The following is a 115343-nucleotide window of genomic DNA, read 5'->3' on the forward strand; positions in this document are numbered from 1 at the left end:
ACGGCTCAGAGCATTCGTGGCAGCATAGGGACTATCTCCTTCTGCTTGCAACGGAAGCATTACGAACAAAGCAGACCCCATACTCACTAACATAAAGGTTCGCATTCCCGCGGGTCTGCCTCCTTTTTGGCGATTGATTCCAATCAAGCAACCTACGATTAGCGATAGCGTTAAACGAAATGCAATGTTTATCCAATCATTGGAAGGAATGAACATTTTATCCGTTATGGCTAGCAAGCTTTGTAGAATCATCAGAGCAGTACCTCGGCGTGAATGATTACTAGAAGAGTAGCGAAGAAACAATTGAAATACTGCTACTTGTTCTATGAAAAAAAGCCCTCTTGCTTTGAGACAAGAGGGTTGGAGTGAACACGGAAACTTTAGTTCAACTGCAATTAGAATCGGAATGTTGTCCGAACAACACCGACATAAAGGGTGTCATTATTGCTGTTGTTTTCTGGATTAAAAATCACGATTAGACCAGGCGTAATCGAAATCTTGTCAGAAAGTTGGAATCGATACAGCCCTTCTAAATGCAGCGTTGTATCTTCATCCCGACGGCGGGCTGTTGTTGCTCCTAGCACAGGTGGTCCAAAATCACTGTTCGTGACTTTAGGCGGCTGACCAAAGATGATGCCAGCTAAGTTACCTTTTCCACCCAAATCTGGAAATCCGAGAGACACTGCCCAACTCCAGATATCAGCTCTATCTCCAGTATTGACTGTTGCGAGTCCTTTACCATTCTCAGCGATCGCTTGGGTGTACAATCCCCATGCTGAAACTGTAAATTTAGGGCTAAACCGATAGGTTGCTTGTAATCCAAAATGATTCGCGGAAGTTGCAACATTACCAAATGGTTGGTTAGCAAAAGCACTTCCGTAAGCACCCGAGACAGAGACATCATTGTTCGCACCGCTAAAGTACGATCGCGCATAAGATAAGCCAAGCGCGAAATCGCGATTCGGTTGGAAAGCTAACTGTGCGATCGCGCCATAGCTTCCATCTAGCAATCCACGCGATTCTGCTGGATCATTCGGTCTTCTGGCAATGTAACCTGCAGAAAAGCTCAAAGAATCACTCAACTTTAAGACTGCGCTGACTCCTGCTCCGGTATTGCTGCCTGAGCCAGTGTTACTCGCTCGATAAATCGGTGAAAAACGACCAAATCGAGACACACTTCCAGTGGAGGCAGAAGCAAATAAGGGGTTAAAGGTGTTGAAGTTATCGTAGAATTCACCCCCGATCGCATCTACAGTCACGTTCAAATTCGTGCCTAGAGGGAAGCGATAGAAGAGTTTGCCCAGTTGCACACTGTTGTCTGGATTGTTCGTTGTATCGTAACCGAGACGAGTTTGGCTCGTTCCGGTGACTGGAGTGTTAAAAGCAGTTGTATTGCTTGCCTCTAGACGAGTGAAGAGTCGATCTTTGCCAGTCAAGCTGGTATTGAGATCCAATCGAACCCGATTGCTAAATACCGTATTGTCTTGCACATCTCGCCCTGCTGCACCAAAAGCGGCAGTTCTAGCAGCTTCTCGCGCCGCACCTGCGGGAGCCGCGTTGATGACTCGCCATTGATCAGAGTTCAACGCACGATCTTCTCCCACAACACCAGCAATACCGAAGATAACTTCTCCACTGAGTTTTGTTGTGGTTGAGAATTGCTGCTTTTCTAGTGTCGTGGTTCGAGCTTCGAGAGAATCCACTCGCCCGCGTAAGGTTGCAAGCTCTGCTGCAAATTGTTCTTGCAGTTGTTGCAGGGTTGCTAAGTCTTCTTTTTTGACCAAATCAGCTGTTGCTGCTGCAATCAGTTCATTGACGCGATCGAGACAAGCATTCAGACCTGCTGCAAACTCATAACGGGTTAATGCACGATTGCCGCGATAGGTACGATCGGGATAGCCTGCAATGCAACCATATCGTTCAACTAGAGATTGCAGGGCTTGAAATGCCCAATCTGTTGGACGCACGTCAGACAGTTGGGAAACGGATGTAACTTGTCCAGCAGCATTCACTTCGCTGGTTTCACTGCCGTAGGCTGCAAGCTGACTGAGAGAGTTCTCAGAACTCGCAGGCAGTTCTTTAACTTCTGCCGCGTTTGCTTGGCTCCACAGGCTCACTCCTAACACAATGGGCGATGCCCAAAGCAAGCTCGAAATGCTCTTCCGCATTGTTAAATTCCTCACACCAATCAGAAATAAGATCGTGCCGCAGACGCTTTGAATTATCGAAACCTTCAGATAATCTACGTAATACCGATCGAATTATCGTATGCAAAAGTAATACTGCCATGAACTTCCTGAAGAAAGCAAGGGGCGATCGTTACTTTTTTATTCACAAAGCGCAAATTTTTAAATCCCTAGAGATTTGTATCAGAAGTACTTTTCTGCGCGATTATGTCTGTGACATACTAGCAGCTTAAATCTAAGTAATCCGGTACATACGATTCAATACCGTAGATTAGGAGAGAGAAAGCGTGCAAGTTCTTTGGTTTATTCCAACTCATGGGGATGGTCGTTATCTGGCAACTTCAATTGGAGGGCGATCGACGAACTATGACTATTTGAAGCAGATCGCTCAGGCGGTGGATCATTTAGGCTACTTTGGAGCATTGTTACCGACAGGTCGATCTTGTGAAGATGCTTGGATTGTTGCCTCTACATTGATGCCGCTTACTCAGCGAATGCGGTTTTTAGTTGCAGTGCGTCCAGGATTAGTTTCGCCTGGAGTTGCGGCTCGGATGGCAGCAACATTTGATCGACTTTCAAATGGGCGGTTGTTGATTAATGTTGTGACTGGCGGCGATCCGGTCGAACTAGCAGGAGATGGACTGCATTTGAGCCACGACGATCGCTATCATTTAACGGATGAATTTCTTACCGTTTGGCGCGAAATTGCTCAAGGCAATGAAATCACGCACAAAGGAGAGCATTTAGACGTTCAGGGTGGAAAGCTTCTTTTTCCAACGGTTCAGAAGCCTTATCCGCCCCTGTGGTTTGGGGGATCGTCTCCGGTTGCGAAAGAAATTGCGGCAAAGCATGTTGATGCTTACTTGACTTGGGGTGAACCTCCTAGCCAAGTTGCTGAAAAAATCAAATCTGTGCGTCAGTTCGCAGAACAACAAGGACGATCGCTGAAATTTGGTATTCGTCTGCACGTGATTGTGCGAGAAACTGAGAGTGAAGCTTGGGATGCTGCAAATCAGTTGATTCGCTATGTGGATGAAGATGCGATCGCGGCAACACAAAAAGCCTATGCCCGCATGGATTCTCAAGGGCAGCGTCAAATGACTCAGTTGCACAATGGTAGCCGTGAAGCCTTAGAAATTAGCCCAAATCTGTGGGCTGGTGTAGGTTTAGTTCGAGGAGGAGCGGGAACAGCACTGGTCGGTGATCCCGATACCGTTGCCGCTCGAATCTTGGAATACTCAGCGCTAGGAATTGATCATTTTATTCTGTCGGGCTATCCGCATTTAGAAGAAGCCTATCGAGTTGCCGAACTGTTATTCCCTAGACTTCCTCTCAGTCATGCACAGCCAATCGATCAGCAGGTGATGTTTAGTCCATTCGGAGAGATTGTTGCAAACGAAAAGTTTCCAAAGCAAAGTAGTACACCGGCGACTGTCGATTGAGGTCTGAATATGACAGATAGATTCTACGAACAACAGGTCATGCAACAATTAGTTGCGTGTTCACCCGAGCTTTTTAGGAAATGTTGCGTTAGTTTGATCTTTTGTAAAACTGGAAATCTTCTGCTGATGAACAGAGAAGATCTAGTCTTTGATCCGATGCTGTGTCTAGAATTTGTGCCAATCGCGCAATTGTTGCAAAAACAATGCGGGAATACACGAATTTGTATCTGTACTGCAGATGGAGTCATTCTCAACTTGAGCAGCGAGGAAATGATCGAGCTTGCTGAGACTTGGAATATTTGGCATTAGAAGCGTTTGCCTTTCTAGAACTCAAGGAAACACACTCATGGCATTTTACGATCGCATCGAGCAAGAACTTGCAGTCGATGAATTTTGGGGAACGAAATTATCGCAAAAATATGAGTCGGGAGTTCGAGATATTTGGGAAGTCAAACCTCCTGAAGCACCGAGAGATTCTACATTCCACGTTTTGCATTGGAGCTATCGTTCTCTTTGGAAATTCCGTTATCTTCGCCATTTTGCGCGTTAAACGGTCTTAAGTTTTCATAAATTCCATAATTCCTATCGATTTATCGGAGTATAATAAATAGAGGCGGGTGATATGCACGTTTGTTTGTGACTGAATTGATCTCCCTCATCACCATGGAGTAGCGCAATGCGAATTGCAAAAAATATTACAGAGTTAATTGGGAAAACGCCATTAGTTCGCCTCAATCATATCCCTCAGGCAGAAGGGTCTGTTGCTCAAATCGTCGCCAAACTAGAAGGCATGAACCCTGCAGCTTCCGTGAAAGATCGGATTGGGGCGAGTATGATTCAGACTGCTGAAGAGGCGGGACTGATCGAACCAGGTCGCACGATTTTAGTTGAGCCAACTTCAGGCAATACTGGAATTGCACTCGCAATGGTGGCGGCAGCGAAAGGCTATCGATTGATTTTGACGATGCCAGATACGATGAGCTTGGAGCGTCGAGCTATGCTGAAAGGCTATGGCGCTCAACTTGAGCTAACGCCCGGAACTGAAGGCATGAAAGGAGCGATTCGACGGGCTGAGGAAATCGTGAATTCAGTCCCAAATGCTTACATGCTGCAACAGTTTCGCAATCCAGCTAATCCTAAAGTGCATCGCGAAACTACGGCTGAGGAGCTTTGGGCAGACACCGATGGACAGATTGATATTTTGATCGCGGGTGTTGGCACAGGCGGAACGATTACGGGTGTGGCAGAAGTTTTGAAGCAGCGTAAGCCTGGATTTCAAGCGATCGCAGTTGAACCTGTTGAGAGTCATGTTCTTTCGGGTGGGCAACCTGGAGCGCACAAGATTCAGGGGATTGGAGCAGGGTTTGTGCCGGAAGTCTTGCGCACTGAGTTAATTGATGCAGTGATTCAAGTTAGCAGTGAAGATGCGATCGCGTATAGTCGTCGCTTAGCAAGAGAAGAAGGATTGCTATCTGGAATTTCATCGGGGGCTGCACTGGCTGCTGCGATTCAGGTCGGAAAGCGTCCAGAGAATGCTGGAAAGCTGATTGTCTTTATACAGCCGAGCTTTGGCGAACGCTATCTGAGTACTGCATTGTTTAAGGATCTCACAGAGATTGAAGTTGCGCCGCTCAATGGTGCAAGCCGCTCACTTTCGTCGGTGAGCTAGTTTTAGATTTAGATTTCGAGATGGTATCTGTTTTCCCCCAAATTTAGAGAATTTGGGGGATTTTTATTATGGTGCAGAATCGAGGATTCTACAGCAAAAAGTCATAAAACCATTTTGGGATAAAAGCAATTCCAATCAGGATGACAATACTTGCTGTACAAACCAGCGTGAGTAAAAGTAAAGGATCAAATCTCAGCACGATTCCCTCCGATCGTGGCACGGGAATTGATTGTAGATTTTGGAGATAAGCAAACTACATTTGGCATTTCTTGCCGACAATTCGAGCAAAACCAATACACACCCGTTGATCGCACATGACGCAGTAATTTCTCAGAGCAGCAAAGACAGTAGCTCATTAGATTCCCCTATTAGCAAGCAAAGACTAAGATACAAGCCCACTGATCACAAGTGCTAGATATAAAACATGGATGATTTCTGCTTGCGAGCAGCACAGCGCTGGACTAAATCTTCTAATGTGCAGCGCTGCAAGGCTTCATGAGAAGCTGTTTGGGCCTGTTTCCACACTTCTGATAAGAGTTCTCGCTCCAAGTTCACGCTTGATCGATTCTCGATCGGTTCTCCCGTTATCAATGTCACAATTTCTGCGATCGTGATCGATCGAGGTTCGCGAGTCAGCGTATATCCTCCCTTTGCTCCGCGTAGACCTTGAACCAGTCCACCACGTCGCAGCAGATTAAAAATCTGTTCTAAGTACCGCTCTGGAATGGGCTGACGACCGGCGATATCGTGAATTCTCAGCGGGGTTGCTTTGTCAAACTGGCTTGCCAATTCTAAGAGCGCCAGTAACGCATACTCAATCTTGGCAGGCACAGATAATGAATTACTAGACTGTTTCATGGTGACTTTCAATATGGATGAGAGGGGTGTGAGCAACTCCAGAAGCTTTTTTTCTCGAAAAAGTCTGGGCGTGATAAGATGCCAACACGATTCAACTACTCTATCTTGATCGATTTAATGTGGTTTTGTTGTCATTATGCTCACAATTGCGTTCAAATTACGCAAAATGATTGAAAAATTTCCAACGGCGTAAGCATCCAACCTCAATTACGACTATGACACTGGAACAATTACGAATTTTTTTAGCCGTTGCTGAGCAATTGCACTTTACCCGTGCAGCCGAAGCTCTCTACATTACACAGCCTGCTGTGAGTGCAGCTATCCAGAGCTTAGAGCAGGAGTATGGCGTAAAGTTATTTCACCGCATTGGTCGTCGCATTGAAATGGCAGATGCGGGGCGCTTATTTCAGTTGGAAGCGCAGAAAATCTTAGATCAAGTCGAGTTTGCAGAACGTCAGTTGCGAGAGCTAAACAATTTGCAGCGTGGAGAGCTAAAAATCGGCGCGAGTTTAACGATCGGAAATTATTGGCTTCCTGACAAAATTAGCCAATTCAAGCAGCAATATCCAGGTATTCAGGTGCAGTGTAAGTTAGGAAATGCAGAAGAAATTTGTGAAGGAACTGCATTAGGGCGGTTTGACTTAGGATTAGTCACAGGCGATGTGAAGCCTGTCTTAAAAGAGCTATTAGAGCAAGAAGCGATCGGCACAGATCGGCTGAGGATTGTGGTCGGTCGATCGCATTCTTGGTTTACCAATCCTCAAATCGCTGTAGAAGACTTATTAAAAACATCGTGGGTGATGCGCGAATCCGGTTCAGGCGCACAGAAGATGTTCGAGCAAGCGCTGGATGATTGGGGTGTTGAATTATCTGAACTGCAAATTGCTTTGGTACTCAGTACGAGTGAAATGGTCAAAGCTGTGGTCGAGCGAGGAGTTGGAGCCGCAGCTTTACCAGAACTGATGGTCGAGAAAGAACTGAAATTGGAAACGCTTAGGGCGATCGAGATCGAAGATGACCAAAGATGCGATCGCGCGATTTTAGAAATTATTCAGCCAATTTTCAAACTCAGGCATCAAAAGCGGTTTCGCACTCAGTCGATCTGTGCTTTTGAGAAAATTTTGATGCCTGAATTGCAGGATAGTGTGATTTGAACCTGGGTTTTTAGCTTGCAACTAAGGCCTCGAAGGTGTCGAAATTCGGGCGACGGAAGTAAGCGCTCGATAATCGACCCATTGAACTACAGTACTGGCTGCAAGCGTGGCAAGCTTCAGCACATGCCATCATTTGCGGATCGTCTGAGTAGATTTCACAAGCTGCTGCACAGCGATCGCACATTTCAGCGCAGATCAAGAATGTGCGTCCCATGAATTCAGATCCATCGATCATTAAGTTAGTACTCATCAGACACATTTCTGCACAGTCTCGCAGCAAGCACATCAATGACAAATCGCGATCTTGCGTGTTGTTGTGCAAGTAGTACGAGAGCGTTGTCGTGCAGGTTTTTTTGCACGTGGTGAGGGCTTGTAGACCCCGTTGCATTTCAAGGCTCATTGATTGTGTCATAGCTGTCACCGTTCCTTTGTTCGTCGGACTGAATATGAGGTTCTTTGATTTGTAGCGTAGTCCGAGTTTTTAGGAGATGCAAGTGCGATCGTACTTCGATTTTTACAATGTTCAGTAACTCTCTCAAAAATAGAGGAATTGAACAAAAACACGATGCATCGCAGGAGTTTTAGCTCGAACTACTATCCATTAAGGCTTGTAATCTTGACTTTACTAGGAGAGATTTGACCTGTGATATTTGAACACTGGATTCAGCGCCAAATTGACCAGAAAAAACGCTCGGCTAATGTCAGGATATCTTGATATTAGCAATGAAATGGCGTTGAAAGTCCGATGAAATCGTTAACTTTTTGATCAATTGAGTAACGCTTGGAATACATTTTGAACTATTTTGTTGCAGCATTTCCAGGCAAGCTTGTTTTCATCAATTTTTTTAGATCCAATACTGTAGAACTTTCATCGCCAACGACTAGTGGAAGGCTCCCATTCCATTTCTCGATCGCTTGTCTTTGCAGTAATTCCGGTGTGAGCGTTTGTTGCAGAAGTCGCTGAGCTTCTGCTTCTCCTCGTGCTAGATTGGCTCTCGCTTCTGCTTCTTTGACTGCTTTTAATGCAACAAATTCAGCCCGTTTTACTTCTTGCTCTGCAACTTGTTTTGCCTCAACTGCATCGCTAAATCGCTGTGTGAAGTGAATATGCACTAATGACAAATCATCGACGGCAATATGATACGGCTTCAAGCGTTCTGTTAGAGCCTGATCTACGCCTGTCTTGACTTCTCCTCGCTTTGTAATGATTTCCTCAGCGGTGTACTTTGCCATGACTGCTTTGAGCACTTCTTCGATCGCCGGGTTGATAATGCGATCGATGACAGCTTGCTGATTCCCAATCTGCTGATAGATCAAATTCGCCTCTTGCGGAAGCACATGCCAATTCAGCGCTACATCTGCATACACATCCTGCAAATCTTTAGAAGAAGCTTCGGCTGAAATTTCCTGGCTCTGAACGCGAACGCTGAGCTTTTCTACAGTCTCAACGATCGGCACAATGAAATGGATGCCTTCTCCCAACACGCTGTCTTGAACTGCACCAAATTTCATCAAGACTCCGCGTTCTCCTGCTCGCACAATTACGATAAAGCTGGAGATCAATGCCAAACAAAGCAAGACTAGAATGACTTGAATAGCAATACTCGCGTCGCGACCACTTTTTTTACTGATTTTTCGGGTTGAATTCGCAATGCTTGACGGTTCAGAGTCCAGAGATTTCGTCATGAGCAAGGATTGAGGCAGTTTCCGCTAATATACAACAAATGCTGAGAAGGCTCTATCTGAATGTATTCTTTTAAAGCTCAGTTTATCGATCATGCTATTTCAATCGATTAAAGTTATCGAATCCTATGCCTGAAATTTTGATTCGTGCCGTAGTTACTGGAATCACTGCATTTGCAGCAACTAATCTGGACGATATTCTGGTTTTGATGCTGTTCTTTTCTCAAATCGATCGCACGTTCCGACGGCATCATATTATTACAGGGCAATATCTTGGCTTTGCTGTGCTGTTGCTGATTAGCTTACCGGGTTTCTTCGGCGGATTGCTCATTCCTCGCCCTTGGATCGGGCTACTGGGCTTAGTTCCTATCGCAATCGGCATTTCTAGCTTTTTTCAGCAAGAGGACGATGAACCTGTGCAAACTGTCTCTCAGCCATCTCGCTCTGTTTTTGCTCAATTTCTGAATCCTCAAACTTATCAAGTTGCTGTAGTCACGATCGCAAACGGCGTCGACAATATTGGCATTTATCTTCCTCTATTTGCCAGTAGTACTTGGCTTGAGTTAATTGTGATTTTGGTCGTTTTCCTCATCATGATTGCAATTTGGTGTGCGATCGCACAGTATCTCGCTACGCATCGTCTGATTGCTCGTCCACTTATGAACTATGGGCATCGGATTATCCCCTTTGTTTTGATTGCACTGGGATTTTACATTCTCTGGGAAAACAAGACTCACACATTTCTCAGCTTACTGAAAGCTCAAACTTAACCGATTCATCTTTCAATAGTGCCATTCGTCTCCATCCGAGTTCGGCTTTCCAATGACTTTTAGATCGAGTGATTTTAGATGTGCAAGTCCATGACTAATCTGCTGGGGTGTGCCTCTGAGTTCTAAATCAAAGTAGCCACAGTCGTCTGTATTGCTCCCGAGCATTGCCGCTGTAATATTCACAGCCAAACCCGATACTGAAATCAAATCAGAAATTACAGGCTGATGTCGATAGACCATCGGAATCTGTAGATGAATGCGAACTCTGATGTGACGATCGTATCTAGAAACTGACTGCATCAAACTGGCTCCTACATTCGATGAGAACAAAGAGTCTGACTGGTTAAACTCTGACGAAACTGCACAATCAAATCATTCAGCACAGTCATGTCTATCAGAAATGCATCATGACCGTGAGGAGAGTCTAACCATTTTAGGGATGAGTTAGGAATGAAATCAGCGAGTTCTTGTTGTTCGACAGGTGGATAGAGAATATCTGTCGGGATTCCGACAATCAGGGTGGGTTGCTGAATTGTTTGTAACGTTGCTTGATAGCTTTGATTCGGGCGAGCTAGATCATGAGAATCCATTGCTTTACTTAATGTGATGTAGGTATTCGCGTCAAAGCGATCGGCTAATTTTTGTCCCTGATGCTGCAAATAGCGAGCGATCGTAAATTCTTCGGTTTCAGCATTCCGCCCAAAGCGCTGATCAAAGCTTGCCCACGATCGATAAGTGTTCATTGCCATCATTCGTGCCACAGCCAGTCCGTGAGCCGGGGGGTGATCCGGAGCATAGTTGCCATTGTTCCAATTCGGATCAGCATAAATGGCTTGGCGCTGAGCTTCACTGAGGCCAATACACCAAGCCGAGTGACGACCGGAAACTGCGATCGCAGCGATTGATTCTACTTTCTCTGGATACAGCAATGCCCACTCTAGAACCTGCATTCCGCCGAGCGATCCGCCGATGACTAATTTTAGCGATCGGATCTTCAGTGCCTCGACTAATCGAGCCTGCAGATGAACCATATCTCGGATCGTAATCGCTGGAAAACTATCTCCGTAAGGCTTTCCAGTACTGGGATTAATTGACGTGGCGCCGGTTGTTCCGTAGCAACTGCCTAAAATATTGCTACAGACAACAAAATCTGTTTCTAAATCTAGCGCTTTCCCACTTCCAAAAAGGGGTTGCCACCAAGCCTCGACATCTGCCCAGCCTGTGAACGCATGACATACAAGCACTGCATTATTGCCCGATTCATTCAATTTTCCCCAGGTTTGATAAGCAACTTGCACCCCATGCAACACTTGTCCTGATTCTAGAAAGAACGGGTCAGACAGTTGATAGAACTGCGTTTGAGGCGAAATGATAGAGCAATAGTTCATGCTGGAATGTTCTGGAACGCTTGTTCAAAGTCAGCTTTGATATCATCAATGTGCTCAAGCCCTGTTGAAACTCGGATTAGCTCCGGAGTGACACCTGCCGATCGCTGTTCTGCATCGCTGAGCTGTTGGTGTGTGGTTGAGTTGGGATGAATGACAAGCGTTTTTGCATCTCCAACGTTCGCCAGATGGCTTGCAAGTTTGACGCTATTGATAAATTTCCGTCCTGCTTCTTGACCTCCTTGAATCCCAAAACTGAGCATCCCACTAAAACCATGCCGAAGATATTTTTTTGCACGTTCATGATACGGGTGCTCCGGCAGACCGAGGTAGTTCACCCATTCAACTTTCGGGTGCTGTTGCAACCATTGAGCTAGTTCCAACGCATTACTACTATGTCGATCGACGCGCAATGATAGGGTCTCTAAGCCTTGCAAAAGAAGAAACGCATTAAACGGACTCAAGCTCGGCCCAAAATCTCGCAGTCCCTCAACCCGTGCGCGAATAATAAAAGCAATATTGCCGAATGGACTCTCAGGACCAAACCCTTCATAGAAATTCAAGCCGTGATACCCCGGCGAAGGCTCAGTAAACACTGGAAACTTCCCATTTCCCCAGTCAAACTGACCAGAATCGACGATCACACCCCCGATCGAAGTGCCATGTCCGCCAATCCACTTGGTTGCTGACTGCACAACAATATCCGCGCCATGCTCGATTGGACGTGCCAAATATCCTGCACAGCCGAAGGTATTATCGACGATTAATGGAATGCCATGTTCATGAGCGACGTGTGCCAAAGCTGCAAAATCAGGCACATTGTACTGGGGGTTTCCGATTGTTTCGATATAGAGTGCTTTGGTACGATCGTCGATCGCTTGTCGAAAATCCTCAACATTATCGCCATCGACAAACTTGACTTGAATACCCAACCGAGGCAAAGCAACTTTGAACTGATTGTAAGTTCCACCGTACAGATAGCTCGTTGAAACAATGTTATCGCCTGCTTCTGCGATCGTACTAATTGCTAAAAACTGAGCAGCTTGTCCACTGGATGTTGCGAGTGCTGCGGCTCCTCCTTCTAGTGCTGCAATTCGCTTTTCAAACACATCTGTTGTCGGATTCATGATCCGCGTGTAAATATTGCCAAACTCTTGCAGCGCGAATAACTTCGCTCCATGATCAGCGTTGTCAAACACATAAGAGGTCGTTTGATAGATTGGAACTGCACGTGCATTCGTTCCAGGAGCAGGCGTTTGTCCAGCATGAATCTGTAGTGTTTCAAACTGATACTGATCAGACATAAAACTTTCTCTCCTAATGAGTCGATTAGGCTTAGTAGCCCTGATCAAAATTAACTCTGATAGAACTACTAAGCCTATATCAGTTGCGATCAATCAAACCTTGAAGCTAAACTGCTTGCTCTGGACCTGTGGCAACGGGTAAATCAGTTGTGCTGTACTCTGTCCAAGACCCTTCATAAATTCGCACATTCGGATAGCCGAGCAAATGCTTCAGCACAACGTACTGTAGAGTTGCTTCTCGCCCAGTACTGCATGAGACAATGATGTTATCCGACGGCTTGATATTGCGATCGGCAAGCAATTTGCGAATTTCATCTAATGACTTCAGCTTGTGGGGATTCTTCAAAGCGTCTTGTGCATTGTTCGATTCTGTGAAAGTCGGCCAAGGAATGTTCCGAGCACCTGGAATATGCCCGTTTCGTACCCAAATATTCTTCTCGCCTCGGAACAATTCTGGGGGGCGGGGATCAATGAAGACGACACCTGGCTTATTGATGAGTTGCTTGACACCATTCAAATCTACTCGAATCGATGGATTATCGCGCAATGCAAATTGACTAGGACGATAACGAGGAAACTCTTTGGTAACAGGCTGATTTGCGGCCTTATAGCCTGCGTATCCTCCATCTAACACTGCAATATCTCGCACGCCCGATCGCTCTAGCAAGTAAGCAACCATGGTTGCACCTAAGACATCTCGCCCATCTGAATAGACGAGAACTTTACTCTTATTTGTTACTCCTGCTTGCGTAAACAAACTAGCTAACTTGTTGGTATCCCAGTACTGCACAGGCAGAAATCCATTCGGACCGCGAAAATTGCTATCTGCAATGTTGACTGCCTTTGGAAGATGCCCTTCAACATAATCCAGAGGGCTAGTCCGCACATCCAAAATGCGTAAATTGGGATCGTTCACATTCGCACTGACCCAACTCGGTGATACGAACTGAATTGTAGATTTCGGACTTGCGGCAAAGGATGCCATCCCAGGAATGACAGCAAACGCGATCGCGATCGCTGCAGCGAGTGCAAAAAATTTCGGCTTTCTCAGCCTTGTCCAAAAGAAAGTGTGGCGCATGGAAAATCTCCGCCGTTTATACTACGGCAAATTGATCGAGATAAAGGACTTTTCATTTATAAAATTGCCATAATTCTGAGAGAAAAACAAGGCTATGACTCTGAAAAATAACGATTAAGCGATTGAGATACCGTAGTTTATAAATCGTGTATTCCTCTGTATGCGATAGAGTGAAAGCAATTCAGGGTCAGGGTAGGCTTGATTTCACTGCACAACTCTGAACTGCACAACAATGCATAACGCGGCTCAGAGCGAGATCGAGACGGTATTGCGTTTGGGATTCTGCACTCGCAACGACGAAACTAGAACGTTTGAGAGCACCCTATAAGACGCACTGTGAGCGTACTAGCAACAGGCACAAAGCTCTTTTTCATCCTGATTTTATTTTTAGGAGCGATTTTGATGAAATTCCTACGCCGATTTTATTCCGAAATCAGGTCTAGTGTTGCCTTGTGTATTTAAAGGTGCTCGTTGAGATGCATTCACCCGCCCTGGAATAGAATTCCGGGCTAACTGTGCGAACTCCTTTAAAGAGGACTGAATTGCTCAAACTCTTGCATAGTAAGGTTTAGTAGGCTTCGCCTTACTAGCCTAGAATAGAATTCTGGGGTGGGATAGCTTTTAAAACATCCTCTAAGGCTTATTCGATTTGCTCATTTCTGCATCATTGGATGACGAGTCAATCGAAATGACTCAGATTGCGGTTGGCAGATTTCGCTCCACTCAGATCAGCTTCCGCAGTTCAAGTTTTCTCATTTTCAGCATATGAGGATGGCATCCCGACGATTCAAGGGGATCACAATGATCATCGAGTTAGATCGATGATGAATCGGCTGCCGAATCCACGTTATTTCTGAGTACTTCATCTCGAAATGTTACGATCGTAGGTTTCTATTAATAAAAGTTGCGGTGTCTTGATTCCCTTGCTAGGGTGTGCATGTCAATTTGCGTTGACTGATTCCTATCGTTCGGAGTGACGTATCTTATGCTTTGTTTCAATCTCACTGCTGACCATTTTTCGTAAATATCAAATGAGTCTGCGGCATCAAAGCACAACAAAATATCGCTTGATCGAACATCAGGTACCTCTCTCAAAGCACAACTCAAAGATTTATTTCAGCTCTTGTCCCGTATCCGTTTAGTTAAAGACAAAGAGCCTGATAGAACCCTAACCGTGGAGATTTTACGATGAATATTCAGGGAAAGACTGCCCTAATTACCGGGGCTTCTCGTGGCATTGGGCGAGAAATTGCATTGGAATTTGCTCGACAAGGCGCGCGACGATTGATCTTAGTCGCACGATCGCACGATCGACTTGTAGAAGTTGCGAATGAAATCAGAGCATTCGGAGTAGAAGCGGTTCCAGTTGCGCTCAATCTGATTGACTGTGTGGCGGTCAATATTGCGATCGCTCAAGTATGGCGCGATTATGCTCCGATTCACATTCTGATCAACTGTGCAGGCGTTGCTTATCAAACTCCGTTTCTCCTCTCCCAGTCGTCTCAAATGCAAGAGGAGATGTCACTGAATCTAATGGGGATGTACAACATTACCCGCCTGATTGCTCGCAGAATGGCAGTGCATCAACAAGGAACGATCGTGAATGTATCGAGCCTGATGGGGAAAATTGCGGCTCCCACAATGGCAACTTATTCTGCAACGAAGTTTGCGATTTTAGGATTTACTCAAGCGCTGCGGGGAGAACTGGCAGCACATAACATTCGGGTGGTCGCCTTACTGCCATCGCTGACTGATACGGAGATGGTGCAGAACTTCCACTGGTTTCGCTGGATTATGCCTACTACGCCGCGAAAAGTGGCGCAGACTTTGGTTTCAGGGCTAGAGAGAGGATCGACCGAGATTTTGGTGGGATGGCAAAGCTATCTTGCAGTTTTGGGCAATCGCTTGATGCCGTGGGTAACTGAAAAAATTACACAGCTTGCCTCTCCGACAGCTCAAGGTCATTCTGCGATTGATGCTCGACTTCGAGCGGCTCGGCTCGGTTCGCGTTAATCTGCATTGAGATCGAGGCAATTACTTTGGGTTAGAGTGCCCTTCCGGCATGCTGGTCTGTGGTGAAGACTGTTGAACCAGCACTGTCTCACAAGTTCCTCAAATTCGTTTTTTATTATCGAGACAACACATAGGGAAAAGGAGTGCATCATGTCGTTCTATACATCCGACAGATTTCAAATCCCAACCTTTAGTAATTGCCCTCGATGTCAGCAAACAGTCTCATCAACCTGCAACTATTGTCCTAACTGTGGAGCTTCGCTAAAACAAACGGCTCCCAATTACACAGCCGATCGCGTGAAAATTCCTCTAGATCGCGATTATTTCAACCCGCCGAACATCAACATAGACCCATCGAAAATCAATATAAAACCGCCGAAGATCAATATAGACTCGCCCATTGGAAGTTCTGCGAATTTCTCAAACATAGCGATGTCAGGAGAGTTTTGTTCCCAATGTGGTCAACGAATCAACCGTTCACAACCTTTGGATAACAATATCTATGATTTGAACAGAAGAAATAGTGGCGTATGTTTCATCGCTACTGCGTGTAACGCCGATACAGGAACTTTGGACACCTTCTATAAGTTCAGAGACGAAATTCTGTTGCATTCTTCTATCGGCAGGAAAGCGGTTCAGCTTTATTACCGATTCTCGCCAAGAGTAGCGAAGCGTATTCAAAAATCTAAATTGCTTCAACGCTCTATTCTGTCCGTACTCCTCAAGCCTTTAGCTGCGTTACTCAGATTCTCAGTTCTTGGCGCTAAAGACGAGGTATGGCACGAGGACTAATCACTTGACTCAATTGTGTCGAGCCGCTCACCTTCACATTGGAGAGCGTGCGAGCGCAAGGGACATATTGCATATTCGGGAATTGCCCTCCAAGGATAGGTCAGCACGCCTTATCAGAGGAAGAGTAAATCCCTATATCAGAAAAATTGAATTTTGTTGACTGTTTGTAACAATACTGTTACATTAGTTTACAGAACGAAACAAATTACCTTTTAGAGGCAATTGCAATGTATACGACTCGGAATGAAGACGGAATCCTGAATAACTACCCTTCGGAGCCTGTGATGTACTTTGCTGAATTTCCTTCCTCTGAGCAGCAGCAAACTTACGTTACACAAGGCGCGATCGCTGTTTTACTGATCACTTTTACATTCTTGATGGCGCTGGCTGCAAGCTAGAAGCTTCTGAGGCTGTCTCTCCTCAGTCTCTAGATCGCTAAATTGACGTGAAGCACTTTGATGAATTAGAACGAACCCTGGCTTTTGGTTGGGGTTTTCGTGGTTGGGTGAGTGTTCTGCATCAGTCAATCTACAGACTGTCACGACCCATCTCGGAATACCTTTGCTTGAGCATGTTGATTGATTCATCACGAGATCACACTCGTTGCATAAATGATTGAATTCAACCGTATTAATTAGTATCAGACAAAGCCACAGCGCTCTATACTACTGGCATCTAGGAGATCAGACCATGTTGAACTTTACCTCTCACAGATTCATCGCTTCTCTCCTTCAACCCATTGCTGCAAAACTCGACGCAGTGGAAATCCGTAGCCCAGAAGCGGTTCATTTCTTCTGTCGCCTCATTCCTTCTCAATGTCCTTTTGAACGCGATATCCGTTTCTTTGGTCGAGTCCTGCTCCACATTCCGCCAATGTGCAAACTCAATCCGTTTTATGAACAATTAGTAGGACTACGGTTCAAAGCTTTGTGTTACTTAGCTGACGTGTGCGGCGAAGATATTGCTATCTACTGCTAAAGCTGGATAGAACAACAAGATGATTGCCCACAGATATACTTTAGAGCTTGAGATCTAGAACGGTCGCTTATTCACTCTCGCTTTCTTGTCTAAGCTTTTGAATCTACGTCGCTCTCTAAGCTTTCCACAAATAGAGTAGCGAAAACAGAATCACCCAAATGCCATCGACAACATGCCAGAACAATGTCGTTGCACTCACTCCAAAGTGACCTTGATTGTAGTTATCCGATCGAAACGATCGAACTGAGCGGACGAATCGTTCTAGTCATAACACCGCTCAACTAATAAATTACGATGGCTCTTGAGGGGGATCGTTCTCGCCATAGGCTCTAGGATTGCCGTAGTCATAGGGCGGAAACATGACCTGAGGAATCTCTTCAAAGTTTTCTCTAGGCGGAGGAGAAGAAGTCATCCGCTCTAGTCCCGTTGCTTCCCAAGGGTTGTCACTGGCTCGTGATCCTAAAAATAAAGATGCAACCACATTGGCAATGAAGGGTAATGTCGAAAGTCCGATCAAGAATGCGCCTAAACTGGCAATTACATTCCAATTTTGATATTCGGGGGGATATGCTGCGACTCGGCGTACCATTCCTTGTAAACCCAAAGGATGCATTGGGAAGAAGGTTAAGTTTGCACCTAAGAAAGTCAACCCAAAATGTAGCTTTCCCCAACCATCTGCATACATATGTCCAGTAATTTTAGGAAACCAGAAGTAGATGGCTGCAAAGATTGCCATCGTAATCGTGTTTTAGCGATCGATACGTTAGAAAACATAAGCTTGCAGATTATTTCAAAACTAGATTCGGATTTTGTCCCTGTCGGACTAAGTTTGCAGCGGTGTTGTGAATGCCAAACTCATCACCGAGCTGTGCCCCTAAAGTGCCGTGAATGAAGAGGATTCCGAGCATGGCAATTCCGACTAGCAAGTAACTCCATTGCACTTCTCGTCGGGCAGATCTGCGCCAACGGTAGCGTTGGAGTCCTCGCCATAGGGTCATACCAACGCTCGCGGTCAAGATGAGGACACCCGCGACTCCATGAATTAACATCGTTGTGCCTGCACTCAAGCCCCAAGCACTGGTTCCTGGTGGTGGCGTTGCGAGGAAAAGCTCAAAAAAGCCTGCTGCAACAGTGAAAAACGTGATTACTGCAGCCGCGAATAAGTTATACCAACCGACGGTGAATAAACTCGATCGCAGAGCAGTCAAACCAAAAAATTTGAAGATCGGTTTTTCTAAGGGAAATAGTGTTCCAGCAATATCAAAAATAATGGCAATAATAAACAAGCCGAGTGTCATGTGGACAAACTGCAGGTGAATCGGAACTGAATAGGGTAAATTATTCGCTCCAAGATTTAATTCGGGTTGGAATTGTTCTGTCACGATCGACCTTACCTTCGGCAGATAGCTGTGATCAGACCGGATTGGCTCTATAGCGATCGCGTCTACCGGATGGCTTAATTTGCTCTCTACCGCAGGAAAGTTTTTAGGGCAATTTCACTGTATCTAATGAGGTTTCAATTGATTGAACAGAGAAAAGCTGGAATAATATTTTCTGATTTTTGCTATAAATTCGTGTAATGAGATAACAAAAAAACTGTACCTTTAGATACTTTTCTGTAGCTTTCTTGAGAAATGTCATGATATTTTAACTTTAACGAAGCATTCATTTCAGGAAATAAAGGTGATTGGGTAGTTCATGCTCCACTATAAGAAAGCTCGGTTGAAATGGGAAAGTTATTGGTTTAAAACCTTTGGCAGATGGCAATCCTGCCCTCTAACCTGTCCAGTCGATCGACCCCATCATCGACATGTGTTTTGGAGTTGGTTCGGTAGTTTTGTTGCGATCTCGGTTACTTCTTACCTTGCTGTCAAAACGAATTCTCCGTTGTTGATGGCTCCTTTTGGTGCGACCAGCGTTTTGATCTTCGGTGTTCCGGACAGTCCTTTGGCTCAACCACGTAATGTCATTGGTGGAAATCTGCTAGCTGCGATCATCAGTCTGATCATTTTGCATATTTTCGGGACTTCTCCCGTGGCAATGGGAATGGCTGTTTCGACTGCGATCGGAATTATGCAAATGACTGGAACTGTACATCCTCCTTCAGGAGCCGTTGCTTTGGTTGTGATGATGACGAAACCAGACTGGCAATTTTTGTTAACGCCTGCTTTGGAAGGGTCGCTGATTTTAGTTTTATGTGCCGTTGTTTTTAATAACTTAGCTGAAGAAAGAACCTATCCAAAACATTGGTTCTAGAATCATCTTTAGTGAAGTAAAACTTCAGCACCGGAAAAAATACGGTCTTCGATCAAGCATATTTCTTTTGAATACAGGCGATGTATGGCTCTTGAGTGTTAATGCACAAAGGAGTTGCACATCGCCTAATTCTATTCATCCTAAATACGGTAATGTTTCGCAATGCTTGTTTCCCTTGATCTACCTTCAGGACAAGCAAATTGCTGTACTTTTCTATCTTGAGAACAATCCAAAAATTAGAATGCTCATGCTACATCTAAGACGTGTTCGCGCTAGGACTGAAATATATGCGATCGCGCTATGCTTGGATGCTTCTCTTGCTCGCTACAACCGCTTGTAGAACTCAGCCTTCAACTCAAAAGCTGACTGAAGAGTTAAAAACGGTCAACTCGTGGGCTACCACTGCAAACATGGTCAGTCTTGCTTGGCTTCAAAACCGAGTGCCGCAAGTTTATACAAAACAGACGTTACACAAAACTCAAGAAACCCTGCACCAAGAACTCGATACGATCGCGAAGGTTGCTCCTTCGCAAAACCGAGCCACTGCAATTCATCAGGTCACTCAACTTGAGCAAATCGTTCAGCAGATGGAAACTCAAGTTGATCAACAAAACCGGGCTGCTTTGACTCGAACCCTTCAAGATCTGTCGAATCAAGTCCAAGGACTTCAGAGCTTAGTGCAGCAAAGTGGAGAACAATTATGAAACCTCAAAAAGTTCTTGAAATTGCACTGGGGATTGTTACGAGCATCGGTGGTTTTTTGGATGTTGGCGCGATCGCAACCGCAGCCGAAGCAGGTTCTACTTTCAGCTTTCAATTAGTGTGGGCGATCTTGCTGGGAACGGTTTGTGTCATTGCGTTGGTGGAAATGTCGGGACGGTTGGCAGCCGTCAGCAAGCATACTTTAATCGATGGGGTACGAGAGCGATTGGGATTCGGCTTTCTGCTAATTCCATTAATTGCTGAAATTGTCGTAGACTTTTTGGTGCTTGCAGCAGAAATCGGTGGCGTTTGTATTGCGCTTCAGTTAGTGACTGGAATTTCTTTTCAGTGGTGGGCGTTGCCTGTTGCATTTACGATCTGGCTCTTGTTGTGGAAGGGGAACTTCGGCTTCATTGAAAATGGGGTCTCGGTGCTTGGATTAATCACTCTTGCCTTTGTTTTTGCAACAATCAAGCTTCACCCTTCTTTGACGCAGTTGGGAAGTGGATTATTACCAACATTGCCTCAGCACGATACGGCTCATTATTTCTTTATTGCTGTGAGTATCTTAGGCGCAATTATTAGTCCCTATCTGTTTTACTTTTATTCGTCTGGTGCGATCGAAAGTCGCTGGAGTGAGGAGGATATTGGGATCAATCGGTGGGTTTCAGGGTTAGGGATGGGATTTGGCAGCATTGTGTCTTTAGGAGTGCTGGCAGTTGCGGCATTAGTCTTGTATCCCAGTGGTATTCAAGTGGATAGCTACGAGCAGGCAGCATTGATGCTGACTCAACCCTTGGGAATTTGGGGCTTTTGGTTATTTGCTGCATCCTTGGGGATTGCTTGCTTTGGAGCGGCACTAGAAATTAGCTTAGATACCGCCTATATCGTGGCTCAATCCTTTGGCTGGAATTGGGGGGAAAGCCTGCACCCGAAGCAAGCCGCTCGGTTTAGTGCTGTCTATACTGTGTTTGTGTTTCTCGCTGCAATTCTCATGGTGATTGGGATTGACCCATTGCAGTTGACATTATTCTCGATGGCACTTACAGCAGTCATTCTTCCATTGGTTGTGCTGCCATTTTTAATTCTCATGAATGATGAATCCTATGTTGGCTCACACCGTAATGGTTGGCTCAGCAATAGTATTGTGGTTTTTATTATTGTCATGACATTTATATTAGCGATCGCTGCAATTCCGCTAGAGATTTTAGGAGGCTAATATGGACATCATTCGAGATGTTCTGGATAATCAACTTGTCGATCGCCATCAGCGCAAAATGGGTAGAGTTGATGGCATTGTTGCAGAACTGCGGAATGAGCAACCTCCTCGCTTGGCGTATCTAGAAGTGGGTTTTCCGGTTTTGGCGCGACGAATTCACCCAAGTCTAGAACGTTGGATGGTTGCGATTCAAAGCCGTTGGGGTGCAAAGCAGCGAACTTCCTTACGCATTCCTTGGTCTAAGGTTGTGGATGTGGGAATTGATGTGGATGTGGATCTCGATGCTGAAGAAACCACTGCACTCGCTTACGAGAAATGGTTAGAAGATCATGTGATTGGACGCATTCCTGGAGCAGGCAATGAGTAACCGTGAATTGCGCTTGGAATTACTGTTGGGAACACAAGTTTTAGACTGTAACGGTGAAACGATCGGGCGAATTGAGGAAGTTCGGGCTGAACAACAGGGAGATGAGTGGGTCATCCAAGAATATTTAGTTGGTTCAACGGCTCTTTTAGAACGATTATCTGCGTGGAGAATTGGGGTAGGAATGCTCAAGTTGTTGGGAGCGCGAAAATTCCACGGAGGATATCGAATTCCTTGGAACCAATTGGACTTATCTGATCGAATGTCTCCGCGTTTGTGCTGTACTCGTTCTGAGTTGGAAATCTTGAATAGGCAGCTTGAGCAGGCAGCACAGCCTCAAGAATCGGGGGAAGAAGGATAGAGGGAATGCATGATTGAACAAGCGATCATGCTAGGAATTCTTCTAAGCTGGTGAAGATTTCAAAAAGCAAATTAATCTACCCTAGGTGAGTTCAATGATTACGTCTATCCATATAAAATTCGTCTGGCTTATGTCATACCCTCTTCAACTCTAACTCAACCCACAATAATGCTTTCTAGATTCCACTTTCTGCTGAACTGGGTGTTCCAGCAGTTTCAGCTCAAACCTGGTAAACCCGCGATCGCGGTTAGCTTCCAAGTGCTGCTCTCAGTTCTAGGTCCATTAATAGTAGGAATCGTGATCGGACAACCAGCACAAAGCACGATCGCAATTATGGGCGCTTGGATGGTGGCGATCGTGAATGTAGAAGGGGTGTATCGACAGCAGGCAACCGCAAAATTTGTCGCAATCATTAGTATTACTGCAATGCTGCTGCTGGCAAATCTGGTGCATGGCATTCTCTGGCTATCAGTACTGACGACGTTTCTCGTGATGTTTTTGCTTGGGTTTGCCGGGTTGTGGGGCGCGACAGCCTCTGCCATCAGCTTAACTGCTTCGATTATGTTTATCGTAGCACTGGCAAAATTTGCTACCTTTCCCAACTTGTCTACGGTGCTTCAGCAGTGTCTTCTATGTTTTGGGGGAGGAATATGGTCAATTATTGTTGCTTTAGGGATCTGGCAACTCAATCCCTATAAACCTGTTATCCAATCTGTTTCTAGCTGTTATCAGGCTCTAAATCAACTGATCGATGCTGCAAAGGGACGAGTTGCCTATCCTGACGATCGTCGCGCTCAATTCACTCGTTTTCTTCAAGCTCAAGATAGTTTTACGCAAGCACTCACGGCAGCACGCGATCGCTGGTCAGCTGCTTGGACAGAAGGTGCGAGAAATCTTGCAGGCAACCAATTGCTAATTTTGATCGAAGATACCCCAACGATTGCAAATTACGCGGTTACTTTGGTTGAACAGGTTGTGGTTGTTTCTGATCATTCTTTATTTCAATCCTTACAGCCCGCTATTCAGCAAAGTCTCGAACAGTTAGCAGTTGTATTGCAACAAATGTCTACTGCGATCGCAAAAGGTCGATCCTCGATACATTTGGGTGATCTCGATCGCGCCATTGAAGTGCTCAAACATCAACAGCAAATCTTACATACGCAATTCCATTCCAATCTCGTTTCGACTCCGCCGGATCATCAGACTGCATTAACAAGTTTGGATAAGATTTCCACGATACTGACGCGACTATCAGGCCAACTTTATACCGATGTCGAGTTGATGACTGCCTTGGAACAAGAAACTGTTCATAGAAGAGTGAGGTCAGCTAGAACTCGTTCTAGGCTCTCTTTTCCAAAGCCAGCCAGTTTCGCTGAAGTTCTCACTCCTCTGCGTGACCATCTCACGGTTCATTCGATTTTTTTTCGTCATGCTTTGCGGTTAGCGATCGTTGCCACGATTGCGGAAGTTCTCGCCGCTCAACTTCAGATTCCTCAAGGTTATTGGGTGACGCTTACGGCTGTGATTGCTCTCAAGCCAAACTATGGTGGTACCTCTCAGATGATCCTGCAACGGGTGATTGGAACGGTGATTGGGGGTGTGATTGGGATCGCGATCGTTGCTTTAATTCACAACTCTTGGGTGATTAGTGTCTGTCTTCTCTTACTCATTATGGGCGCAATGGCAGTTCAGCCCCTCAGTATTATTCTATTTATTACGCTTCTGACTCCTGCTATCATTTTGCTTTTGAATGCGACAAGTCAAGGGGGATGGGAAATCGGGGTTTTACGAATTGCGGATAGTCTAGCAGGTGGGGTTCTCGCATTGTTGGGTAGCTTTCTATTGTTTCCTCAATGGGAGCGGCAACAGCTTCCTGCTCAGCTAGAAACGACGATCCGCGCTAATCTGATTTACTTTCAGCAGGTGATTGCAGCTTATCTTCATCCCGATAAAGTTGGATCTGCTCAATCTATTGCGCTTCCACGCCGTCAAGCTGCGTTAGAAAATACGAACCTTACAGCTTCAGCACAACGGTTATTTAGTGAGCCTCGGAATGTTCAAGGTGATGTTGAATCGATCACAACTTTGATTTTCTATATTCGCCGCTTGTTCAATTCCGTGACAGCGCTTGCAGACCATCGTCAGGAATTAAGCGGGAAGTATCAATGTCCAGAGTTCACACAATTTGCGGATATGGTCGTTCAGGTTTTAGAGAACGGGGCTGATTCTTTACAACAGCGGCAAACTCTCCAGTCTTTGCCTGATCTCGATCGTGTGCTCGACGGAATTCACCATCACCTCAATCAACTGCAAACGGCTCACACTTCTGTTACGCCTGGTTCAAGGACTTCGACTCAGATATTTCATGCCGTCCGGGAACGCGCCCCTGTTTCTGTGGGGCTAGATCAAATTGCTTATGAAATTAAAAACATTCATCACGCGATCGCACAGTTATCACAACCCGTCGTAGAACAGAAATTAAACCTGAGCTAAATCCCTCGCTCGACAGAAGCTCAGATCTCTCTGTGGACACATTCTGCTGCGATCGTATTCGGGATACTTTGCGGAAGTAGCTAAACACCCTTAAACCATGAGTGCCAATCCGCAAGACATCCAACCTGTGCCCCCGTTTAATGAAAAGAATGAAGAGGCATTGGACATTGGCGGTGGATTGCCTGTTATTCAGTTCTGGGCAGAAAAGACGCTTTCGCCCGAAGGCGCGAAAATCTGGCAAACCTTGTTCCACCACAGCGCTTGCCTCTCCTGCTCTTGGGGAACGGGCGGGCAGAAAGGAGGCTTTACTGATGAGGAAGGAGAAAAGCTTCAGCGCTGTATGAAGAGTGTTGAAGCAATCTCAGCAGAAATCAAGCCAGGGATTAAGCCTCATTTCTTTGAACAGCATTCGATTACTGAGTTGCAGCAGTTGAGTTCGATGCAAGCTGATCGTTTAGGGCGATTGAGCTATCCTGTCATTCTTCGTGCAGGCAGTTCTCACTATGAGCGAATTAGCTGGGAAGAAATTTACAGCATTGCCGAAGCTGGATTTCGGAAAGCGCCAGAACGAGTGGCTTCTTATAGTTCGGGTCGTTCGTCGAATGAAGCGGCGTTTCTGTTGCAATTGATGATGCGGGCATTCGGATCGAACAATCTCGCGGATTGTTCGGATCTTTGCCATGCGCCTTCAACTTTTGCACTTCAGCAGATGTTTGGAACTAAGACCTCGATCGTGTCATTGGAGAGTCTCAAGAAAGCAGATTGTGTGGTTTTAGCAGGTGCAAACTCTGCTTACAATCATCCGCGCTTGATGAATGAGTTGATCAAGCTCCGAGATGATCGAGGTGGCAGAGTGATTGTGATCAATCCAATGATGGAAATTGGATTGGTCAAGTTTGGCTCGCCTGCGTTTCCAGTGAAATCATTGATTCCAGGTTCAGAGATTTCTTCGTTGTATTTACAGCCGATTCCCGGCAGTGATGTCGCTGTCTTTCTTGGGATTCAAAAGGTGCTGATTGAGCAGGGATCTGTCGATCGCGCCTTTCTCGATGCTCACACCGAGAATGCAGAAGCGGTCTTAGAGCAAGCAAGTGCAACATCCTGGGAAACGATTACTTCTACTTGTGGAGTGACTCAGGAAGAACTAGAAGCTGCTGCAACGATTATTGGAACCTCGAAATCAGTTGTGTTTGCTTGGGCAATGGGACTCACACAACATGAAAATGGTGTAGATAACATTTTGAGCATTGCGAATACGGCTCTAATTTCAGGCAATATTGGGCGAGAAGGAACAGGTGTGATGCCTGTTCGCGGACATTCCAATGTTCAAGGATTTGGCTCAATGGGGGTGACGACTCAGAAGCTGAAAGAAGGGCTGCAAGAGTCGCTAGAGAAACTACTCGGAAAGCCATTGAGTAGCGTGAAAGGCTATGACACTCGCGCTTTGATTGAAGCTGCCGATCAAGGTAAGGTGGATACGTTGATTTGCTTAGGTGGCAATCTCTATGGTGCGAATCCGGATTCGACTCAAGCTAAGAGAGCGATCGCGCAAATCGAAACGGTGATCTATCTGGCAACTAAGCCGAATATTGGGCACTTCAACGGGCTGGCTCAGCACAACACGATTATCATTCCGGTGTTCAATCGGTTTGAAACCCCTTATCGAACCACGGTTGAATCTGGCAACAATTTTGTGCGGTTGAATGATCCTGGCAAAACCCATTTGAAAGACGCAGATGTCATTCTTGAAATTGATTTTCTGACCGAACTCGCACATCGAGTTCACGGTTCTTATCCGGTAGAGTGGCGAAACCTACGCGATCCAAAGTATGTGCGGCAATTGATTGCAGAAATGGTTCCTGGATTCTCGAAGATGGCAACGATCGATGAAACTCGCGAGGAGTTCACGATCGAGGGTCGCATCATTACAGAGCCTAAGTTTCCTACGCCTTCGGGAAAAGCAAAGATGTTTAGTACCCCGTTGCCTCGGTTGGAATTGCCCGATCGTGCTTCATTCAATGTTGATGGCTCAATTCCTAGTGTCGTTGTGGCGATCATGACGGGGCGCAGCTATTCTCAGCACAATACGGTCGTGTACAAAGATGGCGACAAGTATCGCGGAATGCCGCATCGTAATTGTATTTTGATGCACCCAACTGATGCTGAGAAAGCAGGATTGAAGCAACATCAGCGCGTGACTGTACAAGGCAATGCAGGCAAATTAGAACAGGTGGAATTGATTTATGGAGCTGTGCGTCCGGGAGCGGCAGTGATGTTTTATCCAGAAGTGAATCGAATCTTTAGTGCAAAGGTCGAAACGCGATCGGGGACACCCGCTTATAAACGAGTGCCTGCGATCGTATATGCCAGCTAGAACTGACGCTCGGTTTCTGGTTGTGTCAAACATCGTTTTTAGTAACAAATTTAGTGATTCATGGTGTTTGGTTAAGCGCTCATTACCGAAGAGAGTACAGTCAACCTCATCACATCGGATCAAGGGTTAACCTCAATCCGATGTGATTCGGGATTTTGTTCTCTTAGCTCTCTTCTTGAATTAAGATGCATCGGGTGGCGGAAGTTGGGTAGGTCGTACATTAACTGCAACGCTACGATCGTTGCGTTGGACAGTCATCGGAAGTGGATTATTTAACTGTGCCCCTTCGATCGTTTTCTGAACTTGTTCAGTGTTTTGAACCGCATTGCCATTAATACTTATAAGCACATCTCCTGGACGTAGCCCTGCTCGTGCCGCAGGAGAATTCTCTGCTACTCTCACAATGAGTACGCCAGTCGTCTGATTGACTTGAAAGCCAACATTACTGCGGTTAATTTGATCGCGCAGTTCTGGCGTGAGATCCGTCATCAACACCCCTAAATACGGGTGAGTGACTTGTCCTTTCGTAATCAATTGCTCCGCAACTTGTTGGGCAGTGTTAATGGGAATGGCAAAACCGATTCCCTGTGCTCCTTGGATAATGGCAGTATTGATGCCAATAACTTCTCCATTGGCATTGAGTAATGGGCCACCCGAATTTCCTGGATTAATGGCTGCATCGGTTTGAATAAATCTCACCCGTTCAGCCGGAACCCCGACATCCGAACTAGAACGACCTGTTGCACTAACAATTCCTTCTGTCACTGTGTTATCGAGTCCTAATGGATTGCCGATCGCGATCGCGGCTTGCCCAGGTTGCAGATTATCAGAATTGCCGAGTCGAGCAGTAGGTAGTCCTGTTGTTTCAATCTTTAGAACTGCAACATCTGTCACGCGATCGCTGCCTAAGACTTTGGCATCAAATCGTCGCCCGTCCTTCAGTACAATACTCACCGTATCTGCATTGTCAACAACGTGTGCATTGGTGAGAATTCGCCCATCCTGACTAATAATAAATCCTGAACCCGTACCTCGCTGCACTCGCTGCTGAGTGGGAGATTGCTCACCAAAAAACCGTCTTAAGTACGGATCGTTGGTGGGCTGCTGTAATGTTCGAGTTGAGTTAACGCGAACCACTGCAGGGCCAACTTGTTCTACGACTTGAGCCACATAGTTTGGATTCCCTCCTGAATTGGCAACGGGAGGATTGGATGGGGTAGGAACTGGAGTATTGGAACTTTGAGCTTGGGGCGTGACCGTTTGTTCTTGTGGAGCACTGAGATTCCGAACACATCCTGTGCTCAGACTGGCAAGAATTAAGGTCAATGAAACTAGAGAGGGTTTGATAATGCTAGCCATAACACTTCACTGTAATGAATACTAAATCTTGAATAAAAACAAATTCACAACTTCATCCTAGAAACTAAATTGGGCAAGTCATCTCTCTAACGACTAGAGTTCGTTCAATTGAGTTCAATTGATTTGATTCCGCATTTCACTACGGACAAATTGCATAATCGCAGGCATGGTTTCCATTAACGCTGCGGCGGCTTGAGAAGAGACCAATTTCTCGATCGAGCATCTTTGGTTTCATTATTTTTTTATTCCTTGAGAAGTATGACACTCAGAAAAAATATGTCAAATTAATAGTTAGATAAACTAACTATTAACATACAAAAAAAACTGGGTTTGCATGATGCCTATTTATGCTTCTCCTCGATCGCACAGCGCTGTCAATTTGTTCCATCCTGCAAATCGACAGCAACGCTGGAAGCTCTGGAGTTTGTTGTTCTTGCTATTGAGTGGTTTGTCTGCCTGTACGGCTTCTGAAGCACAATCGGTTCGCTCCAAAGGCGATCGATCCGTTCCAGTGGTGTCAACTCAGGCCTCACGTCAAACCATGCCAATTTTGGTGCAGACAACAGGAACGGTGCAAACCTATTCGACGATTGCGCTGAAATCTCAGATGGATGGTCACGATTAGCCAAGTCCGTCCGTCAGGTCTCAGCAAGTTTACCGGATGGCAGTCCCGAAACGATGGCATCTTCGGTGGCAACGCCGTTAGAGCAGCAGTTTTCTAGCATTGCTGGCATTACTTCGATGACTTCGAGTAGTTCCTTGGGCAGTTCTCAGATCACGCTGCAATTTGATCTCAATCGCAGTGGTATCAGTTACGCTGTCTTTTAACCTGAAACCAGGCGTATCTCTCGGTGATGTGACGAGCAAAATTGAGCAATTGGCGCGGCAAACTCTACCTGAAACGGTTAGTACGAGCTTCCAGGGATCGGCTCAAGCATTTCAGGCTTCTTTGCAGGGGCTTGGCTGGTTGCTGGTTGCTGCCATTCTAGTCATCTACATTGTGTTAGGCATTCTGTACGAAGATTTCATCCATCCGTTGACAATTTTATCGAGCCTGCCTTCGGCTGGATTTGGTGCATTGTTAACGTTGCTATTGTTCAAAGTGGATCTGAATATTTATGCGTTCGTTGGCATTATCTTGCTGATTGGGATTGTGAAAAAGAACGGCATTATGATGGTGGACTTTGCGATCGAGGCTCGCAGAGATGGGAAAAGCCCCTATCAAGCCATTTATCAAGCGTGCCTGGTTCGATTTCGCCCGATCATGATGACAACAATGGCAGCATTGATGGGGACGTTACCGATCTCACTCGGCTTTGGTGCGGGTGCAGATGCTCGTCGCCCGCTTGGGCTTGCTGTTGTCGGTGGATTGGTGTTTTCGCAGTTGCTCACGTTATATTTGACGCCTGTGTTTTACACCTATATGGAAGCGTGGCAAACGAAGCTGCGATCGCGCAAGAAACATTCACCTGCTTCTCAAACTGATCTTGTCTAATCGTTGCTGATTTCTTTTGTCTCAGGATTTTTTCAATTGATTCAAGTTTTCAATTCAAACTTCAATGGCTACTACTCGCGATCGCTCAAAAATGCAAAACAACTCAAACTCAACCAAGGCTCAGTCTAGTTATGTACAAGGACCCTTGAAATGGGCGATTGCATTTACGGCATCGCTCGGTGCAATTCTAGAAGTCATTGATATGAGTATTGTGAATGTTGCCTTGACGGATATTCAAGCAACACTAGGGGCAACGGTGAGTGAAGTGGGATGGGTCGTCACTGGATATGCGATCGCGAACGTGGTTCTGATTCCGCTCTCAGCTTGGCTCGGTGATGTGTTTGGGAAGAAGACTTACTTTGTGTTTTCGATGGCAGGCTTTACTCTCGCTTCGGTGATGTGCGGGTTTGCCTTCAATTTGCCGATGCTCGTCATTTCTCGGATTCTGCAAGGGCTATTTGGGGGCGGATTGTTGGCGAAAGCTCAAGCGATCTTATTTGAAACCTTTCCGCCCGCAGAACAGGGTCTAGCACAAGCGGTCTTTGGGGTTGGTGTGATTGCTGGTCCCGCGATCGGACCAACCTTGGGCGGGTATCTTACCGATAGTTTGGGTTGGCGCTGGATTTTCTTTATCAATTTGCCAGTTGGGATTGCAGCAGTTCTGATGGCAATCTTTTTTCTGCCGCCTGATCGTGTTCAGGGGAAGAAAATTCATCAAAGAGTCGATTGGCTGGGGATTATTTTGTTAATCGTTGCCGTGGGAAGTTTGCAGACTTTTTTGGAGGAAGGAGAACAGGACGATTGGTTTAATTCTCAATTCATCACAACGTTGGCAGTCACGACGGTAATCGGATTAGCGTTATTTATCTGGCGCGAACTCAGTACTAAAGATCCAGCCGTGGATTTGCGTGTCTTACGACATCGATCGCTGGCAGCAGGCAGCGTCTACTCTGGAATTTTGGGGATGGGACTTTATGGAGCCTTGTTTGCAGTTCCATTATTTGCTCAGGGAGTATTGCGCTTTACTGCCACACAAACGGGATGGTTGTTAGCTCCCGGTGCGTTGGCATCTGCGATCGTGATGATTCTACTTGGTAAGATTTCGACCAAAGTTGATGCGCGAATTCTGATCGCGATCGGGGCAGTGGGAACGGCTCTCGTAATGTTTCAACTTTCCAATATCACACCGCAAACTGGAACAGACGATTTATTTTATCCCTTGCTGTGGCGGGGAGCGACCACAGTTTTGATGTTTTTACCGCTGAGTTTAGCAACTCTTGGATCACTACCAAAGCAAGATATTTCGGCTGGATCGGGATTTTATAACCTGACTCGTCAGCTTGGCGGTAGCATTGGCATTGCTATCTTAACGACGCTATTGGCTCAACGAGAAGCGTTTCACAAAGCGATGTTGCTGACGAATTTATCGCCTTACAATCCAGAAACCACTCAACGTCTGAATGCTCTAGCAGGCGCATTTCAAAGCCGTGGCTCAGATGCAGCTACCGCCCAACAGCAAGCCCTTACCTCTTTGGATCAATTGGTCAATTTGCAAGCGGCAATTTTATCCTATGCCGATATTTTTCGGTTTGTGGGTGTGGTTTTTCTATGTTCGTTGCCGTTGCTTTTACTGCTAGGGAAAGGCGGTGCCGGGGCAAAGGCACCGATCGGTCACTAATCGCCTATTTCTAGAGTGGACAATGGCGATTGATTTTGAGTTCGACTCTGAGAGCGAATGAAAGGCAACTTGGGAGAGAGGAAAAACCCGACTAAACTTGCAAAGAGAATGGGGGCAAAGGGCGTAAAGCCTGTCAACTTCGTTAAGAGCAGTGTTGTGCTAATCGGAGTCCGAGTTACTGCCGCATTCATGGCCGCCATAATTGCAATCATCGGAAGTACAGGATTAACACCCGGAATCAGTAGCGCGATCGCTTTACCAAGACAAGCTCCTGTAAAAAACAGCGGAATAATAAATCCCCCGCGCCATTCGCCATTTACCGTTACCGCGATCGCAATCATTTTCGCGATCGCGATCCCTAGCAAAGTGAAAGCACCGAGATTTTGTTCAACGACTGAATTTAATTCTTCATGACCAAAGTAGCGTGTCAGAGGAACGAGCATGGCGATAATTCCTAACACTAATCCCGCGATGGTCGTCCGAATATAAATCGGTTGTGGAATTTTTGCAAACAGCCAAGCACAACCTCTAAAAATACTAATAAATATCCAAGCCGCGATCGCTCCAACAATTCCATAAGCAATAGAAAGAGCAAAATCATCCACATTATTAATTGTGTATTGGGGAAATTGCCAAGTTGGATTCAGCCCCAAATGCGTAATTAAGGCAAAGACAATGTAGCTAGCACAGCTAGAAACGATCGCAGGTAAAATCGCCTCGTAATATTCCACGACATGCTGGTGATGCAGAATCTCCAATGCAAAGAACGCACCCCCCAATGGCGCACCAAACAATGCGGTAAAGCCTGCTGCCATTGCTGCTAGGCTCAGCGATCGCAGGTTTTCTCCCGTTAACTTTAAGCGATCGGCAACCCAAGTTCCAAAAGAACCTGTGACCTGAACCATCGGAGCTTCGGGACCTAAACTCCCTCCTGCCGAAATGCTCACCAACGAGGTCAAGATCATGGAAGGATTTTCACGAACGTCAATTCGCCCACCGCGAGAATGGATGTTATCCACAATCAAGCCAATTTCACCCGGATGACCTAGAAGGTGGATGATTAGCCCGATTATGAAACCCGCAAAGGGCATGACGATGAGCAGTGAAGTACCGCTGAACGATCGTAAAGTATGGGTCAGAAGTTCTAGTAGGTTCCAGTACAGCCCGGCGAATAAACCGCTGCCCACGCCGATGAGCGCCCAACAAATGATCCAGCGGGATAGCGTGAAAGGATTTCGCTCGGCTAGGCTCACGAGCCAGCTCCCTCTCTGATTTTGATTTTGGCGAGAGCCTTGGGATTGTTTAGGTCGAAATGGAAATACCATCGAATGTTCGTAATCTTCAAGGCTTAGATCGTCTCATAACACGATAAAAATCGGGTAAAAATCAGATCTACCTTAAGGAGGAATTCTCACCTTACGATTCTATGAATTAAAGTGGAACGGGATTTCTATGCTGACTATGCTCTAGAAAGGACAGTTCAAGATTGTGAATTAAGTTGCGAACTTCCGGCTTTTGAAAAGGGGAACTGCTCAAAGCAGATTAATGTTTGTCATCCATCCGATAACCACAACAAATCACAATTGCGCAATTCGTTGGTCTTATGTCTACACCAAAAGGCTTGCTCCTCTAGGTGTCATATAGAAAATTTCTACTTGTTTAAGTAATTCTAATTTTTCCTTCGATCGTAGCCTCTGCTGCAGTCTTTAAATGTATCCGGTATACAGTGATAAATGGACGTTATTCGCTTCACGTAGCATGAAGCAAATTTTGTAAAGATGAATCTGGTTCCGTAGACCTTTTGTGCGACCGGATTGGGTAGCGTTCTGATTTGTTCGAGCTGATGTTTGTTAGAAATTGGAGATTTGGAGTTTTATGCTCAAACACATTGCGCGTCGGTTGAGTGCAGTAGCAGTTACATTTTTATTATTTTTTAGTCTTTCGTTTGGAGTGATGAGTGTAGCTCAAGCGGCAAGTGCAACGACTGATCTTGAACAGACGAAGGGCTATTATGCTCAAAAAGCAGACGATATGTCTGAAGTGCAAGCTGCTCCTAGTGTAGAAGTAGATTCTGAAGCCGCTGAAGAGGCGGCTGAAGAGGCAGCAAAAGCGGAGAAGAAAGCTGCGAAGAAGGCGGCGAAGGAGGCAAAAGCTGCAGCGAAGGCTGAAGAGAAGAAAGTGAAGGAAGCTGCGAAGGCAGAAGCGAAAAAAGCGAAGGAAGCTGCGAAGGCAGAGGCGAAAAAGGCGAAGGAAGCTGCGAAGGCAGAGAAGGCAAAGGGTGCTGAAAAGTCTACTGATGTGACTGAATCTGATTCTTAGCGTTGGATACCGACATCTAACGGTTGGTAGTGCGATCGAGCGTCAAATTCCTCGATCGCAGAGACAGATTTCAAGCGATTTGTATTGGATCATTGCAGGAGATTGATATGAAAAGATTGTTTGTGTCCGTTTTTGCAAGTTTAGTTGTTTTACTCGGTTTTGCAGGAAGGGTGCAGGCAACACCTTTGTCGGTTGCTCCTCCGATTTTATCTGTGGCTGAAGCGGCTCCAGTTGATGTGATTGAGCAACTGAAAACACAAATTTTGCCGCAGCTTCAGAGCATTTTGACTCCAGAGCAGCAACAGCAGCTTGAGAGTGCGATCGTAGAAGGAACGCCGAATCTGCCTAAGGCGATGCAATCATTAATGCTCACGCCAGATCAGAAGGCTAAACTTGCAGGTGTTTTTAAGACGCTTCCGAAAAAGGAAATTTTTGCGTCGATGACTCCAGAGCAGAAGAAGCAGCTTTTTATGAGCAAGAAAGATCTGTTCATGCCGAGTGCGGAGGAGATTGCTGGATATAAAGCGATGAAAGGGAAATAAATTAATGTGGAAAGATAGGGAAGCTTGATTTTCCTACCCTATCTGAGACAAGACTGATTTCAATGTTGGATCGGTTGTGAAGCTGTCAGGAAATCACAAAGCTAAACCATCGATCGAGATTGAGAACCCTTTGAACTTCTGCGATAACCGCAGAAGTTCAAATTTTAATTACTTTCTCAAATCCAGACTTTTCAGGAGTTCAAGTTCGATAATCTTGGACTATAAAATTAACTGGACTGAAAATGGACTAAATTTTCACCTCTATTTTTCGACTCGATCGCGGCTTGCCCATCCAAATTTGACCTGATTATACCCGTCGATCTCTTCAGTAAATCGCCTCTTTAGTCTTATATGAGACTTATAATGAGTCCTAAATTAAGTCTTATTTGAAACTGTAAATTCGATCGCAGAAGCCAATGAAACAACCACACTCCATTATTTTGACTCTCACAATCATTACCATCACGATTGCAACTCCAACCCTTTCCGAGCCGTACAACTCCAACCCCGATCGGCAAGGTAACTATTTCAGCAATGAAGCCCCAGTCAAAGGCATAGTCCAATCTCCTCTGATGCACGGCTCACTCTGGCAAGTGACAGTCTTATACTTAAACTGTCGCAGCAATGCAGATGCAAAGTCTCGGATTATCCGACAGTTCAAACGCTCAGAATTACTGCAAGCCGATGTCGGTCGTGGCGGCGCAGACGAAGTTCTCCTCAATGCAAAAGACAAAAACGGCAATCCCTGGATGCGAGTTAGAAGCGCATCTGGACAAAATTACAAATGCTACGTCAGAGCAAATCGCCGCTATATCCAACCTTACTCTTCTCACCAATAATATCTTTTTCTCATTTAAGACGCTATATGAGACTTAATCTGTGTCTCATTCGAGACACGCTCATCATACAGAAGTTGGGAATGTTTTAGATTTACAGAGCTAAAAGGTTATCGGCTTGCATGTGAAACCCAGACCTATCAAAACTGAATTGGGTGGAGTGTTTGTGGAAGATAGAGTGGATGCCAAGGCATTCCTCGCTTAGTTCGCCTTAAGCAATAAAGATTTGGAAGCATCTTTTTAACGTCAAGATGTCGATCGTGATGAGTTCCATGATTGCCCCAGGCAGCCACAACAATCCTTGCCCTTGCCGCATACTCCAGTAAATACTTGTCATTGTCTAAACCGATTGGATCGACTGAGGCAATCATATCTTTTGGGTTTGTTGCTCGATACGCAAACAAATTTGTCATACAAAGACCCGAATACCCCCAATCTTTCGCAAATTTGATGCAACGGCGAATTGTAGGATCATCCTGTTTTTCATCTGCCGTAGATGGATTCAAGCCAACAAACATGGCGTAATTAGAACTCCAATCGTTCGCCCACCTTCGCCAAAGAACATAGCGATATCTTCGGCAAGGAGAAAATATCGCATCACTAGAAGGGGTTTCAACCGCAGGAAAACAGGACGACTGATTCATGAACTGCCTGACATTGGTGATTGAACTCAGCATATCCATCAAAAACTAGGGCGGCAACGCCTGCTGAAGCAAGTCATAACAAAGCAAATTCGTTAGAAATTTGCTTTGTTATGACTTGCCGCACTCATCTTTTCTAAAGACGATCCATCGAGCTTTGCTGCTCTAGTTTTTTTGAGTGCGATATCGTTATGAGAGCTAAGCGCACTTGTTCTACACGCTCTATGTTGATTCAACCTACGCCAAGCGAACTCGTTCTTTCTCACACCAATGCCTTAATTATTGGAGGGGGTCCCGCAGGACTCGCGACAGCACTCATGTTGGCACACCGAGGATGGACAAATATTACCGTGCTAGAAAAGCGCACGGCAGCCGACTACTACGAGCCAGATAAGTCCTTTAACTACCTCATTGATGGTCGAGGTCAAAAATTAACAGACTTACTTGGACTGACTGAACAGTTACCTAAAATCGGTGTTCCCAATACAGCGTTCTACATCACCCGCATTCAGCCCAACGGTAAGCGCAAAACCTCAAAATTACCGATCGTCAATTCCAACCGAAAAATAGCGTATTGGATTCCTCGAAGAGTCTTTGTCCAATTGCTCTACGAAGAAATCGAACGCAACTGGCAAGACCACATTACGGTTCGCTTCGACACTCAATGTACAGAGATTAATCAAATTAGCACAGAGGAAGGCATCAAAACGCTGGAAGTAGTCGCTCAGAAATCGAACCATGAGATTGAGCGATTTGAACCATTTCTGTTAGTTGGCTGTGATGGAATCCAATCGATTGTTCGCACGACATTGAAGCAGTGGGAGCGCACGGATCGATTTGAGATGCAACGATTTCCTTCTCCGAGTTCTGGATTGCGATACAAAGTGTTGAGCCTACCCCCAAACTTTCCGCTTGACGCTCAACATCAAGACCAGGCTGTTTCTACAAGAGCTTATGCCATTCGGGGAATATGGCGGAGTCGCACTCAGTTTCTCACGCTCGGTCTTTTGCCCCTCAAAGATGACACCGCGCCGCGCACTGTCAATATCATCACCCATCCAGATCATCAAATCTGGAGCTTGAAAACGGGCGAGCAGGTTCTCCAGTTTTTAGAGCAAGGCTTTCCACAACTGCCCATTCGTCAAATGATCTCGATCGAAGAAGCCGATCGATTTGCTAAAAGTAACGGTGGCGTTTTTCCAATGCCTCAATTCTGCCCTGGATTGCACTATCTCTTGAAGCAAGAACCATCAGAAACGATTCAGGCTGGCATCGTGCTGTTAGGAGATGCCATTCATTGTTTTCCCCCGGATATCGGACAAGGTGTGAATGCAGCATTAGAAGATGTGTCTGTTTTAAATGACATCCTGTGTCAAAGCCAAAATGATCTATTACAGGCACTTCCACGGTATGAGGCGATTCGAGCCATGGATGTTCAGGCAGTCGTTCGCCTAGCTCAGACCGCAGCCCCTTGGCAATACAATCAGAATCGCTTGCAGGCGCGATTGTGGATGATGCGGTTTTTTCTCCACTTTGGTCTCAGTCGGTTCCTTCCTGGTATGAGTCCTCCAGCATTCTTTCAGCTTCAGAATCAGGAATTGTCTTATCAAGAGATTTGGAGTCAGGAGCAATCGAGCAGCAAAATTCTCAAGGTGTTCAGCATCCTTGTGATCATCAGTCTGCTTGCAAGTGCGATCGCATCTCAATGGTAAGGTCAAGCAATGGATTCATGAACCAAAGAAAAGACCCTCGACGGCAAAGGGTCTACATTGTTTCTAATCAGATTGAAAGGAAGCTACTGGTAAGACTGCAAATGAATGCGTCCATAGCCTAAGAACAATCCAGAAGCTTGATCTCCTTCAGGATAAGCCGTGACTCCAAACAAATAAACGCCTCCCTGCCAAGGATTTGCTGTTGCATCTAGTACAACAGTCACAGTTTGTCCGGGTTGAATCGGAGGGTTAAATGTGACGGTTGTCTCACTCTTATTGTTGGGGCGTTCACCACCGATCGCGGCGAGTGAAACCGATTGCCCTCTCGCCATGTGATCTCCTAGAAATGCACGACTTTGTGAAGGATCGAAGCTGACACGATCGAGGTTTTCCTCCTGAGCAATTCTAACCGTTTGCAAAGCTGCTCCAGCATCCGATGGCACTTGAATCGTAAACTCATAAGCCGATGGAGTATGAGCTAAAACGTTACTAGCAGCAGTCCGAACGAGATGAGGCGCACGTTCAAAGTAGCTCCGTCCTCCAATTTGCCCTGCTCTCGCAGTCAACGGTAAGATACTGAGCAGAACTGCACTGATTGTAAATACCGATGCGAAGTGCGATCGCGCTTTTAGCGAAGATAGCTTTCTCAACATAATTTCACTCCAACTCTAAACAATCTCAACCATTGGAGTAGGTGAAGAAGTGGACTAGAATGCAAAGACTCAGCGATTCAAGAAGACAAGTTATCCTTGTGCATAAAACATCATCAATGTTACAAGCACAGTAATGCCAAGCGCCAGAGTGAATAAGCTTCCCCAACTTGCTGAATCAGAAATGAGTCTTTCTTTAATCATTTTCAGGTACTCAGAAGCTTCCATCTCAGCCTCCTTAAGTCTGTGGTTTTAGAAGTCGATGAGAAGCATTTCGGGTCTCAGAACTGAAGTCCTAGAAACTGCTTAGCAGAATGATGACCGTAAATAGACAGAACAGCCCAACGGATACAGCCGCGATCGTAGCGTATGGAGCACGATTGATGTGATCAAGATACTGGTTTACTTTTTCGTCTTTTTCTTCGGGTAACCAAGTTGCAGGTTTCATAATGTACACCTCTTGAAGCGAATAAAGTGTATCGTCCCATTTCTAACTTTAAGCGGTTTTCCGATGACAGATGAGAAGACTAAAAGAAACTTTGTGCTTGTTTTCAGAAGTTCATCCCAACAAGAGCAGATGTCTTTTTCCAAGCTTTCCAGGGTAGGCAAACAGCGCTATCGTTGCCTCAATTGTGATTGTTCCCATGGCTCGTACCATCTTTTTCTTATTTAAGACACGTTAATAGACTTAAAGTAAGTCTCGTCCGAGACACATTCGCCGCGCAAAGTCTTAAACGAGTCTCGTTTTAAGTCCAGCAATAAAACAGTTTTGAGAAAACGAGACTCAAAGTCGAGTATTACAATTCTCAACCGATCGTCGATCGCTAAACTGACCCGCTCTACAATATATTTGTACTATATTCAGCGAGGCAACGATGAATAGCAATCCCGTTATCTGGTTTGAAATCTATGTGCAAGACATGGATCGAGCTAAAGCCTTCTACGAATCTGTTTTTCAACGCAAACTAGAAAGTCTGAACAACCCGGATTTAGAAATGTGGAGCTTTCCGATGCAGATGGGAAGCGAAGGTGCAGCGGGTGCATTAGTAAAAATGCCTGGAGTTTCATCGGGAGGTAACAGTACTCTGATCTATTTCAGTTGCGATGACTGTGCAGTAGAAGAAAGTAGAGTCAAAGAATTCGGCGGTCGAATTCAAAAAACTAAGATGTCGATCGGAGAGTATGGTTTCATCTCATTAGTTGCTGATACCGAAGGCAATCTGTTCGGCTTACATTCTATGCAGTAAGTTTCCGCTTCAAGCATCAACGGCGATCGTAGAGTTGAGCGCCTCGATCGCCTGCCTCACTTTCGTTACCCCGTGCTCGATCGTTTCCGTCTTCTCAAAACTTCCCCTTCTTCCATGTTGGTCAAGATTCGAGCACGCAATGAGTTCGATACCATGCCGCAGAAGCCCAACGATCGCTTTAATCAAATCACTTGAGACTCAGAATGAGTCTATTGATAAAACCCGTTTGAGACATTGAGACTAAAACTCAAAGCAACCCTTCTAACTGGCGACGAATGCGATCGAGTTCCCCATTCGACAGTTCCGACTCCTCACGTTCCGGCTTATCCTCACTGCTCCAATCCGTCTCTTCACGATTCGCCTCAGGCGGAGCCAACAACAACCGCTCAAACTCATTTTGTGGCATAAAATTCTCAGGAATCAGATACGCCTCATAGCCCGCATCCTGACAAAACTCTTCAATCTCTTCTTGATCAATCTTTTCCACCGTCGGAACCGCAAAATCCTGCGCCTCCAGCATCATCGCGTACCGCTCCGCATCATCTTGTTGCGCAAACATCAACACCAAATTCTGAGTTCCCACGCTAATCGTATGAATCCCCGGATTATCGGTGTCAGCATTGAACAGCAGAACGAAAACTTGCATAGCTCTAGTGAAGATGGATGGACTAGATCCAAGGGTACTGCAATTATGTTCGATCGCTACTTTAGATTTCTCATCATTTGACACACGAACACGATAGAATCATCCTGACTTTTTTGCCCCAAAATCTATGACGACTCGTGTAATTCTCGTCCGCCACGGTGAAAGCAGCTACAACGTTGAAAAAAGAGCGCAGGGGCATTGTGATCTCTCCACCTTGACCGAAAAAGGAGAAATCATGGCAACCCAGGTTGCAAAAGCCCTCAAAGACTTGCAATTCGATGCCATCTATACCAGCCCACTCCAACGTGCAAAACGCACAGCCGAAGTGATTTTTGAAGGATTAGACAATCCCCCCGCTCTGCAAGTCACAGACGATTTAAAAGAAATCAATGTTTTTCTTTGGGAAGGAATGCTCTTCAGCGAAGTCCAAGAAAAATATCCTGAAATGTATGACTACTGGCACACCGAGCCACATAAAGTCAGAATGACGCTACCCGATGGCAGCGAACTCGCTCCAGTTCAAGACTTATACGAGCAAGCAGAACGATTCTGGCGATCGACGATTCCCCAACACGCCAACCAAACCCTCTTGATCGTCGCTCACAGTGGCATCAATCGCGCCTTAATCAATACCGCGATCGGACTCGAACCCGCCGACTATCAACGCTTCCATATCTCCAATTGCGGCATCACCGTTCTCAACTTTTCCGGCGATTTTGGAGAAACCGTTCAAATCGAATCCCTCAACGTCACCTCTCATTTAGGCGAAACCATCCCCAAACTCCGTCCCAACCACCAAGGCGCACGCCTCTTACTCGTCCGACATGGCGAAACCGAGTGGAACCGCCAAGGACGTTTCCAAGGACAAATCGATGTTCCCCTCAACGACAACGGACGAGGTCAAGCCTCCCAAGCTGGCGAATTCCTTAAATCTGTCTCCATTGATTCCGCCGTCAGCAGTTCAATGGCACGCCCCAAAGAAACCGCAGAACTCATTCTGAAACATCATCCCGACATCGACTTAAAACTGCGCGACGACCTGCGCGAAATTAGTCACGGACTCTGGGAAGGGAAGTTTGAATCTGAAATCGAAGCAGACTATCCCGGTTTACTCGAGCAATGGCAAAGTCGCCCTGAAACCGTCCAAATGCCAGAAGGCGAGAATTTGCAGCAAGTTTGGGATCGAGCGATCGCTGGATGGAACGAGATTGTTAAGAATGCCCAACCCGGAGAAACCATCCTCGTCGTTGCACACGATGCCATCAATAAAGCAATTCTTTGCTACATCTCCGGTTTAACTACAGCCTCTTTCTGGAACTTCAAACAAGGGAACGGTGCCGTCAGCGTCATCGACTATCCCAAAGGCAACGATGCAACGCCCTTACTAATGGCAATGAATATCACAACCCATTTAGGAGGTGTTTTAGACAAGACTGCCGCAGGCGCACTCTAATCACCTAAGAAAAAGGTAGAGAGTGCAAGATAGGATGCGAAACCGTACTTAAATATTGAACGGGAAGCATCCTACTCGATCTCATTCTCCTGTTTTATTCGTTGCACAAAACTATGTTTGTTCTGCTCCAGCAAGTTCGATCGCTTGATCCGGTTGCAAATGTCGATCGCATCACCGACGTTTTAATTGAAGACGGGATTATCCGCGCATTCGCACCCTCTGAAATTCCCCCAGACACGCAAATTCAACCCTGCGCTGGCAAAATTCTCGCCCCCGGACTCATCGATCTCTACAGTCACAGCGGCGAACCGGGATTTGAAGAACGCGAAACGCTCGCGTCGATCGAACAAGCCGCGATCGCAGGAGGCTTCACTCAACTCAATCTCCTTCCCGACACAAATCCAGCGATCGACAATCCCGCAAGCGTCACCCAAATTCGCACCAAATCCCCCAAAATCAACTGCTGGGGCGCACTCACGCTCGGAACAGAAGGTCAACAAATGACCGAACTCGCAGAATTAGCCGCAGCCGGAATTATTGGATTCACCGACGGAAAAGCACTTCCCAATTTAACGCTGATTCGTCGCGCTCTAGAATATCTCCACCCCATTCAAAAACCCGTCGCACTCTGGGCTTGTGATCCAGGACTAGCCGGAAAAGGCGTAATCCGACAAGGCGCAAACTCAATGCGATTCGGTCTGCCTGGAGTCCCAACGATGGCAGAATCAGCCCCCTTGTCCGCCCTACTCGAATGCATCGCAGAAATTGGCACACCCGTTCATCTCATGCGAATTTCAACAGCACGAGGAGTTGAACTGATTCGCGATGCCAAATCACGAGGTGTACCTGTCACAGCCAGCACCACTTGGCTCCATTTGCTCTTAGATACAGATGCCGTCGGAACCTATGATCCCAATCTGAGACTCGACCCACCCTTAGGCAACAAGCACGATCGAGACGCTTTAATCCAAGCCGTTCAAGATGGCATCATTGACGCGATCGCAGTCGATCACACCCCCTACACCTACGAAGAAAAAACCGTTGCATTCGGCGAAGCACCTCCAGGAGCGATCGGCTTAGAACTCGCTCTACCCCTACTCTGGTCAAATTTAGTCGAATCCGGTCGCTGGTCTGCCCTAACGCTCTGGCAAAGCTTAACCACACGCTCAGCCCAGTGCCTCAATCAATCTTTTCAGTCCAAAGATTTGATCTTGTTCGCTCCCAATGAAAAATGGACAGTCGATCACTCAAATCTACGATCGCTGTCCACAAATACCTCTTGGCTCAACCACTCAATTACAGGTCGAGTCCTAGAAATCTTTAATACTGAGGCTCTGGCGTAATCTCACCTGCCCGATTCGGAGGCCAGAATCTCACCACTGCCCGTCCAATAATCTTGTCGCGTGGGACAAATCCCCAGTAGTGACTGTCATAGCTATTATTGCGATTGTCGCCTAGCACCAAATAAGAATCAGGCGGAATCACTTGCGGTCCCCATTCATACTGGGGCGCTTCATCTTTTCCAATATAATTTTCGCGCAACGGCTGGTCATTCACATAAACTCGGTTGCCCTTGACCTGCACCTTATCCCCCGGCAACCCAATCACACGCTTAATAAACGCATCGTGAAAATTTTGCTTCTCTAGGGCAGGAGTCGGAGCGAAGACCACAATATCACCGCGTTGAGGGTTATTGAAGCGATAGCTGATTTTATCAATGATTAAACGATCGTTAATTTGCAGCGTCGGCAACATCGACCCGGATGGAATATAACGGGCTTCCGCAACAAACTGCCGAATCCCGATCGCTAGAACGGCACTTAAACCGATCGTTTTGAGTCCCTCTAGCCAGGGATTTTCGTCTTTCTGACGCACTTTGTTGTTAGGAGCCGGGTTATCCACTCGATTCATTTCACCTTAAACAGATAAAGATTGTGTAGGCTGATTTGAAAACCTTCGTTCTCAGTCTAATCTACACAAGCAAGTTTGAACTTTCAGAATTTTTTAGATCAAGTTGCGATCGCGTCTCGTACCGATTAGCCCAATCCCTCCGATCACCGTCGCCAAAAATCCCCAGAGTATGATGCTACTTGACACAGGTTGACTTCCCAACGCCCAACTCACGATCGCCGATCCACCCCCAATTCCCCCAAAATAAAGTCCCGTTCCAAACCCCGCTTGATTACTCGGAACCGCTCCCAAAGCATAAGGAATTTGACTAATAAACAACAATCCAAATGCCAAGCCAAAAAGCACCAGAAACAGCCAATTAGCAGGCACATTCAACACGCCTAACAATAACGCGATCACCGAAAAACTCATCAACATCGATCGATGCACCCCCCAAGTCAATGCAAACCGTTCTAACGGCAAAGCACTCACCGCAGAAATGACCAAAATCGCCGAAGTTAGATAAGCTGGCTCCAGCCATTGAATTTGCTGATGCAGCAGTTGCGGCGAATAACCAAATAACAACGTGCTTTGAATTCCCGCTGCCAATCCAACCCAAAAAATCGCGATCGCCTTCTTCAGCGGGATCGGCGGATCATTCGTGACTTCTGCAAGTTGGAGCGGGGGCTGCGACCATTTGAACAGTAGTCCCCCCACCACCAGCGATAGCGCTCCCAGTAGAAAAGTTGCCGAAGCCCCCCATTGAGTAATCAAACGACCTACCAACGGAGACATCGCCCCCATCAAAGCAAACACCAGCGTCAAAATTGCATTTGCTAGGGGAAAGTCAGCCGGAGTAAACTGCCGCAACAGCGCGATCGCAGGTCCGCGAAAAATAATCATTGCGATCACCCAAACCGTCGTCAGAATCGGCACAAAATTCCGAATCGCCAGCATTACTGCCTTCTCTTGCCACAAAACCGAAACCGAAACACAGATCAATCCCGCCAACGTCACCCCAAACGTCACCATCGGAAATCGCGTATTCAACCGCCGAAAAATCTGATCCGATTTCCATCCCACCACAGGTTCAACGATCGCGCCCAATAAACCTTGATAAATCCCCAACTGACTCGCCAAGGCTGTAAACCCTAAGCTGCTTAAAATCCTGGGTTGAAACACTCCATAAATCATCCAAGTAAACATGACTGCTGCGAGCAAAATTGCTAGCCCAATCACTTGCTGCCACGCTTGAAACCGACTTGGTTGTGGGTTAGGAACCAAACCAGACTTCGCATCTTCGCCCATATTCTCATCGCCTTTTTCTAATGCCTCTGTGTCATCAATATCAGTAATCTCTATGTTTAGACATTAAATTCTGCAAACCCTGAAAAATATTCGTCTCCCCGATTCGATTGGTCAATTGCCCGGGATGTTGCCAATCGTCACACTCAGATTCAACATTAAAGAAAAATAAGAAATACAAGGCGTTCCAGCATCAAGTGACAAAATAAAATCTACTCAGATCAGAAGGCATTGACGCAATCTTTTCTTGCTGCCACTCTTCATTATGCAAACCCATTTTCGACTCATTTGCTCTATCTCCACAGTTCCAGGATGGTCCGTTGAGAATGATGCCGTTCTGATTTCAGAGGGACTGTTTGCGATCGCGCTTCCTCTCGGTGTTTGTGTTGCAATTTTTGTGCAGAAAAAACGCAAACGTCGAGCGTTGAAACAGCAAATTGAAATGCTCGAAAAGCTATGGCGCAATAAAGTTTAATAAGAAAATCTCGTAACTCACTCGGGCATTGAAAAGAATAAATTTTATAAACAATAAAAAATTAATTACAAAAGCATTGGATTAACCAAGATGCGATAAATTGTGATGGCTTCTCCAAACGAAACATCTACTAATTTATTGAGGTTGACATGATGATGAGACTCAAAGCAATTAGCGTCTTTGCAGGACTTGCTCTAATGATGGGCTTAACTGCATGTGCTGAAACCGAGCAGGCTGCTCCTCCTGCTGCTCCAACCGCGCCCGCTGCAAAACCTGCCGGGACAGTGAACAAAGCCGGGGAATCTGTAAAGAAAACGGGTGACGCAGCGAAGAAAGCAGGCGAATCTGTAAAAGCCAAAGCAGGCGAAGCCGCAACTAAAGCAGGCGAAGCCGCAACCAAAGCGGGTGAAGCTGCAACCAAAGCAGGCGAAGCCGCAAAAACGATGACTGGCGAAGGCGTAAAGCAAGCCGGCGAAGCAGCTAAACAAGCCGGTGAAGCAGCCAAGCAAGCTGGAGTCGCTGCCAAACAAGCAGGTGATGCAGCCAAAGAAAAAATCACCCAACCCGCTGAGAAAAAGCAATAAATCACTCCTGTAGCGGCATTTCAGCGACACGTCTCTACAGAAGTTCTGCTCTAACCTAACATTCATGCATTGCTAGGAAGATTGCTTAAGCCACGTGCTTAGGCAATCTTTTTGTCCAAAAACAGTTACAGTTCCCAAAAACTCGCCTATAATCCACCCAATTCTTTCCTCTCCGAGTGTCCCCCACTCGATCGCTAATTTTCTCCTGACTTGCCATGCTGAAGAAAGCCCTCACATTCTCCGAATTGATTAGCGCGATCGTTCTCCTCACCAGCGCATCCGCGATCGCAGCCCCGCTTGAAAACTTGCGGTTCGACCCCGACATCAATCAACTCGAAGTTACCCTCGCAGCAGGCATCAAACCGACCTATTCTCTCCTCTCAAAACCCGATCGCATCGTCCTTGATTTACCCAACACCCAGGTAGGTCAGATTTCTCCCCAACAGACTTTTATGGGCGCAGTTCGGCAAGTTCGCGTCTTCCAATTCCAGCCAGATACCACCCGGATTGTCCTCGAACTTGCGCCCAATCAAACCTTGGCAACCCAACAAGTCCAACTTCAACAAGCCCCAAGCTCAGACAAAATCTGGATACTCCGCCCTACTCTAGCGGCTCGCACTCCTTCCCCCCAAACCCAAGCCGTTTTCAACTCCCTGCGTCCCATCCAGACCGCTCCCCTTCCCAAAACAACTCCAATCCAACCCGCAGAACCAAAAGTCGCCCAAACTTCAGCCACTCCCGCAAACGATTTTGGACTACCGCCCGCTCCCCCCGCCATCAACCCCGACCTCCCGCCTGTAACCCCTCCCCCTGCAACTAATTCTGCGCCTCCTGCTGCGACTGTCCCTGATCTACCGCCTGCTCAATCTACTCCCCTCCCCCCCGCTGCCGGATCAGGCAATGCTCCCACCGGAAGTAGTCTTCTTTTTCCAGATGCGCCGATTACTCCTCGCGCTGTCCCTCAATCGCCTGGCTTACAACTTCCAGAAGTCAATCCCAGCTTGGCAATTCCAGATTCGTTTCCGCCCATTAATGCTCCCACAAATTTACCGAGTACACCGCCGACCGTGACCGTTCCCCAACTCGATCGCCGCTCTCCCGATCCCTCTTCGATCGTGGAACCTCGATCGACCTCTGCTCCCGTCGAAGATACTCCTGTTCCTGTCCGCCAGAGAACCATCCAATTCGGTCAACCCTTACCCACCCTCATCAATCAGCAACCCCCATCCACCCCGCAGCAAATCAGTCGTTTTGCCAACGGATCTTCTGAAAGTCTCCTTCCTGTTGGCACAAAGCTTAGCCTGTTTTATCCCGGCAACGAGCCACTCAAACTTCAGGGCAATCAATCTCGACAAGATGTATTGATTTTGCAAAACGAAATCCGCGATCGCGCAGGGCGCTTACTCGTTGCGCCTGGGAGTGCAGTCATGGGAAAGTTTGAAACCGATCGAAACGGAAGTCGATTTGTCACCCAAGCCGTCACTATCCAAGGTCAAAATCTTGCCTTCATTGGCAAATCAGACACGATCAGCGGCAATCCTCAAGTTCAAGACCATCGCTTAATTCAAAACTCTGGACTCGGCGCGATCGCTGGAGCCGTCCTCGGTGGTTTCTCGGGCGGAAACGTGATTGGCGGAGCCGCGCTTGGAGCAGGCGTAACTTATCTCACAGCTTCTAGACCCGCTACAATTCAGCCCAGACAATTAATTCAGATTCAATTAACTCAGGACTTCAACCTCTTCTCCAGATAACCGATGCAAACTCGCACTCTCACGACTATCCCGCCCACAGCCGAGCATTGATAGCCCGTAGCGCATAGGGGAACACTAGACCTGATTCCTGTTCGGCAAAGTCTACTTTGCGAACCACTGACCTCAGGTAACTGTCTATGATGTCCCGATCAAAACACCGTCGGTTGCTCCATCTTTGCCTCGGCGTTCTCAGCTTGTCTTTAGCGATCGCCATCACGCCTGCTCAAGCAACCCTCCAACCAACTCCTGCCCCGAGTGTTGCTGCACAACCCGCGACTCTCTTAGATCAAGGACGTACCCTCTATCAGTCTGGGCGATTTGCAGAAGCAGTTTCCGTATGGCAAACTGCCGCACAACAATCTCAGGCAAAAGGAGATCGTTCCAATGCTGCCCTTAGCCTCAGCTACTTATCTTTGGCACAGCAAGAATTGGGTCAATGGGCTGAAGCGACTCAATCGATCGAGCAAAGCCTCTCCCATCTCAAAGCGACGAAACCCCAAGCAGATGCCATTCTCTGGGCACAGGTTCTCAATACTCAAGCTAGTTTACTCCTCCATACAGGCAAAGCAGAAGCAGCCCTAGAAACCTGGAAACAAGCTCAGACTTATTACACTCAAGCGGGAGACACAATCGGTAGCCTAGGCAGTCAAATTAACCAATCTCAAGCCCTACAAAGCTTAGGCTACTATCGCCGTGCCAAGCAGCAATTAAACGAAATCAACCAGCAATTAGCTAAACTGCCGGACTCTCAAGTCAAAGTTAGCGGATTGAGAACACTCGGCGCGACTCTGCAAATGATTGGAGATTCGACGGAAAGCCGTAAAGTTTTAGAACAAAGTCTAGCGATCGCCAAAGCCAAAAATCTTAAATCCGAAATCAGCGCAATTCTAGCAGGACTTGGAAAAGCGGCAACCGACTTAAACGATCCAGATGCTGCTCTAGCATACCTTGAACAATCCGAACAAGCGGCCGTTAGCCCAATTGAGAAACTGCAAGCTCGTCTCGATCGCTTCAAACTTCTGATTGATTACGGGTTACTCGACCAAGCCGCTCCAATTGCACCCCAGCTATTATCCCAGCTTGAGCAACTCCCCCCAAACCGTACTTCTATGTATGGCGCAATTAATTTTGCCGCCTCGCTCAATCAGCTTGAAAACAGCGAAAAACTATTATCGCTCAACACGCTCTCAAGCCTACTTGAGAAAACAGTTCAATCAGCCAAGAGCTTGCAAGACTCCCAAGCCGAAGCTTATGCCCTCAACCAATGGGGCAAGCTCTACGGGCGCACGGAGCAATGGGCAGAAGCCGAAACCGTTACGCAGCAATCTCTCGAAATCGCTCGTCAACTTCAAGCCGATGAGATCATTGCTCAATCTGCTTGGCAAATGGGACGGTTGAAAATCGAACAAGGCAAAACTAAGCAAGCGATCTCACCTTACACCGAAGCAGTGAAATCTCTGCGTGCCATCCGAGGCGACCTTGCAGCCATCAATCCTGATGTCCAATTCTCCTTCCGAGAAAGCGTCGAACCGGTCTACCGTGAATTCGTGGCCCTCTTACTCGAAGGTCAACCAGGTCAAGCAGAACTCACCCAAGCTCGCGAACTCATCGAATCTCTACAAGTTGCAGAACTCGACAACTTCTTCCGTGAAGCTTGTCTTGATAAAACCCAACAAATTGACCAGGTTGACACGACTGCAACTGTTGTCTATCCGATTATCTTGCCCGATCGCTTAGCCGTGATTTCTTCCACCGCAGGCAAACCTCTGCAATATCACATCACCCCAATATCGCAAGCCGAAGTCGAAGAAACGCTCGATCAACTGCTGGCTGCACTCAACCCAGTTTCCAACCTTCAAGCTCGCGATCGCGTCTCTCAACAAGTCTACGACTGGCTGATTCGTCCAATCGAGTCCGAATTAAAACAGACAAAAACACTGGTGTTTGTTCTAGACGGTAAACTGCGAAATATTCCCATGTCAGCCCTTTACGATGGCAAGCAATACCTCATCGAGAAGTATGCTGTCACTCTATCTCCTGGGCTTCAGTTAATGGCAGCACGTTCCCTCCAGCAAACCAACATTGGCGCAATCGTTGCTGGTATCAGTGAGTCTCGTTCGGGCTTTTCTGCCCTCCCTGCTGTAGAAACTGAAGTTAAAAAAATCGCGCAAACCGTTCCTTCTTCCAAACTGCTTAACGCACAATTTACAGGCAATGCATTATCGACTCAATTAAAAGACAGTAAAGCGAATGTTGTGCATCTTGCCACACATGGACAGTTTAGCTCTCGCCTCGAAGATACCTTCCTGCTGACCTGGGATGGAGTTGTCAACATCAAAGAACTCTCCGAACTCCTACAAAGCCGGGACGCTTCAAAAGCGATCGATCTACTCGTGCTCAGCGCTTGTGATACCGCAAGTGGTGACGATCGCGCTGTTCTTGGACTGGCAGGACTAGCAGTAAAATCAGGAGCACGGTCTACCCTCGCAACGCTTTGGCCTGTAAAAGATAAAGCAGCCGCAACACTCATGACGCAGTTTTATCAAGAACTCGGTCAATCGAGAAGCACCAAAGCAGAAGCTCTACGCCAAGCACAACTCCATTTGATACGCAAAACGGACTTTAAAGATCCCTTTTTCTGGAGTGGATTTGTCATGGTTGGAAATTGGCAGTAAAAAACTGTAGATTCACGGATTCCTCAAGCTGAGAATTACGCAAACTCACCACTGGCTAAAGGGAATATATTCTCTAGGATTAGTTTATAGTGGTGTTCTCTTAGCTCAGTTCGATTGTGTCCAATCTTACTCCGATGCGATGGAAGTTTTATGAAAAAACAAGCAATTGCTAGCACGATGGGCATTGTCGCCCTGATTGCTAGTAGCGCCTGGACTCCAGTTCAAGCATTTCCGTTCTCTCCTCCTCCTGGCAATGGCTCTCCCAGCCAAGCGACAGGCGGAGCTTCTCGTGGCAGCATATTTACGAATCGGCAAAACCGCACTGTCCGTCAAGCGACAGGCGGAGCTTCTCGTGGCAGCATTTTCCAACCCGGTGCAAACCGTCGTGTTCGTGCAGCCGTGGGTGGAGCTTCGCGTGGATTCTTCCAACCTTCGCGGACTAATCGTACAGCTCGCGTAACTGCGGGTGGCGCTTCTCGTCTTGGTAGACAGGAGTTAGATCCCTCACTCGTGGCTTCATCGGGTCCGGCCGCAATGTTGGCTCTTACGCCGCAAAACTACTACGGCACGACGATCTCTGAACGCCCAACGATCTTGGTCTATCTCCCTGCAACCGATGCTGAAGAAGCAGTTTTTAGCCTGAAAGATGAAGCAGGAGCCACGATCTATGAAACAACGATTGCGGTCAATCAAGAAGCGGGCATTCGCGCCATTTCCCTCCCTGAGTCTATACCTGCTTTAGAGGTGGGTAAAGACTACCAGTGGTTTCTAGCACTCAAGATCGATAACAAGTTAAACCCCAGTGCTCCCTATGTGGATGGCTGGATTCAACGAGTTGAGATGAGCGCAGAAATGGCATCAAGTCTCAAACAAGCCGATGCGCTTCAGAAAGCAAAAATTCTGGGACAGAATGGACATTGGTATGACTGTGTTGCAACTCTGGCAATGTTGCGGGCAAGTCACCCCACAGATGAAGTTCTGACCAACCATTGGAGCGAACTCCTCTCATCTGTCGAACTCGGTTCGATCACACAAGCACCAATGCTCGTTTCTCTTAACTAACTCTCTATGAAGCACTGGTCAGTGCGACCAGTGCTTTCCGAATCATGTAACTACTATGCGGCAAAAAATCCAAGCTTTTTTTCGGCGAAATCGTAGCGTCTTGATCATTGCACCTAGCGTTGCTGCAACTGTTACTGCGGGACAAATGCTAGGTGTATTTAATTTGCTTGAGTGGCAAGTGCGCGATCAGTTCTTTCGGCAGCGATCGACCGGAGAAATGGCAAAGTCGATTGTGGTGGTCACAATCGATGAGGAAGATATTCAAAGTGTAAAAAAATGGCCGATTCCAGACTGGTCACTAGCACAGTTAATTGAAAAGATTCGGGCACAAAAGCCAAGAGCAATCGGGCTAGATCTTTATCGCGATTTGCCAGAAGGTGAAGGTCACAAGCAGCTGGTCAATGTATTTGAATCCACACCCAATTTGATTGGAGTTGAGAAAATCACAGGTGATCGCGTTGCACCTCCGCCTGCTTTAAAAAAGAAAGACCAAGTTGCGATCGCAGATTTAGTGTTAGACGGCGATCGCCAAGTTCGGCGTGCCTTGCTCACCTCTGAAGATGCGAAAGATCAGACGGTTAAGCCGGGACTAGCAACACGAGTTGCTTTAAAATATCTAGAAGCTGAAGGCACCACATTAGACAGCTCAGATAACAATCCACTCCAATACAAGCTTGGTCAAACCGTTTATCTTCCTCTAAAAGATCAAGAAGCAGGATACTCAGACGCAGATGTTGGCGGCTACCAGATTCTTCTCAATTGGCATGGCTCAGAAAAAGCATTCCACACAGTATCGATGCGAGATGTTCTCGCAGGACGCGTTCCCGCAGATTTGATGCGCGATCGTATGGTATTTATTGGTTCGATTGCCGCGAGCACCAACGACTTTTTTGGAACTCCCTTTAGTTCTTCGTGGTTCTCTGCTCAAGATCCAACCCCTGGCGTAGTCGTCCATGCCAACATTGCTTATCAACTGGTCAATAGTGTCAAGCAGAACAACATGCTGCATGGCTTGACAATCAAAAAATTCATTGCTTGGATTTTTGCCTGCTCTCTGTTTGGAACCATAGGAAGTTGGACGTTAGCAAGTTTACCTAGTCGCCAGCGCCTTCCGGGTGGAAAAATTCTGTGGGCAACGGTCGGGACAAGTGGTGCAATTGTCTCGGGAGCCTATTTCATTTTTCTAGGAGGAATGCTGATTCCAGTCACACCCGCGCTTGCTTCTTTCATTGCGAGTGTGATTGCGACTGTAAATTCTCACAAACACCAAAAACTAGAAGAAGCGAATCGCGAATTAGAATCTGCGAACAATCAACTCATTGATTATTCCAAAACGCTAGAAACAAAAGTTGAGGAACGTACCCGCGAACTCTTAGAGGCAAAACAGGCAGCAGATTCTGCGAACCAAGCAAAAAGCGAATTTCTTGCCAACATGAGCCATGAGCTGCGGACACCGCTCAATGGAATTTTAGGCTATGCCCAAATCTTAGAGCGATCAGTCGCCCCTAAAGAGCAAGAAGGCATCAAAATTATTCATCAGTGCGGCTCCCACTTGCTGACGTTGATCAATGACATTCTAGATTTGTCAAAAATTGAAGCTCGTAAGCTAGAACTTGATTTGTCTAGCATTCATCTTGCGAGTTTTCTCAATGGGGTTGCTGAAATCTGCCGAATCCGGGCTGAGCAGAAAGGGATTGGATTTCAGGTCGAGATTGACGATTGCTTACCGATTGGCATTGTTGCTGATGAGAAGCGACTGCGACAGATTTTGATCAATCTACTCGGGAATGCGATCAAATTTACAGACCAAGGACAGGTCACCTTCCGCGCACTCTCGGCTCAAGAGTATAGAATTCGATTTGAAATCGAAGATACAGGCGTAGGGATGTCTACCGAGCAAGTAGACAAAATTTTTCTCCCTTTTGAACAAGTCGGAGCCGTTGAGCGCAAATCTGAAGGAACAGGGCTAGGACTTGCCATTAGCCAGCGAATTGCAAACTTGATGGGAAGCGGAATTCAAGTGCAGAGTCGCTTAGGAGAAGGCAGTATTTTTTCGCTCGAAGTTGAATTCGCGATCGCATCCGAATGGAATCAATCTACCCAGAATCTAGCGCAAACCCAGACAGTCATTGGAATTCAAGGTCAACCCCCGGTTATTCTCGTTGTAGATGATGATCGGACTCAATGCAGTATGGTGGCAACACTACTACAACAGATCGGATTTGAAGTCAAAGTCGCTTACACCGGAAGTGATGGCTGGTTAGCAATTGACGAAGATCATCCTGATCTCGTAATTACAGATTTAGCGATGCCTCTGCTAGATGGAATGGGATTGATTGAGCAACTGCGCTCTACTGCTGAAACAAGTGCAATTCCCATCATTGTTTCGAGTGCTAATGTCTTTGGCTCCAATCGTCAGCGTAGCCTTGATGCGGGTGCAAATGCCTTTCTTCCCAAACCTTTTGAAGTTGGAGAATTGCTCAATACACTACAAGCTCTCCTGAATCTGACCTGGATCTATCAAACTCAACCCACGGAATCGCCCGCTCAAGCCGCACCGGTCCAGGGTAAACTCGTTCTTCCAGCACAGAATGTCTTAGATGATATCTATCATCTTGCTATGATGGGCGATATTACTGCGATCGAGGGTATTCTGAGTACATTAATAGAGGAAGACCCTTGCTATACAACGTTTGTAGCCGAATTGAAGAAGCTTACTGCGACGTTTCAAGCTGGAAAAATCCGTCAGTTTATCAAGTCCTACACTAAGGCGGCACATTAAATGATCCCGATTTCATTGGTCCCGGTTCGCATCTTGCTTGTAGATGATACACCAACCAACCTGAAAGTCCTGTCTGAAGCGCTGCAAGGGCAAGGCTGGAAAACATTGATGGCAACAGATGGAGAATCTGCGATCGAGCAGGCCGAGTACGCACTCCCGGATTTGATTTTGCTGGATGTGATGATGCCTGGGATTGATGGATTTGAAACCTGTCAGCGTCTCAAAGCCAATGCTAAAGTACAGCACATTCCCATCATTTTTATGACCGCTCTCTCTGATTCCATCAATAAAGTTAGAGGGTTAGAACTAGGCGCGGTCGATTATATTACCAAGCCCTTTCAGCAAGAAGAAGTCATTGCTCGCGTTAAGCTGCATTTAAGTATTTCGCACCTCAATCAATCCCTACAAACGAAAATTGCCGAACAAGCCGAAACCGAGGCGCAACTGCAACAATTAGCTCAGGAACTAGAACAACGAGTTCGAGATCGTACCGCCGAATTAGAAATATCACTGCATCAATTAAAGACGACTCAATTGCAATTAGTGCAGAGTGAGAAAATGTCTACACTGGGTCAACTTGTTGCAGGTGTCGGACATGAGATTAATAATCCGATTAATTTTGTCAGCGGCAATCTCAAACACATTGATGATTACACACGCGATTTGTTTGCGTTAATTCAGATGTATCAGCGCAAAGATTCTGCTGAAGATATTGCAGAATTTATTGAAGATATTGATTTAGAGTATGTTGCCGAAGACTTGCCAAAATTAATCAAATCAATTCATGAAGGGGTTCATCGCCTCAAGGATATTAGTCTTTCGCTACGCTCGTTTGCGCGATCAGATATCTCTTCAAAAACTGAATTTCAACTGCGTGAGGGAATTGAAAGCACCATTATGCTGCTCAAACATCGCCTGAAAGCAAATGAGAAACATCCTGAAATTCAAATTATTCGACAATATGCAGAACTACCACCAATTAGCTGCTATCCAGGGCAACTCAACCAGGTCTTTATGAATTTGATTGCGAATGCGATCGATGCTTTTGAAGAGAAAAATGAAACGCGCTCTTATGCAGAGATTGTAGAGTCTCCCAACATGATATGGATTTCAACCGAGATTGATCGCTCAAATCAAACAGTTCTAATCCGTGTCAAGGATAATGGACTGGGGATGCTGCCTGAGATTCAATCCCAGATTTTTGAACCCAGTTTTACGACGAAGCCAGTTGGAAAAGGAACGGGACTTGGATTACCAATTAGCCGGCAAATTGTGAATGAAAAGCATGGAGGGCAGTTAGAATGCCACTCTATTGTAGGTGAAGGAACTGAATTTACGATCTCGCTGCCGATTTAAGAAAAATAATTTGAACCTTTGAGATTGTGAGTCTGTCTAAAGGAGTGAAGCTAAGTTTTTAGCTGATCACTGACCTAATTTTTGACTTACACCATGCAGAAATTCTCAATGAAAAAAGTTGCAATTCTTCTCCCCGGTGCGATCGCGCTGATGATGGCAGTTTCGCCGATGCTTGCAGCTCATGCTCGTCCTATCAACCGCTTGGCACAAGTCCCAAAACAGGAATATGCAAATAAGCTGGGCTTGACTGATGCACAGAAGCAATCCATGAAGTCGATTCGGGAAGCGGTGCAAAAAGATATCTACACCAACGTGCTCAATGATGGGCAGCGTGCTCAGTACGATGCAGCAGTACAGCGAGGTGAAAAGCCTGGAAAGATGATGCGATCGCTGAATTTGTCTGATGCACAGAAAACGCAGATTCGAGACAAGATGAGATCAGCTCAGCAAAAAATCAATCAAGAAGTACTAACACAAGCGCAACGCGATCAAATTCAACAAATGCGTCAGCAACGCAGAAATCGTCGAGGTGCATAGCTAATTCGTTTTTCATCATCAAAGGAGTTCACGGAGGCATCCAGTGTGGATGCCTTTTTCTTTGAGTAAGACCGCAAAACTTTGATGATTCTTAATAGAACTCTGCAGTGAACGGATAGGGTACTGCGTTGTAGGCAGGAGCAGTTGTCTATCTTCCTCACTCTGAAGAACTTTGAATTGGAAAATCGTGGGTAGGACGCAGGAACTGACCTAATCAGCAATTGAACGAAAAGAGCAACAGGGTTAGGTTTAATCTGTTTGTTTTTTGTTCTTATTTTTATAAAAAAAAGAATTCAAGAATTTGAAAATTGCTAAATAATTGCTTAATTCACCTTAGTAAGATTTCTTGGAGTTCTGATAAATATATTCTTCAACTGAATTGTCTTAGCGATGTAACTTCTTTTTGCGAGGACTAGGCAGAAACGGTCTTATCAACAACAATGCAAACAGAACAGATTTGTACTCACCCCTTCAGAGACGACTTAGGAGAACCTTAGAGTGAAACTCGCAGTGTATGGCAAAGGCGGCATCGGCAAATCGACGACAAGCTGCAACATCTCAGTCGCATTGGCAAAACGCGGCAAAAAGGTTTTACAAATCGGTTGCGATCCCAAGCACGATAGTACGTTTACCTTGACTGGCTTCTTGATTCCAACCATTATTGATACGCTTCAGGAAAAGGACTATCACTATGAGGATGTCTGGGCTGAAGATGTTATCTACAAAGGCTATGGCGGTGTGGACTGTGTAGAGGCAGGTGGGCCTCCAGCAGGAGCAGGCTGCGGTGGTTATGTAGTCGGTGAAACGGTCAAACTGCTCAAAGAACTGAACGCATTTGATGAATATGATGTGATTCTGTTTGATGTCCTGGGAGACGTGGTTTGTGGAGGATTTGCGGCTCCGTTGAACTATGCAGACTATTGCATGATCGTGACGGATAACGGATTTGATGCGTTGTTTGCAGCAAATCGGATTGCGGCTTCGGTCAGAGAGAAAGCGCGGACACATCCACTACGATTAGCAGGACTGATTGGTAATCGAACCGCCAAGCGGGATTTGATTGAAAAGTATGTCGATGCAGTTCCGATGCCGATCTTGGAAGTGTTGCCTTTGATTGAAGACATTCGCGTTTCGCGAGTCAAAGGAAAAACCTTGTTTGAAATGGCGGAGTCTGATCCCTCATTGAACTATGTGTGTGATTACTATCTGAACATTGCTGATCAGATTTTGGCAAATCCTGAAGGAGTCGTTCCAAAAGATGCTGCCGATCGCGATTTATTCTCGTTGCTGTCTGACTTCTATCTCAATCCACAACAGCCAAAAACTGCCGAGGAAGAATTAGATTTGATGATGGTCTAAAGAAAGAATGAAGGGGAAAGGATGAAGGCTACGAATTGCGATATGTGATCTTTAGTGCCAACTTTGTCCTTTTACTTTGTTTGACTTGTGAACATTGATCAATTACGTCGATCGCTCAAAGACCGCTGGCTCGACTATTACGAAGCAAACCGTTCTTGGATTTCTCGGTTGTCGATCTGGGTCAGTTGCGAAGGGAAACGGCGACCGTCTTCTAGCTTTATTCTGGGTGTTCTCTCAACCGAAGAACCCCGTCTGACCGAAATGCTGCCGCTCATTGTGGACTTGAGCAATCATCCCGATCGCATTGTTGTTGCACTGGGACTGAACTTTGATCCCGAACAAGAACTGAATCACAAACAACTCAAAGCTGAAACTCCCAAGTATCTTCCTGCGAGTTCTGCAACCGAAGCGCCTCAGAAACCTCGTCGTCCGGCTGAAGTTGATGAAGCTTGCGAAGGACGCAACCGAACGACACCATCGCCTCAATAAAATCCTCACTTTAGAGAACTACCGTTATGACTCTCGCTGATGCTCAACCTCAAGCCCTTAATTTCGAGTGCGAAACTGGAAACTATCACACCTTTTGTCCGATTAGCTGTGTTGCATGGCTGTATCAAAAAATTGAAGATAGCTTTTTCCTCGTTATTGGCACGAAAACTTGCGGCTATTTTCTGCAAAACGCGATGGGCGTGATGATTTTTGCAGAACCTCGCTATGCCATGGCAGAACTTGAAGAAGGCGATATTTCTGCTCAGTTGAACGATTACAACGAATTGAAGCGGCTCTGTGAGCAGATTAAGCGCGATCGTAATCCCAGTGTGATTGTGTTCATCGGCACTTGCACCACCGAAATTATCAAAATGGATTTAGAAGGACTAGCGCCGAAACTAGAATCCGAGATTGGTATTCCCATTGTCGTTGCACGGGCGAATGGTCTCGACTACGCCTTTACGCAAGGGGAAGATACGGTTTTAGCAGCAATGGCGCAACGCTGTCCAACCCAAGCTCCAACCGCGGAAGCAGACAAAGAGGAGCGTAATGCAATCCAGAAGTTGATGAACTTTGGACGCAAACAGGAAGATGTGAAGCGCGAAGAGTCAGAATATGTGGATCATCCGCCGCTCGTAATGTTTGGGTCTGTTCCTGATCCGATCGTGACTCAGCTTTCTTTAGAATTAAAGCATCAAGGGATCAAGGTTTCGGGATGGTTGCCTGCGAAGCGCTATACAGAACTTCCCGTAATCGAGGAAGGATACTATGTGTCGGGCGTGAATCCGTTCTTGTCAAGAACTGCGACAACATTAATGCGGCGACGGAAAGCGAAATTGATTGGATCGCCCTTTCCAATTGGGCCAGATGGAACAAGAGCTTGGGTTGAAAAGATTTGCTCAGTGTTCAACATTGAGCCGAAAGGATTAGAGGAGCGGGAAGCGAAGATTTGGCAAAGTGTTGAAGACTATCTGCAATTGATTCGCGGCAAGTCAGTGTTCTTCATGGGCGATAACTTGCTAGAGATTTCGCTGGCTCGGTTTTTGATTCGGTGCGGGATGACTTGTCATGAGATTGGCATTCCGTACATGGACAAGCGGTATCAGGCAGCGGAATTAGATTTCTTAGTGAAAACCTGTCAGGAGATGGGTGTTCCAGTTCCGACGATCGTTGAAAAGCCAGATAACTATAATCAGTTGCAGCGAATTCATGAATTGAAACCGGACTTAGTCATTACGGGAATGGCTCACGCAAATCCACTAGAGGCGCGTGGAATTAGTACGAAGTGGTCAGTTGAGTTTACGTTTGCTCAGATTCACGGATTTGGGAATACGCGGGACATTTTGGAGTTAGTAACACGACCACTGCGGCGAAACGGGGCGTTGAAGGATTTAGGTTGGGAAAAACTGGTAGAGGAAGCGCGAGTTTAAAGCGTTACTCACTCTAACCTACGAAACTTTAGAAGGCGGAGTTTTGGGACAACTCCGCCTTCTGTTATTTCAATTATTCCTCGCTTTCTAGGACTTTCTTTGCTTCTAGTAACTCTGCACGCCGGACTTCGCTAACCGTGGGATAGGACAGATGCAAAGACTTTAACGTACTCACAATAATGTCTGAGACGGCTAACCGGGTAAACCATTTATGATCGGCGGGGATAATATACCAAGGAGCATAGCTAGTACTCGTATTGTTAAATACATCTTCAAAAGCTTCCATGTATTGATCCCAGTGTTGCCGTTCTTTAGCATCAGAAACAGAGAACTTCCAATTCTTTTCGGGTTCATTAATCCGAGCTAGAAATCGTTTCTTTTGTTGTTCCTTAGAAACATTCAAAAAGAACTTGAGTACAACAATGCCATTTTCGACGAGATACTGTTCAAAATGGTTGATCTGCTTGAATCGTTTGTCCCAGATCTCTTTGCCATTGGCTTCTGGTGGAAGTTTCTGATGAACTAAGAGTTCTGGGTGAACGCGAACGACTAAAGTTTCTTCGTAGTACGACCGATTGAAGATGCCAATTCGACCGCGTTCTGGTAAGGCCCGATTCGATCGCCAAAGATAATCGTGATCTAATTCTTCAGAAGAAGGCGACTTAAAACTGTAGACTTGGCAACCTTGAGGATTGACACCCGACATCACATGTTTGATCGTGCTATCTTTTCCTGCGGCATCCATTGCTTGAAACAAAATCAGCAATGCGTAGGAATCTTGAGCGTAGAGAATATCTTGATACTTTGCTAGTCGTTGCACCCCTTGTTGAAGTTCGGCTTGAGCCGCAGCTTTATCGGTTAAGCCGTCGGTATAAGCTGGATCATAGTCTTTCAGATTAATCTTTGTGTTCGCGGGAACAATAAATCGATCGTGTTTCATAACAGGCTGTGGGGCAATTCTTCATTATGATCAACCTGTCTTGATTGAGGACATTACCGCAACGTTCTTTAAAAAATTCAGCGGACGTAATTGTTTGAGCGTTTCGAGTTGCTCAGGAGTTTGAACTAAGAGCGCACCTGCAAATGCTAGAGAATTCACTCCAATTCCGCCAAATCCGGGTTGCGATCGCGGCACAATCAACATCCACTCCCTCGTCGCTAATAAATTGTAAGGAGCCGACTGCATCACACGATTAGAGCGGATTCCAACTGTTTCTAGTAGCTCGTAATAGTGTTGAAGAATGTCTTCAGGTGTGGTTTCAGGCTCAAATCTTGCGAATGCGTGGAGAAAGGAAAATTCAGGAATCTGAGTGATGCGATCGCGCGATCTGACCTTTTTAATCAGGGGATCAATCGGAACACGATCAATCTCTTTCTCCATCGGAAAAGGAACAAGTTGCAAATGCTTATGTCGTTGGCTTGCCCCTGCTGCTTTTCCTGCATTGTAGAAAGCTAAACCATCGACTTCCGATAAACATGCCCACATCGCAGTGAAATCATGAAGGGTCAGTAAGGCTTCTTGTTCTTCAAATGCGCGGGTCACAATCAGTAGATGGTTATCAACCACGTTAAATTTATTCAGAAGACACACATGCGTTTCAGAAATATCCATCACAAACAAATCCCGCTCGTACGGTAGAAAAGGATTGATGGGATGTCCGCTTTTTTCTTCTTGTTTTTGTTTAAGGTCTGCTGCCTCTTTGCGAATTAAGTTACTGACAATCCGTACGAGAAATTGAACACCTGCTTGTTCAACAAACTCGTGACTTGTAGGAATAGAAAGCAACGCACCACAAGACAGAGCATGTTGAGTCTGCTCGATCGTGCGTTGCCAGAGAGTTCCTGGATGTTCCAGAAGCGGAAGATGCAATAACTCATTCATAGAGAGAGACAGGGAAATAAAAACACTGTTCTACTATTCCACATCTTTGTGATGAGTTTTGCATAGGACAACAGTTTTATGTGACGTTCTCGCTCAGTTGAGTGCGAATCGATTCAATGCGTTGCCGATTCACACCGAGATCAGATTCGCCAAGACGGGATGCTGATCGCACTTGAATCGCCTTGCTCGTCTTGTCTAGATAAAACTCTACATCATCAACAAAGCCCATGAGTTTGCTAGTAAATTCAGCGTAAAGATAGTTCTCAGTAGATTCAATAATTTTTGTTCTCGGTTGAGATTCAATCACTTGTTTGAGATCTGCGAAGGCTTTTTCGATGTTAGAAGATTTAAGAGGAGCGATCGCATGGGTCGAATCAGAGCTAACGCTATTGACGCAATTGGGTGTACTAGGGCACTCCGTTAAGCGATCGTTGTGTAGCCCTAAATTCGTGGGACGGCTGCCAGAAAAGGAAAAAAGGCTAGCTTGAGCCGGAGAGATAGAGGTGAGCCAGCAGAATGAAAGGAGCAGAATGAGAGTGAAGGTTCTACGCATGAGAATTTATTCAAGAAAGTTTAGATCTATTGAGTTCTATCTAGAGTGTATTGATAATGCGAGTTCCTTGGGTGTCGATCGCTAAACATTTCGCATCGACTCCAACGCCTAACCCTGTCCAAGCTTTCTCCATTGCGAATCTAACAGAGTCCGAGCATTGCTGATGAGCGAGCGCTAGAACTGTCGATCCGGCTCCACTAATGACCACACCATAAGCCCCTGCTGCGATCGCGGCTTCTCTCACCGCATCGTATCCTTTGATTAATTTTTCGCGATACGGTTGATGAATCCGATCTTGCAAAGCAGCTTTTAGCCAATCGGCATTTCCCGTTTCTACACCTCGAACGAATAGTCCTAAATGCGCCGTATTAAAAATCGCATCCGCACGGCTATACTCTGTCGGCAACACGCTGCGAGCTTCAGCCGTTGAAAGCTCAAAATTCGGAATAGCAACGATCGGGACAATGCTCGAATCCCAAGGAATATCACAGATTTCCCATGCTCGATCAATTCCTGATGCAGCCAATCGGCACCCCCCAATCAGAGCAGGCACAACATTGTCCGGATGTCCTTCAATCTCAGTCGCAAAAGCTGCAATCTCACTTTGACTCATCGGCGACCCTGCGATCGCATTTGCTCCTACCAGTCCGCCAACAATCGCTGTTGCTGAACTTCCCAATCCCCGCGCCAAAGGAACATCCATCTTGATATCGATGGAGATCCCAGGAACAGGCTGGTGAATACGATCGAAGAATTTGACAACCGTCTGATAGACCATGTTGCTAGAATCGAGAGCAACGCGATCAGCTTCCGCTCCGGTTGCCGTAATTTTCAAGCCAGAGTCGATCTGCGAGAATTGAAATTCGTTGTAGAGCGTGAGAGCTGCTCCTAAACAATCAAATCCGGCTCCAAGATTGGCAGTCGTAGCGGGGACACGAACAGTAATAGACATGAGACGCGATCGCACTAAAATTTTGTTCAGTCCTTCATTGTAGTCTTGCGTGCGATGATTTTAGATGGTGGATTCCGTTGAACCTATGACCGATTTCTCTAAAAAAATTGATGCTTTGCTCCAGACCTACGAGCGCTTCGGCGTACATTTAGGTCTAGAAGCAAGTTTGAAGCTGCTTGCAGATTTAGGCAATCCCCAAAAGCGAGTTTCTATCATTCATGTCGCAGGCAGCAATGGCAAAGGATCAGTCTGTGCGTATCTATCCAGCATTTTGACAGAAGCAGGTTATAAAACAGGACGATACACTTCACCCCATTTAATTGATTGGAACGAGCGTATTTGCATTAACGGTCAACAGATTGCATCAGCAGCGTTATATCAAACATTGCTAAAAGTACAATCTCAGATTGATCCAGAGCATTCACCTACTCAGTTTGAAGTAATTACCGCAGCCATGTGGCTTTACTTCGCTGAGCAGCAAGTGGATATTGCAGTGATTGAAGTCGGATTGGGCGGAAGATTAGATGCAACCAATGTGGTTGACGATCCTCTAGTCAGCGTCATTGTGTCAATTAGTCGAGAACATTGGCAGCGATTAGGATTTACGATTTCAAATATCGCCCAAGAAAAAGCAGGAATTCTCAAAGCAAACCATCCTGCCGTGATCGGACAGTTGCCAGATGAAGCAAAAGCAGTTGTCGATCGACAAATTGCCGCGCTCGGTTGTCCTGTCGTTTATCCTCAACCCTCGCAACTCATTGGCGGTTGGGCACATCAGGGATCGCTAAAATATCAACTTCCACTTCAAGGAGAGATTCAATTACACAATTCGGCTTTAGCGATCGCTGCCATTCAATTTCTTCGTCAACAAAACTGGAATATTTCAGATGATGCCATCGTCAATGGAATTGCACATACGACATGGGCAGGGCGGATGCAGTGGTATGAATGGCAGGGAAATCGGATTTTGATCGATGGCGCACATAATCCGGCAAGTGCGATCGCGCTACGGCAATTTGTAGATTCGCTAAATCGCCCGATTCACTGGGTAATGGGAATGCTAACGACCAAAGATCATGCAGATGTTTTTAGAGCATTATTGCGATCTCAAGATTCGCTTTATCTCGTTCCTGTACCGGGTCATAGTTCGGCTGATCCGAGTGAATTAGCCACGCTTGCAAAAGAAATTTGTCCGGGCTTGGAGACTTGTCAAGTCTATCCCGATGTCTTTGCAGGATTGCAGGCTGCCCAATCCGAGAGTCTGACAGTGCTGTGCGGCTCTTTATATTTAATTGGTGACTTTTTTCAGCAGCAGCGCGATCGCAGCTAAATTTGCTGCCAAATTTCGATACAATCTGATCTGCACAAAAAATCGCATTCTTGTGTTCAGATTCTGATCCACCCTGAAATGTACCCGCCATGATCCACGAAATTTTTATGCCCGCCCTCAGTTCCACCATGACCGAAGGAAAAATCGTGTCCTGGCTCAAAGCTCCGGGCGACAAAGTTGAGAAAGGTGAAACCGTTGTGGTGGTTGAGTCTGACAAGGCTGATATGGACGTAGAATCCTTTTACGAAGGATTTTTAGCCACGATCGTCGTTGATGCAGGCAACTCAGCTCCGGTCGGATCTGCGATCGCGCTCTTAGCTGAAACCGAAGCCGAGATCGAAGCCGCGAAACAACAAGCGACCCAAACAACTCCGAGCGCTCCGGCTGCCACTGCCGCTGCTACAACACCGACTCCAGAACCTGTTGCTGCCGCTGCCACAAATGGCTCATCCAGTGCGCCGACTCAAAATGGACGGATCGTTGCTTCTCCACGGGCACGGAAACTCGCAAAAGAGTTAAAAGTTGAACTGGGTGCTGTGGTTGGAAGTGGTCCGCATGGTCGAATTGTGGCAGAAGATATCGAAAAAGCTGCTGGCAAAACCCCAACCGTCAAACCTGCCGCAAAACCTGCTGCACCTGTTGCGCCTGCTGCTGTTGCTGCTGCACCCGCTCCGAGAGCCGCTGCTGCGCCTGTCGCTCCCACCCAACCGGGTCAAATCAAGCCGATGACGACCTTGCAAACCGCAGTCGTCCGGAATATGAATGCAAGTTTAGATGTTCCAGTCTTCCGCGCTTCGTACACGATTACAACGGATGCACTCGACAAACTGTACAAACAGGTGAAATCGAAGGGTGTCACGATGTCAGCCTTGCTCACAAAAGCGATCGCGATGGCGTTGCAAAAACATCCTTTACTGTATGCAAGCTACGTTGAGAACGGCATTCACTTTAACGAGTCGATCAACATTGCAAATGCAGTCGCAATGGAAGATGGTGGCTTGATCACTCCTGTATTGAAAAATGCAGATCAGCAAGATCTTTACTCGCTGTCTCGGAACTGGAAAGATTTAGTCGATCGCGCAAGATCAAAACAACTCCAACCCGATGAATATAGTTCTGGAACGTTCACAGTCTCGAACTTAGGCATGTTTGGTGTGGATGCGTTTGATGCAATCTTGCCACCAGGACAGGGAGCGATTTTAGCGATCGGCGCATCTCGTCCAACCGTCGTTGCAACCGATGATGGACTGCTCGGAGTACGCCGACAAATGCAGGTAAATATCACTTGCGATCACCGCATTATTTACGGTGCAGATGCGGCAATCTTCTTGCGTGATTTAGCAAAACTGATTGAAACCGATGTTCAATCGTTGACGCTGTAACAAAGTGAGGAACTCCGAGATTCTCATCCCGGAGTTTTCATAGAGCTACTAGATAGAATCTTGCCCAGGCTCTATACAGATCCTGGGCTTTTCAATTTATTACCAAGTTTTCATCCGTTATGAGAATGATGCGACGATTCTGAAAACTTCTTGTCTGAAGATGATGCGCCTGCTGAATTTCGGATGAATCAGTAACCACTTTCCGCAACACAGATGCCTTGGCATTTGATCCCATTCGTTGCAGTTCGTAAGCAATACGGACAGAGAATTTTTTCAGGCTCAGCTGCTTGTTGAGTCTCTACTGAAGAATTCGTTTGCGGATTATCTTTAGACATACGACTTAGACACGCGAGGACAGGGCGACTTGAACCATTCGCTAGTCTAACAAATTCGTTACATTTAGATCGCCATTTCACGGTTTAGAACCGCGTCTAGCAACAGATCAGCCCCAAATCGAATCGGATCAGTGCAAGGAAGCTGCGTTTCTTCCTGAATCAATGCGATCGCTCTCCATGCCGCATCTGCTTCTAAATGAGCTGTATTCAACGCGATCGCGGCCACCTTCACTGCCGCAAACGCTCCGCCCGCAGAGGCAAGCGATTCATAAACTTGCACCACATCCTTCAAAGGCGGAATTGGCACCTGCGGAAAGTTGCGAATGCTCATTTGTCCTGCCCGATGCACTAAAACTAAATGAGTCGGCTGCGAACCGCGAATCAGAGGCAAGGTCGCCGTCGAAGCTGGATTAAATATAGAACCTTGCCCCTCGACGTGCAAAATGTCCTGGTCTGCATAACGCATCACAAGCTGTTCAACTGCACCTGAAGCAAAATCAACTCGCACTGCATCGAGCGGAATCCCATCCCCTGCAATCATAATTCCAGCTTGTCCCGTACCCAAAAACTGCGATCGCAATCCTCTCTGCTCGGCAATCTTATGCATCTCCAAACTCGTAGACATCTTGCCAATACTCATATCTGTGCCAACGGTGAGCACTCTTCGGCAAGTCAGCGATCGCGCTGCCCCAGTTCCAACTTGTAATCCAGGTGGCTCTTGACGAATATCCCAAATCCATTGATTCGATTGAAGGTTTTGAAATTTCGGGAGTAGAGGGGTGTGCAGCCCATTGACGATCGACAAACCAGCCTCCACAGCCTGCCGAACTTCCGCAAACCAAGAATCAGGTAAGACTCCTCCAGAAGGCGCAATCCCAATCAATAAAACAGTCGGTTGATGTTTCAAAGCTTCCGTCACCGAACTCACGATCGGAGCCTGACACACAATCTTGGTTAGATCTTGATAAGACTGTTCAGCACATTGATGATCAATAATTGCCACGACTGAATCAGGGCGAGCACGTGTAAAAGCTAAGCCTGTTTTACCCTGTGTTCCTTGGATGCCTTCATGCAAAAGTACAGCAACTCGATCGTTTAATCTCAGCATGATCTTGCCCTCAGCGAAACGCCCAAACCTGGATCTTGATTTGGAATCACACGCCCACTTTCAAACATTGCACCGACAAACGGATCATCAACTAAATTCAAATGACTATCGAGATCCAAATAATCCGCGAAGGGCGAGAGATGAGCGAGTGCTGTATTCATTAATGAACTATCCGAATAGCAGCCAAACATAATTTTCAAGCCATGAGCTTTTGCCGTATGAATCATACGCAACGCTTCACTCAACCCTCCAGATTTCATCAGTTTGATATTAATCCCGTGCACTCGATCGCTTAACGCTGGAATAGATTGACTCGTAAAACAACTCTCATCGACAAAAATTGGCAAAGGAGAAAGATAAAACAGCTTCGTCAGTTCAGCTTCTTGCCCTTTTGCGAGCGGTTGTTCGATATAAGTGACTTTGCGATCGCTCAACCAATGCGCCATTTTCAACGCCGATTCGACTGTCCAACCCCCATTGGCATCGACACTAATCTGCTCAATATCTGGAGCCACTTCTAGTACTGCTTCAAACATTGCCTGATCGGCTGCAATACCTTCTGGACTTCCTAGCTTGACTTTCAGCGCTCGAATGTCTTGTCGTGGCGATTCGATCGTCCCTTTACCGAGCCAATCCTTAACCCGCTGTTTTGCGCCTTCTGGCGTATTGATCCCGATCGTCACTGAAGTTGGAACAATGCGATCGCGGTCTAGTCCCCAAAGCTTCCAAAGCGGTAGCCCTGCCGATTTGCCCAACCAATCATGTAATGCAATATCGATCGCGGCACGCGCAGCAGAAGGAATCCGAGCCTGTGAAAGTAATTGATCGATGCGTTGACGCTCCAGAGGATGCAAAGCTTTCAGCAAAGGTGAGATCGCTTGAAGAGAACGCGCGATCGCTTCAGTCGTTTGGGGATTTTCTCCAATTGAGAAAGGCGAAGCTTCCCCCCATCCTTCAATACCGTCTTGCTCAATCCTGATCCAAATATTCGTAGTTTGGGCTGTAGTGCCACGGCTAATTTTGAGCGCAAAACGCTTATGAACGGTGAAAGTCTGGATCTGAAGTTGCATCGGCTAATTTTTAACGATCGACAAATGAAAAGCTCACAATCGCAAAGCACACAGTTACCTACCCTAACACCAAGTCAGAGCCGTGATACTCATTTCATTCGTTTAAGATGCCGGAACCAGCCCTTTCAAGGTGAACCAATGTACTATAACGAATCTAGAGCAGCCTGGAGATCGAAACGAGAGCAGATCAATTCAACTTGTTTTCACTGTTGAAAAAGTACTGTAGTTGCTCAATTGTGGAACAAGATTACTGGTTTACAGGGTTTTCATCTGACCTGGAAATAACACCTTGAAAGGGCTGGAGCGCACTCCTAAACTGCCAAGCGCGATCGCAGCCAACGGCATAACCTCTCTAAGACTGGAACCTAGAATCAGGAAAGAAGATACACCTTAATGTTCTAAGTGATCCGTAAAGATGCAAAGATGTCTGACCCTTAACTTACTCAGTCTAATCGTCGTCTGGGGAGCCATTGCTATCCCAGTCGAGCCAAACGCTGCTACGACTCCCCCGACCAATCGCATCCTTGCCCAATCTTCGGCATCGCGTCCAGCCTCTCTGTCCGCATTAATTCAGAAATTGAAAAGCCCGAAGGCAAGCGATCGCACCGCAGCTGCTTTTGAGATCGGACAAATGGGAACAACAGCAAGTCGAGCAACCCCTCACTTGATTCTTCTCCTTGATGATCCAGATAGCGGTGTGCGAGACAAAGCCGTGCAAGCCTTGGGCAGAATGGGGAAAGCCGCAAACGTTGCAATTCCTAAATTAGTGACGCTATTCAAAACTGATCTAGCGGTTCGGGGTCAATACGTCTTTACCTTAGCAAGTCTTGGATCTCCTACTATTCCTCACCTCATGCCACTGCTCAAAGATACAGATGCAACCATACGATTCGATGTTGTCTATACCGTTGCGCTCATCGGTAAATCTGGTAAAGCAGCGATCCCGCATCTCAAACCCCTGTTAAACGATCCTGACCCTGGCGTACACAGCATGGTTGCCCAAACGCTCTGGATGATAGGCGCACCTGCCTCTGATTTCCTTCCTACCCTGATTACGCTGCTCAAAGAATCGACTCATAGCGAAGCGCGGAGTCGGGCAACCTTTGTCTTAAAGGAAATGGGTGCGAAGACACCAGAGGTCATCCCCGCGCTCATTTCCCTATTAAAAGAACCCAATGAGCGAGTGCGAGATGAGGCAGCCCAAATCTTAGGAGAGCTTGGCAAACCTGCCATTCCTCAACTGATTGCACAATTGAAGCATCCAGATGAGGCGGTACGGGGTGCGGCAGCTTATGGGTTGGGCGTAATGCGGTCGGCAGCAAAATCAGCCATTCCTCATCTGATCCCACTCTTGAGAGATCCGAGTCAAAAGGTTCAACTCAAAGCGAGGGAGGCTCTAGCAAAAATCCAACGCCAAGCCCCCAAATCTAGGTAGTCAAACCAGCCCTTCCAAGGTGAGCCAATGTAATATAACGAATCTAGAGCATCCTGGAGATCGAAACGAGAGCAGATCAATAGATTACTGGTTTACAGGGTTTTCATCTGACCTGGAAATAACACCTTGAAAAGGCTGGATGCCGGGACTCGAAGCGATCCCCAAATCCTTTGATTCAAGGTAACTGCGAAAACAGCGTTGCTGCCCGAAAACCCCTGAAAACTTGGCATAATTCCAACTTGATTCGAGATGATCTAAGAAATTTTGAGAAAAGGCTTGCATAATTCTAGAAGGTCGGGTTATGATTAGTCTCGCGAGATACGCAATCCTCAGTAGCTCAGCGGTAGAGCGGTCGACTGTTAATCGATTGGTCACAAGTTCGAATCTTGTCTGGGGAGTTTTAGATGAATCACATTTCCAAACACTGGATGCTTGATCCAGATGTTGCCTTTCTCAATCATGGCTCGTTTGGAGCATGTCCGATCGCGGTTTTGCGAATTCAAGAAGAATTCAGAAACCGCTTAGAACGGCAACCCCTGCGATTTCTAGGACGAGAATTTGAAGGATTGCTCGATCGAGCCAGAGATGGTTTAGCTGAATTCGTTGGTGCGAGTTCGGAAGAATTGGTGTTTGTCCCCAATGCGACCACTGGCGTAAATGCAGTGTTACGATCGCTCACTTTCTCGCCAACCGATGAACTGCTCACCACCAGTCAGGAATACAACGCCTGCCGCAATGCGCTAGATTTCGTCGCCGATCGCTCCGGAGCAAAAGTTGTAGTCGCTGACATCCCTTTTCCGATCGCATCTCCTTCTCAAGTCATTGAAGCAGTTCTGGCAAAAGTGACTGAGCGAACCCGCTTGGCATTAATCGATCATGTCGTCAGTCAGACCGGGCTTGTATTTCCGATCGCTCAAATCGTCCAAGCTTTATCAAATCTTGGAATTGATACCCTAATCGATGGCGCTCACGCCCCTGGAATGGTGGATTTGAATCTCACCACATTAGGGGCGACCTATTACGCTTCGACCTGTCACAAATGGATCTGCGCGCCGAAAGGAGCCGCCTTTCTCTACGTGAAAAAAGAGAAGCAAGCTGAGATTCGCCCCCTAACAATTAGCCACGGTGCAAATTCTCCTCGTCGCGATCGCTCCAAGTTCCACCTCGAATTTGATTGGATGGGCACAGACGATCCGACTGCATATTTAACAGTTCCAAGCGCGATCTCATATATGGGATCGCTGTTGCCGGGAGGCTGGGACGAAATTAGGGCAAAAAATCGAGATAAAGCGATCGCCGCCAGAAAGCAACTCTGTGAAATGCTGAATGTTGCTCCTCCTTGTCCAGAAGAAATGATTGGAGCATTAGCAACTATCCCGTTACCCAATGGGTCTTATGTAGAACTGCAAGACGCATTGTTAGAGAAATTTAACATTGAAGTGCCCATCGTTCCTTTTCCACAGGCTCCCCAACGCTTAGTGCGAATCTCAGCTCAGTTGTATAACACCCCTGAACAGTACGAATATTTGGGCAATTCTCTCCTGACCCTAATTCAGTAAGATTTCTTTCACTAGAATTACTGAACTTTGCAAAAAAATTGATCAAAAAGGTTCCGCGATCCTTACCAGGGAAGTCCTAGGTGAAATTTGCCATCTTGGTAGTAGCAAAAACCATATCGAATCAGAATGTCACAATCCTGATTCAATTCGGTGTCGCCCTCACATGATACTTAGATGAATGGCTCCCATGATTCCACTAAAACCTCGTTTCCCGGTCTGGCAATATCTCAATCAGCCACTTTTCCATCTTGCATATCCGTTGATTTTGAATCCACGCCGTTACTGGTTCCACTATCGCGTTGAACTGCTCGAACGCTGTTTTATGCAAGACCTTGAATCTCAAGAAAGAAGAGATTAGTTTTCAAACTTGAATCAATTTATTTCTGACGATCGCGCTTCCGGTCATTTTCTCTAACGCCTCCTGACCGAGAATTCAAAAGCACGATCGTCTTTTGGTATGAATGATTTTCTGCAAACAAAATAATTGATGCAAACTTTAAGAAGTTCAAGTTCGCGTGAACTGACCAGTAGCGTTTGATACTCTTAAATCGGACTTAGCGCGTTCTTAAAGTTGGTGTGGGACGAATAGAGCGGGTGTATTTCATAGCTCTTGCATCAAGTCTCACACTGATTTTCAACTTATGGCATTTCAACTCCAGATTCTCCATGCTTCTGACTTTGAAGCTGGAATTCCCGCAATTACCGATTCCGTTAATTTCTCAACTGTAATTAACGCCCTGAAAGATGACTACGCCAACACGTTGATTTTGTCTTCAGGTGACAACTTTATTCCTGGTCCTTTTTTCTCATCAGGCAGTGATCCTGCATTAAGAGCATTACTCGGTCAAGAAGGAGTTGGACGCGCAGACATTGCGATCTTGAACGAACTCGGATTTCAAGCATCGGCACTTGGAAATCATGAATTCGATTTGGGAACCAATACGATCGCAAGTGTCCTCAATGTAAGTGGAGCGTATCCAGGCACACAATTCCCTTACCTCAGTACAAACCTCAATTTTGCAAATGATGCTTCGTTGAGAGGATTAGTTGTCCCAGATGGACAAGCTCCGCGCCCCAACAGTATCGCCAAAAGTACCGTCATCACTGTTGGAGGTGAAAAAATCGGGATCATTGGCGCAACCACTCCAACTTTGCCCGCAATTTCTTCTCCCGGTGCGGGTGTCGTGGTTACACCTCAACCTTTTGCTGGAAATCCGACTCCAGAACAGTTAGATGCCCTCGCCCAAATCATTCAAGCTGAGGTGAACAATCTCGCGAATACTGGAATCAACAAAATTGTCGTCACGGCGCACATGCAGCAATTGTTCATCGAACGAGAGCTAGCTAAACGCCTGTCAAATGTGGATGTGATCATTGCAGGTGGATCACACACATTACTAGCCGATAGTACCGATCGCTTACGTCCCGGTGATACTACGGCTGGAATTTATCCATTAGTTGAACAATCTCCAACCGGAAGTGTTCTAGTGGTGAACACAGCTGCAAACTACACTTATGTAGGGCGCTTAGTAGCTGAGTTTGATGCTCAAGGTAAGATTGATCTCTCTACGCTCAATCCTTTAATCAATGGAGCTTATGCCACAGATGCAGCCAGTGTGAGTGCTTTGGTTGCGGTAAATCCCGGAACTCCTGATCCTGAGATTGTCGAAATCGCTCAAACCTTGCGCGATCGCGTCATTATTCCAAAAGACAGCAGCATTTTCGGCAGCACCCGTGTCTTTCTCAATGGAACGCGAGAAGATGTCCGAACGCAGGAGACCAACCTAGGCAATCTCACCGCAGATGCAAATCTGTTTGCAGCCCGTCAGACCGATGCAAATGTTGTACTTTCCCTGAAAAATGGTGGCGGAATTCGTGACAACATTGGCTTTGTCAGTGGATCAGGGGGAGCTACTGGAGCCGTCGATCGCTTACCGCCGAGTGCAAACGATTTAGCGAATAAAAAATCAGGAGAGATCTCTCAACTCGATATTGAAAATTCCTTACGCTTTAACAATGCTCTGACCCTTGTAACCGTTACTGCGGCTCAGTTAAAAGACTTGATAGAGCATGGTGTTGCTGGCGTTCGTCCGGGAGCGACTCCGGGATCTTTTCCACAGATTGGAGGATTTCAGTTTAGCTTTGATCCGACTCGCACCGCTCGCACGGCAACGGCTCCAGGCGAAAGAGTCCAATCGCTCTCAATTACTGATGCCAATGGCAACGCGATCGAGGAAGTTGTCCGAGGTGGGCAAATCATTGGCGATCCAACTCGCACCTTCCGCATGGTGACTTTAAGCTTCCTAGTCGGCGCACCCGGAGCAACAACCGGAGGAGATGGCTATCCATTCCCGCAGATTATCGCTGCCAATCCAACACAGGCGAATCGAGTAGACCTGCTCGATCCATCCCGGACTGGCGTTGCCACCTTTGCAGATAATGGAACCGAACAAGATGCGTTTGCAGAATATCTCAAAGCGATTGGCAGCTTCGATGCAGCAGATGTTGACCCTACCAAAGATACTCGCATTCGGAATCTAGCTCTTGCGCCTGATGCAATTGTACCGAAATCTAGCACGCTCACCAAAATTGGCGGATTAGCACTAGCAGGTGGCTCAGAAATTTCTGCTTATGATGCTGAGACCAAGCAATTGTTCGTGATTGGAGGAAGCACGAAGCTCGAAATTGTAGACTTGAGCGATCCGAAAGCTCCAAAGTTGGTTAACTCAATCGAGCTTGCTCCTTTTGGGAGTGGGACGAATAGCGTTGCAGTAAAAGATGGCATCGTTGCAGTTGCAATTGATGGCATTCGCAAAACTGATCCGGGTCAAGTTGTCTTTTTAGATGTTCAAGGTAACATTCAAAGAAGTGTCGCAGTCGGTGCAATTCCTGACATGTTGACATTCACCCCAGATGGTAAAAAGATTCTGGTAGCAAATGAAGGGGAGCCGAATAGCTACAATCAGACGGATTCGATTGATCCCGTTGGCTCGATCAGTATCATCGACATCTCCAATGGCATTGCGAATGTAACCGTCAGCACTACTGGATTTGAGAGCTTCAATAATCAAAAAGCAGATCTACAAGCAAAAGGCATTCGGATCTATGGACCGAATGCAACAGTTGCACAGGATTTAGAGCCGGAATATATCACTGTTTCAGATGATGGCAAGACGGCATGGGTGACACTTCAGGAAAATAATGCAATCGCAGTTGTGGATATTGCGACTGCGAAAGTGACCGATCTGTTACCGCTAGGCTTGAAGGATCACAGCAAAGGGCTACCCACGCTGAAATCCTACGAATTTAAGAATCTGCCTGTTTTGGGCAAGACTGCAACGACCAATCCCAACAATCCGGCTCAAACGACACCTGGGCAAGAGATTCTACTAGGTGGCTTCTCTGGGCTGGTGTTTGAAGGAATTGCCGCGAATGGCAATCTGAAATTTGTAACGCACACCGATCGCGGACCTAATGGTGAAGCTGGCGATCTCGGTCGTCCTTTCGCCTTGCCTGATTTTCAGCCTCAACTGATTCGATTTGAACTCAATCAAGCCTCTGGTGAGATTACCTTAACTGATCGAATTGGATTAAGCCGTCCCGATGGTACTCCACTCACAGGCTTACCAAATCTTCAGAATGGGGCTGTCGGCACTGCTTTTACAGATGAAATTCCAGTAGATCTGTTTGGGAATCGCTTGGAAAATGACCCACTGGGAGGCGATTTTGAAGGGCTAGCTATTGCAGCAGATGGCACATTTTGGCTAGTAGATGAATATCGACCTGCGATTTATCATTTCAATCCACAAGGTCGGTTGATCGATCGCTTTATTCCCAAAGGTTCACCCACTGAAAATGCTAGCTTTGGCACACCTGTTTTACCGGAAGTCTATGCACAGCGCCGCAATAATCGCGGATTTGAAGCAGTTGCTTTAGAAGGAAACAAACTTTATGCCTTCATTCAAAGCGCGATCGACAATCCTGATACTGCAAACGATAGTAATTCCCGGAGTTCTCGCAACCTGAGAGTCCTAGAGTTTGACATCACAACGAAAGCTGTCACGGGTGAATATCTTTACATTCTGGATGATATTAGCGGCAGTGGAAATGCGAGAACTGACAAGATTGGGGATGCCGTCGCACTAGGAAATGGCAAATTCTTAGTCGTTGAGCGAGACGATCGCAGTGGAACGAATGCGAACAAGTTACTGTATGAGATTGATCTCAAAGGTGCGACTAACATTGGCACAGTCACCAGTGTTGGCGGGAAAACGATTGAGCAATTGACGATCGCAGAACTGAGTGCCGCCAATCTTCGACCTATCACGAAGCGGCTGGTCACAAATGCTGCTGCTCTAGGGTATACAGGCATTGAAAAGCTAGAAGGGCTAGCAAGAATTGATGCGAACACGATCGCGTTAATTAACGACAATGATTTTGGAGTCGGCGGTAGTACTGCAAAAGATGGGGTTCTCTCTGGGACAACCGTTCCTAATACAATCAAATTAGGAATTGTCAGCTTTAATCAAAGCAATGGGCTGGATGCCAGCGATCGCGATAATGCCATCAACATTCGCAATCAACCTGTATTCGGCATGTATCAGCCCGATGCGATCGCCCAATTTACAGTCAATGGTGAAACTTTCATCATTACTGCCAACGAAGGTGATGCCCGTGACTATACAGGCTTTGCCGAAGAGATTCGAGTAGGAAGTAGTAACTATCGCCTTGATCCTAGTGTGTTTCCCAATGCTACCGATCTGAAGCGCGATGCAAATTTGGGGCGGTTAACTGTTACGACTGCAACAGGGGATACAAATGGCGATGGCTTCTTCGATCGCATTGAAGTCCTCGGAACTCGTTCGTTCTCTATTCGCGACACGAAGGGCAATCTCGTGTTCGACAGTGGCGATCAGTTTGAGCAGATTACAGCTTCTGCTTTTCCTAGCTTCTTTAACTCTGACAATGCAGCAAACAATTTCGACAATCGCAGCGACAACAAAGGGCCTGAACCAGAAGCAGTCGTCGTTGGAACGATCAACGATCGTATCTATGCCTTCATCGGTTTAGAACGCATCGGTGGTGTAATGGTGTACGAAGTGACAAATCCGCGCAAACCCGTATTTGTCGAGTACTTTAATCCGCGTGATTTCAGAGTCAGCCCTACCTCCGGAACAACAGATTCGGGTCCTGAAGGTCTGACTTTTATTGCTGCTAAAGAGAGTCCAAACGGGAAACCTCTCCTCATTGTCACCAATGAGATTAGTAAAACGACTGCTGTCCTAGAATTCAATCCGCCTACTCGAATTAGTGATATTCAAGGAGCAGCACAGCGATCGCTACTCGTCGGTCAAACTGTGAACAATGTTGCAGGGATTGTCACGGTTGTTCGGAACAATGGCTTCTACATTCAAGATCCAACTCCCGATACTAACTCTGCAACCTCTGAAGGCATTTTCATCTTTACCAATACAGTTCCTACTGTGAAAGTGGGCGACGCAGTTCAAGCCAATGGCGTTGTCGGTGAGTTTCGTCCGGGTGGCACAACGAGTACAAACTTAACCACAACTCAAATTGGTGGAGCAGGTAATCCAGCCGCAACCTTTAGAATCTTGTCGAGCAACAATCCACTGCCTGATGCAACTGTCATTGGAACGGGTGGACGCATTCCACCAAACCAAGTGATTAGTAGTGGTGCTGTCAATGGCAATGTCGAAAATCCGGGTTCTGTCTTTAATCCAAATACCAATGGCATTGACTTCTACGAAAGCTTAGAAGGAATGCGAGTGCAAGTGAAAGATGCGGTTGCAGTCAGTCCCACGAACAATTTCGGCGAGATTGCTGTACTTGCAAACAATGGTGCAAATGCTTCTCCTCGCGCCGATCGAGGCGGAATCATCATCCAGCCAAGTGACTTTAATCCAGAGCGGATCATTGTAGATGATGCGATCGTATCTAACCCCCCCCAAGTGAATGTCGGCGATCGCTTCTCTAGCATTACTGGCGTGATCGATTACAGTTTCAACAATTTCAAACTGTTGAACACTGAACCGCTCATTGCCACATCGGGTGGGTTACAACGTGAAACGACATCCTTACAAGGCAGTACGAATCAACTCACTGTGGGAACGTTCAACGTTGAGAATCTCAGTCCAACCAGCGGTGTCGTCCAGTTTGCTGCTTTGGCAGATCAGATTGTCAAAAACTTGAAGTCACCGGATATTCTGAATGTTCAAGAAATTCAAGACAATAACGGCGCACAGAACAATGGTGTCGTTGATGCCAGCGTGACGTATCAACGCTTAATTGATGCGATCGTTGCAGCAGGGGGGACGCGGTATGAATATCGCCAAATCGATCCGGTGAACAATCAAGATGGAGGACAACCGGGAGCAAACATTCGGGTCGGCTTCTTGTTCAATCCAGAGCGCGTCAACTTTGTCGATCGTCCGGGGGGCGGTTCCTTAGTAGACACCACGTTTAACAAAGACGGACTTTCCGCAAGTCCAGGTCGCCTGAGTCCAACCAATCCTGCTTTTCTCGATTCGCGTAAGCCGCTAGTCGGTGAGTTTCGATTCAATGGTGGTCATCAAGTGTTTGTCATTAACAATCACTTCAACTCGAAAGGGGGAGATCAACCGCTATTTGGACAGTTCCAACCGCCAACTTTAACGACTGAACCCCAAAGAATCGAGCAAGCACAAATCGTCAAAGATCTCGTCGATCGCATTCTTCAGCAAAATCCAGATGCGAATGTCATTGTCACAGGCGATCTGAACGACTTCCAGTTTTCTGCACCGTTAGACATTCTGACCGGTGATCAGTCTTTAGTGAATCTGTATGACACGCTCCGCCCAAATCAGCGGTACAACTACAACTTTGAGGGGAATGCTCAGGCGCTCGATCACATCTTAGTCAGCCGCAACCTGTTCACTAACAGCGATGCAAAATTCGATGTGGTTCATATCAACTCCGAATTTTCCAATCAAGTCAGTGATCACGATCCGCTCGTTTCACAATTCACCTTCGCTCAACCCGATGGCAAAGGCGGACAGAAGATTTTTGATATCCAATCTGGCGATCGCACAGTGATTGTCAATTTTGGAGGCATCGGACGTGGCACCAATCCGAGCGCAAACACAATCTCAGAAGCCGATACCCTCAAATTCACAGGTGCAGAACTCAACGCCAAAAATCTCCAACTCACGCAAAAAGGCACCGACCTTGAGATCTCTTTTACGGCTCCCAATAGCCCGATTGTGACGCTCAAAGACTTCCGTCTAGACAACCTAGACAATTTGCGCCGAGAAACTGGAGCCGCACTCAATATCGGTAATATTCTGTTCAATGCACAGAAGACGATCGCAGACGATTTTGATGTGCTTAATTCGGATGTGGTGCGTGGCAGAGTTTTCAACCGAAATACAGTCACCTTCTTAAATCAACTCGATAACGTCATTGACGGGTTCAATAACTCAGACGATGTTATCAACGGTCTAGACGGCAATGACATCCTCTACGGACTCAGCGGTAACGATACGCTTCGAGGTGGAGATGGTGATGATGTGCTATTTGGAGGATTAGGCAATGATGTTTTAGTCGGCGGCGCAGGTCGCGATACGTTCGTGATTCGCAGACAGGATAGAGCCGATCTGATTCTGGATTTTGAAGTCGGAGTCGATCTCATTGGCTTATCAGGCAACTTGCGATTTGAAGACCTCTCGATCGTTCAAGGGTCTGGCGCGTCGGTCAATCACACCTTAATTCAACTGACACGCAGCCAAGAAGTTCTCACAACGCTAGTTGGAGTGCAATCGAACACCTTACTCCAGTCGAGCTTCACGATCGTCTAAACCGTTCATCTAACCAAAAAACGGATGTTGCAAAAAAAACGCAACATCCGTTTTTTGGCGTTTTAGAGTTGTATCTCTACCCAGAATGCACAAAATTTATGAAATTCAAGTGATGGAAAAGACACAAAATGTGTAGTATCTTGATAAAGCTTATAAATGTCACTCTATCTTGATAAACTACGGCTAAAAAATTGACATGTCTATCTGATCGAGTGTATTACTTCTACACAACATAGATTCCTCTTCATCTAGCTATGGCAAGTTTAGTTTTGATTAAATTCATTGCGATCGCGACACTCGGCTATTTTCTCTTCCTCAGCCTCTTAGCCGGAACATTAGATAACCCACTCACCTTTGTCGATGCAGGACTACTCTGGTTAGTTGGGAAGAAACTTTAAACGATAAAAACGTCTGATCTTCTGGGAAGATCAGACGTTCAGAAACGTAACGGTTTTCTTTAGAAACGTAACGGGTCTCTTACGATCGGGGCATGGGACCTTTGACGGGTTGTTGAGTTACCTGCATCGCTCTCGTCAACTGAGCCATTGCTTGTTCCAATGATAGTCCTGCATCTTGAGCAACCCAAGTCCCGTCCTGCATTTGTTGACGAAACTCGAAGTGCAAGTGAGGACCAGTCGAATTTCCAGTGCTGCCGACTCGTCCAATCACCGTTCCCTGCTTGACGATATCCCCAGGTTTCACGAACACTTCTGATAAGTGAGCATATAGGGTTTGTTGGGAGCCGTTCGTATGCTCCAGTGCAACGGATGCACCATATCCACCCAACCAATCAGAGAAAATGACTCGACCTGTCAAAGCTGCCAAAACAGGCGTTCCCATCGGCGCACCAATATCAGTTCCGGTATGGAGACGCTGATTGCCGGTAATTGGGTGAACCCGCCAGCCGAATACCGAGGTAATCACTGCCGGAACGGAAAGCGGGAAGAGCAGACGCACATCGCCATTTCCAGGCATACCCAGAGGACGCACCGTACGGTTGAAATAATTTTGGACAAACGAAGGCGGCACAACTGAAGGCGGTGTCCAAGTTGCGCTAGGTGCGGTACTTGCTGCTTCTACTGAGACTGCGGTTTCAGGATCTGCCTGATTAAAGGTCGGGCGAATGACTCCAGAAATCGCTTTTGAGACAGTGTTACCAATGCCTGTAGGTTTTGCAGGAGCGGTTGTGACCTTATTTGTGGTCGGATTTCGCTGCTCAATGACGATTTCATCGGGAGCTTGATAGCTAGGAGCGGGACTCGCAGCAGGTTGAGGCTGAACCAACGGAGACTCTGAAACGGGAGAAGACTCGGGAATCTCAATCTCAGCCGGAGGTGTAGGTTCGGCTGCAGCTTCCGGAACAGCCGGACTTGGAGTTGAAGTAGTCGTCAGAGCGGCTGCACTTGCAGGAGCGGGAGGCGTTGGCTCGGTCGCTGTAGATGTAGATGATGGTGCAACGACGATCGGGGAAGGAGAAATAATGGGAGCAGCTTGTGCTAGGGTCATGCTGCTACTAAAGACACCCAAACTACCGAGACATCCAAGCCGTCTGAGTAATCGCTTTTGGCTCCGGTCGGGGTGGGTCGGGGTGGGTCGTTGCGTCATACTGTACTGTCCTCTTTCAGCTTTGCTCGTGTTCACTCGTCGGTAATGACTCTGACTAAGTTCCGCTCGATAACTACTTGGGAATTCTTTACATTAGTTAACTATAATCTCCAGTCATATAGTACTGGGTTTTGAGTACAAATCCGGATTTAGGAAATTAGTTTTATCGAAATCTCACAAATGATCTCGCAGTCTTTCGTAGAACAATTCGCTTGCCATGATGCCAGCTTTTTCAAGATTTGAACTGCTTTATTAGCGATTGATTTACCGCTGTATGACCTGAGTAAAACTGCGGAAGTTTCAAGAGAATGAACAGTCGTATTTCTCTGCGAGTTTGCACCAGATAATTTACGAAATCTTCATTCTTGTGGGCAAAGAACTGCCTGTCATCGCAATAAACCGTTACGATAACGAAGAGAAATTTCGTGGATGCCCTTATGCATAATTGGCACTGGCAAACTTGGAACGAATTGCCTTATTTAACCTGTAGTCTACTTCAGCCTTGGCAGCATGGCTTTTTTACGCAACAGTGTGCGCCACGAATGCCAGAAGAATTGATTGAGGCGTTAGATCCGGCTTCCGAGGTATATCGGGTCAAACAGGTTCACGGCAATACGGTCTTATCCCCGTCAGAGTTGGAGTATCCAGGAAATTTAGAACAGTTATCTGATGCAGATGGCATGATTACCGAGCGATCGCAGCAAGCGGTTTGGGCGTGTAGTGCCGATTGTACGCCTGCCTTAATTGCGGATGCGAAGACAGGAAATGTGGCTGCCGTGCATTCGGGTTGGCGAGGCACATCGTTAAAGATTGTGCCGATGGCGATCGCGAAATTACAAGCCCAAGGAACGCAACTTGAGGATGTCCGAATTGCATTAGGTCCAGCGATTTCGGGTGAAGTTTATCAAGTCTCACATCAAGTTGCATTAGAAGTGGCAGCTTCGATCCGAGCAGAACCCGAGTTGGAGAAATTACTCAGCCTGCCCAGTTCGCCAATTTTGCCAGATTCGACTCCCGGACGCGCTCGTTTAGATGTGCGCCGGGTGATTGCAATTCAACTTGAACAGATGGGAATTGCGCCTGAGCAAATCGCGATCGCACCCCACTGTACTTATCAAGATTCAAAAAACTTTTTTTCATATCGCCGTGAGAAGCTGAAAAAAGTTCAATGGTCAGGAATTGTAAGCGGCTCATTTTGACTTAGGCTAGAAAGCTAGGCTTCATCTCAAAGCTAACGCTCGTTCTTTTCACAACTCAAGCTCCGACCTTCAGCAGTTCGGTGTTCATTGATGCAAACTTACGCAGCTTGTGATGACGATCGTTCAATACACTCAACCGTCCTCCGTGCGGATAAGTGGTGGTCGCGTTCCACCGCGAAGGCATCATCAATACCAAATCTCGCTGCACCTCCCGCCAGTACACATGCGGGAATCGCATATAATCATATCCGCAACGACGAAAAACCCGTTCAATCCGAGCATATCGAGTCATTGACCATTCCCGTAGAATCTGCCAAGACGGATGTAAATCTGGCGACAAAATAAACGGATATGCTCGACGGCGCAGCGTGGGCAAATACTCATAAATCAAGAATTCCATCATCGCTCGGTAGCCTGGATTCTCCTGCGCCCGTAATTCCAAAATCTCAGATCGACTGATCCCAAATCGATCTAGCAGCTCGGTTGGCAAATAGCAAATGCCTTGCTCGGCATCTTCGCGCAGATCGCGAAGAATGTTGTAAAACTGGTCAACCGTACCGAATGCTCCAACAATCTGCCAAGTGGTAGTTGACAAGAATGGTAAAACCTGAAAGAATGAAGCAGCTAGCGCACGCATCATGACTTCAAACTCTTCCATTGTCTCAAAAACCATATCTTTTTGAGTATACCGATCGAGGGCTAAAAGATAGCGCTCCCAAGCTTTTAGAGACAGGTGAGAAGTTGGGTCACAGTTGTTGAACCACAGATTGCACATCGATTCAAATAGCACACGATGCGTCCCCGCAGGCTGCACTCTGCCTGTTGCACTTAGCCAACGCCAAGATGCGCAAAAGTCTTGGAAGTGACCAGAATTCCCTTCAATCATTTCGCTTTCAGCCAATCGATCAGCGATCCGAATCCAGCGAATCCTCTCTAGCCAAACCGCTCGGACTTCCGGTTCGAGTTCCATCACCCAGGCGGCATTGTCCTCATCTTTCAGGGCATCATCCGCGATCGCGCGGTAATGAGACGAACCCACTAACTCAGCAACATACTTGTTCATATCAACAGGTGAATTTCAGTCTTGCCACGGCACTCAAAATTAGAATTCCCAGATTTTGATAGGATGAACGCATGTGTGTTTGAGATCACAGCTAATCCGGTAAAGCTGTGGCACTGCATTCATCTCAGAACGACAAAAAATAGAGCTAAATTTCTGCGGTTACCATTAGGCAACACGTTGGAAAATGGTACTGCAGTTAGCACTGCGAGGATAGTTTATTTCCTCGCGGATTGTTGAGAGCAATGTTCGGAATATAACATGCTGATTAAGTAACATTACGACTAATAAATATATTTACGTGTAATTACGGGAACTCAGTATTTACGGTTACGAATTCTAAAGCAGCACAATTTGTGAGAAAAGCCACGTTTTTATATAGGATTTGAAAGAGGTTGCGCTCATCGTACTTACGATTTATAAAACCTGCTAAATTTCATTGTTCTCACTGCGAAGGATAGGGATTGCCCATGTCACTCTTTGATTGGTTTGCAAATCGGCGCAAGTCCGACTCGAAAATTCCTCAAGGTCAAGAGCGTGAAATCGCCGATGGACTTTGGAAAAAGTGCGAAATGTGCAGTGTTTTGACTTACACCAAAGATTTGAGAGCAAATCAAATGGTGTGCCTGGAGTGCGGTCATCATATGCGCGTCTACAGTCCAGAGCGGATTCGGCAGTTGATTGATCCCGATACTTGGGTCGCGATCGATGAGCATATCCTGCCCACTGATCCCTTAAAATTCCGCGCTCGTAAGTCTTACAGCGACTATCTCCGCGATACTCAAGAAAAAACCAAACTCACCGAAGCCGTACAAACCGGAATCGGTCAGCTTGATGGCTGCCAGGTTGCTTTAGGAGTGATGGACTTTCGCTTTATCGGCGGCAGTATGGGTTCGGTCGTCGGTGAAAAAATTACTCGGCTCATCGAGCGTGCCACTCAACAAAGGCTTCCCGTTGTGATTGTCTGTGCATCAGGCGGTGCAAGAATGCAGGAAGGGCTGCTGAGTCTGATGCAAATGGCAAAAATTTCAGGCGCATTGCAACGCCATCGCGAAAGTCGGTTACTCTACATCCCGGTTTTGACGCATCCAACCACAGGCGGTGTCACTGCAAGTTTTGCCATGCTCGGTGATATCATTCTTGCCGAACCAAAAGCGATGATTGCGTTTGCAGGGCGGCGTGTCATTGAGCAAAACCTGCGGCAAAAACTACCCGATGATTTCCAAACGGCAGAATATTTGCTCAATCACGGCTTTGTCGATGCGATCGTGCCGCGCACCCAACTGAAAAAAACCTTAGCGCAACTGATTCGGCTACATCAGCCAACCATTGCCAGCGCTCATGGGGTACAAATTCCTGGCATCAAAACTTTCACACCCACCGCAGAATAGCGTGAATCCAAGATTGGTGAAACCTTGGGTACATCAGCATGATATTGGTATTAGAGAGGTCTATTCTCATCATCAGCAAAGCCGATCGCTCGATTTGCCGATGCCTTCATCCGTTGGGGTGAGGCTGCCATTATCGTCTGCTGTTTTGTTGTGTTGTGTTGTGAAGCCCGATTACTGAGCCACATTTTAAGGAGAACCATGCTTAAAAGATTTCTTTGGCTTGCTGTAGCCACCGTCTTTTTTGCCTTTCAGGTATGTACCCAGTCTGCCCAGGCATCTGAGTTGGATGCGGCGACCCGCACAGTGGCAAAAGATGCCAATGGTGGGACAGTCACGCTTTCGCTCAAGCAAGTGAAAGAAGGCAAACGTTTGTTTCAATATGCTTGCGCCCAGTGCCATGTCGGTGGCGTGACCAAAACGGATCCGAACGTTGGACTTGACCCCGAAGCGCTGTCTTTGGCAACGCCTGCGCGCAATAATATTGATGCGCTGGTCGATTACATGAAAGTGCCGACGAGTTATGACGGAGCAACTGATATTTCTGAAGTGCATCCGAGCCTCAAGAGCAAGGATACCTTCCCTGAAATGCGTAACTTGACCGAACAAGATTTAGTTGCGATCGCAGGTCATATCCTGCTGCAACCGAAAGTTGTCGGTGACAAGTGGGGCGGCGGTAAGATCTATTACTAAACCACGTTGAATTGCAATTTTTTGGGGACTGACCTCGCCTATGTTGATACATGCTTTGCTTCAAAATCGCTGGCTCCGTGGCTTGGTGATCTTCTGCTCGGCTTGTATGGTGCTAGTTGGGGTCAGTTTTCCTGTTGAGGCAGCGGTTGATCCCTACGTTAGACAGTATTTACAGGTTAGCGATCCGGTTCCGGTATTGATGAACGATCGAGGCGAAACACGATTGTTTTCAGCCGAGGACATGATCGCAGGAAAAAAATTATTTGAATTGCACTGTGCCTCTTGCCATGTAGGCGGTTCGACACTGCCGAATCCAGAAGTGTCGTTGTCCCTAGAGACGTTGAGACACGCGACTCCGCCACGTGACACCGTTGAACAACTCGTTAAATTTATGCGTCAGCCCATGAGCTATGACGGTAGCGAAGAAAACCTCCTCTGCCGAGAGGTTCCAGACTCATGGCTATCTGAGGCTGAAGTTGAGAACTTATCAGGATTTATTCTCAGAGCGGCGGACAAAGCAAAAGGATGGGGAACGACGAATTTCTAGCGGTTTTCAGAATCTAATTTTTTTATCTATTACAGCATGTCAAACTGAGTACGACAGGCTGTAAAATAAGCAAATAGTCTAGAGAACAATGTCGTTCGAGAATTTACTATGAAATCGATCGCTTCCGCTATTCGGGGTCTGTCCCTGGTATTCTGTGCAGTCCTATTGATTGCAGGTAGTCTCTTCATTTCTGCTGCTCCTGCTTCAGCAGATACCGTAAAAGTGATTATGGGTGGCAAGAAGGGTCTAGTATTTGAACCCGCAGTTGTCAATGTGAAGGCAGGGGACACGATTCAGTTTGAAGTGGGTCAGTTGCCGCCTCATAACGTTGTGTTTGACAAGGTTCCGGGTGCAGATGCTGCCTTAGCTGCTAGCCTTTCTCACAAAGCCCTAGAAGGTGCGAAGAAGACTTTTGACATCACGATCCCGGCTGATGCTCCTAAAGGGGAATACAGCTATTTCTGCTTGCCTCACCGGGGCGCAGGCATGGTCGGTAAAGTGGTTGTGCAATAGTTTCGGTTCTTCTCGGTTTTGAAGCCTAATCCCCTTCTAGAATAGGGTGAGGTTCGCGGCACAGGATTGAGAAGAATGAGCACAAATCCGCTTAAATGTTGGTCAAAAATTGCGATCGCACTCATCAGTTGTGCGATCGCAATTTTTGTGGGGATTTCTCCAGTCTTGGCTGAAGTTCCGAGCGGAGAACAGTTGTTTAATTCCAATTGTTCAGCCTGTCATATTGGCGGAAATAACGTGATCATTTCGCACAAGACGCTGCGAAAAGAGGCACTGGAAAAATATGCAATGAATTCGTTGGAGGCGATTCGATATCAGGTCGTCAACGGCAAGAATGCCATGCCTGCGTTCGGAGGGCGACTGAATGAAGAGGAAATTGACGCGATCGCGACTTATGTTCTGGGTCAGGCTGAGTTGGATTGGTCTACCAAAGTGGAAGTGAGCACATCGCAGGAAGTTTCAGAACGTAAATCGTGAGTGCGATCGCGCGAATATTTTTGTCAATTTCGCTCCATTTACGATCGCGACAGCCGCTCTCTCATCCATCCCATTACTTGTTCCCAAGGGCTAACCGCAGCAGGGCCAGTGCAAAGATTTTGATACGGCTTGCCATTGAGATTGTGCTTGAGATAGTCATTGAGCCATTCACAGCCATGCTGTTGCAAGTCGTTGATATCCAAGTTCCAGAGGATACCTTCTCCATCAGACGTGACTGAGGCAAGTAAGAGTTGATTGTGATCTGGGCTAAAACTGACGCTGTTCACTTGCTCACGATGCCCTTTGAGGGTTCTCAGTTCTTGTCCCTCCAAATTCCAAAGCTTCACCGTCTTGTCTGCACTTCCGGTCGCGATCGTCTTGCCATCTGGGCTAAAGCTCACGCTATTCACTTGCTCACGATGCCCTTTGAGGGTTCTCAGTTCTTGTCCTTCTAGATTCCAGAGTTTTATCGTATTGTCCTCACTGCCCGTCGCGATCGTTTTGCCATCCGGACTAAAACTCAGACTGGTAACCCGCTCACGATGCGCCTTGAAGGTGTTTAGTTCTTGTCCTTCTAGATTCCACAGCTTCACTGTGCCGTCTAAAAGACCCGTTGCGATTGACCTACCATCGGGACTGAAACTTACAGTTAAAGAGATGCTATGCGCTTTGAGGGTTTTCAGTTCTTTGCCTTCTAAGTTCCAGAGCTTTACCGTTTCGTCGCCACTTCCGGTCGCGATCGTCTTGCCATCGGGACTGAAATTTACACTTGAAACAAAAGCGCGATGTCCTTTGAGGATTCTGAGTTCTTTGCCTTTTGAGTTCCAAAGCTTCACTGTGAAATCCCCATCTTCTGCCGCGATCGTCTTGCCATCGGGGCTGAAGTGGATACTCTGAACAACCAGACTACGCCCGTTGAGTTTTTTGAGTTCTTTGCCATCTAAGTTCCAGAGCTTCGCGGTGTACGGCTCACCTGCTGTCGCGATCGTCTTGCCATCCGGACTAAAACTCGCAGTAGTACTGCCGTAGCCTTTGAGTTTTTTCAGTTCCTTGCCTTCTAAGTTCCAAAGCTTGACCGTGTTATCCCAGCTTCCTGTGGCAAGGGTCTTGCCATCCGGGCTAAAACTCACACTTTCTACAGACTCAAGATGCCCGTTGAGGGTTTTCAATTCCTTCCTTCGAGGTTCCAGAGCTTCACCGTGTCGTCCCAGCTTCCCGTTGCGATCGTCTTGCCATCGGGACTGAAACTGACACTTGTAATATAACCGCTGTGACCTTTGAGGGTTTTCAGTTCTTTGCCTTCTAAGTTCCAGAGCTTTGCTGTGTAGTCTTCACTCCCTGTTGCGATCGTCTTGCCATCGGGACTAAAATTCACACTTTTCACAGCACTACGATGCCCTTTGAGAGTCTTCAGTTCTTTACCCTCTAAATTCCACAGCTTTGCTGTTGTATCCCCGCTTCCAGTCACGATCGTTTTGCCGTCGGGACTGAAACTCACACTTGCAACAAAAACATCATGCCCTTTCAGCGTTTTCAGTTCTTTGCCCTCTAAATTCCAGAGCTTTGCTGTCCTATCTCCACTTCCGGTCACAATCGTTTTGCCATCTGGACTGAAACTCACACATAAGATATGGCTGCCATGTCCTTTGAGAGTTTTCAGTTCTTTACCTTCTAGATTCCAGAGCTTGATAGTCGCGTCCTCACTTCCAGTCGCAATCGTCTTACCATCCGGACTGAAACTCACGCTTCTAACTACATCGCGATGCCCTTTGAGAGTTTTCAGTTCTTCGCCCTTGAGATTCCAGAGTTTCACCGTGTTGTCCCAACTTCCGGTTGCAATGGTCTTGCCATCCGGACTGAAACTGACACTCTCGATCGTATTGCCATGCCCTTCTAACCGATTTTGTTCATGAACACTGTAAACAATCTGTCGCAACGCAGAAACAACCCGCATCGCTGTTTCTGGCTCGACTTCTTGGGTTGCACTCTTAAGTTTCTGTCCTGCTTTTAAGCCTTCAACCAATGCCTCAATGCCCAAATTAGACTCCAACAGATTGATCGCTGTGAGGCTTTGTGCGTTTAGCTCAGCATTGATTCCTCGTCGTTCTGCGACCTGTCGCTGCTGAACTGCAACCGCCGCTGCTCCAAATGCCAAGAATGCGAACATGCCCACTCCTGCCATAAAGACTTGTTGCCGTCTTGCCTCTGCTTGTTGCCGTTGGATTTCTGCTGCTCGCGATGCACTAATGTATTCTCCCTGTAATTGGGTTGGTTGCGGTTGCTTACTTGCTCCTTTGACTAGCCAAGCCTCTGCTGTCTGTAAATCAACCCCACGCAGCAAAAAGCTCTCATTTCGCGTCTGCTGATTCCACTCGATCGCTTTTTCCAATAGTCGCGTATGTCCCTTCACATACTCCAGATCCATATCGATCGATCGCACTAATTCTCCAAACATTTCAACAAATCGATCGGCATCGCAAAAGAACAGCCAGTTCAATTTTCCGAGAGCTTCATGCACCTGTTGCGCTTCGACTGGTTGATACACGATCGGAATCAATCGCTTGTTGTGCTTGACCGCATGGTTAATCTCATCCCGACAAACCGCAGATTCCACAGAGTTTGGACTCAGCACAAAAACAAACGTGTTCGTGCCTTCAATTCCGCGTTGGATCGCCTGCCACCAATCTTCTGTCCACTCGATCGCGTGCCAATCGACCCAGGTTTCGCGCCCTTGCTCTTTTAGCGCTTGATACAAATGTTCTACAAACGCTTTATCTTTGCGGGAGTAAGAAATAAAGACATCACTCATAACTGGGGCTTTTTTCTAATCATCAGAACACAAGCCCCCTAAATTGATCCTCGTAGAACTACCAGATTCCCCAGAAGAGCAGAGCAGAAGAAATCGCCTCTATTCCTCCAACTTGCACGCTCTGACACATCAATCAGCAGTGCGATGTCATGCAAAGACAAGCATCAATCAATTTTGAGTAGACAAGAGATCGTACAGGAGCGCGATCGCTGCATTATCCAATCCGCCTTTTCCTTGAGCAATCAATGCATCCATCAGCATCGTGACCTGACTACTGCCTAGTAAAGGAACACCTAGTTCGCGCCCAGTTTGCAGCACAATATTCATGTCCTTGCGATGCAAATCGAGTTTGAATCCAGGTTGAAAGCTATTCTCTAAGATCCGCTTGCCGTGAACTTCTAACACACGACTCTGGGCAAATCCGCCCAGTAAAGCATCTCGAACTTTCGCCGGATCAACCCCTGATTTTTTCGCAAGCGTCAGCGCTTCTGCCACCGCTTGCACCGTCATCGCTACGACAATTTGATTACAGGCTTTGGTAATTTGTCCGGCTCCTGAATCACCCACGTGAACGATATTTTTACCCATCGCTTGGAGGACAGGTAAAGCTCGATCGAATGCCGATGCCTCTCCACCAACCATGATCGACAATGTTCCTTGCTGTGCCCCAATATCGCCTCCTGAAACTGGCGCATCTAAGGCTTGAATTCCACGCGCTTGCAGTTCGGCGTAAATCTTTTTTGAGGTTGCAGCCGCGATCGTAGACATATCGATGAATAACATCCCGGATCGCAACCCTTTGAGCAGTCCTTGCACCACAGCTTCCACATCGGGCGAATCTGGCAGACAGGTGATCACGATGTCAGATTGTTCTGCAACTTGTTGGAGTGAAGTCGCAGGATTTGCACCCGCTTGAGCCAGTTCGTCGATCGCGGCTTGCGATCGATTAAAGACCGTGACCGCATACCCTGCTTTCAACAGATTCCGCACCATTGGCTTTCCCATGATGCCAAGCCCAATAAATCCGAGGCGTTCCATAGTTGCTAAGACTCGTGATGTACACCGAGCATCTTATCGTCTTGCTTGGAACCCTTGCAGGAATTCGATCACTTCACTTTGGCTAGGCAGCACAAATGAGATCGGTTGATTGAGAAATGGAAGTTCTGCTTCAGGACTGTACTGAATCCGACGCTTGCCGAATAGAGGATTCTCGTAAATGGCAAGCGATCGCTGAGCAGAATTCGAGAGCATTAATCTCGTTGGGGCTTGGAAAAAGCGAATTTTTTGAATCGCCGTTGGAATTGCCTGCACTAACTTTGAGCGGTCAATTTTTTGAATCGAATCGCTCAAAACTGTCACCAGCACCTGAAATGCCTGGATTCCAATCGAATCATCAATCTCTTGAAGTGGAACCGATTTGAGCAGGTGTAATAAATTACTCTGCGCGACTTTGGCATCCGTAAAAGGCAGAATCGCAATAAATGCTGTAGAAAACAGATCCTCATCCCGATCGAGCGCAAATCGTAGAATCGTGCGCCGTTTATGCACTTCGATTTGAGGAGGGACAATCGCGTTCTTCTGGCGTGCGAGTTGTTGATACGCCACTGCCAAAGCACAATGCGCATCTGAACTTAAGCGATCGTCAATCACAAGTTCAACGATCGGCGGAGACTCATGAAAATATTCGCTGAGATTCTCACTGATAAATTGATAAATCTGACTCTGATCGCCATTCTGACTGAGATCAATCCAGCGACAGGTTGCGCCTGCGGTTTTCACGCCGAACGGAGACACCGCATAGAGTTTTGCGCCTGTGAGATTGGAACCACTCAAATCAGCACCTGCCCAATCTACATGAGCGAGATTCGATCGCGATAAATCAACATGCACTAAAGTTGCATCAAGCAGGATGGCATGACTGAGATCCGCTCCCGTTAAGTTTGCGCCGCTTAATTTCGCGCCTGTCAAATCTGCCCATCGTAAATTTGCGCCGCTGAGATCTGCCCAACGTAAGTTTGCACCTCGCAGGTTTGCGCCTTGAAGATTGGCACGATTTAACGTAGCTTGCCGCAGTTCTGCCCAACGCAGATCCGCACCCGATAAGTCGGTGCTACTGAGTTCGCTATTGGTCAAATTTGCGCCTTGTAGCGTTGCGGAGATTAAATTGGCATAGCGAAGATCAGCACGGCTCAGATTTGCCGCATTTAAGTTACTACCTCGCAATTTCGCATCACGTAAATCGGCGTAGCTCAAATTCGCAGATCGCAAGTCTCCCGCGCTAAAGTCTGCACGAGTTAATTCTGCATGGCTTAAGTCTGCGTGTTGAAGATTTGCATGACTAAAATCGGAGAGGGTAAGCTTGGCTCCGTGAAATTTAGCGTACTCACAGCTTGAATTGCTGAAATCTGAATTGGTCAGCTTCGCTGCATTAAAATTTGCCTGAGCGAACGTCGATCGACTTAAATTTACTCCGGGTAGATTGACTCCGCTCAAGTTCAGCCCCGAAAATTCCCGCTGATCGGCAGCATATTGTTCTAGAAGTTCCTCAACGTTCATACAGGTCTGTCAATCCTCGTATCGCAAAGTTGAAATTTTCGGAGTAAATTCAGCGCTAACATGCCCACTTGTAGCGCAGAATTACCTGTAACAGGTTGGAGAAATTGGAGATGAAAGTTGGGATTGTCGGTTTGGGGTTGATTGGCGGATCGCTCGGTTTGGATTTGCGATCGCAAGGGCATACCGTGTTGGGGGTGAGTCGCAAAGCACGCACATGCGAATTGGCAATCGCTCGGGGAGCCGTAGACGAAGCCGATTCGGATTTGGCACTGATGGCGGATGTGGATGCGATTTTTGTCTGTACCCCGATTGTGCATATTTTGACAACTGTTCAACAATTGATCCCGCATATTTCTCTAGACACCGTTGTAACCGATGTTGGCTCAGTTAAAGCATCGATCGTTAAAGATTTGTCTCCAATCTGGAAAAATTTTGTGGGCGGACATCCTATGGCAGGAACCGCTGAGAGTGGAATTGAGGCCGCGTTGCACGGATTATTTGCAGGCAATCCTTACGTGCTAACTCCCACGGATGTCACACCTAAATCGGCTGTAGAACGAATTGAAACACTGTTACGTCCGCTACAGGTCAAGCTGTTTCATTGCCAGCCGGAGGAGCATGATCGCGCAGTGGCATGGATCTCACATTTGCCAGTCATGACCAGTGCAAGTCTGATTTCAGCTTGTCTCAGCGAATCGGATCAAGCAGTGTTGAATTTAGCCAAAATGTTAGCGAGTTCAGGATTTCGAGATACGAGCCGCGTCGGAGGTGGAAATCCTGAGCTAGGCGTAATGATGGCTCGGTTTAATAAAAGCGAGGTATTGCGATCGCTCTCGGTTTATCGAGACCGATTAGATCACATCACTCAATTGATTGAGCAAGAGAAATGGGAAGAGTTGCAGGCTGAACTTGAGAAAACGCAAGCCGCGCGATCGGATTTTCTGTAAGGTGAGTTCCGGTCAACATTTGAGAAAGCAGTCTATAAAGTCTGTCTACTCACATTGCTACGCCTGTGAATGGAAACTCAAAAGCCCTTTTGCAGGTGCCACGATAGACAGGCTTTTGCGATCGCCTAGAATTAAAGGCAAGCGTTAGGAAGAAAAGAATGGTTCAAGCTTCCCTAAAATCTATCTCACTTGAGGAATTCCTGCTCCTTCCAGAAACCAAGCCTGCCAGCGAATACATTGATGGCGAAATCATTCAGAAATTCATGCCTAAAGTCAAGCACAGCACCCTTCAAGGAGAGCTTGTTCCAGCCATTAATGCCAAACTCAAACCTCAGAAGCTTGCTTGGGCATTTCCAGAATTGCGCTGTACTTTTGCAGGACGCTCTATTGTGCCAGATATTGCAGTCTTTACCTGGAATCGCATTTCATTTGATGAAGCAGGAAACATCAGCGATGATTTTGTCTCTGTTCCAGACTGGATCATTGAAATTCTCTCACCTGAGCAGAGCGCAACCACGCTGACGAAGAAAGTCTTGCGATGTCTTGCAAATGGATGCCAGATGGGCTGGTTAATCGATCCAGATGATTTCTCAGTCTTTATTTATCAACCTAAACAAGAACCTCATTACTTCGATCTCGACGCTCCAGAAGATTTCTTACCTGTTCCCGCATTTGCTCATGACTTTCAACTGAGCGTTGGAACATTGTTTAACTGGTTAAAAGGAGAAACACCATAAGGCAATGCCGATTGAGGAAGGCGATTAGGAACGAGAGTGATAGAACCCTGTGAAGTTTTCGCCAATACAGACAAAGTATGTGGATAAACTCGGAGAAGCCATAATCTATAGGAATTACCACACGATCGCTAAGTCGAGAACAAATCCCGGTAGGACATCTTCACCAAAAAGTTGAGAAGGGTTGTCTAACACTTCAACAGGTTGACCCAAACGATAAATCTCAACTCTTCGAGTCTTGCGATTGATTAGCCAGCCAAGCTTTACCCCGTTTTCTAGGTACTCATGAAGTTTAGCTTGAGTTGCTTCGAGTGCGTCTGTTGGTGACATCAATTCGAGAACAAAATCTGGCGCAATGGGAGGAAAAATTTCCTTCTGTTGCGGAGTGAGAGTATCCCAACGATCTTGAGCAATCCAGGCAACATCGGGAGAACGATTTGCACCATTTGGGAGCTTGAAGCAAGTCGAAGAATCAAAGCAAACTCCTAACTTAGCTTGACGATTCCAGATCCCGAATTCTGTCCCAATTTCAAAATTTCGGTTGCCAGTTTCTCCACCTGTTGGAGACATAATTGTGATTTTCCCGTCTGTGTTGCGTTCAAATTTGAGATCAGGATTTGCGCGACACAGTTGATAGAACTGCTCGTCGGTTAAGTCGATAATCGGTTTCAGATCAAGGGTTGATAAAATCATTTGCCCTATTCATTCGATTTACAGGCATTTTAGCTCGGCTTTCTCTACTTCTGTGATTGAGCATAAGCCGCATAAACTGCTTTGACGTTATACCAGTTCAAGAAAATTCGAGCGACTTGTTCAGCTAGTTGGGGTTTGCCTTGTTGAATCAGAGATCTCATTACAGGAGCCAGTGTTTTCTCGTTCAACAATCCCCCGATCGACAAAACGCCCCATAAGACGCGATGAATCCAAGTCATCTGAATCATCATCTTCACATCAAACGTTGGATGTTTTTGATAAAACACAACACCCATTCGTCCCCGTTGAAATTCCACATCAATTAATCGCGGAATTTGATCCAGCGAAAAAGCAGGATGCCAGTGATATCCAACTGCTTCGGGACATTTGATCAACTTCAACCCTAAATTTTTTAAGCGCACTCCAAGTTCTAAATCTTCCCAACCGTATTGTTTGAATCCGGTATCAAAAAGTCCTGCTTCGATTAACCAATGACGCGCGATCGCCACATTTCCCGTCGCAAAGTAAGCCGCAGAAAAATCTGTCACTTTATACGGCTCAGAAGTCGGATCATCAAAATTTGCCGTATTGATCACACGACCATAGGTAAATAGGCGATTATGCCCGAGTTCTTTTTGCCCTTGAATCAGTGTTTCAACATGCGATTGAAGAAACACATCTGTGACCACCAAATCGCTGTCAATAAAGACGATCGTGTCTCCTTTCGCCTGCTCCACTCCGTAGTTTCTAGCGCCAGCCGCACCCCCGTGATTTTGGCAGAACAATCTGACATGAGGAAAATCCGCCGCATGAGACTGCAACCACTCAACTGTGCCATCGGTTGACCCATCATCGACGACGACAATTTCGTAATCCGCAAAGGTCTGACGTTCCATTGCTCTCAGACACTTTTCTAGAATCGGTTTACGGTTGTACGTGGGAATGACAACACTCAAAAACACAAAGTACTCTCCTCAGTGGCACGTTCTTAGTATCCTCGATCGTGGTTCAAGCCGGAATGTTGCCGGGTCTGAGAAATTTTACCCACTCCCCACTCCAGAGAAAAAAAGACTTAAGTCCAGAATTCTACGCAACTCCTGTCATGCGATACAGAATTTTGCCCGCATAATTGTAAACTTGATCGTCTTACATTAGAGAGATGCAAACCATGGGTCGTGCAAAGAAAGTTGTGCTGGCTTATTCCGGAGGAGTCGATACATCCGTTTGTATTCCATACCTCAAGCAAGAATGGGGCGTGGAAGAGGTGATCACGCTAGCAGCAGATTTGGGTCAGGGCGATGAGTTAGAGCCAATTCGAGAGAAAGCCCTGAGTTCGGGGGCTTCGGTTTCTCTCGTCGCAGATGCCAAAGTCAGCTTTATCAAAGATTACGCTTTTCCAGCAATTCAAGCGAATGCCTTGTACGAGAATCGCTATCCCCTTTCGACGGCTTTGGCACGTCCTCTGATTGCGAAATTGTTGGTCGATGCTGCCGCAGAATATGGAGCTGATGCAGTTGCACACGGTTGCACTGGAAAAGGCAATGACCAGGTGCGGTTTGATGTTGCGATCGCAGCGCTCAACCCTGACTTGAAAGTGCTGGCTCCGGCGCGCGAATGGGGCATGAGCCGGGAAGAAACGATCGCATACGGTGAAAAATTCGGCATTCCGTCGCCTGTGAAAAAATCCTCGCCGTACAGTATTGATCGTAATTTACTCGGTCGCAGTATTGAAGCAGGTCCGCTCGAAGATCCTTGGACAGAACCCTTGGAAGAAATCTATGCGATGACAAAAGCGATCGCTGACACACCCGACGAGCCAGACTACGTTGAAATCGGGTTTGACAAAGGCATTCCCGTGAGCTTAGACGGTCGAGTCTTGAATCCGATTGATCTCGTGACAGAACTCAATGAGCGAGTCGGCAATCACGGAGTTGGTCGGATTGATATGGTCGAAAATCGACTGGTGGGCATCAAATCTCGCGAGATTTATGAAACTCCGGCATTGCTCGTTTTGATTCAAGCGCACCGGGATTTGGAAAGTCTGACGCTGACCGCAGATGTGACTCACTACAAGCGTGGAATTGAAGAGACCTACTCTCAAATGATTTACAACGGCTTGTGGTACAGCCCATTGAAAAGTGCGTTAGATGCCTTTGTGCAGAAGACACAGGAAGTAGTCAGTGGCACTGTGCGCGTGAAATTGTTCAAGGGCAATTCGACGATCGTCGGTCGCAAGTCGGAACTGTCGCTTTACACCCCCGATCTAGCAACCTATGGCGCAGAAGATCAATTCGATCACAAAGCGGCTGAGGGCTTTATCTACGTTTGGGGCTTACCAACTCGCGTCTGGTCACAAATGCACCGCAAGTAAGCTTGCAAATACCTGATTGAGAAAGATTCGGTTCGACTTCACTCAAGACGCTAGGTCACCGAGTTGTGCAGATTGAGCGGAGTCGAAACCAGTATAAAACAAGCGAATGGGGGAATAGGGAGAACTCGATTCAGATTGCTCCCCATTCCCCCATTTCCCTATTTCCCTATCAAATCTATCTTTTAGCTAGTGTTCGATCTTCTATATCACAACTGGAGACAGAGAGGAAACTCTGATAATTTTCTTAACTTAGAGTTGTGATGAACCCACATTGATCGAGTGATCGGAGCACAACCTATGCTAGCGAATGATGTTCGATTAGAGCGCCTGAGTACTGAGGAACTGAAGCAAGAAATTTTATCGTTAACGAAAGATAGAGATGGCGCTCCTTTGAAAGAAAAGGTGTTGTTTCATAAGGACGTACTCGCCCCCTATTTTGAACAACTTCAGCAACGCAATCCCTACCCTATCGTTGCCGATCAAATTCCGATCGTACTCGGAGTGTGGACACCGATCTGGTCAACGATTCCATTTCATGATGCGTTACCCGGTCGGGAGCATGATAAGTCGTATCAAATCTTTCACGATAATGGCTACTATGCCAACATTGCACGCTACGCACCTGGGCATCGCGTAGGCTGGCTAAATAAGCTTTCTAGTTTTCTCGCAGCCTATGATCTGATGGTGATGCAGAAATTTGAGATTCGCGACGGGCAATGGTTTATTCAAAATGTCGCGATCGATCAAGCAGTCAGACGGCGAATTTTCCCATTGACGATCGAACGAGCAGAAGCCTGGTTTGATGAAGTCTTAGACAAACGCATCGAAGAATTCAACACAAAAACAGAATTGCCGAAAGAACTGAAGCTAGAAAATCTCGATCGCAATACAGTGAAGAAGTTTGAGAAGACCTATCTGGCGACGCCAAAGTTCGAGCATCTCTATGTCGATCATGACTTGCGGATTGTGAAAACCCAGCGCGAAGCAAAACAAAGACCGTCTTACACAATTGCAATTCGTCGAAAATAGTAGCCCAGGCAATCAAGTCAACTCTGAAAAGGCTCCGCTCAACCCTTAGTGATTCTGGATTTAGGGGTTGAGCGCTTGCTCTGAGGTTGTCGTAGAGGAATTAGAACCCAACTCTTATCACTGGACTGCTTTTACTTTGCTCTCTCAATTCAAACAACTAGATTTCGGGTTTGCACTTCTCGTAGTATCACACTGCATAGTCAGTAAAGTTTGCGATCGCAGATTGCAAATGCCACACCTATCCCTTGCTTATTTTGAGCTATAGAAGAATTCTTGCCACTGCAAAGCGCGATCGAAGTTTTGCGGATCTGAATAATTTTGACAAACCAGTAGTTCACCACAATAAATCAGATAGGGAGATAAGAAACAATCTGAGCTTGGGTTTTCCCCATTTCCCCACTCCGAAAAACGAATGCGCTTGATTACTAGGTTAAAGTTTAGCGGCAGGTTTACCGAGAGCAGAAAAAGCCGAATTCAAATAGAGTCTGGATTGAGTTCAATTAATTCCCGCGTTGCATAAGTTCCGATCGGACTCCAAACCAGGTAAGGCACCAGCAGCAAAGCAGCCTGCACATTGATCAAAGCAACCACCACCATAAGCAGAAGTCCCAAACCAACCCCGGCTCCGCCTAAAACTGTCCCGATCGCTAAGCTCTGAAGCCTCAACGTTAAAGGAATATAAGCCACAGTGACAATTTCTAACAGCAAGTACCCAAGCATCAAGAGCCAAGTGTTGAATGTGCCTGGTGATTGCTGCCAGACTAAAATTGCAGATCCTGCGCCGCAAGCAAACACAATTGTCCAAATGATAGGAATTGCTGGCTCGATGACTGCTAACCACTGGGGAAGCTCTAGTCGCCTTACCCACCCTAAATCTTGACGCGGTCGAAACAAAAAACTCCCTAATGAAACGAAGAAGGTAACACCTGCAATAATCATCCAAGATTTCATAGCCATTCTGCTCCTAGCTGTATCCTGCAATATTAGACTGCAAGTCCTTTGAGATTTCTCATACTTGAGAATGGGAATTCCATACTTAGGTAGCAATTTACTTACTTCCAATCTGAGTTCTGGATCAGAAAAGGCATTGCAGATGATTGTTAAAAATTAACTCAGGAACTTGATGGTCACTCTCAAAATTACTAAAGTGAAGTTAAGCATCCTACAGCAATCTTATTCCATTTGTAAAATTCGGAAAGATGGGGAGCGAAATGAATCCTCACTTTCTCTAATTTCGCAGATGGTTTAGAATTGCGACATAAGCAATGTTGGAGGAATATAAACGTGCAGAACGCAAACTGCGCTCGATATTGCAGCCGTTGAAGTTGAATCGTAACATTCAATTTAATTCATCTAAATTTACTTAGTTTTTCTAGAGAGGGAGCGCTCTAGCAGCAATGTTAGGTAATTGCTTCATCTCTAATGGGATCGCTTTTCTCTTCATCTACAAAGCGACGGGTTAGATAAGGATTATTAAATCTATGAAACATCGAGAAGGAACTCTTGCCGGATGGCAGGGGATGAATCTTCATTATCAAAGTTGGCATCCTGACGAGCCGAGTCAGGCAGTTGTTACATTAGTGCATGGCTTAGGTGGATATAGCAATGTATTTCAGAATGCAGTGGAGTATTTAGTACCGCAAGGCTATGAAGTCTATGCCTTCGATTTACGAGGGCATGGACGTTCAGCAGGACAACGAGGACATATCAATGCGTGGGCGGAGTTTCGAGAAGACTTACGCCTCTTTTTACGCTTTGTACGATCGCAGCGAACCAGTTGCCCGATGATTCTATGGGGGCATAGTTTGGGCGGTACGATCGTGCTCGATTATGTTCTACGATCGCCCGATGAAATTCAGGGCTTGATTGTCACAGCACCTGCATTGGGAAAAGTAAAAATCTCGCTCGTGAAGTTAGCGCTCGGTCGAATCATGTCGCGGACTGTTCCACGATTTAGCCTACGTTTGGGTCTTCGTCACCTCGGAGCGAGCAATCCAATCGTTGAAGCTTATCTCAACGATCCGCTGCGACATGACTATGCTAGTGCACGACTCGCAACGGAATACTTTTCGACGGTTCGCTGGATTTATCGTCATGCAGCCGAATTGAACATTCCGCTGCTGATTATGCACGGAAGTAGCGACCACGTGACGCTACCCGAAGGCAGCCGTTTATTCTTCCAGCAAGTTATCTTCCCAGACAAAGAGCATCGGGAATATCCAGGAAACTATCACGATCTGTATATGGATGCCGATTGTGAGCTAGTATTCTCAGATCTCAAAGACTGGTTGAAACGGCACTTGATTGGCGCAAAAACGTGTCAGCCGTTGATTATTGAAGCTTAATTCATCTATGGAGGAGAAGAATTGGATTCTTCTTGCGATCGATGTTTGGAGTTAAGGAACTCACTCAACGTGATCACCCGGCATCTCTGCTCGGACGGACTTTGCCCTCGTTGTTAGAAGAAGCTTGCGCACTACGCCCGAATGCCACTGCATTGAATCAATGGACAGAAGCAGGCTGGCGATCGCTCTCAAATCAAGAATTTCGCACAAAAGCGGAAATTTTAGCATTGGGATTCTTAAATCTGGGATTGGTACATGGCGATCGGGTGGCATTGTTGATGCCGAGCGATGTCAACTTTGCGATCGCTGATATGGGTTGTTTGGTAGCAGGGTTAGTCGATGTGCCGATTGATCTAACCCAAACGCTGGAGACCATTGTTTTAGTGATAGAACAGAGCGGTTCAAAGGCATTGATTGTTGCAAATCTCGATCTACTAGAGCAAGTTTTACCTTATCTAGAGCACGCATCTGATCTGAAGTACATTCTGATCGCAGATGTGCCCGAAGATTGGCGATCGAGCAATCCGCAACTCATCTACTCAATTGAGCAAGTTAGCCAGATTGCCGATTCTGACAGCCAAGTACAGGAGCTTTACCAGAAACTTTCTCCCCAAGATTTGGCAACCCTAGTTTATGTACCCGGAGAGGATGGGCAATGGCTCGGAGCCATGCTAACGCATGAGAATCTCTCAGGAAATGCCTTAGCTGCCTTTGCAAGCTTATCTCGGCTGCATTGGGGTGCAGAGGACATTGTTCTTTCGTTTTTGCCTCTAACTCACGTATTTGCTCGATGTTTGCTCTATGGGCATTTCTACTACGGGCATACGATTTATTTTTCAAGTGCGAACCGGGTGTTTAAGCATCTTAAAGAAGTTCAGCCCACGATTCTAGCAACTGTGCCGCTTCTATTGGAGAGACTTTATAGCAAAACAATGGATCAGGCAGAGCGATTAACGTCTAGGCGAGAACGAATCGCACTTGCAGTGACGCTGTGGTTTGCAAAACGGCATAAATTAGGGCATTCCAGAACAGATGCGCTGCTGCAAAAATTCGTGACTCGGTTTGGATTGTCGCAGTGGCGATCGCTGTTTGGCAATCGATTGAAGTATGTGCTTTGTGGTGGGGCTGCTTTGAAGCCGGAATTAGTTGCAGTGTTTGCAGCAGCAGGTCTTGACATCTATCAAGGGTATGGGTTGACGCAGGCAAGCGCGATCGTGAGTTGTAATCGCGATCGCGCCAATCGAGCTGGAACTGTCGGGAAACTCATCGAAGGTGTGGAAATTGCGATCGCGCCGGATCAGGAGATTCTCGTGCGGGGAGCTTATGTGATGCGCGGCTATTATCAGAATGCTGAGGGAACTGAAGCTGCGATCGATGAGCAAGGCTGGCTCCATACTGGGGATTTGGGTGCGCTTACGGCAGATGGTTTTTTGCAGGTGACGGGACAGAAGAAAGTACTGTTTAAGCTAGCAAGTGGAAAATATATCGCACCGCGTCCCATTCAGTCGCGATTGAAATCGTCGCCACTAGTGAAAGATGCGATCGTTGTGGGTGCAGGGCAAAAGGGGTGCGGAGCATTGATTGTTCCAAATCTTGAGGCATTGCGGAATTTGAGGCTAGCAGACGATGATGTAACGTTGCTGAAACATCCTTGTGTACAGTCGCTATATCAGTTGATCGTCGATGAAGCAAACTGCCATCAGCCTTACTGGGCGGCTGTGAAGCGATTTCGCTTGACAGATGAAGCGGCATTCGGAACTAATCTCACGAAAGAAATTCATCTGTTATACAGTGAAAGTAAGACTCCGCTACAAGACTCTTCAGACTTCGATCTTCAAGAACTAGAATGTCCAGTTCTTCCGGTTGAAGCTTGTCCAACCTTTGCTCAATCTCTTCATCCTCGGTTTACAACCTCCTAGCAGAGAGGACTCTAAAATTTATGTTGAAACCATTTCAAACCGTAGCAGTATTAGGCGCAGGTGTGATGGGAAGCCAAATTGCAGCACATCTAGCAAATGTGGGGCTAACGGTTCACCTCTTAGACATTGCATCTCCGACCGGATCTAAGAATGATTTAGTCGAAAGTGCGTGGAAGAAAGCCCTGAAACTATCACCGCCGATTCTATTTACCGAGAAAGTTGCAAGGCGGATCACGCTTGGTAACTTTGATGAACATCTCGATCGACTTCGTCAAGCGGATTGGATTATCGAAGCAGTGATTGAGGATTTACAGATTAAGCAACAGTTGATGGAGCGTTTAGAATCGATCATTCAGCCTGAGACGATTGTTTCTACCAACACCAGCGGCATCCCGATTCGTTGGATTGCAAAAGGGCGATCAGAATCATTCCGCAAGCAATTTTTAGGAACGCACTTTTTTAATCCGCCTCGCTATCTCAAACTGCTGGAACTCATTCCAACTCAAGATACAGATGCAGCCGTTCTCGATCGCATGAAATGGTTTGGCGAGAGGTACTTAGGCAAGGGCATTGTCATTGCTAAAGATACGCCGAATTTCATTGCGAATCGAATTGGCATATTTGCTACTTTGCTGGGAGTCAAGGCTTGGGCTGAACAAGGCTATTCGATCGAAGAAATTGATACCTTGACCGGAACATTGATCGGCAGACCAAAATCTGCCACGTTTCGGACAGCCGATTTAGTCGGATTAGATACCTTGATAGCAGTTGCCGACCATCTCTATCAAGCTGTACCTAACGATGAGCATCGCAAGATTTTTCAAATTCCGGATGTGTTGCGAAAAATGGTAGCAGCCGGGATGTTAGGTGCAAAAACCAAACAAGGATTTTATAAAAAGCAACAAGGACAAATTTTATCGATTAATCCGAAAACGTTTGCCTATGAAGCAGCACAGCCTTTGAACTTGGGTGAACTTGATGCGATCGCAGCTTTACCTTTACGCGATCGTATCCGCGCTCTTTATGCAAGTCCTGGACGAGCAGGCGATTTCTTCCGGCAAACGACCCTCGAAATGCTGAACTATAGCGCCCACCGAGTTCCCGAAATTGCAGATGATCCGCAGGATATTGATCTAGCAATGCGTTGGGGATTTGGTTGGGATATGGGGCCGTTTGAACTTTGGAATGTCCTTGGGGTTGAAACGGTGTTAGCCGATATGCAAGCAGCAGAAATGTCTGTCCCTGCTTGGGTGAAACAATCTTTCTATCCAAGTGTCACGGCTGAGGAAGAGAAAGCAGTTTGGAAAAATGCTGAAGCTGCGTTGCTAGAGATGGGCGATGGTGTATTGCTGTACGAATTTCGCTCGAAAGGCAATACTTTAAGCAATAAAGTACTTGAAGGATTTGCAGCAGCACTCTCGATTCTAGAGACGAGCGATTACAAAGGATTAGTCATTGGAAACAAGAGCGATCATTTCTCAGGCGGTGCGAACCTTGCAGAAATGGGAATGATTGCACAGTCTGGGGATTGGAACGCGATCGCAAAACTCATCTCTGATTTTCAAGGACTCCTCCAGCGAATTCACTATTTCCCGAAACCGATTGTTGCAGCGATTCAGGGGCGCGTCTTGGGTGGCGGATGTGAGTTAGTCATGGCTTGTCCGAAAGTCGTCGCAGCGGCTGAAACCTACATTGGACTCGTGGAAGTTGGAGTAGGGCTGATTCCGGGTGCAGGCGGTCTGATGCGGATGGCAAGTCGAGCCGCAGAACGAGCCGCAACCGAAACGCCAAGCCATGTTCTACCTTTCTTGAGAACTGCGTTTGAAACGATCGCAATTGCTAAGGTTTCGAGCAGTGCAGCCGAGGCGCAAGCTTTGGGATTTTTGCCTCATGATGCACGAATTTTGATCAGTGGGGAACACCGATTAGAAGTTGCGAAAGCAGAAGTCTTGCATCTCGATCGCGTTGGTTATGTTCCCCCTCCTCAGAACAATTCGATCTTTGTGTTGGGACAAGCGGGGCGAGCCGTATTGGAACAGATTGCTTATGTGTATGAGCAAGGCGGATTTGCGAGTCAATACGATCGCTATTTAGCATCTCGGCTGGCATTTGTATTAACAGGTGGAGAACTCACTGCTCCTGCCTTGGTGTCTGAGGATTATCTACTGCAACTCGAACGAGAATCATTTGTGCCGTTGTTAAGACAGGAAAAAACTCAAGCACGAATGATGCACTTGCTCAAAACCAAAAAGCCGCTCCGGAATTGAGGAAAAGACCATGCAAGAAGCTTACATTGTTAGTAGTGTCAGAACTGCGATCGGTAAAGCACCCCGTGGAAAGCTGCGGAATATGCGCTCAGATGATTTAGGTGCGATCGCGCTAAAAGCTGCACTCGAAAAAGTTCCCGATCTCGATGTCAATCAAATTGAAGATGTGATTTTCGGCTGTGCGTTTCCCGAAGCAGAGCAAGGTATGAATTTAGGACGGGTGATTGCTGAACGTTCTGGATTGCCTGATTCTGTTGCAGGTGCAACTGTGAATCGATTCTGTGCTTCTGGATTACAAGCGATCGCAATGGCGCATCAAGCCATCATTACTGGACAGGCGGATGTGATGGTTGCGGGGGGTGCGGAATCGATGAGTTTGATTCCGATGGGCGGACATGATATGTTACCCAACCCAACGCTGGTCGCGGAAATGCCACAACTCTATTGCACGATGGGAGCAACAGCGGAAACAGTGACGCAACAGTATGACATTTCCCGTGCGGATCAAGATGCCTTCGCTTTGCGATCGCATCAACGAGCGATTCAAGCCATCCAATCGGGGCGATTTAACGATGAGCTAGTTCCCGTTCCCATTCGCGAAACCCTCTACGCTGATGGTAAACCTCAGGTCGTGGAAAGTATTGTCAAAACCGATGAAGGCCCCAGATCAGATACCAATTTAGAAGCGCTCTCGAAGTTACCTGCGGTGTTCCGAGTCGGCGGATCAGTCACAGCAGGAAACTCTTCTCAAATGTCAGATGGTGCAGCAGCAACAATTTTAGTCAGTGAGACAAAGCTAAAAGAGTTCAATCTACAGCCCTTCGCGCGAATGCTAGGATTCGCAGTAGCAGGCGTTCCTCCTGAAATTATGGGCATTGGACCCGTCGTTGCAGTTCCGAAAGTTCTACAGCAAGTGGGACTGCGTTTAGAAGAGATTGGCTTAATTGAACTGAATGAAGCATTCGCCGCACAATCGTTAGCTGTCATTCGGAAGCTTGGGCTGAATGAGGAGATTGTGAATGTGAATGGCGGTGCGATCGCGTTAGGACATCCTTTGGGATGTACAGGAGCGAGGGTGACAGCAACGCTGCTGCATGAGATGAAACGTCGCGGGATTCGGTATGGATTGGCAACGATGTGTGTGGGTGGAGGAATGGGAGCGGCGGCAGTGTTTGAGAATTTGATGCGTTAAAAGCAGACTTCGAGTTCTGTGTTCAATGAGTTTTTAGGAGAATGAGCGATGTTGCTTCTCTTACAATTGACGATTTTGAGTCTCTTACTGCTGACGTTAGGATTTATCGGTGTCTCGCTCTGGATCTGGTTAATCTATGGTGCGATCGTACTCTTCACGTTGCAATCACCCATCTGGCTCTGGAGCCTATACGCTGCGATCGGATTAGTTCTAGCAATCCCTCAGATCCGGCGACAAGTGCTCACAAAGCCCATTATGAAGGTCATTCGGGTGCCAAAAATTTCGGACACTGAACGAGCAGCCATTAATGCTGGAACAGTGTGGGTCGAAGGTGAGTTCTTTTCGGGTGTTCCAGATTTTGAACGAATGAATCAGGCAGCCTATCCAGAAGTTACACCCGAATTGCAGACCTTTCTAGATGAGCAGGTCGAACAAGTCTGTCGGATGGCAACAGACTGGGAGATCCAGCGCCATAAAGATTTACCGATCGAAGTATGGCAATATCTCAAGCAAGAACGATTCTTTGGCATGATGATTCCCGTCGAATATGGCGGCTTGGGCTTCTCGAACTTTGCCTATAGCACTGTGATGGCAAAACTAGCTTCACGATCGTTTATTCATACTGCAACTGTTGGAGTTACAAACTCTCTTGGTCCCGCTAAGCTTTTGCTCAATTATGGAACTTCAGAACAAAAAGAATACTACCTGTCTCGACTCGCAAGCGGTGAGGAGATTCCTTGCTTTGCCTTAACAGAGCCAACTGCTGGATCAGATGCCGCAAGTATCACAGCTAAAGGAATCGTATTTCGGGGCGACGATGGCAAGCTGATGGTGCGGTTGAATTTCCGCAAACGCTATATTACTTTGGGCGCGATCGCAACTTTAATCGGGCTTGCCTTTAAGCTATACGACCCCGACAATTTACTCGGCAAAGGTGAAGATGTTGGCATTACCTGTATTCTGATTCCCGCGAATACAGAGGGCATGATTCTCGGAAAACGGCATGATCCGATGGGAGTTCCCTTCTACAATTCTCCTGTGGAAGGGCAAGACGTAGTTGTTTCCGTTGATCAAATCATTGGAGGAGTAGAGCAAGCAGGACAAGGCTGGAAGATGCTGATGCAAGCCCTAGCAGCAGGGCGAGGCATTAGCTTTCCGGCAAGTTGTACAGGGGTTGCGAAGTTAGTCGCTCGCGTTACAGGAGCTTATGCCAAAGTCAGACAGCAATTTGGTAGCTCGATCGGTCGATTTGAAGGTATCGAAGAACCCCTGGCTAGAATTGGCGGATTAACGTACGTGCTCGATGCGGCTCGAATTTACACCGTTGGTGCAGTCGATGCGGGTGAAAAACCTGCGGTCGTTTCTGCGATCGCAAAATATCAATTCACAGAAACGACTCGCAAACTTGTGAATGATGGCATGGACATTTTGGGCGGTTCAGGTATTTGTCGCGGACCGAGAAATCTACTCGCAAACTTCTACACTGCGATGCCGATTCCGATCACAGTTGAAGGATCGAACATTCTCACCCGCACGCTGATGATCTTTGGGCAAGGCGTAATGCGCTGTCATCCTTATCTCTATGCAGAAGTAATGGCGATTGAAACTGGAGATGCGATCGCATTCGATCAGGCTTTGTGGAAGCACATTGGATCAATATTCCGAAATACGTTTAGAACACTATTACTGAGCCTATCACGCGGCTATCTTGCATCTGTCCCAGGGAACAAGTCCACAAAGCGCTACTATCAAAAGCTCGCTTGGTCTTCTGCAATGTTCGCATTCCTCACCGATTTCCTATTGATTCGGTTTGGCGGAGCGCTGAAACGACAGGAAAAACTAACAGGAAGACTTGCAGATTGGTTGTCATGGATGTATTTAAGTATTGCAACATTAAGACGATTTGGGGCAGAAGGATACAAGGCAGAGGATTTAATCTTTGTCCAATGGGCGATGAACTATAGCTTTGCTCAAATGCAACAAGCTTTAGAAGGAATTCTCGTCAATCTGCCGATTCCTAGCATTGCTAAATCCATTCTCCTAAGCCTTGTGAGAATCAATCCACTCGGCACGCTCCCAACTGATACACAGGGAAGTTATGTAGCACAAGCCTTACAGACGACAGGAGAAGAGCGAGAGCACTTAACGTCTGGCATCTACCTTCCGAAGCATCCCGATGAAGCCTTGGGACGCTTAGAGCAAGCGCTCAAGCTCTGTGAACAGGCTGAAGCGGTCATGAGCAGGGTTAAGCAAGCAATCCGAGCCGGACAGTTACCTCAAGGAAAGGTAGAAACATCGATTGAGGCAGCATTGAAGACTGAAGTGATCACGAAAGCAGAAGCAGACTTACTTCGAGCAGCAGAATCTGCACGATTCGATGCAATTCAGGTCGATGCCTTCACGCTCCAGGAGTATCAAGGCAATGGGTTACAGGTGCCGCAGTTCTCAACAATCCTTGCTCAGAAAAATGTCACCTGAGTTCCAAATCATAGACGGTTGAAGAGGAACTATCCCAAATTACTCTGACCAATGAGAGATATTCGCTAGGGATCGACAATCCTATCAAAACATCATTACAATAGTACGTAGACAGACATCATCAAACCTCTAACTCAACATGGTTTCTGTATGATGTTTTGTAACTAACGCTGCATTGTTTAATCTGTCAACTTAGCTGTTGTCAGCGATCGCTATCAAACACCCTCATGTTTTTAGATGAGAAGTAACTGGAGTATGGTGCTCTCATAGTATTTCTAATTCAGCGATTTGCTGACAACCAGTCAATTGATGGAGCTACTCGTTTGACTGAAATGAGAAAATCAAATGCTAAATCTATCTAAACTACAAGAATTCATTAAGCCAGAGGCGGATTGTCTGGCTAGTTATGTTTTAGAGATGTTAACCGCGATCGAAGTTGATAAGTTCCGACCATCGTTCGCTCATCTTCCAAAAGATCCCTACTTAGAAGGTAACTATCGATTTAGGCGGCTCTCTCACTTCAAGATTGTAGGAGATCGATTAATCAAGTTACCTCACCGTCGGTTATTCCAGAGCAGGCAATACAATCCATTATTAGGCGACGTAGTTCGAGAGTATTCTGAGCTAGATGATGAGTTAATTCAGCTAGAAGAGTTTCAACGATTGGTTTGGGAGTTTTTCCAGTTTTGCCAACTGTGTTCGACTTCCCAAGAGATTGGAGTTCATCAGATTCGCACCACTGCATCTCCTCACCAATCTGGTAATCCGGCACCAGAGGGAATCCATCGAGATGGGGTCGATGTGGTTGGCATTTTCTCAGTCGATCGCAACAAAATCGAGGGGGGTGAAACTCATCTTTATCAATCAAAAGACGACAAGCTTCCAGCATTTACCAAAGTCTTAAATCCAGGAGAACTTCTCGTCTTTAGGGATGCCCAATACTTTCACTACACATCCCCAGTCAATGTGCTTACAGATGAGCAAGGGACTAGAGATGTGTTTGTTTTAACCTGCCCAGGGCTATTCCCGCCTGATGAGAATTGAGTTTGGAGCGTCCTATGACTATTTTTGATCTAGACTGGATTCGCGCCCAATTCCCCGCTCTACGTCAAGAAATGAATGGGTATCCAGTCGCATTTTTGGATGGACCTGGCGGGACTCAAGTTCCGCAGGGAGTAATTGATGCGATCGCGAACTACTTCACTACGTCGAATTCTAATTTGCACGGAGCTTTTGCGACCAGCGTACGAACTGAGGCTTTAGTCGAACAAGCACGGTCAGCCGTTGCGGATTTTCTGAAGTGTGATCGTGATGAAGTTGTGTTTGGAGCCAACATGACGACGCTGACGTTTGCAATTAGTCGATCAATTGGTCGAGAATTGCAGCCTGGGGATGAGATTGTTGTGACAACGCTTGATCACGATGCCAATGTCGCGCCTTGGTTAGCACTTCAAGAACGAGGTGTCATTGTTCGCACAGTTGATATTCATGAGAGCGACTGCACTCTGGATATGCTGGATTTAGAACATCAGATCACGGAACGCACAAAGCTAGTCGCGATCAGCTATGCCTCAAACGCAGTTGGTACGATCAACGATGTTAAAAGAGCAGTTCAACTCGCTCATGCTGTAGGAGCATGGGTATTTGTTGATGCAGTTCACTATGCACCTCATGGGTTGGTTGATGTTCGATCGCTAGACTGTGATTTCCTCGTTTGCTCTGCCTATAAGTTTTTTGGGCCGCATGTTGGCATTCTCTACGGCAAACGAGAGCATTTAGCTCGTCTACAGCCTTACAAGCCTCGCCCTGCTCCTGAAGAAGTTCCATTTCGATGGGAAACCGGAACACAAAACTTTGAGGGACTGGCAGGAGTTGTAGCCACGATCGAGTATTTAGCTGAGCTAGGGAGACGCGTTTCACCGATCGTTACCAATCGGCGAAGTGCTCTTGCTACAGCAATGATAGCCATTCAGACTCATGAACAATCGCTGTCTGAATATTTGATTCCTCATTTGCTCGAAATTCCTGGAGTGACGCTCTACGGCATCACGGAGCGATCGCAATTGAACTGGCGTACGCCGACATTCGGACTTCGTATTGCTGGCTATTCTCCTGCTGAAATTGCAAAAATATTAGGCGATCGCGGTATTTTTGCCTGGAATGGAAACTTCTATGCTCTGAATCTCACTCAACGGCTCGGCATTGAGAACAGTGGAGGACTGGTGCGAATTGGCTGCACTCACTACAACACGATAGAAGAAATTCAGCGCTTGCTGCATACGCTGCACGATGTCGCTCAGCCGAGTGTCGTAGCGTGAGCAGATACAGCTTGATTTGTAAGGTTTTGCAAGTTGGGGGAATGGGGAGAAATAATCCTCTATCCCCCCATTTTACGAGTGATTTAGGATTGCTATAAACGCTAGAAGCCTTGAATATAGGAAGTTACAATTTCATAACTGCTGAACGCATTCGGTCGATCGCGACTTGAAGATTTTCTAATGAATTTGCATAAGAAATTCTGAGATAGCCATCGCCAAATTTACCAAAGGCTGTGCCTGCTAGGAGTGAAACGCCTGCTTCATTGAGAAAGTAATCTGCTAGTTCATTGCACGACAAAGGTAAATCTTTCACATTTGGAAAGACATAGAATGCACCCGCAGGCTTGAGACAATGAATTCCTTCGATCGCGTTTAAACCATCGACGATCGTATCTCGTCGGTGCTTGAACTCAGCGACCATTTGATTGACAAAATCTTGTGAGCCTCGCAGCGCTTCAATGCCAGCCATCTGAGTAAAGGCACAAGTACAAGAATTGCAGTTAATCATGAGACGAACAATTCCCTCAACAAGATGTTTAGGAATCACACCATAGCCAAGCCGCCATCCTGTCATTGCATAAGTTTTAGAATAACCATCGAGTAGAATAGTACGAGCTTTCATCCCAGGAAATTGAATCAGGCTAATATGTTTACCTTCATAAAGAATCCGAGAATAGATTTCATCAGAGAGAACATAAAAATTATGTCGATCGGCAAGTTCTGCGATCGCTGCTAAATCTTCAGCTTGTAATAACCCTCCGGTGGGATTTTGAGGAGAATTGAGAATGAGTAAGCGAGTTCGATCGGAAATTGCATTGATCAAATCATCTAAATGAAAGCGAAACCCAACATCTTCGCGGAGTGGTAAAGGAATTCCTCTAGCACCGACAAAATTGATCACCGATTGATAAATTGGAAAGCCTGGATCTGGATAAATTACCTCATCGCCTTCATTGACTAACGCCATGAGCGTAAAGAAGATAATCGGCTTAGCTCCAGGCGTAACGACTACTTCGTTTGGGTGAACTTCGATATTTCTGCTGGTTGAAATATGTTCAGCGATCGCTTCTCGCAATGCGAGCAATCCCGCTGCCGGAGTATAGCCCGTATAGCCATCTTTCATCGCCCGGAATGCTGCTTCACAAATCGGAAATGGCGTGGGAAAGTCGGGCTGCCCAATTTCTAGATGAATAATCGATCGTCCTTGAGCTTCTAGCCGTTGTGCTTTGGCAAAGACATCAAAAGCAGATTCTGTTCCTAATCGGCTCATGCGTTCTGCAAGTTCCATGCGTGACACCTCTTTGAGTGAATTGTGTTGAATTGATCGCGCAGAACTCGCCGCATGACTTTATTCGATGAAGTGCGAGGCAAAGCTTCTACAATCACCAAGTCGCAAATTTTGAATAACGGATTGAGGCGTTGAGTGATCGCGGTTTGTAACACAGCTTTGAGTTCTGCTTGTGTTTTCTGTAGGTTCGGCTCAACAACGGCATACACAACAAGCTGGCTCGGCCCACTTTCAGAAGTTGGAATGCCTTGAGAATAGTATGGAGTGCTAATCGCTGCGGTTTCACGAATGCCTACAACCGTGTTTAGCACTTGTTCAATCTCTGCTGAACTGATTTTAATTCCACCCAAATTCATGGTGTCGTCCGCCCGACCGCCCATCTGATAGTAACCATTCGGCAATCGCTTCAGATAATCCCCATGCCGACGCAAAGACGATTGATCAAGACCATCAGCAAAATAGATCTGATGATGGTCTTTATTCAATAATTCTGTAGAAAGCCCGATCGAAGGTGGAATGATAAAAGCTTCTCCTTCATCTGCGGAATGACCATCAGCATCTAGAATTGTAAAATCTAAGCCTAGCGCAGGTGTTGTAAAAGTTGCTGGAATACAAGGCTGTACCAGAGTGCCCGTGATGTAAGCTCCGCCAATTTCTGTCCCACCACAGTATTCAATGACTGGCTTGTTGCTCGCAAGAGACATTAAATACTGCATATCTTGAGAATTCGAGCATTCGCCTGTCGAACTAAAAGCTTTAATCGCGCTCCAATTCAATTCCTGCATACAATTCGTCGTTTTCCAAACTCGGACTAAACTCGGTACAACACCCAAGATAGTAACCTGAGCAGCTTGGATAAATTGACCATATTCTCGCGTCGTCGGTGCGCCATCATAAAGCGCGATCGTAGCTCGGTTCATCAAGCTTGCAAAGATCAGCCAAGGTCCCATCATCCAGCCTAAATTGGTTGACCAAGCAACGACATCGCTCGGATGGATATCTTGGTGCAAATGCCCATCAACTGTACATTTGATCGGTGTTGTTTGTGTCCAGGGAATGGCTTTAGGCTCTCCGGTTGTGCCAGAAGAAAACAGGATATTAATATGGGCTGTGGGAGACATAGGAACCGCATCAAAGATCTCATTCGGACTGAGAAAATCACTCCAAGTTAAGTCGCAAGATCGCAATTCAACCGTTGAAGCTGAGTGTTGAGAAAGTACGATCGCTTTTGGAGCATTCGCTTCAATAACCTTGCTATAAAGCGGTAACTGCTTTCCACCCCGACAAATGAAGTCCTGAGTAAAAATTTCTTTAGTGTTCGCGATATGTAATCGAGTCGCAATTTCAACTGCTGCAAAACTATCCGCGATCGACACAACAACACAACCCGCTTTGATAATTCCTAAGTAAATTGCGACAGATTCAGCCGTCATCGGCATCGCGATCGCAATTGCATCACCAGGCTGAAATCCTAATTCGACTAAGCTATTTGCAACCCGATTCGTAAGTGACTGTAATTGCTTGTAAGTCCAAGTGTGCAGCGAACCGCCTTCTGATTGAAACACGATCGCGGTTTTATCTTCACTAGCTTGAAAACAGCTTTCAACAATATTTAATCGAGCATTCACAAGCCATTGCGAAAACTCTACACCCTGTGATAAATCAACAATCTGCGTATACGGCTCCTGAAAACGAATTCCAAGCCGTTGAATCATCACATCCCAGAAAGCTGCACGATCGCGAATTGACCAAGAATGCAGATCTGCATAGGTGTGAATCTTCAAATCCTGCATCAGTGCTGCAATATTCGTTGCCTGAATTTGTTCGATTGATGGAACCCAGACAGGAGAGAGTTCTTGGTGCATGGTTGCTTCCTCTCAATGAGTGCGATCGTGCTCTAACCCATTCCAAAAAACAGCGATCGCATCTAGAATTTGTTGTCCTCCCTGAATGAATTTAGTGCGATCGAACTCTGGCTTGAAGTACACGGCTTCGAGTTCCTCTAACGTATGTTCTGCATGTTGAGCTTCCACACGATTATGCCAAGTAAAGAATGCTAAATGCAGAGAGGGATGCCGAGTTTGCTTGATGCGCGTCAACCCATCTTCTAGCTCTTGCCAGAACCCTGCTGCTGCCCAATTCTCAACTGCAAAGCTAGCACCCTCCGCTACATTCGGATCATCACTGCCATAGAGCCGTTGCAATTCATCACAGAAATGTAGTGTGGCAGGGCTACCGTGCTTACGTTGCCCAATCTCCTCATAGTGCAAGCCAATTCCTTCTGCAACCGTTGCTAACCATTCAAAATGAGCAGCCCGAAAGCGACAGATTCCACCATCAACCGTTCCTTCTGTGCTGACCACTTCAGGATCACCTTCTCGATCTTTTTCCTCCTCTGTTTTAACGGTTTGAGCATTGTCTGTCCCTTGCAACTTGCGATAAATCACACCTAGCTCATTTAGTAAAACCTCGCGGCTTGCTCGTGATTGTTGAAGCGTTGGAGAGTTAATGACTTTCAACAATGCTGCAATCAGAAATTGATTCGAGAACACAGAGAACTGACGAATAAAATACCGTAATTGCTCATCTGTAGCTTTGCCTGCTTGAAACCAGCGTGTATAAGCGTTATCTGTGATAATCGGATGCCGCAAAAAGTCGCACTCAACTTGTTGAAGAAAGTCCTGAAAGTCATCAACTTGTTGTTGAGTTAATTTCCCCTGATGCAAGCGCTCCTGAATTCGATCGGAGATCGATAAATGTGTCGAGAGAGTAGTGAGAACCGGAGACATAGAGAAAGTGTCCTTCTTGTGAAACAAACCTGGCTATTAAAATGCACTGAATTGTGAAACAAACCTGGAATTGCCTTTAAGCAGCCCAACTATAGGGATATTGCATATCTTCTAGCTCCACTGCTTGTCGAGTCAGTTTTAGCGGACGAAACGTATCGATCATGACAGCAAGTTCATCCGTGCGCTCTTTACCGATCGAGCCTTCATACATGCCGGGATGTGGCCCATGCGGAATGCCGTTCGGATGTACTGTCATCGACGATCGCTCAATCCCCTTACGGGACATAAAATTGCCCTCAACGTAGTAGAGAACTTCATCCGAATCGACATTGGAATGATTGTAGGGCGCAGGAATGGCGAGCGGATGGTAGTCAAACAACCGAGGAACAAACGAACAAATGACAAACCCTGGCGCTTCAAAGGTCTGATGTACAGGTGGTGGTTGATGAATGCGCCCAGTCACGGGTTCAAAATCAGCAATATTAAAGGCATAAGGATAAAGATAGCCATCCCAACCTGCCACATCGAGCGGATGATGATGATAAAGATAGGTCGTAATGCGATCGCGCGCCTTAACTCGCACTTCAAACTCACCCATCTCATCGTGAGGAGTTAAGGTTTCGGGTGGGCGCAAATCTCGTTCACTATAAGGTGCATGTTCCAGAAATTGCCCATATCGATTCAGATACCGAGCAGGCGGCTCAATATGTCCTTGAGCTTCGATGACTAACATGCGCTGAGCCGTACTACTATCCGGCAGAATTCGCCACATCACTCCAGTTGGAATCACCAAATAATCGCCCGGATGATAGTGCAGTTCACCGTACTGGCTTTCTAGTAAACCACTCCCTTCATGAATAAAGATGACTTCATCCCCATGAGCAAATCGATACCAATACGACATTGGCTCTGTCGGTTGTGCGACTGAAATACAGACCTCTCCATTTGCCATCAGAGGAATGCGAGATGCGATCGCATCTCCTTTACTCAATGCTTTCTGAGTCTGCAAATGACGATGACGAAGTGCCCCAATCTCTTCAAACTCAAGCGCGATCGTTTGCTCCAGAAACACCTTATAAACTTGCGTTGGCGGGTACAAATGATAGAGCAGCGATTGAATACCCGTAAAGCCGCGAATCCCCATCAATTCTTCGTGATAGAGTGAACCATTTGACGCACGAAATTGGGTATGTCGCTTGTGGGGAATTGTACCGAGCCGATAATAGTACGTCATTGCTGGATACCGTGATTTCTAACTTCTGCCTAGAGATTTCCTCGCAGGGCTTGTTCACGTTCGATCGCCTCAAATAAAG

The 115343-nt window shown here is 46.6% G+C and carries 105 protein-coding genes, 1 tRNA gene and 1 pseudogene (2 of these 107 cut by a window edge); 65 read left to right on the forward strand and 42 right to left on the reverse strand.

Annotated features, from left to right (window positions below; all coding sequences use genetic code 11):
• Both OU814_RS01970 and OU814_RS01975 read right to left on the reverse strand, forming a co-directional pair.
• A protein-coding gene (locus tag OU814_RS01970) for an MgtC/SapB family protein (protein ID WP_326498270.1) crosses the window boundary here: on the reverse strand, positions 1-252 show its 5' portion. 297 nt of this gene lie to the left of the window's left edge; only the first 252 of its 549 coding nucleotides appear in the window; the start codon lies at positions 250-252; the stop codon falls past the left edge of the window.
• 143 nt (positions 253-395) lie between these two features.
• On the reverse strand, positions 396-2168 hold the full coding sequence (locus OU814_RS01975) for an iron uptake porin (RefSeq protein WP_268180051.1): 1773 nt from the start codon (positions 2166-2168) through the stop codon (positions 396-398).
• A gap of 305 nt (positions 2169-2473) precedes the next feature.
• Here OU814_RS01975 and ssuD point away from each other — a divergent pair, with 305 nt between their 5' ends.
• From ssuD to cysK, 4 genes are all read left to right on the forward strand, one after another.
• A complete protein-coding gene (ssuD, locus tag OU814_RS01980) occupies positions 2474-3628 on the forward strand; it encodes an FMNH2-dependent alkanesulfonate monooxygenase (RefSeq protein WP_268180053.1) in 1155 nt (384 codons plus the stop codon).
• Between the two features lie 126 nt (positions 3629-3754).
• Positions 3755-3937, forward strand: coding sequence for a hypothetical protein (locus OU814_RS01985; protein WP_144056283.1), 183 nt, complete (start codon positions 3755-3757; stop codon positions 3935-3937).
• Positions 3938-3974: 37 nt separating this feature from the next.
• The gene (locus OU814_RS01990; protein WP_190651880.1) at positions 3975-4178 is read left to right on the forward strand and encodes a hypothetical protein; all 204 of its coding nucleotides are present in this window, start codon (positions 3975-3977) and stop codon (positions 4176-4178) included.
• A gap of 126 nt (positions 4179-4304) precedes the next feature.
• Entirely contained in the window at positions 4305-5297 is a 993-nt protein-coding gene (gene cysK / locus OU814_RS01995; RefSeq protein ID WP_268180059.1) for a cysteine synthase A, read from the forward strand.
• Positions 5298-5708: 411 nt separating this feature from the next.
• Here the strand turns inward: cysK and OU814_RS02000 are convergent, their stop codons facing one another.
• On the reverse strand, positions 5709-6155 hold the full coding sequence (locus tag OU814_RS02000) for an RrF2 family transcriptional regulator (RefSeq protein ID WP_017290781.1): 447 nt from the start codon (positions 6153-6155) through the stop codon (positions 5709-5711).
• Positions 6156-6370: 215 nt separating this feature from the next.
• On the opposite strand from OU814_RS02000, the gene OU814_RS02005 reads away from it, so the two are divergent.
• On the forward strand, positions 6371-7309 hold the full coding sequence (locus tag OU814_RS02005; protein ID WP_268180062.1) for a LysR substrate-binding domain-containing protein: 939 nt from the start codon (positions 6371-6373) through the stop codon (positions 7307-7309).
• A 10-nt stretch (positions 7310-7319) separates the two neighbouring features.
• On the opposite strand, the gene OU814_RS02010 is transcribed toward OU814_RS02005, so the two are convergent.
• Both OU814_RS02010 and OU814_RS02015 read right to left on the reverse strand, forming a co-directional pair.
• Positions 7320-7721, reverse strand: a complete 402-nt coding sequence (locus tag OU814_RS02010) for a four-helix bundle copper-binding protein (RefSeq protein WP_268180064.1) — start codon at positions 7719-7721, stop codon at positions 7320-7322.
• A gap of 386 nt (positions 7722-8107) precedes the next feature.
• The gene (locus OU814_RS02015) at positions 8108-8995 is read right to left on the reverse strand and encodes a prohibitin family protein (protein ID WP_017290778.1); all 888 of its coding nucleotides are present in this window, start codon (positions 8993-8995) and stop codon (positions 8108-8110) included.
• A 125-nt stretch (positions 8996-9120) separates the two neighbouring features.
• On the opposite strand from OU814_RS02015, the gene OU814_RS02020 reads away from it, so the two are divergent.
• On the forward strand, positions 9121-9762 hold the full coding sequence (locus tag OU814_RS02020; RefSeq protein WP_268180066.1) for a cadmium resistance transporter: 642 nt from the start codon (positions 9121-9123) through the stop codon (positions 9760-9762).
• 12 nt (positions 9763-9774) lie between these two features.
• On the opposite strand, the gene OU814_RS02025 is transcribed toward OU814_RS02020, so the two are convergent.
• From OU814_RS02025 to OU814_RS02040, 4 genes are all read right to left on the reverse strand, one after another.
• On the reverse strand, positions 9775-10062 hold the full coding sequence (locus OU814_RS02025; protein ID WP_190651876.1) for an NIL domain-containing protein: 288 nt from the start codon (positions 10060-10062) through the stop codon (positions 9775-9777).
• An 11-nt stretch (positions 10063-10073) separates the two neighbouring features.
• Entirely contained in the window at positions 10074-11150 is a 1077-nt protein-coding gene (gene metX, locus OU814_RS02030; protein ID WP_268180068.1) for a homoserine O-acetyltransferase MetX, read from the reverse strand.
• On the reverse strand, positions 11147-12451 hold the full coding sequence (locus OU814_RS02035) for an O-acetylhomoserine aminocarboxypropyltransferase/cysteine synthase family protein (protein WP_017290774.1): 1305 nt from the start codon (positions 12449-12451) through the stop codon (positions 11147-11149). Before OU814_RS02035 ends, metX begins: the two co-directional genes overlap by 4 nt.
• Before the next feature lie 106 nt (positions 12452-12557).
• Positions 12558-13529, reverse strand: coding sequence for a sulfurtransferase (locus OU814_RS02040; protein ID WP_190651873.1), 972 nt, complete (start codon positions 13527-13529; stop codon positions 12558-12560).
• A gap of 1188 nt (positions 13530-14717) precedes the next feature.
• Here OU814_RS02040 and OU814_RS02045 point away from each other — a divergent pair.
• From OU814_RS02045 to OU814_RS02060, 4 genes are all read left to right on the forward strand, one after another.
• Positions 14718-15542 (forward strand): SDR family NAD(P)-dependent oxidoreductase, encoded by an 825-nt coding sequence (locus OU814_RS02045; protein WP_017290771.1) that lies wholly within the window; start codon positions 14718-14720, stop codon positions 15540-15542.
• 297 nt (positions 15543-15839) lie between these two features.
• Complete coding sequence (locus tag OU814_RS02050) at positions 15840-16334, forward strand: CFI-box-CTERM domain-containing protein (RefSeq protein ID WP_268180073.1); 495 nt, start codon at positions 15840-15842, stop codon at positions 16332-16334.
• Between the two features lie 227 nt (positions 16335-16561).
• Complete coding sequence (psb34, locus tag OU814_RS02055; protein ID WP_017290768.1) at positions 16562-16732, forward strand: photosystem II assembly protein Psb34; 171 nt, start codon at positions 16562-16564, stop codon at positions 16730-16732.
• A 292-nt stretch (positions 16733-17024) separates the two neighbouring features.
• Entirely contained in the window at positions 17025-17312 is a 288-nt protein-coding gene (locus OU814_RS02060; protein WP_268180075.1) for a Mo-dependent nitrogenase C-terminal domain-containing protein, read from the forward strand.
• A gap of 115 nt (positions 17313-17427) precedes the next feature.
• Here OU814_RS02060 and OU814_RS02065 read toward each other — a convergent pair.
• The 3 genes and pseudogenes from OU814_RS02065 to OU814_RS02075 all read right to left on the reverse strand — a co-directional run.
• Positions 17428-17526 (reverse strand): annotated as a pseudogene (locus tag OU814_RS02065) (cytochrome c oxidase subunit 3); the annotation flags it as partial.
• 75 nt (positions 17527-17601) lie between these two features.
• Positions 17602-18048 carry a cbb3-type cytochrome c oxidase subunit I gene (locus tag OU814_RS02070; RefSeq protein ID WP_326498271.1) on the reverse strand — a complete coding sequence of 149 codons (447 nt, stop codon included), beginning with the start codon at positions 18046-18048 and terminating at the stop codon, positions 17602-17604.
• A 49-nt stretch (positions 18049-18097) separates the two neighbouring features.
• Positions 18098-18694 (reverse strand): DUF2231 domain-containing protein, encoded by a 597-nt coding sequence (locus tag OU814_RS02075; RefSeq protein ID WP_268180077.1) that lies wholly within the window; start codon positions 18692-18694, stop codon positions 18098-18100.
• A gap of 316 nt (positions 18695-19010) precedes the next feature.
• Here OU814_RS02075 and OU814_RS02080 point away from each other — a divergent pair, with 316 nt between their 5' ends.
• From OU814_RS02080 to OU814_RS02110, 7 genes are all read left to right on the forward strand, one after another.
• Positions 19011-19568, forward strand: a complete 558-nt coding sequence (locus OU814_RS02080) for an HPP family protein (RefSeq protein ID WP_268180079.1) — start codon at positions 19011-19013, stop codon at positions 19566-19568.
• 287 nt (positions 19569-19855) lie between these two features.
• Positions 19856-20272, forward strand: a complete 417-nt coding sequence (locus OU814_RS02085) for a hypothetical protein (RefSeq protein ID WP_268180081.1) — start codon at positions 19856-19858, stop codon at positions 20270-20272.
• The gene (locus OU814_RS02090; RefSeq protein ID WP_268180083.1) at positions 20269-21489 is read left to right on the forward strand and encodes an NRAMP family divalent metal transporter; all 1221 of its coding nucleotides are present in this window, start codon (positions 20269-20271) and stop codon (positions 21487-21489) included. The genes OU814_RS02085 and OU814_RS02090 overlap by 4 nt, the downstream gene beginning before the upstream one ends.
• 1 nt (position 21490) lies before the next feature.
• On the forward strand, positions 21491-21856 hold the full coding sequence (locus OU814_RS02095; protein WP_268180085.1) for a hypothetical protein: 366 nt from the start codon (positions 21491-21493) through the stop codon (positions 21854-21856).
• Positions 21849-22214 carry a hypothetical protein gene (locus OU814_RS02100; RefSeq protein WP_268180087.1) on the forward strand — a complete coding sequence of 122 codons (366 nt, stop codon included), beginning with the start codon at positions 21849-21851 and terminating at the stop codon, positions 22212-22214. The genes OU814_RS02095 and OU814_RS02100 overlap by 8 nt, the downstream gene beginning before the upstream one ends.
• 168 nt (positions 22215-22382) lie before the next feature.
• On the forward strand, positions 22383-24707 hold the full coding sequence (locus OU814_RS02105) for an FUSC family protein (RefSeq protein WP_268180089.1): 2325 nt from the start codon (positions 22383-22385) through the stop codon (positions 24705-24707).
• A gap of 97 nt (positions 24708-24804) precedes the next feature.
• A complete protein-coding gene (locus tag OU814_RS02110) occupies positions 24805-27081 on the forward strand; it encodes an FdhF/YdeP family oxidoreductase (RefSeq protein ID WP_268180091.1) in 2277 nt (758 codons plus the stop codon).
• A 180-nt stretch (positions 27082-27261) separates the two neighbouring features.
• Here OU814_RS02110 and OU814_RS02115 read toward each other — a convergent pair whose 3' ends face one another.
• A complete protein-coding gene (locus OU814_RS02115) occupies positions 27262-28440 on the reverse strand; it encodes an HhoA/HhoB/HtrA family serine endopeptidase (protein WP_268180093.1) in 1179 nt (392 codons plus the stop codon).
• Positions 28441-28777: 337 nt separating this feature from the next.
• On the opposite strand from OU814_RS02115, the gene OU814_RS02120 reads away from it, so the two are divergent.
• From OU814_RS02120 to OU814_RS02135, 4 genes are all read left to right on the forward strand, one after another.
• Positions 28778-29065: a hypothetical protein gene (locus OU814_RS02120; protein ID WP_268180095.1), complete on the forward strand. Its 288-nt coding sequence runs from the start codon at positions 28778-28780 to the stop codon at positions 29063-29065.
• Complete coding sequence (locus OU814_RS02125; protein ID WP_268182083.1) at positions 29041-29268, forward strand: efflux RND transporter permease subunit; 228 nt, start codon at positions 29041-29043, stop codon at positions 29266-29268. The genes OU814_RS02120 and OU814_RS02125 overlap by 25 nt, the downstream gene beginning before the upstream one ends.
• Positions 29243-29935, forward strand: a complete 693-nt coding sequence (locus OU814_RS02130) for an efflux RND transporter permease subunit (protein WP_268180097.1) — start codon at positions 29243-29245, stop codon at positions 29933-29935. Before OU814_RS02125 ends, OU814_RS02130 begins: the two co-directional genes overlap by 26 nt.
• A 64-nt stretch (positions 29936-29999) precedes the next feature.
• Positions 30000-31613: a DHA2 family efflux MFS transporter permease subunit gene (locus OU814_RS02135; RefSeq protein ID WP_268180099.1), complete on the forward strand. Its 1614-nt coding sequence runs from the start codon at positions 30000-30002 to the stop codon at positions 31611-31613.
• Here the strand turns inward: OU814_RS02135 and OU814_RS02140 are convergent.
• Positions 31610-32866 (reverse strand): chloride channel protein, encoded by a 1257-nt coding sequence (locus OU814_RS02140; protein WP_268180101.1) that lies wholly within the window; start codon positions 32864-32866, stop codon positions 31610-31612. The genes OU814_RS02135 and OU814_RS02140 overlap by 4 nt on opposite strands.
• Before the next feature lie 622 nt (positions 32867-33488).
• On the opposite strand from OU814_RS02140, the gene OU814_RS02145 reads away from it, so the two are divergent.
• The 3 genes from OU814_RS02145 (at position 33489) to OU814_RS02155 (ending at position 35313) form a co-directional block, all read left to right on the forward strand.
• On the forward strand, positions 33489-33932 hold the full coding sequence (locus OU814_RS02145; protein ID WP_190651865.1) for a hypothetical protein: 444 nt from the start codon (positions 33489-33491) through the stop codon (positions 33930-33932).
• Positions 33933-34039: 107 nt separating this feature from the next.
• Positions 34040-34474 (forward strand): hypothetical protein, encoded by a 435-nt coding sequence (locus OU814_RS02150; RefSeq protein ID WP_268180103.1) that lies wholly within the window; start codon positions 34040-34042, stop codon positions 34472-34474.
• A gap of 416 nt (positions 34475-34890) precedes the next feature.
• Entirely contained in the window at positions 34891-35313 is a 423-nt protein-coding gene (locus OU814_RS02155; protein WP_268180105.1) for a hypothetical protein, read from the forward strand.
• 137 nt (positions 35314-35450) lie between these two features.
• Here the strand turns inward: OU814_RS02155 and OU814_RS02160 are convergent, their stop codons facing one another.
• Positions 35451-35987: a DUF1643 domain-containing protein gene (locus tag OU814_RS02160; RefSeq protein WP_268180107.1), complete on the reverse strand. Its 537-nt coding sequence runs from the start codon at positions 35985-35987 to the stop codon at positions 35451-35453.
• A 188-nt stretch (positions 35988-36175) separates the two neighbouring features.
• Between OU814_RS02160 and OU814_RS02165 the strand changes: the two genes are divergently transcribed.
• Complete coding sequence (locus OU814_RS02165; protein WP_268180109.1) at positions 36176-37663, forward strand: FAD-dependent oxidoreductase; 1488 nt, start codon at positions 36176-36178, stop codon at positions 37661-37663.
• An 83-nt stretch (positions 37664-37746) separates the two neighbouring features.
• Here OU814_RS02165 and OU814_RS02170 read toward each other — a convergent pair whose 3' ends face one another.
• From OU814_RS02170 to OU814_RS02180, 3 genes are all read right to left on the reverse strand, one after another.
• Entirely contained in the window at positions 37747-38316 is a 570-nt protein-coding gene (locus OU814_RS02170) for a DUF2808 domain-containing protein (protein ID WP_268180111.1), read from the reverse strand.
• A gap of 90 nt (positions 38317-38406) precedes the next feature.
• On the reverse strand, positions 38407-38541 hold the full coding sequence (locus OU814_RS02175; RefSeq protein ID WP_017290749.1) for a hypothetical protein: 135 nt from the start codon (positions 38539-38541) through the stop codon (positions 38407-38409).
• Between the two features lie 67 nt (positions 38542-38608).
• Positions 38609-38761, reverse strand: coding sequence for a hypothetical protein (locus OU814_RS02180; protein WP_172410449.1), 153 nt, complete (start codon positions 38759-38761; stop codon positions 38609-38611).
• 427 nt (positions 38762-39188) lie between these two features.
• Here OU814_RS02180 and OU814_RS02185 point away from each other — a divergent pair, with 427 nt between their 5' ends.
• On the forward strand, positions 39189-39560 hold the full coding sequence (locus OU814_RS02185; protein WP_017290748.1) for a VOC family protein: 372 nt from the start codon (positions 39189-39191) through the stop codon (positions 39558-39560).
• Between the two features lie 9 nt (positions 39561-39569).
• Here the strand turns inward: OU814_RS02185 and OU814_RS02190 are convergent, their stop codons facing one another.
• Both OU814_RS02190 and OU814_RS02195 read right to left on the reverse strand, forming a co-directional pair.
• A complete protein-coding gene (locus tag OU814_RS02190; protein WP_268180117.1) occupies positions 39570-39746 on the reverse strand; it encodes a hypothetical protein in 177 nt (58 codons plus the stop codon).
• Positions 39747-39807: 61 nt separating this feature from the next.
• Positions 39808-40206: a DUF3110 domain-containing protein gene (locus tag OU814_RS02195; protein WP_017290747.1), complete on the reverse strand. Its 399-nt coding sequence runs from the start codon at positions 40204-40206 to the stop codon at positions 39808-39810.
• Between the two features lie 127 nt (positions 40207-40333).
• Between OU814_RS02195 and OU814_RS02200 the strand changes: the two genes are divergently transcribed.
• Both OU814_RS02200 and OU814_RS02205 read left to right on the forward strand, forming a co-directional pair.
• Entirely contained in the window at positions 40334-41659 is a 1326-nt protein-coding gene (locus OU814_RS02200; protein ID WP_268180119.1) for a histidine phosphatase family protein, read from the forward strand.
• Positions 41660-41772: 113 nt separating this feature from the next.
• Entirely contained in the window at positions 41773-43002 is a 1230-nt protein-coding gene (locus OU814_RS02205) for a dihydroorotase (RefSeq protein ID WP_268180121.1), read from the forward strand.
• Here the strand turns inward: OU814_RS02205 and lepB are convergent.
• Positions 42980-43570, reverse strand: a complete 591-nt coding sequence (lepB, locus tag OU814_RS02210) for a signal peptidase I (protein WP_017290744.1) — start codon at positions 43568-43570, stop codon at positions 42980-42982. The two genes, OU814_RS02205 and lepB, sit on opposite strands and share 23 nt — an antisense overlap.
• A 93-nt stretch (positions 43571-43663) precedes the next feature.
• Positions 43664-44857, reverse strand: coding sequence for an MFS transporter (locus tag OU814_RS02215; RefSeq protein WP_190651857.1), 1194 nt, complete (start codon positions 44855-44857; stop codon positions 43664-43666).
• Positions 44858-45119: 262 nt separating this feature from the next.
• Here OU814_RS02215 and OU814_RS02220 point away from each other — a divergent pair, with 262 nt between their 5' ends.
• The 11 genes from OU814_RS02220 (at position 45120) to OU814_RS02270 (ending at position 59354) form a co-directional block, all read left to right on the forward strand.
• A complete protein-coding gene (locus tag OU814_RS02220; RefSeq protein WP_017290741.1) occupies positions 45120-45329 on the forward strand; it encodes a hypothetical protein in 210 nt (69 codons plus the stop codon).
• 149 nt (positions 45330-45478) lie between these two features.
• On the forward strand, positions 45479-45913 hold the full coding sequence (locus OU814_RS02225) for a hypothetical protein (protein ID WP_017290740.1): 435 nt from the start codon (positions 45479-45481) through the stop codon (positions 45911-45913).
• 215 nt (positions 45914-46128) lie between these two features.
• The gene (locus OU814_RS02230) at positions 46129-47664 is read left to right on the forward strand and encodes an AMIN domain-containing protein (protein ID WP_268180123.1); all 1536 of its coding nucleotides are present in this window, start codon (positions 46129-46131) and stop codon (positions 47662-47664) included.
• 137 nt (positions 47665-47801) lie between these two features.
• Entirely contained in the window at positions 47802-50339 is a 2538-nt protein-coding gene (locus OU814_RS02235) for a CHAT domain-containing protein (protein WP_268180125.1), read from the forward strand.
• A gap of 150 nt (positions 50340-50489) precedes the next feature.
• Positions 50490-51401, forward strand: coding sequence for a DUF928 domain-containing protein (locus OU814_RS02240; protein ID WP_017290737.1), 912 nt, complete (start codon positions 50490-50492; stop codon positions 51399-51401).
• 55 nt (positions 51402-51456) lie between these two features.
• A complete protein-coding gene (locus tag OU814_RS02245; RefSeq protein ID WP_268180127.1) occupies positions 51457-54183 on the forward strand; it encodes a CHASE2 domain-containing protein in 2727 nt (908 codons plus the stop codon).
• Complete coding sequence (locus tag OU814_RS02250; RefSeq protein ID WP_268180129.1) at positions 54184-55539, forward strand: hybrid sensor histidine kinase/response regulator; 1356 nt, start codon at positions 54184-54186, stop codon at positions 55537-55539. It begins immediately after the preceding gene.
• A gap of 108 nt (positions 55540-55647) precedes the next feature.
• Positions 55648-56076 carry a hypothetical protein gene (locus OU814_RS02255; RefSeq protein WP_268180131.1) on the forward strand — a complete coding sequence of 143 codons (429 nt, stop codon included), beginning with the start codon at positions 55648-55650 and terminating at the stop codon, positions 56074-56076.
• Positions 56077-56574: 498 nt separating this feature from the next.
• Entirely contained in the window at positions 56575-57435 is an 861-nt protein-coding gene (gene bchL / locus OU814_RS02260; protein WP_017290733.1) for a ferredoxin:protochlorophyllide reductase (ATP-dependent) iron-sulfur ATP-binding protein, read from the forward strand.
• An 87-nt stretch (positions 57436-57522) separates the two neighbouring features.
• Positions 57523-57924 (forward strand): DUF5331 domain-containing protein, encoded by a 402-nt coding sequence (locus OU814_RS02265; protein ID WP_017290732.1) that lies wholly within the window; start codon positions 57523-57525, stop codon positions 57922-57924.
• Between the two features lie 26 nt (positions 57925-57950).
• Complete coding sequence (locus OU814_RS02270) at positions 57951-59354, forward strand: ferredoxin:protochlorophyllide reductase (ATP-dependent) subunit N (protein WP_017290731.1); 1404 nt, start codon at positions 57951-57953, stop codon at positions 59352-59354.
• Positions 59355-59427: 73 nt separating this feature from the next.
• On the opposite strand, the gene OU814_RS02275 is transcribed toward OU814_RS02270, so the two are convergent.
• The 4 genes from OU814_RS02275 to thrB all read right to left on the reverse strand — a co-directional run bounded on the left by OU814_RS02275 (position 59428) and on the right by thrB (position 62741).
• Entirely contained in the window at positions 59428-60294 is an 867-nt protein-coding gene (locus tag OU814_RS02275) for a polyphosphate kinase 2 family protein (protein WP_017290730.1), read from the reverse strand.
• Positions 60295-60324: 30 nt separating this feature from the next.
• Entirely contained in the window at positions 60325-61236 is a 912-nt protein-coding gene (locus OU814_RS02280; protein WP_086370973.1) for an ATP adenylyltransferase family protein, read from the reverse strand.
• Between the two features lie 76 nt (positions 61237-61312).
• Positions 61313-61789 carry a DUF1499 domain-containing protein gene (locus OU814_RS02285; protein WP_268180137.1) on the reverse strand — a complete coding sequence of 159 codons (477 nt, stop codon included), beginning with the start codon at positions 61787-61789 and terminating at the stop codon, positions 61313-61315.
• Between the two features lie 40 nt (positions 61790-61829).
• Positions 61830-62741, reverse strand: coding sequence for a homoserine kinase (gene thrB, locus OU814_RS02290; RefSeq protein WP_268180139.1), 912 nt, complete (start codon positions 62739-62741; stop codon positions 61830-61832).
• Between the two features lie 85 nt (positions 62742-62826).
• On the opposite strand from thrB, the gene OU814_RS02295 reads away from it, so the two are divergent.
• Together OU814_RS02295 and OU814_RS02300 are read left to right on the forward strand one after the other, a co-directional pair.
• Positions 62827-64071, forward strand: coding sequence for a bifunctional folylpolyglutamate synthase/dihydrofolate synthase (locus tag OU814_RS02295; protein WP_268180141.1), 1245 nt, complete (start codon positions 62827-62829; stop codon positions 64069-64071).
• 89 nt (positions 64072-64160) lie between these two features.
• Positions 64161-65453, forward strand: coding sequence for a dihydrolipoamide acetyltransferase family protein (locus tag OU814_RS02300; RefSeq protein ID WP_268180143.1), 1293 nt, complete (start codon positions 64161-64163; stop codon positions 65451-65453).
• 399 nt (positions 65454-65852) lie between these two features.
• On the opposite strand, the gene OU814_RS02305 is transcribed toward OU814_RS02300, so the two are convergent.
• Together OU814_RS02305 and OU814_RS02310 are read right to left on the reverse strand one after the other, a co-directional pair.
• The gene (locus OU814_RS02305; protein WP_268180145.1) at positions 65853-66896 is read right to left on the reverse strand and encodes a DUF1611 domain-containing protein; all 1044 of its coding nucleotides are present in this window, start codon (positions 66894-66896) and stop codon (positions 65853-65855) included.
• Positions 66890-67966 (reverse strand): dipeptide epimerase, encoded by a 1077-nt coding sequence (locus OU814_RS02310; RefSeq protein ID WP_268180147.1) that lies wholly within the window; start codon positions 67964-67966, stop codon positions 66890-66892. The genes OU814_RS02305 and OU814_RS02310 overlap by 7 nt, the downstream gene beginning before the upstream one ends.
• A gap of 415 nt (positions 67967-68381) precedes the next feature.
• Between OU814_RS02310 and OU814_RS02315 the strand changes: the two genes are divergently transcribed.
• The 6 genes from OU814_RS02315 (at position 68382) to OU814_RS02345 (ending at position 79211) form a co-directional block, all read left to right on the forward strand.
• Complete coding sequence (locus tag OU814_RS02315) at positions 68382-69401, forward strand: HEAT repeat domain-containing protein (protein WP_268180149.1); 1020 nt, start codon at positions 68382-68384, stop codon at positions 69399-69401.
• 326 nt (positions 69402-69727) lie between these two features.
• Positions 69728-69799, forward strand: a tRNA-Asn gene (locus tag OU814_RS02320).
• Between the two features lie 6 nt (positions 69800-69805).
• Entirely contained in the window at positions 69806-70960 is a 1155-nt protein-coding gene (locus OU814_RS02325) for an aminotransferase class V-fold PLP-dependent enzyme (RefSeq protein WP_268180151.1), read from the forward strand.
• A 187-nt stretch (positions 70961-71147) separates the two neighbouring features.
• Complete coding sequence (locus tag OU814_RS02330; RefSeq protein ID WP_197693230.1) at positions 71148-71318, forward strand: hypothetical protein; 171 nt, start codon at positions 71148-71150, stop codon at positions 71316-71318.
• A gap of 283 nt (positions 71319-71601) precedes the next feature.
• Entirely contained in the window at positions 71602-78813 is a 7212-nt protein-coding gene (locus tag OU814_RS02335) for a choice-of-anchor I family protein (protein ID WP_326498272.1), read from the forward strand.
• A 254-nt stretch (positions 78814-79067) separates the two neighbouring features.
• Complete coding sequence (locus OU814_RS02345; protein WP_017290716.1) at positions 79068-79211, forward strand: hypothetical protein; 144 nt, start codon at positions 79068-79070, stop codon at positions 79209-79211.
• Between the two features lie 79 nt (positions 79212-79290).
• Here OU814_RS02345 and OU814_RS02350 read toward each other — a convergent pair whose 3' ends face one another.
• On the reverse strand, positions 79291-80418 hold the full coding sequence (locus tag OU814_RS02350) for a M23 family metallopeptidase (RefSeq protein WP_081614771.1): 1128 nt from the start codon (positions 80416-80418) through the stop codon (positions 79291-79293).
• A 437-nt stretch (positions 80419-80855) separates the two neighbouring features.
• Here OU814_RS02350 and pgeF point away from each other — a divergent pair, with 437 nt between their 5' ends.
• Positions 80856-81617: a peptidoglycan editing factor PgeF gene (gene pgeF, locus OU814_RS02355; protein ID WP_017290714.1), complete on the forward strand. Its 762-nt coding sequence runs from the start codon at positions 80856-80858 to the stop codon at positions 81615-81617.
• Between the two features lie 55 nt (positions 81618-81672).
• Here the strand turns inward: pgeF and OU814_RS02360 are convergent, their stop codons facing one another.
• A complete protein-coding gene (locus tag OU814_RS02360; RefSeq protein WP_017290713.1) occupies positions 81673-82680 on the reverse strand; it encodes a squalene/phytoene synthase family protein in 1008 nt (335 codons plus the stop codon).
• 467 nt (positions 82681-83147) lie between these two features.
• On the opposite strand from OU814_RS02360, the gene accD reads away from it, so the two are divergent.
• From accD to petJ, 6 genes are all read left to right on the forward strand, one after another.
• Positions 83148-84068: an acetyl-CoA carboxylase, carboxyltransferase subunit beta gene (accD, locus tag OU814_RS02365; protein WP_017290712.1), complete on the forward strand. Its 921-nt coding sequence runs from the start codon at positions 83148-83150 to the stop codon at positions 84066-84068.
• A gap of 1 nt (position 84069) precedes the next feature.
• A complete protein-coding gene (locus OU814_RS02370; RefSeq protein ID WP_154660840.1) occupies positions 84070-84246 on the forward strand; it encodes a hypothetical protein in 177 nt (58 codons plus the stop codon).
• 20 nt (positions 84247-84266) lie between these two features.
• Positions 84267-84758, forward strand: a complete 492-nt coding sequence (psbV, locus tag OU814_RS02375; RefSeq protein WP_017290710.1) for a photosystem II cytochrome c-550 — start codon at positions 84267-84269, stop codon at positions 84756-84758.
• Positions 84759-84798: 40 nt separating this feature from the next.
• Complete coding sequence (psbV2, locus tag OU814_RS02380) at positions 84799-85305, forward strand: photosystem II cytochrome PsbV2 (RefSeq protein WP_017290709.1); 507 nt, start codon at positions 84799-84801, stop codon at positions 85303-85305.
• 108 nt (positions 85306-85413) lie between these two features.
• Positions 85414-85818, forward strand: a complete 405-nt coding sequence (petE, locus tag OU814_RS02385; RefSeq protein WP_017290708.1) for a plastocyanin — start codon at positions 85414-85416, stop codon at positions 85816-85818.
• Between the two features lie 75 nt (positions 85819-85893).
• Positions 85894-86295, forward strand: coding sequence for a cytochrome c6 PetJ (gene petJ, locus OU814_RS02390; RefSeq protein ID WP_017290707.1), 402 nt, complete (start codon positions 85894-85896; stop codon positions 86293-86295).
• Between the two features lie 38 nt (positions 86296-86333).
• Here petJ and OU814_RS02395 read toward each other — a convergent pair whose 3' ends face one another.
• The 4 genes from OU814_RS02395 to OU814_RS02410 form a co-directional block, all read right to left on the reverse strand.
• Positions 86334-87464: a WD40 repeat domain-containing protein gene (locus OU814_RS02395; protein WP_268180164.1), complete on the reverse strand. Its 1131-nt coding sequence runs from the start codon at positions 87462-87464 to the stop codon at positions 86334-86336.
• A complete protein-coding gene (locus OU814_RS02400) occupies positions 87461-89104 on the reverse strand; it encodes a toll/interleukin-1 receptor domain-containing protein (protein ID WP_268180166.1) in 1644 nt (547 codons plus the stop codon). Before OU814_RS02400 ends, OU814_RS02395 begins: the two co-directional genes overlap by 4 nt.
• A 168-nt stretch (positions 89105-89272) precedes the next feature.
• On the reverse strand, positions 89273-90142 hold the full coding sequence (locus OU814_RS02405; protein ID WP_190651823.1) for a 2-hydroxy-3-oxopropionate reductase: 870 nt from the start codon (positions 90140-90142) through the stop codon (positions 89273-89275).
• A gap of 33 nt (positions 90143-90175) precedes the next feature.
• Positions 90176-91660 carry a pentapeptide repeat-containing protein gene (locus OU814_RS02410; protein WP_017290704.1) on the reverse strand — a complete coding sequence of 495 codons (1485 nt, stop codon included), beginning with the start codon at positions 91658-91660 and terminating at the stop codon, positions 90176-90178.
• Between the two features lie 110 nt (positions 91661-91770).
• On the opposite strand from OU814_RS02410, the gene OU814_RS02415 reads away from it, so the two are divergent.
• Together OU814_RS02415 and OU814_RS02420 are read left to right on the forward strand one after the other, a co-directional pair.
• On the forward strand, positions 91771-92607 hold the full coding sequence (locus OU814_RS02415) for a prephenate/arogenate dehydrogenase (protein WP_268180169.1): 837 nt from the start codon (positions 91771-91773) through the stop codon (positions 92605-92607).
• A 158-nt stretch (positions 92608-92765) separates the two neighbouring features.
• A complete protein-coding gene (locus OU814_RS02420) occupies positions 92766-93344 on the forward strand; it encodes a Uma2 family endonuclease (RefSeq protein ID WP_268180171.1) in 579 nt (192 codons plus the stop codon).
• Between the two features lie 114 nt (positions 93345-93458).
• Here the strand turns inward: OU814_RS02420 and OU814_RS02425 are convergent, their stop codons facing one another.
• Together OU814_RS02425 and OU814_RS02430 are read right to left on the reverse strand one after the other, a co-directional pair.
• Positions 93459-94034, reverse strand: coding sequence for a Uma2 family endonuclease (locus tag OU814_RS02425; RefSeq protein WP_268180173.1), 576 nt, complete (start codon positions 94032-94034; stop codon positions 93459-93461).
• 44 nt (positions 94035-94078) lie between these two features.
• The gene (locus tag OU814_RS02430; RefSeq protein WP_268180175.1) at positions 94079-94996 is read right to left on the reverse strand and encodes a glycosyltransferase family 2 protein; all 918 of its coding nucleotides are present in this window, start codon (positions 94994-94996) and stop codon (positions 94079-94081) included.
• A 206-nt stretch (positions 94997-95202) separates the two neighbouring features.
• On the opposite strand from OU814_RS02430, the gene OU814_RS02435 reads away from it, so the two are divergent.
• Positions 95203-96405 (forward strand): argininosuccinate synthase, encoded by a 1203-nt coding sequence (locus OU814_RS02435; RefSeq protein ID WP_017290699.1) that lies wholly within the window; start codon positions 95203-95205, stop codon positions 96403-96405.
• A gap of 297 nt (positions 96406-96702) precedes the next feature.
• Complete coding sequence (locus OU814_RS02440) at positions 96703-97434, forward strand: hypothetical protein (protein WP_017290698.1); 732 nt, start codon at positions 96703-96705, stop codon at positions 97432-97434.
• Positions 97435-97908: 474 nt separating this feature from the next.
• Here the strand turns inward: OU814_RS02440 and OU814_RS02445 are convergent, their stop codons facing one another.
• Positions 97909-98385 (reverse strand): tryptophan-rich sensory protein, encoded by a 477-nt coding sequence (locus OU814_RS02445; RefSeq protein WP_268180177.1) that lies wholly within the window; start codon positions 98383-98385, stop codon positions 97909-97911.
• A gap of 530 nt (positions 98386-98915) precedes the next feature.
• On the opposite strand from OU814_RS02445, the gene OU814_RS02450 reads away from it, so the two are divergent.
• The 7 genes from OU814_RS02450 (at position 98916) to OU814_RS02480 (ending at position 109953) form a co-directional block, all read left to right on the forward strand.
• Positions 98916-99779 (forward strand): alpha/beta hydrolase, encoded by an 864-nt coding sequence (locus OU814_RS02450; RefSeq protein WP_017290695.1) that lies wholly within the window; start codon positions 98916-98918, stop codon positions 99777-99779.
• Between the two features lie 41 nt (positions 99780-99820).
• Positions 99821-101698, forward strand: a complete 1878-nt coding sequence (locus tag OU814_RS02455) for an AMP-dependent synthetase/ligase (RefSeq protein ID WP_268180180.1) — start codon at positions 99821-99823, stop codon at positions 101696-101698.
• 20 nt (positions 101699-101718) lie between these two features.
• Positions 101719-103965, forward strand: coding sequence for a 3-hydroxyacyl-CoA dehydrogenase/enoyl-CoA hydratase family protein (locus OU814_RS02460; RefSeq protein ID WP_268180182.1), 2247 nt, complete (start codon positions 101719-101721; stop codon positions 103963-103965).
• Positions 103966-103975: 10 nt separating this feature from the next.
• Positions 103976-105157, forward strand: coding sequence for an acetyl-CoA C-acyltransferase (locus OU814_RS02465; RefSeq protein ID WP_268180184.1), 1182 nt, complete (start codon positions 103976-103978; stop codon positions 105155-105157).
• A gap of 48 nt (positions 105158-105205) precedes the next feature.
• The gene (locus OU814_RS02470) at positions 105206-107635 is read left to right on the forward strand and encodes an acyl-CoA dehydrogenase (RefSeq protein WP_268180186.1); all 2430 of its coding nucleotides are present in this window, start codon (positions 105206-105208) and stop codon (positions 107633-107635) included.
• 345 nt (positions 107636-107980) lie between these two features.
• Positions 107981-108679 carry a 2OG-Fe dioxygenase family protein gene (locus tag OU814_RS02475; protein ID WP_268180188.1) on the forward strand — a complete coding sequence of 233 codons (699 nt, stop codon included), beginning with the start codon at positions 107981-107983 and terminating at the stop codon, positions 108677-108679.
• Positions 108680-108693: 14 nt separating this feature from the next.
• On the forward strand, positions 108694-109953 hold the full coding sequence (locus OU814_RS02480) for a cysteine desulfurase-like protein (RefSeq protein ID WP_268180190.1): 1260 nt from the start codon (positions 108694-108696) through the stop codon (positions 109951-109953).
• Positions 109954-110077: 124 nt separating this feature from the next.
• On the opposite strand, the gene OU814_RS02485 is transcribed toward OU814_RS02480, so the two are convergent.
• From OU814_RS02485 to hppD, 5 genes are all read right to left on the reverse strand, one after another.
• Positions 110078-111241: a pyridoxal phosphate-dependent aminotransferase gene (locus tag OU814_RS02485; RefSeq protein WP_268180192.1), complete on the reverse strand. Its 1164-nt coding sequence runs from the start codon at positions 111239-111241 to the stop codon at positions 110078-110080.
• Positions 111220-113106 (reverse strand): AMP-binding protein, encoded by a 1887-nt coding sequence (locus OU814_RS02490; protein ID WP_268180194.1) that lies wholly within the window; start codon positions 113104-113106, stop codon positions 111220-111222. Before OU814_RS02490 ends, OU814_RS02485 begins: the two co-directional genes overlap by 22 nt.
• 12 nt (positions 113107-113118) lie before the next feature.
• Entirely contained in the window at positions 113119-114030 is a 912-nt protein-coding gene (locus tag OU814_RS02495) for a DUF3865 domain-containing protein (protein WP_017290686.1), read from the reverse strand.
• Between the two features lie 76 nt (positions 114031-114106).
• Positions 114107-115264, reverse strand: coding sequence for a homogentisate 1,2-dioxygenase (locus OU814_RS02500; protein ID WP_268180197.1), 1158 nt, complete (start codon positions 115262-115264; stop codon positions 114107-114109).
• 29 nt (positions 115265-115293) lie between these two features.
• Positions 115294-115343: the 3' portion of a 4-hydroxyphenylpyruvate dioxygenase gene (gene hppD, locus OU814_RS02505; protein ID WP_268180199.1), read on the reverse strand. It continues 1042 nt past the right edge of the window; only the last 50 of its 1092 coding nucleotides appear in the window; its start codon lies beyond the right edge, outside the window; it ends in the stop codon at positions 115294-115296.

This window comes from Leptolyngbya sp. GGD, from assembly GCF_026735145.1.
GTDB classification, from domain to species: Bacteria; Cyanobacteriota; Cyanobacteriia; order Leptolyngbyales; family Leptolyngbyaceae; genus Leptolyngbya; species Leptolyngbya boryana.

Bases quoted from the DNA above. Each gene is read 5' to 3' on its own strand.
- OU814_RS01975 (WP_268180051.1), bottom strand. From the start codon at position 2,168: ATGCGGAAGAGCATTTCGAGCTTGCTTTGGGCATCGCCCATTGTGTTA.
- OU814_RS01985 (WP_144056283.1), top strand. From the start codon at position 3,755: ATGAACAGAGAAGATCTAGTCTTTGATCCGATGCTGTGTCTAGAATTT.
- OU814_RS01990 (WP_190651880.1), top strand. From the start codon at position 3,975: ATGGCATTTTACGATCGCATCGAGCAAGAACTTGCAGTCGATGAATTT.
- cysK (WP_268180059.1), top strand. From the start codon at position 4,305: ATGCGAATTGCAAAAAATATTACAGAGTTAATTGGGAAAACGCCATTA.
- OU814_RS02000 (WP_017290781.1), bottom strand. From the start codon at position 6,155: ATGAAACAGTCTAGTAATTCATTATCTGTGCCTGCCAAGATTGAGTAT.
- OU814_RS02005 (WP_268180062.1), top strand. From the start codon at position 6,371: ATGACACTGGAACAATTACGAATTTTTTTAGCCGTTGCTGAGCAATTG.
- OU814_RS02010 (WP_268180064.1), bottom strand. From the start codon at position 7,721: ATGACACAATCAATGAGCCTTGAAATGCAACGGGGTCTACAAGCCCTC.
- OU814_RS02015 (WP_017290778.1), bottom strand. From the start codon at position 8,995: ATGACGAAATCTCTGGACTCTGAACCGTCAAGCATTGCGAATTCAACC.
- OU814_RS02020 (WP_268180066.1), top strand. From the start codon at position 9,121: ATGCCTGAAATTTTGATTCGTGCCGTAGTTACTGGAATCACTGCATTT.
- OU814_RS02025 (WP_190651876.1), bottom strand. From the start codon at position 10,062: ATGCAGTCAGTTTCTAGATACGATCGTCACATCAGAGTTCGCATTCAT.
- metX (WP_268180068.1), bottom strand. From the start codon at position 11,150: ATGAACTATTGCTCTATCATTTCGCCTCAAACGCAGTTCTATCAACTG.
- OU814_RS02035 (WP_017290774.1), bottom strand. From the start codon at position 12,451: ATGTCTGATCAGTATCAGTTTGAAACACTACAGATTCATGCTGGACAA.
- OU814_RS02040 (WP_190651873.1), bottom strand. From the start codon at position 13,529: ATGCGCCACACTTTCTTTTGGACAAGGCTGAGAAAGCCGAAATTTTTT.
- OU814_RS02045 (WP_017290771.1), top strand. From the start codon at position 14,718: ATGAATATTCAGGGAAAGACTGCCCTAATTACCGGGGCTTCTCGTGGC.
- psb34 (WP_017290768.1), top strand. From the start codon at position 16,562: ATGTATACGACTCGGAATGAAGACGGAATCCTGAATAACTACCCTTCG.
- OU814_RS02060 (WP_268180075.1), top strand. From the start codon at position 17,025: ATGTTGAACTTTACCTCTCACAGATTCATCGCTTCTCTCCTTCAACCC.
- OU814_RS02070 (WP_326498271.1), bottom strand. From the start codon at position 18,048: ATGGCAATCTTTGCAGCCATCTACTTCTGGTTTCCTAAAATTACTGGA.
- OU814_RS02080 (WP_268180079.1), top strand. From the start codon at position 19,011: ATGCTCCACTATAAGAAAGCTCGGTTGAAATGGGAAAGTTATTGGTTT.
- OU814_RS02085 (WP_268180081.1), top strand. From the start codon at position 19,856: ATGCGATCGCGCTATGCTTGGATGCTTCTCTTGCTCGCTACAACCGCT.
- OU814_RS02090 (WP_268180083.1), top strand. From the start codon at position 20,269: ATGAAACCTCAAAAAGTTCTTGAAATTGCACTGGGGATTGTTACGAGC.
- OU814_RS02095 (WP_268180085.1), top strand. From the start codon at position 21,491: ATGGACATCATTCGAGATGTTCTGGATAATCAACTTGTCGATCGCCAT.
- OU814_RS02100 (WP_268180087.1), top strand. From the start codon at position 21,849: ATGAGTAACCGTGAATTGCGCTTGGAATTACTGTTGGGAACACAAGTT.
- OU814_RS02105 (WP_268180089.1), top strand. From the start codon at position 22,383: ATGCTTTCTAGATTCCACTTTCTGCTGAACTGGGTGTTCCAGCAGTTT.
- OU814_RS02110 (WP_268180091.1), top strand. From the start codon at position 24,805: ATGAGTGCCAATCCGCAAGACATCCAACCTGTGCCCCCGTTTAATGAA.
- OU814_RS02115 (WP_268180093.1), bottom strand. From the start codon at position 28,440: ATGGCTAGCATTATCAAACCCTCTCTAGTTTCATTGACCTTAATTCTT.
- OU814_RS02120 (WP_268180095.1), top strand. From the start codon at position 28,778: ATGCCTATTTATGCTTCTCCTCGATCGCACAGCGCTGTCAATTTGTTC.
- OU814_RS02135 (WP_268180099.1), top strand. From the start codon at position 30,000: ATGGCTACTACTCGCGATCGCTCAAAAATGCAAAACAACTCAAACTCA.
- OU814_RS02145 (WP_190651865.1), top strand. From the start codon at position 33,489: ATGCTCAAACACATTGCGCGTCGGTTGAGTGCAGTAGCAGTTACATTT.
- OU814_RS02150 (WP_268180103.1), top strand. From the start codon at position 34,040: ATGAAAAGATTGTTTGTGTCCGTTTTTGCAAGTTTAGTTGTTTTACTC.
- OU814_RS02155 (WP_268180105.1), top strand. From the start codon at position 34,891: ATGAAACAACCACACTCCATTATTTTGACTCTCACAATCATTACCATC.
- OU814_RS02160 (WP_268180107.1), bottom strand. From the start codon at position 35,987: ATGCTGAGTTCAATCACCAATGTCAGGCAGTTCATGAATCAGTCGTCC.
- OU814_RS02165 (WP_268180109.1), top strand. From the start codon at position 36,176: ATGTTGATTCAACCTACGCCAAGCGAACTCGTTCTTTCTCACACCAAT.
- OU814_RS02170 (WP_268180111.1), bottom strand. From the start codon at position 38,316: ATGTTGAGAAAGCTATCTTCGCTAAAAGCGCGATCGCACTTCGCATCG.
- OU814_RS02175 (WP_017290749.1), bottom strand. From the start codon at position 38,541: ATGGAAGCTTCTGAGTACCTGAAAATGATTAAAGAAAGACTCATTTCT.
- OU814_RS02180 (WP_172410449.1), bottom strand. From the start codon at position 38,761: ATGAAACCTGCAACTTGGTTACCCGAAGAAAAAGACGAAAAAGTAAAC.
- OU814_RS02185 (WP_017290748.1), top strand. From the start codon at position 39,189: ATGAATAGCAATCCCGTTATCTGGTTTGAAATCTATGTGCAAGACATG.
- OU814_RS02195 (WP_017290747.1), bottom strand. From the start codon at position 40,206: ATGCAAGTTTTCGTTCTGCTGTTCAATGCTGACACCGATAATCCGGGG.
- OU814_RS02200 (WP_268180119.1), top strand. From the start codon at position 40,334: ATGACGACTCGTGTAATTCTCGTCCGCCACGGTGAAAGCAGCTACAAC.
- OU814_RS02205 (WP_268180121.1), top strand. From the start codon at position 41,773: ATGTTTGTTCTGCTCCAGCAAGTTCGATCGCTTGATCCGGTTGCAAAT.
- lepB (WP_017290744.1), bottom strand. From the start codon at position 43,570: ATGAATCGAGTGGATAACCCGGCTCCTAACAACAAAGTGCGTCAGAAA.
- OU814_RS02215 (WP_190651857.1), bottom strand. From the start codon at position 44,857: ATGGGCGAAGATGCGAAGTCTGGTTTGGTTCCTAACCCACAACCAAGT.
- OU814_RS02220 (WP_017290741.1), top strand. From the start codon at position 45,120: ATGCAAACCCATTTTCGACTCATTTGCTCTATCTCCACAGTTCCAGGA.
- OU814_RS02225 (WP_017290740.1), top strand. From the start codon at position 45,479: ATGATGATGAGACTCAAAGCAATTAGCGTCTTTGCAGGACTTGCTCTA.
- OU814_RS02230 (WP_268180123.1), top strand. From the start codon at position 46,129: ATGCTGAAGAAAGCCCTCACATTCTCCGAATTGATTAGCGCGATCGTT.
- OU814_RS02235 (WP_268180125.1), top strand. From the start codon at position 47,802: ATGATGTCCCGATCAAAACACCGTCGGTTGCTCCATCTTTGCCTCGGC.
- OU814_RS02240 (WP_017290737.1), top strand. From the start codon at position 50,490: ATGAAAAAACAAGCAATTGCTAGCACGATGGGCATTGTCGCCCTGATT.
- OU814_RS02245 (WP_268180127.1), top strand. From the start codon at position 51,457: ATGCGGCAAAAAATCCAAGCTTTTTTTCGGCGAAATCGTAGCGTCTTG.
- OU814_RS02250 (WP_268180129.1), top strand. From the start codon at position 54,184: ATGATCCCGATTTCATTGGTCCCGGTTCGCATCTTGCTTGTAGATGAT.
- OU814_RS02255 (WP_268180131.1), top strand. From the start codon at position 55,648: ATGAAAAAAGTTGCAATTCTTCTCCCCGGTGCGATCGCGCTGATGATG.
- OU814_RS02270 (WP_017290731.1), top strand. From the start codon at position 57,951: ATGACTCTCGCTGATGCTCAACCTCAAGCCCTTAATTTCGAGTGCGAA.
- OU814_RS02275 (WP_017290730.1), bottom strand. From the start codon at position 60,294: ATGAAACACGATCGATTTATTGTTCCCGCGAACACAAAGATTAATCTG.
- OU814_RS02280 (WP_086370973.1), bottom strand. From the start codon at position 61,236: ATGAATGAGTTATTGCATCTTCCGCTTCTGGAACATCCAGGAACTCTC.
- OU814_RS02285 (WP_268180137.1), bottom strand. From the start codon at position 61,789: ATGCGTAGAACCTTCACTCTCATTCTGCTCCTTTCATTCTGCTGGCTC.
- thrB (WP_268180139.1), bottom strand. From the start codon at position 62,741: ATGTCTATTACTGTTCGTGTCCCCGCTACGACTGCCAATCTTGGAGCC.
- OU814_RS02295 (WP_268180141.1), top strand. From the start codon at position 62,827: ATGACCGATTTCTCTAAAAAAATTGATGCTTTGCTCCAGACCTACGAG.
- OU814_RS02300 (WP_268180143.1), top strand. From the start codon at position 64,161: ATGATCCACGAAATTTTTATGCCCGCCCTCAGTTCCACCATGACCGAA.
- OU814_RS02305 (WP_268180145.1), bottom strand. From the start codon at position 66,896: ATGCTGAGATTAAACGATCGAGTTGCTGTACTTTTGCATGAAGGCATC.
- OU814_RS02310 (WP_268180147.1), bottom strand. From the start codon at position 67,966: ATGCAACTTCAGATCCAGACTTTCACCGTTCATAAGCGTTTTGCGCTC.
- OU814_RS02315 (WP_268180149.1), top strand. From the start codon at position 68,382: ATGCAAAGATGTCTGACCCTTAACTTACTCAGTCTAATCGTCGTCTGG.
- OU814_RS02325 (WP_268180151.1), top strand. From the start codon at position 69,806: ATGAATCACATTTCCAAACACTGGATGCTTGATCCAGATGTTGCCTTT.
- OU814_RS02330 (WP_197693230.1), top strand. From the start codon at position 71,148: ATGATTCCACTAAAACCTCGTTTCCCGGTCTGGCAATATCTCAATCAG.
- OU814_RS02335 (WP_326498272.1), top strand. From the start codon at position 71,602: ATGGCATTTCAACTCCAGATTCTCCATGCTTCTGACTTTGAAGCTGGA.
- OU814_RS02345 (WP_017290716.1), top strand. From the start codon at position 79,068: ATGGCAAGTTTAGTTTTGATTAAATTCATTGCGATCGCGACACTCGGC.
- OU814_RS02350 (WP_081614771.1), bottom strand. From the start codon at position 80,418: ATGACGCAACGACCCACCCCGACCCACCCCGACCGGAGCCAAAAGCGA.
- pgeF (WP_017290714.1), top strand. From the start codon at position 80,856: ATGCATAATTGGCACTGGCAAACTTGGAACGAATTGCCTTATTTAACC.
- OU814_RS02360 (WP_017290713.1), bottom strand. From the start codon at position 82,680: ATGAACAAGTATGTTGCTGAGTTAGTGGGTTCGTCTCATTACCGCGCG.
- accD (WP_017290712.1), top strand. From the start codon at position 83,148: ATGTCACTCTTTGATTGGTTTGCAAATCGGCGCAAGTCCGACTCGAAA.
- psbV (WP_017290710.1), top strand. From the start codon at position 84,267: ATGCTTAAAAGATTTCTTTGGCTTGCTGTAGCCACCGTCTTTTTTGCC.
- psbV2 (WP_017290709.1), top strand. From the start codon at position 84,799: ATGTTGATACATGCTTTGCTTCAAAATCGCTGGCTCCGTGGCTTGGTG.
- petE (WP_017290708.1), top strand. From the start codon at position 85,414: ATGAAATCGATCGCTTCCGCTATTCGGGGTCTGTCCCTGGTATTCTGT.
- petJ (WP_017290707.1), top strand. From the start codon at position 85,894: ATGAGCACAAATCCGCTTAAATGTTGGTCAAAAATTGCGATCGCACTC.
- OU814_RS02400 (WP_268180166.1), bottom strand. From the start codon at position 89,104: ATGAGTGATGTCTTTATTTCTTACTCCCGCAAAGATAAAGCGTTTGTA.
- OU814_RS02405 (WP_190651823.1), bottom strand. From the start codon at position 90,142: ATGGAACGCCTCGGATTTATTGGGCTTGGCATCATGGGAAAGCCAATG.
- OU814_RS02410 (WP_017290704.1), bottom strand. From the start codon at position 91,660: ATGAACGTTGAGGAACTTCTAGAACAATATGCTGCCGATCAGCGGGAA.
- OU814_RS02415 (WP_268180169.1), top strand. From the start codon at position 91,771: ATGAAAGTTGGGATTGTCGGTTTGGGGTTGATTGGCGGATCGCTCGGT.
- OU814_RS02420 (WP_268180171.1), top strand. From the start codon at position 92,766: ATGGTTCAAGCTTCCCTAAAATCTATCTCACTTGAGGAATTCCTGCTC.
- OU814_RS02425 (WP_268180173.1), bottom strand. From the start codon at position 94,034: ATGATTTTATCAACCCTTGATCTGAAACCGATTATCGACTTAACCGAC.
- OU814_RS02435 (WP_017290699.1), top strand. From the start codon at position 95,203: ATGGGTCGTGCAAAGAAAGTTGTGCTGGCTTATTCCGGAGGAGTCGAT.
- OU814_RS02440 (WP_017290698.1), top strand. From the start codon at position 96,703: ATGCTAGCGAATGATGTTCGATTAGAGCGCCTGAGTACTGAGGAACTG.
- OU814_RS02445 (WP_268180177.1), bottom strand. From the start codon at position 98,385: ATGAAATCTTGGATGATTATTGCAGGTGTTACCTTCTTCGTTTCATTA.
- OU814_RS02450 (WP_017290695.1), top strand. From the start codon at position 98,916: ATGAAACATCGAGAAGGAACTCTTGCCGGATGGCAGGGGATGAATCTT.
- OU814_RS02455 (WP_268180180.1), top strand. From the start codon at position 99,821: ATGTTTGGAGTTAAGGAACTCACTCAACGTGATCACCCGGCATCTCTG.
- OU814_RS02460 (WP_268180182.1), top strand. From the start codon at position 101,719: ATGTTGAAACCATTTCAAACCGTAGCAGTATTAGGCGCAGGTGTGATG.
- OU814_RS02465 (WP_268180184.1), top strand. From the start codon at position 103,976: ATGCAAGAAGCTTACATTGTTAGTAGTGTCAGAACTGCGATCGGTAAA.
- OU814_RS02470 (WP_268180186.1), top strand. From the start codon at position 105,206: ATGTTGCTTCTCTTACAATTGACGATTTTGAGTCTCTTACTGCTGACG.
- OU814_RS02475 (WP_268180188.1), top strand. From the start codon at position 107,981: ATGCTAAATCTATCTAAACTACAAGAATTCATTAAGCCAGAGGCGGAT.
- OU814_RS02480 (WP_268180190.1), top strand. From the start codon at position 108,694: ATGACTATTTTTGATCTAGACTGGATTCGCGCCCAATTCCCCGCTCTA.
- OU814_RS02485 (WP_268180192.1), bottom strand. From the start codon at position 111,241: ATGGAACTTGCAGAACGCATGAGCCGATTAGGAACAGAATCTGCTTTT.
- OU814_RS02490 (WP_268180194.1), bottom strand. From the start codon at position 113,106: ATGCACCAAGAACTCTCTCCTGTCTGGGTTCCATCAATCGAACAAATT.
- OU814_RS02495 (WP_017290686.1), bottom strand. From the start codon at position 114,030: ATGTCTCCGGTTCTCACTACTCTCTCGACACATTTATCGATCTCCGAT.
- OU814_RS02500 (WP_268180197.1), bottom strand. From the start codon at position 115,264: ATGACGTACTATTATCGGCTCGGTACAATTCCCCACAAGCGACATACC.